Source organism: Halomonas sp. LES1 (genome assembly GCF_031846005.1).
Taxonomy (GTDB): domain Bacteria; phylum Pseudomonadota; class Gammaproteobacteria; order Pseudomonadales; family Halomonadaceae; genus Halomonas.
Genome location: NZ_JAVRGC010000001.1, coordinates 57,672 through 169,844, shown reverse-complemented (window position 1 = coordinate 169,844; position 112,173 = coordinate 57,672). Strand labels below are relative to the sequence as shown.

The 112,173-nt window shown below is 64.3% G+C and carries 113 protein-coding genes (2 of these 113 running past the window's edge); 76 read left to right on the top strand and 37 right to left on the bottom strand.

All coding sequences use genetic code 11. From position 1 onward, the window contains the following. Nucleotides 1-921: the 5' portion of a DASS family sodium-coupled anion symporter gene (locus RM463_RS00820; protein ID WP_311428575.1), read on the bottom strand. It extends 537 nt beyond the left edge of the window; 921 of the gene's 1,458 nt are visible here — the first part of the coding sequence; its start codon is at nt 919-921; its stop codon lies beyond the left edge, outside the window. A gap of 194 nt (nt 922-1,115) precedes the next feature. Between RM463_RS00820 and RM463_RS00815 the strand changes: the two genes are divergently transcribed. The 9 genes from RM463_RS00815 to ihfA all read left to right on the top strand — a co-directional run bounded on the left by RM463_RS00815 (nt 1,116) and on the right by ihfA (nt 9,892). Then, the gene (locus RM463_RS00815) at nt 1,116-1,583 is read left to right on the top strand and encodes a DUF2489 domain-containing protein (RefSeq protein WP_195687107.1); all 468 of its coding nucleotides are present in this window, start codon (nt 1,116-1,118) and stop codon (nt 1,581-1,583) included. Nucleotides 1,584-1,841: 258 nt separating this feature from the next. Further along, nucleotides 1,842-2,495, top strand: coding sequence for an OmpA family protein (locus RM463_RS00810; protein ID WP_195687106.1), 654 nt, complete (start codon nt 1,842-1,844; stop codon nt 2,493-2,495). Between the two features lie 259 nt (nt 2,496-2,754). Then, nucleotides 2,755-4,674, top strand: a complete 1,920-nt coding sequence (gene thrS / locus RM463_RS00805; protein ID WP_195687105.1) for a threonine--tRNA ligase — start codon at nt 2,755-2,757, stop codon at nt 4,672-4,674. An 11-nt stretch (nt 4,675-4,685) separates the two neighbouring features. Beyond that, on the top strand, nt 4,686-5,228 hold the full coding sequence (gene infC / locus RM463_RS00800) for a translation initiation factor IF-3 (protein WP_299233204.1): 543 nt from the start codon (nt 4,686-4,688) through the stop codon (nt 5,226-5,228). 113 nt (nt 5,229-5,341) lie between these two features. After that, nucleotides 5,342-5,536, top strand: a complete 195-nt coding sequence (gene rpmI / locus RM463_RS00795; RefSeq protein WP_132041111.1) for a 50S ribosomal protein L35 — start codon at nt 5,342-5,344, stop codon at nt 5,534-5,536. Nucleotides 5,537-5,573: 37 nt separating this feature from the next. Further along, nucleotides 5,574-5,927, top strand: a complete 354-nt coding sequence (rplT, locus tag RM463_RS00790) for a 50S ribosomal protein L20 (protein ID WP_013332273.1) — start codon at nt 5,574-5,576, stop codon at nt 5,925-5,927. A gap of 127 nt (nt 5,928-6,054) precedes the next feature. Then, a complete protein-coding gene (gene pheS / locus RM463_RS00785; protein ID WP_299232937.1) occupies nt 6,055-7,074 on the top strand; it encodes a phenylalanine--tRNA ligase subunit alpha in 1,020 nt (339 codons plus the stop codon). Nucleotides 7,075-7,114: 40 nt separating this feature from the next. Further along, nucleotides 7,115-9,511 carry a phenylalanine--tRNA ligase subunit beta gene (gene pheT / locus RM463_RS00780; RefSeq protein WP_311428574.1) on the top strand — a complete coding sequence of 799 codons (2,397 nt, stop codon included), beginning with the start codon at nt 7,115-7,117 and terminating at the stop codon, nt 9,509-9,511. Between the two features lie 78 nt (nt 9,512-9,589). Continuing rightward, entirely contained in the window at nt 9,590-9,892 is a 303-nt protein-coding gene (ihfA, locus tag RM463_RS00775) for an integration host factor subunit alpha (protein WP_132041108.1), read from the top strand. 122 nt (nt 9,893-10,014) lie between these two features. Here the strand turns inward: ihfA and RM463_RS00770 are convergent, their stop codons facing one another. Next, nucleotides 10,015-10,224, bottom strand: coding sequence for a DUF2788 domain-containing protein (locus RM463_RS00770; RefSeq protein ID WP_195687101.1), 210 nt, complete (start codon nt 10,222-10,224; stop codon nt 10,015-10,017). A 192-nt stretch (nt 10,225-10,416) separates the two neighbouring features. On the opposite strand from RM463_RS00770, the gene RM463_RS00765 reads away from it, so the two are divergent. Together RM463_RS00765 and RM463_RS00760 are read left to right on the top strand one after the other, a co-directional pair. Next, nucleotides 10,417-10,881, top strand: coding sequence for a flavodoxin (locus RM463_RS00765; RefSeq protein WP_311428573.1), 465 nt, complete (start codon nt 10,417-10,419; stop codon nt 10,879-10,881). A gap of 1 nt (nt 10,882) precedes the next feature. After that, nucleotides 10,883-11,254 (top strand): hypothetical protein, encoded by a 372-nt coding sequence (locus RM463_RS00760; protein WP_311428572.1) that lies wholly within the window; start codon nt 10,883-10,885, stop codon nt 11,252-11,254. Nucleotides 11,255-11,298: 44 nt separating this feature from the next. Here RM463_RS00760 and ppnN read toward each other — a convergent pair whose 3' ends face one another. Then, a complete protein-coding gene (gene ppnN / locus RM463_RS00755; RefSeq protein WP_311428571.1) occupies nt 11,299-12,660 on the bottom strand; it encodes a nucleotide 5'-monophosphate nucleosidase PpnN in 1,362 nt (453 codons plus the stop codon). Nucleotides 12,661-12,760: 100 nt separating this feature from the next. Between ppnN and RM463_RS00750 the strand changes: the two genes are divergently transcribed. Continuing rightward, nucleotides 12,761-13,684 (top strand): LysR family transcriptional regulator, encoded by a 924-nt coding sequence (locus tag RM463_RS00750; RefSeq protein ID WP_195687098.1) that lies wholly within the window; start codon nt 12,761-12,763, stop codon nt 13,682-13,684. Between the two features lie 95 nt (nt 13,685-13,779). On the opposite strand, the gene gcvP is transcribed toward RM463_RS00750, so the two are convergent. Further along, a complete protein-coding gene (gcvP, locus tag RM463_RS00745; protein ID WP_311428570.1) occupies nt 13,780-16,674 on the bottom strand; it encodes an aminomethyl-transferring glycine dehydrogenase in 2,895 nt (964 codons plus the stop codon). A 106-nt stretch (nt 16,675-16,780) separates the two neighbouring features. Continuing rightward, nucleotides 16,781-17,173: a glycine cleavage system protein GcvH gene (gcvH, locus tag RM463_RS00740; RefSeq protein WP_311428569.1), complete on the bottom strand. Its 393-nt coding sequence runs from the start codon at nt 17,171-17,173 to the stop codon at nt 16,781-16,783. A gap of 445 nt (nt 17,174-17,618) precedes the next feature. Here gcvH and RM463_RS00735 point away from each other — a divergent pair, with 445 nt between their 5' ends. Next, nucleotides 17,619-19,025 carry a sodium:alanine symporter family protein gene (locus RM463_RS00735; protein WP_195687095.1) on the top strand — a complete coding sequence of 469 codons (1,407 nt, stop codon included), beginning with the start codon at nt 17,619-17,621 and terminating at the stop codon, nt 19,023-19,025. Nucleotides 19,026-19,209: 184 nt separating this feature from the next. Beyond that, a complete protein-coding gene (locus RM463_RS00730; protein ID WP_311428568.1) occupies nt 19,210-19,650 on the top strand; it encodes a hemerythrin domain-containing protein in 441 nt (146 codons plus the stop codon). Nucleotides 19,651-19,775: 125 nt separating this feature from the next. On the opposite strand, the gene RM463_RS00725 is transcribed toward RM463_RS00730, so the two are convergent. From RM463_RS00725 to RM463_RS00710, 4 genes are all read right to left on the bottom strand, one after another. Then, the gene (locus tag RM463_RS00725) at nt 19,776-20,372 is read right to left on the bottom strand and encodes an alpha-ketoglutarate-dependent dioxygenase AlkB (RefSeq protein WP_311428567.1); all 597 of its coding nucleotides are present in this window, start codon (nt 20,370-20,372) and stop codon (nt 19,776-19,778) included. Beyond that, nucleotides 20,369-21,298 carry a LysM peptidoglycan-binding domain-containing protein gene (locus RM463_RS00720; protein WP_409228168.1) on the bottom strand — a complete coding sequence of 310 codons (930 nt, stop codon included), beginning with the start codon at nt 21,296-21,298 and terminating at the stop codon, nt 20,369-20,371. Before RM463_RS00720 ends, RM463_RS00725 begins: the two co-directional genes overlap by 4 nt. Then, nucleotides 21,247-22,116, bottom strand: coding sequence for an acyltransferase (locus RM463_RS00715; RefSeq protein WP_311428565.1), 870 nt, complete (start codon nt 22,114-22,116; stop codon nt 21,247-21,249). The genes RM463_RS00720 and RM463_RS00715 overlap by 52 nt, the downstream gene beginning before the upstream one ends. An 88-nt stretch (nt 22,117-22,204) precedes the next feature. Then, complete coding sequence (locus tag RM463_RS00710) at nt 22,205-23,107, bottom strand: LysR family transcriptional regulator (RefSeq protein ID WP_311428564.1); 903 nt, start codon at nt 23,105-23,107, stop codon at nt 22,205-22,207. A gap of 177 nt (nt 23,108-23,284) precedes the next feature. Here RM463_RS00710 and RM463_RS00705 point away from each other — a divergent pair, with 177 nt between their 5' ends. Together RM463_RS00705 and RM463_RS00700 are read left to right on the top strand one after the other, a co-directional pair. Further along, nucleotides 23,285-23,986 carry a CoA transferase subunit A gene (locus RM463_RS00705; protein WP_195687089.1) on the top strand — a complete coding sequence of 234 codons (702 nt, stop codon included), beginning with the start codon at nt 23,285-23,287 and terminating at the stop codon, nt 23,984-23,986. Between the two features lie 58 nt (nt 23,987-24,044). Further along, nucleotides 24,045-24,704: a CoA transferase subunit B gene (locus RM463_RS00700; RefSeq protein WP_311428563.1), complete on the top strand. Its 660-nt coding sequence runs from the start codon at nt 24,045-24,047 to the stop codon at nt 24,702-24,704. A 159-nt stretch (nt 24,705-24,863) separates the two neighbouring features. On the opposite strand, the gene RM463_RS00695 is transcribed toward RM463_RS00700, so the two are convergent. The 3 genes from RM463_RS00695 to RM463_RS00685 form a co-directional block, all read right to left on the bottom strand. Next, a complete protein-coding gene (locus RM463_RS00695) occupies nt 24,864-25,631 on the bottom strand; it encodes a DUF1338 family protein (protein ID WP_311428562.1) in 768 nt (255 codons plus the stop codon). Between the two features lie 99 nt (nt 25,632-25,730). Beyond that, a complete protein-coding gene (locus RM463_RS00690; protein ID WP_311428561.1) occupies nt 25,731-26,006 on the bottom strand; it encodes a GrxA family glutaredoxin in 276 nt (91 codons plus the stop codon). A gap of 169 nt (nt 26,007-26,175) precedes the next feature. Then, nucleotides 26,176-26,997, bottom strand: coding sequence for an inositol monophosphatase family protein (locus tag RM463_RS00685; protein WP_311428560.1), 822 nt, complete (start codon nt 26,995-26,997; stop codon nt 26,176-26,178). A 139-nt stretch (nt 26,998-27,136) separates the two neighbouring features. Between RM463_RS00685 and hybE the strand changes: the two genes are divergently transcribed. Both hybE and RM463_RS00675 read left to right on the top strand, forming a co-directional pair. Continuing rightward, nucleotides 27,137-27,595 carry a [NiFe]-hydrogenase assembly chaperone HybE gene (gene hybE, locus RM463_RS00680; protein WP_311428559.1) on the top strand — a complete coding sequence of 153 codons (459 nt, stop codon included), beginning with the start codon at nt 27,137-27,139 and terminating at the stop codon, nt 27,593-27,595. Nucleotides 27,596-27,714: 119 nt separating this feature from the next. Next, nucleotides 27,715-28,482 (top strand): 3-hydroxybutyrate dehydrogenase, encoded by a 768-nt coding sequence (locus RM463_RS00675; RefSeq protein WP_311428558.1) that lies wholly within the window; start codon nt 27,715-27,717, stop codon nt 28,480-28,482. A 25-nt stretch (nt 28,483-28,507) separates the two neighbouring features. On the opposite strand, the gene RM463_RS00670 is transcribed toward RM463_RS00675, so the two are convergent. Both RM463_RS00670 and RM463_RS00665 read right to left on the bottom strand, forming a co-directional pair. Then, the gene (locus RM463_RS00670) at nt 28,508-29,047 is read right to left on the bottom strand and encodes a response regulator transcription factor (RefSeq protein ID WP_311428557.1); all 540 of its coding nucleotides are present in this window, start codon (nt 29,045-29,047) and stop codon (nt 28,508-28,510) included. Nucleotides 29,048-29,075: 28 nt separating this feature from the next. After that, a complete protein-coding gene (locus tag RM463_RS00665; protein WP_195687081.1) occupies nt 29,076-30,356 on the bottom strand; it encodes an ATP-binding protein in 1,281 nt (426 codons plus the stop codon). A gap of 168 nt (nt 30,357-30,524) precedes the next feature. Between RM463_RS00665 and RM463_RS00660 the strand changes: the two genes are divergently transcribed. Further along, the gene (locus tag RM463_RS00660; protein ID WP_311428556.1) at nt 30,525-32,114 is read left to right on the top strand and encodes a peptide chain release factor 3; all 1,590 of its coding nucleotides are present in this window, start codon (nt 30,525-30,527) and stop codon (nt 32,112-32,114) included. Nucleotides 32,115-32,253: 139 nt separating this feature from the next. Here RM463_RS00660 and RM463_RS00655 read toward each other — a convergent pair whose 3' ends face one another. After that, nucleotides 32,254-32,574, bottom strand: coding sequence for a hypothetical protein (locus RM463_RS00655; protein WP_311428555.1), 321 nt, complete (start codon nt 32,572-32,574; stop codon nt 32,254-32,256). 369 nt (nt 32,575-32,943) lie between these two features. Between RM463_RS00655 and RM463_RS00650 the strand changes: the two genes are divergently transcribed. Next, entirely contained in the window at nt 32,944-33,702 is a 759-nt protein-coding gene (locus RM463_RS00650) for a TatD family hydrolase (RefSeq protein ID WP_311429108.1), read from the top strand. Here RM463_RS00650 and RM463_RS00645 read toward each other — a convergent pair. Then, complete coding sequence (locus RM463_RS00645; protein ID WP_311428554.1) at nt 33,697-34,731, bottom strand: folate-binding protein; 1,035 nt, start codon at nt 34,729-34,731, stop codon at nt 33,697-33,699. The two genes, RM463_RS00650 and RM463_RS00645, sit on opposite strands and share 6 nt — an antisense overlap. A 140-nt stretch (nt 34,732-34,871) precedes the next feature. Here RM463_RS00645 and RM463_RS00640 point away from each other — a divergent pair, with 140 nt between their 5' ends. From RM463_RS00640 to RM463_RS00615, 6 genes are all read left to right on the top strand, one after another. Further along, a complete protein-coding gene (locus tag RM463_RS00640) occupies nt 34,872-35,069 on the top strand; it encodes a hypothetical protein (protein ID WP_195687076.1) in 198 nt (65 codons plus the stop codon). Nucleotides 35,070-35,085: 16 nt separating this feature from the next. Next, complete coding sequence (locus RM463_RS00635; protein ID WP_311428553.1) at nt 35,086-35,502, top strand: OsmC family protein; 417 nt, start codon at nt 35,086-35,088, stop codon at nt 35,500-35,502. A gap of 57 nt (nt 35,503-35,559) precedes the next feature. Further along, the gene (gene uvrB, locus RM463_RS00630; RefSeq protein ID WP_195687074.1) at nt 35,560-37,581 is read left to right on the top strand and encodes an excinuclease ABC subunit UvrB; all 2,022 of its coding nucleotides are present in this window, start codon (nt 35,560-35,562) and stop codon (nt 37,579-37,581) included. A 194-nt stretch (nt 37,582-37,775) separates the two neighbouring features. Further along, a complete protein-coding gene (locus tag RM463_RS00625) occupies nt 37,776-39,281 on the top strand; it encodes a fumarate hydratase (protein ID WP_311428552.1) in 1,506 nt (501 codons plus the stop codon). A gap of 163 nt (nt 39,282-39,444) precedes the next feature. Then, nucleotides 39,445-40,863, top strand: coding sequence for a cardiolipin synthase (gene cls, locus RM463_RS00620; protein WP_195687072.1), 1,419 nt, complete (start codon nt 39,445-39,447; stop codon nt 40,861-40,863). Nucleotides 40,864-40,928: 65 nt separating this feature from the next. Next, nucleotides 40,929-41,846: a LysR substrate-binding domain-containing protein gene (locus RM463_RS00615; RefSeq protein WP_195687071.1), complete on the top strand. Its 918-nt coding sequence runs from the start codon at nt 40,929-40,931 to the stop codon at nt 41,844-41,846. A gap of 45 nt (nt 41,847-41,891) precedes the next feature. On the opposite strand, the gene RM463_RS00610 is transcribed toward RM463_RS00615, so the two are convergent. Then, on the bottom strand, nt 41,892-42,986 hold the full coding sequence (locus tag RM463_RS00610) for a bifunctional nicotinamide-nucleotide adenylyltransferase/Nudix hydroxylase (RefSeq protein ID WP_311428551.1): 1,095 nt from the start codon (nt 42,984-42,986) through the stop codon (nt 41,892-41,894). Between the two features lie 135 nt (nt 42,987-43,121). Between RM463_RS00610 and RM463_RS00605 the strand changes: the two genes are divergently transcribed. Further along, nucleotides 43,122-44,132 carry a YihY/virulence factor BrkB family protein gene (locus tag RM463_RS00605; protein WP_311428550.1) on the top strand — a complete coding sequence of 337 codons (1,011 nt, stop codon included), beginning with the start codon at nt 43,122-43,124 and terminating at the stop codon, nt 44,130-44,132. A 120-nt stretch (nt 44,133-44,252) separates the two neighbouring features. Beyond that, nucleotides 44,253-44,525: an acylphosphatase gene (locus RM463_RS00600; protein ID WP_195687068.1), complete on the top strand. Its 273-nt coding sequence runs from the start codon at nt 44,253-44,255 to the stop codon at nt 44,523-44,525. Nucleotides 44,526-44,541: 16 nt separating this feature from the next. Here RM463_RS00600 and RM463_RS00595 read toward each other — a convergent pair whose 3' ends face one another. The 3 genes from RM463_RS00595 to RM463_RS00585 are packed head-to-tail and all read right to left on the bottom strand — an operon-like array spanning nt 44,542 to nt 47,431. Continuing rightward, entirely contained in the window at nt 44,542-45,483 is a 942-nt protein-coding gene (locus RM463_RS00595; RefSeq protein WP_311428549.1) for a nucleoside hydrolase, read from the bottom strand. A 14-nt stretch (nt 45,484-45,497) separates the two neighbouring features. Next, on the bottom strand, nt 45,498-46,490 hold the full coding sequence (locus RM463_RS00590) for a ribokinase (RefSeq protein WP_311428548.1): 993 nt from the start codon (nt 46,488-46,490) through the stop codon (nt 45,498-45,500). A gap of 2 nt (nt 46,491-46,492) precedes the next feature. Continuing rightward, nucleotides 46,493-47,431 (bottom strand): D-2-hydroxyacid dehydrogenase, encoded by a 939-nt coding sequence (locus tag RM463_RS00585; RefSeq protein ID WP_311428547.1) that lies wholly within the window; start codon nt 47,429-47,431, stop codon nt 46,493-46,495. 173 nt (nt 47,432-47,604) lie between these two features. Between RM463_RS00585 and RM463_RS00580 the strand changes: the two genes are divergently transcribed. From RM463_RS00580 to RM463_RS00515, 14 genes are all read left to right on the top strand, one after another. Beyond that, the gene (locus tag RM463_RS00580) at nt 47,605-47,844 is read left to right on the top strand and encodes a zinc ribbon domain-containing protein (RefSeq protein WP_299232816.1); all 240 of its coding nucleotides are present in this window, start codon (nt 47,605-47,607) and stop codon (nt 47,842-47,844) included. A gap of 101 nt (nt 47,845-47,945) precedes the next feature. After that, nucleotides 47,946-49,727 (top strand): aspartate--tRNA ligase, encoded by a 1,782-nt coding sequence (aspS, locus tag RM463_RS00575; protein ID WP_311428546.1) that lies wholly within the window; start codon nt 47,946-47,948, stop codon nt 49,725-49,727. Between the two features lie 75 nt (nt 49,728-49,802). Further along, the gene (locus RM463_RS00570) at nt 49,803-50,552 is read left to right on the top strand and encodes a YebC/PmpR family DNA-binding transcriptional regulator (protein ID WP_311428545.1); all 750 of its coding nucleotides are present in this window, start codon (nt 49,803-49,805) and stop codon (nt 50,550-50,552) included. 9 nt (nt 50,553-50,561) lie between these two features. Beyond that, nucleotides 50,562-51,101, top strand: a complete 540-nt coding sequence (ruvC, locus tag RM463_RS00565; RefSeq protein WP_311428544.1) for a crossover junction endodeoxyribonuclease RuvC — start codon at nt 50,562-50,564, stop codon at nt 51,099-51,101. A 135-nt stretch (nt 51,102-51,236) separates the two neighbouring features. Beyond that, nucleotides 51,237-51,848 carry a Holliday junction branch migration protein RuvA gene (gene ruvA, locus RM463_RS00560; RefSeq protein WP_311428543.1) on the top strand — a complete coding sequence of 204 codons (612 nt, stop codon included), beginning with the start codon at nt 51,237-51,239 and terminating at the stop codon, nt 51,846-51,848. Between the two features lie 4 nt (nt 51,849-51,852). Then, on the top strand, nt 51,853-52,890 hold the full coding sequence (ruvB, locus tag RM463_RS00555; RefSeq protein WP_311428542.1) for a Holliday junction branch migration DNA helicase RuvB: 1,038 nt from the start codon (nt 51,853-51,855) through the stop codon (nt 52,888-52,890). Continuing rightward, a complete protein-coding gene (gene ybgC, locus RM463_RS00550) occupies nt 52,887-53,303 on the top strand; it encodes a tol-pal system-associated acyl-CoA thioesterase (RefSeq protein ID WP_311428541.1) in 417 nt (138 codons plus the stop codon). The genes ruvB and ybgC overlap by 4 nt, the downstream gene beginning before the upstream one ends. An 11-nt stretch (nt 53,304-53,314) precedes the next feature. After that, nucleotides 53,315-54,004, top strand: coding sequence for a protein TolQ (tolQ, locus tag RM463_RS00545; RefSeq protein WP_161422725.1), 690 nt, complete (start codon nt 53,315-53,317; stop codon nt 54,002-54,004). 12 nt (nt 54,005-54,016) lie between these two features. Further along, nucleotides 54,017-54,457, top strand: a complete 441-nt coding sequence (tolR, locus tag RM463_RS00540) for a protein TolR (RefSeq protein WP_195687572.1) — start codon at nt 54,017-54,019, stop codon at nt 54,455-54,457. A gap of 7 nt (nt 54,458-54,464) precedes the next feature. Beyond that, a complete protein-coding gene (tolA, locus tag RM463_RS00535; RefSeq protein WP_311428540.1) occupies nt 54,465-55,691 on the top strand; it encodes a cell envelope integrity protein TolA in 1,227 nt (408 codons plus the stop codon). After that, nucleotides 55,691-56,977: a Tol-Pal system beta propeller repeat protein TolB gene (tolB, locus tag RM463_RS00530; protein ID WP_195687570.1), complete on the top strand. Its 1,287-nt coding sequence runs from the start codon at nt 55,691-55,693 to the stop codon at nt 56,975-56,977. The genes tolA and tolB overlap by 1 nt, the downstream gene beginning before the upstream one ends. 20 nt (nt 56,978-56,997) lie before the next feature. Beyond that, complete coding sequence (pal, locus tag RM463_RS00525) at nt 56,998-57,531, top strand: peptidoglycan-associated lipoprotein Pal (protein ID WP_311428539.1); 534 nt, start codon at nt 56,998-57,000, stop codon at nt 57,529-57,531. Nucleotides 57,532-57,560: 29 nt separating this feature from the next. Further along, a complete protein-coding gene (gene ybgF / locus RM463_RS00520; RefSeq protein ID WP_195687568.1) occupies nt 57,561-58,367 on the top strand; it encodes a tol-pal system protein YbgF in 807 nt (268 codons plus the stop codon). 17 nt (nt 58,368-58,384) lie between these two features. Then, a complete protein-coding gene (locus RM463_RS00515) occupies nt 58,385-59,149 on the top strand; it encodes a YciK family oxidoreductase (RefSeq protein ID WP_311428538.1) in 765 nt (254 codons plus the stop codon). A gap of 9 nt (nt 59,150-59,158) precedes the next feature. Here the strand turns inward: RM463_RS00515 and RM463_RS00510 are convergent, their stop codons facing one another. Both RM463_RS00510 and ubiG read right to left on the bottom strand, forming a co-directional pair. Further along, on the bottom strand, nt 59,159-59,839 hold the full coding sequence (locus tag RM463_RS00510; protein WP_311428537.1) for an HAD-IA family hydrolase: 681 nt from the start codon (nt 59,837-59,839) through the stop codon (nt 59,159-59,161). Then, nucleotides 59,839-60,564 (bottom strand): bifunctional 2-polyprenyl-6-hydroxyphenol methylase/3-demethylubiquinol 3-O-methyltransferase UbiG, encoded by a 726-nt coding sequence (gene ubiG / locus RM463_RS00505; RefSeq protein WP_311428536.1) that lies wholly within the window; start codon nt 60,562-60,564, stop codon nt 59,839-59,841. The genes RM463_RS00510 and ubiG overlap by 1 nt, the downstream gene beginning before the upstream one ends. 163 nt (nt 60,565-60,727) lie before the next feature. On the opposite strand from ubiG, the gene galU reads away from it, so the two are divergent. Together galU and RM463_RS00495 are read left to right on the top strand one after the other, a co-directional pair. Next, nucleotides 60,728-61,618 carry a UTP--glucose-1-phosphate uridylyltransferase GalU gene (gene galU / locus RM463_RS00500; protein ID WP_195687585.1) on the top strand — a complete coding sequence of 297 codons (891 nt, stop codon included), beginning with the start codon at nt 60,728-60,730 and terminating at the stop codon, nt 61,616-61,618. Between the two features lie 3 nt (nt 61,619-61,621). Beyond that, nucleotides 61,622-62,911, top strand: coding sequence for a nucleotide sugar dehydrogenase (locus tag RM463_RS00495; protein WP_311428535.1), 1,290 nt, complete (start codon nt 61,622-61,624; stop codon nt 62,909-62,911). Between the two features lie 18 nt (nt 62,912-62,929). Here the strand turns inward: RM463_RS00495 and RM463_RS00490 are convergent, their stop codons facing one another. Further along, nucleotides 62,930-63,508: a Fe-Mn family superoxide dismutase gene (locus RM463_RS00490; RefSeq protein WP_311428534.1), complete on the bottom strand. Its 579-nt coding sequence runs from the start codon at nt 63,506-63,508 to the stop codon at nt 62,930-62,932. A gap of 177 nt (nt 63,509-63,685) precedes the next feature. Between RM463_RS00490 and RM463_RS00485 the strand changes: the two genes are divergently transcribed. From RM463_RS00485 to msrA, 4 genes are read left to right on the top strand one after another with little or no spacing between them, the layout of a single operon-like run. Continuing rightward, nucleotides 63,686-64,555: a hypothetical protein gene (locus RM463_RS00485; RefSeq protein ID WP_311428533.1), complete on the top strand. Its 870-nt coding sequence runs from the start codon at nt 63,686-63,688 to the stop codon at nt 64,553-64,555. 50 nt (nt 64,556-64,605) lie between these two features. After that, nucleotides 64,606-66,468, top strand: a complete 1,863-nt coding sequence (locus RM463_RS00480) for an autotransporter assembly complex family protein (RefSeq protein WP_311428532.1) — start codon at nt 64,606-64,608, stop codon at nt 66,466-66,468. After that, nucleotides 66,432-70,457, top strand: a complete 4,026-nt coding sequence (locus tag RM463_RS00475; RefSeq protein WP_311428531.1) for a translocation/assembly module TamB domain-containing protein — start codon at nt 66,432-66,434, stop codon at nt 70,455-70,457. Before RM463_RS00480 ends, RM463_RS00475 begins: the two co-directional genes overlap by 37 nt. A 12-nt stretch (nt 70,458-70,469) precedes the next feature. Then, nucleotides 70,470-71,084, top strand: a complete 615-nt coding sequence (gene msrA / locus RM463_RS00470) for a peptide-methionine (S)-S-oxide reductase MsrA (protein WP_311428530.1) — start codon at nt 70,470-70,472, stop codon at nt 71,082-71,084. 25 nt (nt 71,085-71,109) lie between these two features. On the opposite strand, the gene RM463_RS00465 is transcribed toward msrA, so the two are convergent. The 7 genes from RM463_RS00465 to can all read right to left on the bottom strand — a co-directional run bounded on the left by RM463_RS00465 (nt 71,110) and on the right by can (nt 78,751). Then, on the bottom strand, nt 71,110-72,021 hold the full coding sequence (locus tag RM463_RS00465) for a LysR family transcriptional regulator (RefSeq protein WP_195687558.1): 912 nt from the start codon (nt 72,019-72,021) through the stop codon (nt 71,110-71,112). A gap of 52 nt (nt 72,022-72,073) precedes the next feature. Next, complete coding sequence (locus tag RM463_RS00460) at nt 72,074-73,141, bottom strand: oligopeptide/dipeptide ABC transporter ATP-binding protein (RefSeq protein WP_311428529.1); 1,068 nt, start codon at nt 73,139-73,141, stop codon at nt 72,074-72,076. Beyond that, entirely contained in the window at nt 73,138-74,160 is a 1,023-nt protein-coding gene (locus RM463_RS00455) for an ABC transporter ATP-binding protein (protein ID WP_195687556.1), read from the bottom strand. Before RM463_RS00455 ends, RM463_RS00460 begins: the two co-directional genes overlap by 4 nt. A gap of 19 nt (nt 74,161-74,179) precedes the next feature. After that, entirely contained in the window at nt 74,180-75,136 is a 957-nt protein-coding gene (locus RM463_RS00450) for an ABC transporter permease (RefSeq protein ID WP_195687555.1), read from the bottom strand. Further along, complete coding sequence (locus RM463_RS00445) at nt 75,133-76,179, bottom strand: ABC transporter permease (RefSeq protein ID WP_311428528.1); 1,047 nt, start codon at nt 76,177-76,179, stop codon at nt 75,133-75,135. The genes RM463_RS00450 and RM463_RS00445 overlap by 4 nt, the downstream gene beginning before the upstream one ends. 114 nt (nt 76,180-76,293) lie before the next feature. Next, nucleotides 76,294-77,871 carry an ABC transporter substrate-binding protein gene (locus RM463_RS00440; RefSeq protein ID WP_311428527.1) on the bottom strand — a complete coding sequence of 526 codons (1,578 nt, stop codon included), beginning with the start codon at nt 77,869-77,871 and terminating at the stop codon, nt 76,294-76,296. 232 nt (nt 77,872-78,103) lie between these two features. Then, a complete protein-coding gene (gene can / locus RM463_RS00435; protein WP_195687552.1) occupies nt 78,104-78,751 on the bottom strand; it encodes a carbonate dehydratase in 648 nt (215 codons plus the stop codon). A gap of 180 nt (nt 78,752-78,931) precedes the next feature. Here can and gorA point away from each other — a divergent pair, with 180 nt between their 5' ends. From gorA to RM463_RS00410, 5 genes are all read left to right on the top strand, one after another. Continuing rightward, on the top strand, nt 78,932-80,311 hold the full coding sequence (gene gorA / locus RM463_RS00430) for a glutathione-disulfide reductase (RefSeq protein ID WP_311428526.1): 1,380 nt from the start codon (nt 78,932-78,934) through the stop codon (nt 80,309-80,311). Nucleotides 80,312-80,595: 284 nt separating this feature from the next. Beyond that, complete coding sequence (gene ectA, locus RM463_RS00425) at nt 80,596-81,174, top strand: diaminobutyrate acetyltransferase (protein ID WP_195687550.1); 579 nt, start codon at nt 80,596-80,598, stop codon at nt 81,172-81,174. A gap of 87 nt (nt 81,175-81,261) precedes the next feature. Beyond that, entirely contained in the window at nt 81,262-82,527 is a 1,266-nt protein-coding gene (gene ectB, locus RM463_RS00420; protein ID WP_195687549.1) for a diaminobutyrate--2-oxoglutarate transaminase, read from the top strand. A 121-nt stretch (nt 82,528-82,648) separates the two neighbouring features. Beyond that, nucleotides 82,649-83,053 carry an ectoine synthase gene (locus RM463_RS00415; RefSeq protein ID WP_195687548.1) on the top strand — a complete coding sequence of 135 codons (405 nt, stop codon included), beginning with the start codon at nt 82,649-82,651 and terminating at the stop codon, nt 83,051-83,053. A 367-nt stretch (nt 83,054-83,420) separates the two neighbouring features. Beyond that, on the top strand, nt 83,421-83,912 hold the full coding sequence (locus RM463_RS00410) for a DUF302 domain-containing protein (RefSeq protein ID WP_311428525.1): 492 nt from the start codon (nt 83,421-83,423) through the stop codon (nt 83,910-83,912). A 162-nt stretch (nt 83,913-84,074) separates the two neighbouring features. Here the strand turns inward: RM463_RS00410 and RM463_RS00405 are convergent, their stop codons facing one another. Together RM463_RS00405 and RM463_RS00400 are read right to left on the bottom strand one after the other, a co-directional pair. Beyond that, on the bottom strand, nt 84,075-84,377 hold the full coding sequence (locus RM463_RS00405; protein WP_311428524.1) for a hypothetical protein: 303 nt from the start codon (nt 84,375-84,377) through the stop codon (nt 84,075-84,077). 401 nt (nt 84,378-84,778) lie between these two features. Further along, entirely contained in the window at nt 84,779-85,672 is an 894-nt protein-coding gene (locus RM463_RS00400; RefSeq protein ID WP_311428523.1) for a LysR family transcriptional regulator, read from the bottom strand. 118 nt (nt 85,673-85,790) lie between these two features. Between RM463_RS00400 and RM463_RS00395 the strand changes: the two genes are divergently transcribed. From RM463_RS00395 to yidD, 9 genes are all read left to right on the top strand, one after another. Next, entirely contained in the window at nt 85,791-86,210 is a 420-nt protein-coding gene (locus RM463_RS00395; RefSeq protein ID WP_311428522.1) for a class III extradiol ring-cleavage dioxygenase, read from the top strand. 123 nt (nt 86,211-86,333) lie between these two features. Then, nucleotides 86,334-86,855: a cytochrome b gene (locus tag RM463_RS00390; protein ID WP_195687542.1), complete on the top strand. Its 522-nt coding sequence runs from the start codon at nt 86,334-86,336 to the stop codon at nt 86,853-86,855. A 134-nt stretch (nt 86,856-86,989) separates the two neighbouring features. Next, nucleotides 86,990-87,715: a siderophore-interacting protein gene (locus RM463_RS00385; protein ID WP_311428521.1), complete on the top strand. Its 726-nt coding sequence runs from the start codon at nt 86,990-86,992 to the stop codon at nt 87,713-87,715. A gap of 235 nt (nt 87,716-87,950) precedes the next feature. After that, a complete protein-coding gene (locus RM463_RS00380; RefSeq protein ID WP_311428520.1) occupies nt 87,951-88,802 on the top strand; it encodes an ATP-dependent zinc protease in 852 nt (283 codons plus the stop codon). Nucleotides 88,803-88,837: 35 nt separating this feature from the next. After that, the gene (locus tag RM463_RS00375; protein WP_195687530.1) at nt 88,838-90,343 is read left to right on the top strand and encodes a UUP1 family membrane protein; all 1,506 of its coding nucleotides are present in this window, start codon (nt 88,838-88,840) and stop codon (nt 90,341-90,343) included. 5 nt (nt 90,344-90,348) lie between these two features. Further along, nucleotides 90,349-91,323, top strand: a complete 975-nt coding sequence (locus RM463_RS00370) for an alpha-L-glutamate ligase-like protein (protein ID WP_311428519.1) — start codon at nt 90,349-90,351, stop codon at nt 91,321-91,323. Between the two features lie 65 nt (nt 91,324-91,388). Beyond that, nucleotides 91,389-91,835, top strand: a complete 447-nt coding sequence (locus RM463_RS00365; RefSeq protein ID WP_311428518.1) for a transcriptional repressor — start codon at nt 91,389-91,391, stop codon at nt 91,833-91,835. A 21-nt stretch (nt 91,836-91,856) separates the two neighbouring features. Continuing rightward, nucleotides 91,857-92,297 (top strand): phosphoribosyl-AMP cyclohydrolase, encoded by a 441-nt coding sequence (hisI, locus tag RM463_RS00360; protein WP_195687527.1) that lies wholly within the window; start codon nt 91,857-91,859, stop codon nt 92,295-92,297. Continuing rightward, entirely contained in the window at nt 92,297-92,662 is a 366-nt protein-coding gene (gene yidD, locus RM463_RS00355) for a membrane protein insertion efficiency factor YidD (protein ID WP_311428517.1), read from the top strand. Before hisI ends, yidD begins: the two co-directional genes overlap by 1 nt. A gap of 11 nt (nt 92,663-92,673) precedes the next feature. Here yidD and RM463_RS00350 read toward each other — a convergent pair whose 3' ends face one another. Beyond that, the gene (locus RM463_RS00350) at nt 92,674-93,099 is read right to left on the bottom strand and encodes a SufE family protein (protein WP_195687525.1); all 426 of its coding nucleotides are present in this window, start codon (nt 93,097-93,099) and stop codon (nt 92,674-92,676) included. 27 nt (nt 93,100-93,126) lie between these two features. Continuing rightward, the gene (locus tag RM463_RS00345; protein ID WP_311429107.1) at nt 93,127-94,266 is read right to left on the bottom strand and encodes a site-specific integrase; all 1,140 of its coding nucleotides are present in this window, start codon (nt 94,264-94,266) and stop codon (nt 93,127-93,129) included. Between the two features lie 451 nt (nt 94,267-94,717). On the opposite strand from RM463_RS00345, the gene RM463_RS00340 reads away from it, so the two are divergent. Continuing rightward, complete coding sequence (locus tag RM463_RS00340) at nt 94,718-95,761, top strand: DNA-binding protein (protein ID WP_195687524.1); 1,044 nt, start codon at nt 94,718-94,720, stop codon at nt 95,759-95,761. Between the two features lie 99 nt (nt 95,762-95,860). On the opposite strand, the gene nfuA is transcribed toward RM463_RS00340, so the two are convergent. Then, nucleotides 95,861-96,451, bottom strand: a complete 591-nt coding sequence (nfuA, locus tag RM463_RS00335) for a Fe-S biogenesis protein NfuA (RefSeq protein ID WP_195687523.1) — start codon at nt 96,449-96,451, stop codon at nt 95,861-95,863. Nucleotides 96,452-96,704: 253 nt separating this feature from the next. Between nfuA and metH the strand changes: the two genes are divergently transcribed. The 10 genes from metH (at nt 96,705) to RM463_RS00285 (ending at nt 107,250) form a co-directional block, all read left to right on the top strand. Next, a complete protein-coding gene (gene metH, locus RM463_RS00330) occupies nt 96,705-100,406 on the top strand; it encodes a methionine synthase (RefSeq protein WP_311428516.1) in 3,702 nt (1,233 codons plus the stop codon). A gap of 54 nt (nt 100,407-100,460) precedes the next feature. Beyond that, a complete protein-coding gene (locus tag RM463_RS00325; protein WP_311428515.1) occupies nt 100,461-101,789 on the top strand; it encodes an MATE family efflux transporter in 1,329 nt (442 codons plus the stop codon). 140 nt (nt 101,790-101,929) lie between these two features. Further along, nucleotides 101,930-103,582, top strand: coding sequence for a nitrite/sulfite reductase (locus RM463_RS00320; protein ID WP_311428514.1), 1,653 nt, complete (start codon nt 101,930-101,932; stop codon nt 103,580-103,582). Next, a complete protein-coding gene (locus RM463_RS00315) occupies nt 103,575-104,138 on the top strand; it encodes a DUF934 domain-containing protein (protein ID WP_195687519.1) in 564 nt (187 codons plus the stop codon). The genes RM463_RS00320 and RM463_RS00315 overlap by 8 nt, the downstream gene beginning before the upstream one ends. 44 nt (nt 104,139-104,182) lie before the next feature. Next, the gene (locus RM463_RS00310) at nt 104,183-104,608 is read left to right on the top strand and encodes a gamma-glutamylcyclotransferase family protein (RefSeq protein WP_311428513.1); all 426 of its coding nucleotides are present in this window, start codon (nt 104,183-104,185) and stop codon (nt 104,606-104,608) included. A 104-nt stretch (nt 104,609-104,712) separates the two neighbouring features. Continuing rightward, nucleotides 104,713-105,174, top strand: a complete 462-nt coding sequence (locus tag RM463_RS00305) for an MgtC/SapB family protein (protein WP_195687517.1) — start codon at nt 104,713-104,715, stop codon at nt 105,172-105,174. A 96-nt stretch (nt 105,175-105,270) separates the two neighbouring features. Further along, nucleotides 105,271-105,612 carry an arsenate reductase (glutaredoxin) gene (gene arsC / locus RM463_RS00300; RefSeq protein ID WP_195687516.1) on the top strand — a complete coding sequence of 114 codons (342 nt, stop codon included), beginning with the start codon at nt 105,271-105,273 and terminating at the stop codon, nt 105,610-105,612. A 34-nt stretch (nt 105,613-105,646) separates the two neighbouring features. Then, nucleotides 105,647-106,270, top strand: coding sequence for an NAD(P)H:quinone oxidoreductase (gene wrbA, locus RM463_RS00295; protein ID WP_195687515.1), 624 nt, complete (start codon nt 105,647-105,649; stop codon nt 106,268-106,270). Continuing rightward, complete coding sequence (locus RM463_RS00290; protein ID WP_195687514.1) at nt 106,267-106,671, top strand: DUF2069 domain-containing protein; 405 nt, start codon at nt 106,267-106,269, stop codon at nt 106,669-106,671. Before wrbA ends, RM463_RS00290 begins: the two co-directional genes overlap by 4 nt. A gap of 105 nt (nt 106,672-106,776) precedes the next feature. Continuing rightward, a complete protein-coding gene (locus tag RM463_RS00285) occupies nt 106,777-107,250 on the top strand; it encodes a cytochrome c (RefSeq protein ID WP_311428512.1) in 474 nt (157 codons plus the stop codon). Nucleotides 107,251-107,351: 101 nt separating this feature from the next. Here RM463_RS00285 and RM463_RS00280 read toward each other — a convergent pair whose 3' ends face one another. Beyond that, on the bottom strand, nt 107,352-108,050 hold the full coding sequence (locus RM463_RS00280) for a cytochrome b/b6 domain-containing protein (protein ID WP_195687512.1): 699 nt from the start codon (nt 108,048-108,050) through the stop codon (nt 107,352-107,354). A gap of 119 nt (nt 108,051-108,169) precedes the next feature. On the opposite strand from RM463_RS00280, the gene RM463_RS00275 reads away from it, so the two are divergent. From RM463_RS00275 to pdxH, 3 genes are all read left to right on the top strand, one after another. Continuing rightward, entirely contained in the window at nt 108,170-108,868 is a 699-nt protein-coding gene (locus RM463_RS00275; RefSeq protein ID WP_311428511.1) for an AzlC family ABC transporter permease, read from the top strand. Beyond that, the gene (locus RM463_RS00270) at nt 108,865-109,212 is read left to right on the top strand and encodes a branched-chain amino acid transporter permease (RefSeq protein WP_195687510.1); all 348 of its coding nucleotides are present in this window, start codon (nt 108,865-108,867) and stop codon (nt 109,210-109,212) included. Before RM463_RS00275 ends, RM463_RS00270 begins: the two co-directional genes overlap by 4 nt. Nucleotides 109,213-109,332: 120 nt before the next feature. Next, complete coding sequence (gene pdxH / locus RM463_RS00265; protein WP_311428510.1) at nt 109,333-109,974, top strand: pyridoxamine 5'-phosphate oxidase; 642 nt, start codon at nt 109,333-109,335, stop codon at nt 109,972-109,974. 99 nt (nt 109,975-110,073) lie between these two features. Here pdxH and RM463_RS00260 read toward each other — a convergent pair whose 3' ends face one another. Beyond that, on the bottom strand, nt 110,074-112,173 hold the 3' portion of the coding sequence (locus RM463_RS00260; RefSeq protein ID WP_311428509.1) for a bifunctional acetate--CoA ligase family protein/GNAT family N-acetyltransferase. It continues 648 nt past the right edge of the window; only the last 2,100 of its 2,748 coding nucleotides appear in the window; its start codon lies off the right edge, out of view — the gene reads right to left on this strand; the stop codon is at nt 110,074-110,076.

Genomic DNA, 112,173 nt, shown 5'->3' with positions numbered 1-112,173 from the left:
GGTGTCGGTCAACCAGGGCAGTCCGAAGTCGTTGAGCAGCGGGCGTGCCACCCAGGCGATGGCGGCCAGCGAGAACAGCACCGCCACGCGGCGCTCGGCGGAGGACATCGGGCCGAGGTTGGCCAGCTCGGTATCGATCAGCTCGGCACTCTGGTTTGCCGCATCGAGCTTGAAACCGCGCCGGGTCAGCCACCACCAGGCCGCCACCATCATGGTGATGCTGATCGGCAGGCCCACCAGCATCCACTGGGCGAAGCCCAGGTCGATGCCGCGGTCCTCGGCCAGGTAGCCGGCCAGCAGGGCATTGGGTGGCGTGCCGATCAGGGTGGCGACACCGCCGATGCTGGCCGAGTAGGCGATGGCCAGCAGCAGGGCGGTCGCGTAACGGCGCAGCTCCTCGGGGTCGCTGTCGCCGAGCAGGCTGATCACCGACATGCCGATGGGCAGCATCATGATCGAGGTGGCAGTATTCGACACCCACATGCTGAGAAAGCCGGTAGCGACCATGAAACCGGCGATCTGCCGGCGTGGCTGGTGCCCCACCAGCTTGAGCACGTGCAGGGCGAGGCGGCGATGCAGATCCCAGCGCTGCATGGCGATGCCGAGCAGGAAGCCGCCCAGGAACAGGTAGATGATCGGGTTGGCGTAGCTGGCGGTCGCCTCGCCCATGCTGCCCAGCCCCAGTGCGGGTACCAGCACCATGGGGAGCAGCGAGGTGGCAGGAATCGGGATCGCCTCGGTAGACCACCAGGTGGCCATCCACAGCGCCATGCCGACACAGGCCCATGCCGCCGGCGGCATCTGGGCGGGAGGCGGTAACAGCAGGGTGAGGAGCAGCAGGGCGGGGCCAAGCCACAGGCCGATCCTGGCGGCGAGTGCGGGCGGAGCCGGTGCCCTGGGCGAGCTGGAGTGATCAGGCATGGCGGGTTCCATTACCGGGATGAGTGCATCGAAAGGGTGAGTGCCTGACAATGAGGCGGCCGCATTGTACTCAAGAATCCTGCGTAGCGTCAGGGGCATGCGCCGCCGGGCATCGGGTCGAGGAACGTTGGGGTCGCGACCTGCAAGGGGGTAGAATCGTACGCCCACTTTCTGTCATGTCATGGTGATACTCGATGAGCTCCACCACCGCCCTGATTCTTGCCGGCCTAGCCCTGGTGGTCATCGCCGGCCTCGGTGCCTACGCCTTTACCCTGTGGCGTGAGGTTCGACGGCGGCGGGCCAGACAGCAGGACGAGCTGCGTCGGGCCCATGAAAACTGTCTTGAGAACCTGGAGCTGGTGGCCTCGGCACTGCTGCAGGAGCAGGTGAATATCACCGAGGGCGTCTGGCGTTGCAAGGTGTTGCTCGAGATCCTCGACTCGCGGTTGCTGGAGCGTGAAAGCTTTCGCCCCTTCGGTGAGGTCCATGCGCTGACTCGCCACCTTCATACCCATGAAGCTCGCAAGGCGCTTTCTCCCAAGGAGCGCTTCAAGGAAGACAAGGAGCGCCTTGCTGTCGAAGAGGAGCATCGCGATGCCGTGCTTGAGGCCGCACGGGCCGCGCTGGTGTTTCGGCGCGACTGGCCGGCGAGTCTGCATTGAGGTTCAGGCGCGCAGGGGGGCTTTATCGAACACTGTGCGATACCGTCAGGATTTGCTAGTCTATCCCTAGACGATTGAATAAGCTGCTTAGCTGCGGCAAGCTTGGCAGTGTGCCGAGAACGGTCTGACACGCGTGGCAGACGCTTTCGGCATGGGTGTTGCGGCAAAGATCGCAGTGCCTGATCGTCGGGATCATCTGGGAGGCGGCAAGCGGTTGCCTACCCTGGAGCGAAAAAAAGCAAAGAGAAGGAGTTTCACATGAAGAAGTCCACGACTGGCTTGCTGCTCGGATCTGCTCTGGTGGTCGGCCTCTCCGGCTGCGCCACTTCCAACAGTACTTCCTCTGTCGACAAGCCTTGGTACCAGCACCCGATGGTGTGCGGCCTGGCCGGTGGTGTCATCGGCGGCGGTATCGGCTATGCCTCGAGCAGCGAGTCCGATGAGGATGACGGTGCCGCCATTGGCGGGACCGCTGGTGCCGCCATTGGTGCCATGCTGTGTGCCGACACGCCGGAGCCGGTGGCCGAGCCCGCGCCGATGCCCGAGCCGGAGCCCGAGCCCGAGCCCGTGTTCGAGCCGGTGACCCTGCAGAGCGATGTGACCTTTGCCTTCGACTCCGCCGAGCTGCGCCCGGGCGCCGAGTCCGAGCTGAATCAGGTTGCTCGTACCCTCAACGACAACCCCGAGGTGCGCGTGACCATCGCCGGTCACACCGATGCCATCGGTACCAACGAGTACAACCTGGGTCTCTCCAAGGACCGCGCCGACTCCGTGCGCAGCTACCTGGTGAGCCAGGGCGTTGCCGGCAACCGCATGCGCACCGTGGGCTACGGTGAAGAGCGTCCGGTCGCCACCAACGAGACCGACGCCGGCCGTGCCCAGAACCGTCGTGTGGAGATCATGAGCCAGTAAGTCCGGGTTCATGTTCACGGCGAGTTTCGACTCGCCTTCAGGGGCGCCTCAGGGCGCCCCTGTTGCGTCGGCACAGTGGCACCATAAGTGGTGCTTTGTTATCGTGGCGCGTCATCCGGCCCGGCACCGTCTCGCCTGGAGCAGTTCTTCTCTAATCATGGCGATGGCCGGGTTCCGGCTGACAAGCACCTTTTCACTCTTTGTTCACTGCGACATGTGGTCTTTCGTATGGGCCACCACTGCGCGAAAGGACCCCTTCATGCCAATCGTGACCCTGCCTGACGGCAGCCAGAGACGCTTCGATGCCCCGCTGAGCGTGATGCAACTGGCCGAGGATATCGGCCCCGGACTCGCCAAGGCCTGTGTGGCCGGCAAGATCGACGGAGTGCCGGTGGATGCCGCCGATATCATCGATCGTGATGCCGAGGTGGCGATCCTCACCGCCAAGGACCCCGAGGGGCTGGAGGTGGTGCGTCACTCCTGTGCTCACCTGATCGGTCATGCCGTCAAGCAGCTCTATCCCGATGCGAAGATGGCCATTGGCCCGGTCATCGATGATGGCTTCTACTACGATATCGACTTTGGCCGCTCGGCGACCCCCGAGGACCTCGAAGCCATCGAACAGCGCATGAAGGCGCTGATCGACAAGGGCTATGATGTGGTTCGCGAGTATGTCGATCGCGACAAGGCAATGCTTGCCTTCCTGCACCGCGACGAACCCTACAAGCAGGAGATCGTGCGGGAGATTCCCGAAGGGGAGACGATTCGGCTCTATCATCATGAAGAGTATGTCGACATGTGTCGGGGGCCGCATGTGCCCAATACCCGGCACCTGAAGTCATTCAAGCTGACCAAGCTGGCCGGTGCCTACTGGCGTGGCGATGCCACCAAGCCCATGCTGACGCGCATCTATGGCACCGCCTGGCCCGACAAGAAGCAGCTCAAGGCCTACCTGAAGCGCCTCGAGGAGGCGGAGAAGCGCGATCACCGGAAGCTGGCCCGCAAGATGGATCTCTTCCACCTCCAGGAAGAGGCGCCGGGGATGGTGTTCTGGCACCCCAACGGCTGGACCATGTATCAGGCGCTCGAGCAGTATATGCGTCGGGTGCAGATCGAGAATGGTTACCAGGAGATCAAGACGCCTCAGGTGGTGGATCTGTCGCTGTGGAAGAAGTCCGGTCACTGGGGACACTACAGCGAGCTGATGTTCACCACCGAGTCGGAGAAGCGCGACTACGCCATCAAGCCCATGAACTGCCCCTGCCACGTGCAGGTGTTCAATCAGGGCCTCAAGAGCTATCGGGATCTGCCGCTGCGTCTGGCGGAGTTCGGCAGCTGCCACCGCAACGAACCCTCCGGTTCCTTGCATGGTCTGATGCGGGTGCGCGGCTTCACCCAGGATGACGCCCATATCTTCTGTACGGAAAAGCAGATTCAGTCCGAGGCCGAGGCGTTTATTGCCCTGACCCTCAAGGTCTACAAGGATCTCGGCTTCGACGAGGTAGAGCTCAAGCTGTCGACGCGCCCCGATGACTTCATGGGTGAGGCGGAGCTGTGGGATCGCGCCGAGGCGGGTCTCGAGGCCGCGCTCGACTCCACCGGCCTTGAGTGGGAGCTTCAGCCGGGCGAGGGCGCCTTCTACGGTCCCAAGATCGAGTTCTCCCTGCGCGACTGCCTCAATCGGGTCTGGCAGTGTGGTACCCTGCAGCTCGACTTCAATCTGCCGGGACGGCTGGGTGCCCAGTTCGTCGACGAGGATGGTGCCCGCAAGACACCGGTAATGCTGCACCGTGCGATCCTCGGCTCGTTCGAGCGCTTCCTGGGAATCCTGATCGAGCATCATGCCGGTGCCATGCCGCTATGGCTGGCTCCCCAGCAGGTGGCGATCCTCAATATCACCGATTCCCAGCGTGAGTTCGTGCTGGATCTCGAGCGTCGGCTGCAGAAATTCGGCTTGCGCGTCAAGGCGGACTTGAGGAATGAGAAGATCGGCTTTAAAATCCGGGAGCATACCTTGCAGAAAGTTCCCTATCTCCTGGTGGTAGGAGATAAGGAAGTCGAAGCCGATTCGGTCGCCCTGCGTACGCGCAGTGGTGAAGATCTGGGTACCATGACGGTCGATGACCTCATGGCGCGCCTCGGAGAAGAGCTCGGTGAGAGACATTCGTCAATTGCCTAAGGAGACGGAACATCAAGCGTAGCAACCAACGTGGACGTCCCCAGGACAAGCGTCCGCCCATGAACGAGCGTATTACCGATGATCAGGTTCGCCTGATTGACAGCGACGGCGAGCAGCTGGGCATCGTGCCCACCAGCGAGGCGCTGGAGCGCGCCGAGACCGCCGGTATGGATCTCGTGCAGATTTCCAATGCCGATCCGATCGTCTGCAAGATCATGGATTACGGCAAGTTTGTCTTCGAGCAGAAGAAGCAGAAGGCGGCTCAGAAGAAGAAGACAAAGCAGATTCAGGTCAAGGAAGTGAAGTTCCGGCCTGGCACCGACGAGGGTGACTATCAGGTCAAGATGAAGAACCTGACGCGTTTCCTCGAAGCGGGCGACAAGGGCAAGGTCACGCTGCGTTTCCGCGGTCGTGAAATGGCGCACCAGGACATCGGCCGCAAGCTGATGGAGCGGATCGCTGCCGACCTCGAAGATCTCGGGAGTGTCGAATCCTTCCCGAAGATGGAAGGTCGTCAGATGATCATGATCATTGCGCCCAAGAAGAAGCAGTAAGCGGTACCAGCAGTACCAAAAGAAGTGATCCGGTGGCCGGTTCAACGGGCGCAAGGTGTCATGCCTTGCGTCGGCCTCGGGTTTTCTGAAGAACCTCGAGCGGAGTTATTCTCATGCCGAAGATCAAGAGCAACAGCGGCGCTGCCAAGCGCTTCAAGAAGACGGCCAACGGCTTCAAGCACAAGCAGTCGTTCCGTAGCCACATCCTGACCAAGAAGTCCACCAAGCGTAAGCGTCAACTGCGTGGCATGAAGCAGATTCACGACGCGGACAAGCCGCTCATTCAGCGGATGCTGCCCAACCTGTAAGACCCTTGGTAGACCCATTTTTCGTCAGGAGTAAGCTATGACTCGTGTCAAGCGGGGCGTCGTCGCCCGTCGCCGTCACAAGAAGATTCTCAAGCAGGCCAAGGGTTACTACGGTGCCCGGAGCCGCGTCTTTCGCGTCGCCAAGCAGGCGGTCATCAAGGCAGGACAGTACGCCTACCGCGACCGTCGTCAGCGCAAGCGTCAGTTCCGTGCCCTGTGGATCCAGCGTATCAACGCCGGTGCCCGTCAGCATGGCCTGTCCTACAGCCGCTTCGTCGGTGGCCTGAAGAAGGCCGGAATCGAGATCGACCGCAAGGTCCTGGCTGACCTGGCCGTCAACGAGAAGGCAGCCTTCGCTGCCATCGTCGAGAAGGCCAAGGCTGCCCAGTAAGAGACAGCGTCATTTTCGGCCACCCGGCTTCTGCCGGGTGTCTGTAGGCGTCGCAGGGGAAGAGCAGCCGCTCTTCCCCTGTTTTTTTTAGCCCTGTGTTTTACGTATCGAATTCGGAGCGCAACGGATGGACCACCTTCCCAACCTGGTCACCGAGGCCCGCCAGGCGATCCAGGCCGCCGACAGCATCCCGGCACTGGACGAGCTGCGCGTGCGCTACCTCGGCAAGAAGGGCGAGATCACCGCGCTGCTCAAGGGGCTGGGCAAGCTGCCCGCCGCCGAGCGCCCGGCTGCCGGCGAGCGAATCAACGAGGCCAAGCAGGCCCTGGGGGCCGAGCTTGAGTCGCGCAAGGCCACTCTCGAGAAGGCCGCCCTTGAGGCGCGTCTCGCCGCCGAGCGACTCGATGTGACCCTCCCCGGGCGTGGTCAGCCCAGCGGTGGGCTGCACCCGGTGACTCGCACCCTGGAGCGCATCGAGGGCCTGTTCACCCGCGTTGGCTATGACGTCGCGGTAGGCCCCGAGATCGAGGATGACTACCACAACTTCGAGGCGCTCAATATTCCCGCCCATCACCCGGCGCGGGGCATGGCCGACACCTTCTACTTCGACGCTACCCGGCTGCTGCGCACCCACACCTCGCCGGTTCAGGTGCGCACCATGAAGGAGGGTAGTCTGCCGATTCGTATCGTCTGCCCCGGGCGGGTCTACCGCAGTGACTCGGATCTCACCCATACCCCGATGTTCCACCAGGTGGAGGGACTGCTGGTTGACGAGGGGGTGAACTTTGCCGATCTCAAGGGCACGATCGAGGACTTCCTGCATGCCTTCTTCGAGCGTGACGATCTCTCGGTGCGCTTCCGGCCCTCCTATTTCCCCTTCACCGAGCCCTCCGCCGAGGTCGATATCCAGTGCGTGATGTGCGCAGGCGAGGGGTGTCGGGTGTGTGGCCACAGCGGCTGGCTGGAAGTGATGGGCTGCGGCATGGTGCACCCCGAAGTGTTCCGGCACGCCGGCATCGACAGCGAGCGCTATACCGGCTTCGCCTTCGGCATGGGAGCCGAGCGCCTGGCGATGTTGCGCTATGGGGTCAACGACCTGCGGCTGTTCTTCGACAACGACCTGCGCTTCCTGCGCCAGTTCGCCTGATCGTCCACCGGAAACGCAGAACACAGCGATAGGATTTGTCATGAAATTTTCCGAACACTGGCTGCGCGAGTGGGTTTCCCCTCAGCTGGCAACCCAGGCACTGGCCGACCAGATCACCATGGCAGGGCTCGAGGTCGATGCCGTGGAGCCGGTAGCGGCGGCCTTCGAGGGCGTGGTGGTAGCCGAGGTGGTAGAGAAGCAGCAGCACCCGGATGCCGACAAGCTCAGCGTCTGCCGGGTCGACGATGGCAGCGGTGAACCGGTTCAGGTGGTCTGTGGTGCACCCAATGTGGCGGCGGGGCAGAAGGTGGCCTTCGCTCGAGTGGGCGCGGTGCTGCCCGATGACGCCAAGGCGTCGGGTTTCAAGATCAAGAAGGCCAAGCTGCGGGGGCAGGAGTCCCGTGGCATGATCTGCTCGGCGTCCGAGCTGGGGCTCGAGGAGGAGACCTCCCCGGGCATCCTGGTGCTGCCCGCCGATGCACCGAAGGGCGAGGACCTGCGCACCTGGCTGGGGCTGGACGACTGCACCATCGAGGTCGACCTGACCCCCAACCGCGGCGACTGCCTGAGCCTCAAGGGCCTGGCCCGTGAGGTCGGCGTGCTCAACCGTCTTCCTGTTCAGGGCCCCGCATGCGAGGCGGTACCGGCGAGCCATGATGAGACCTTTGCGGTTCGCGTCGAGGACGCCGAGCGTTGCCCCCGCTATATCGGACGACTGATCAAGGGGGTCGACGTCACCGCCGAGACCCCGCTGTGGATGGTGGAGCGCCTGCGCCGTGGTGGTGTGCGCAGCATCGACCCGGTCGTCGATATCACCAACTATGTGATGCTCGAGCTGGGGCAGCCGCTGCATGCCTTCGATCGCGACAACCTTCGCGGTGCGGTGATCGTGCGCCTGGCCCGGGAGGGGGAGCGACTGGTGCTGCTCGACGGCCAGGAGGTCAGCCTCGATGCCTCGACCCTGGTGATCGCCGACGAACGCGGCCCGCTTGCCATCGCCGGGGTGATGGGCGGGGAGCAGTCGGGCGTCAACGAGAAGACGCGCGACATCTTCCTCGAGTCGGCATTCTTCACGCCCCTGGCGGTGGCCGGTCAGGCGCGTGACTATGGCCTGCACACCGATGCCTCTCATCGCTTCGAGCGTGGTGTCGACCCCCAGCTGACCCGTGAGGCGGTTGAGCGGGCCACGGCCCTGCTGCTCGATATCGTCGGCGGTGAGGCCGGGCCCCTGGTCGAGGTAGCCAGCGACGACCACCTGCCTGCATCGTGTCGCGTCGCTCTGCGGCGTACACGGCTCGAGCAGGCCCTCGGCAAGACGTTTGCCGTCGAGGAGGTGAGCGAAATACTCGAGCGGCTCGGCATGGAGGTCGAGGCGACCGATGCCGAATGGCGTGCCGAGGTGCCGAGCTGGCGGTTCGATATCGCCATCGAGGAGGATCTCATCGAGGAGGTGGCGCGTATCCATGGCTACAACCGCCTACCGGTCCGCCGCCCCCAGGCCCGTCTGGGTCTGCGCAGCGATCATGAGGCGCGCACGCCGCTGGCCCGCCTGCGGCGTCAGATGGTGGCGCGTGGCTACCAGGAGGCGGTGACCTACAGCTTCGTCGCGCCCGAGCTGCAGAAGACGCTGCTTCCCGAGGCGGTGTCGCCGGTGCTGGCCAACCCCATCTCCGCGGACCTCTCGGTGATGCGGGCCAGCCTCTTTCCGGGGTTGATCCGGACCCTGCAGTACAACCTAAATCGCCAGCAGAGCCGGGTCCGGCTGTTCGAGACCGGTCTCATCTTTCGTGGCGAGCTCGATGACCTGGCACAGGTGCCGATGCTGGGCGCGCTGGTATGTGGCAGCCGCGAACCGGAGGGCTGGGCCGCCGAGCGTACGGCGGTCGACTTCTTCGACCTGAAGGGCGATCTCGAGAGCCTAATGGCCATGGGCGGTGATGCCGAGGCGTGGCGCTTCGAGCCCGCCGAGCACCCCTCACTGCATCCGGGGCAGTGTGCCCGTCTGCTGTATCGCGGTGAGGAGGCCGGCTGGATCGGCACCCTGCATCCGGCGGTGCGTGCCCAGCTGGGACTCAAGGTCGATGCGCTGCTCTTCGAGGTTCGCCTCGATGCCCTGACCCACGGCCGCGTGCCGGCCTTTATGCCGCTATCGCGCTACCCCGAGGTGCGCCGCGATCTGGCGTTCCTGGTGGATGAGAATCTGCCCGTGCAGGCGCTGCTGGACACCCTGCGTGCCGAGGCGGGTGAGTGGCTGAGCGAATGCCGCCTGTTCGACGTCTACCAGGGCAAGGGCGTGCCGGAAGGGCGCAAGAGCGTTGCCCTGGGCTTGACCTGGCAGCATCCTTCGCGCACGCTTAATGACGAGGAAATCAATCAGTTGGTCGATGCCATCGTCAACGAGTCCCGGCAACACTTGGGGGCCGAGCTACGTACGTAGTGGGGTATCTCCATGGGGCGAGGCTGGTGGGTGTCGATCGTCTAGCGGGCCCGCAAGGGCCTGGAGAGGAGAGCAGCGATGGGTGCACTGACCAAGGCGGAGCTCGCCGAACATCTGCATGCCGAACTCGGCCTCTCCAAGCGGGAGGCCAAGTCCATGGTGGAGGCCTTCTTCGAGGAGATCCGTGGGTGCCTGAGGGAGAACGAGCAGGTCAAGCTGTCCGGCTTCGGCAACTTCGATCTGCGCGACAAGCGCGAACGGCCCGGGCGCAATCCCAAGACGGGCGAGGAGATCCCCATTTCCGCGCGTCGAGTGGTGACCTTCCGGCCGGGGCAGAAGCTGAAGAGTCAGGTCGAAGGGTATCGTGGAGAGCACCACTGACGCGGCCGACGGCATCACCCTCCAGCGATAACAGCCGGTAACGACTCGTCAAGAACGAAGGGCCACCCCGATGGGGTGGCCCTTCCTGTTTTTCATGCTGCTCTTTTCATGCTGGGCAATGGCTATACGGCGCCACCGTTCTCCAGGACCCAGGTGATGATCACCTTGAGCACATAGCCGAGCATGCCTGCGCCCAGCACCACAAACAGCATGATGGTGCCGAATCGGCCGGCATTGGACTTCTTGGCAAGGTCCCAGATGATGAAGCACATGAAGAGGATCAGGCCGCCGATCATCAGCGGCGTGATCCATGCCTCGAACGTCTGCTGCATGATATCTCCGTCAGGGGTGAAACCCCCTATTATACGCGGGTCGAGGCGGAGATGAGATTGTTGCCATGCGACATAGTGCCCCGCGATGGATCCGGGTCGAGACCGGGTCGGCAGCGGCTTGCCTCACGCCGGATGCGAGGCAATCGCGAGATATGTTACCATTTGCGTAAATTTATTAGGAAAATCCGTGACATGCCAAAACTCAAGATCTTCGTGGGAACCATGTATGGCGGCGCTCTGGATGTTGCCGAGCAGGTCAAGCCACTGTTCGAGGAGGCGGGGCATGAGGTGGAGATCTTCGAGAATCCCACTCTGGAAGATCTGACCGCCGCCGACACCGACCTGGCGCTGTTCTGTGTCTCGACCACCGGTAGCGGTGACTACCCCGGCAGCTTCGCCTCCTTTGCCCAGGCCATCGCCGAGAAGAGTCCGGGGCTCGGCTCGCTGCGCTACGGGCTGATTGCCCTGGGGGACAGCTCCTACGGCGATACCTTCTGTGGTGCCGGCCGCCAGCTCGATGAACTGCTGGAGGGGCAGGGCGCCCAGCGGCTGGGGGAGCGACTCGAGGTCGATGCCATGGAGACCTTCATGGCCGACGATGCGGCCATTCCGTGGGTCGAGGAGTGGATCGAGTCACAGCAGCTGAAGGTCGCCTGAGATGGGTGGCCAGCCGACCGCCGAACGGCTCAGCCTGCTGCTGGGTCTCGCCCTGCTGATGCTCGCCAGCCTGCCGCGCTATCTGGTGGGCGGTCATGGCAACCGTTTCAACCTGATGCTGATGGCGCTGGCCGTGGTCTGCCTGGTGGGCGTGCTGCAGTGGCGACTGCTGGATGTGGCCGACAGGGCGCGTCTGCCTCGGTTGCTGGGTCGCCTGGGACTATGCCTGCTGGCCGGTCTCGCCGGAATGGGCGGCTGGCATGCCCTGTTCAGCGACTTTATCGGCTGGGAGCTATGGCTCTCCCATGGCACCACCCTGGGGCTGCTGCTGCATGCCCTTGGCCTCTGGGTGAAGCCGCTGTCTAGTGGATAGCCGGGACAGTCCCCCATACCCTCGGGGGCTGTCCCGGCGAGGGCTTACCCAAGCGTATAGCAGGGCTCGTAGTCCCCGGTGAGCTTCATCCGCCCCTGGGCGACGAAGGAGTCGAGCAGCGCATCCAGGCGTGACATCAGCTCGGGCTCGGCCTTGAGCCGGAAGGGGCCGTGGGCCTTGATGGCGCGGATACCCTGCTCCTTGACGTTGCCGGCGACGATGCCCGAAAAGGCCCGACGCAGGTTGGCGGCCAGTTCGTGTACCGGCTGCTGGCTGTCCAGCGCCAGGTTGGCCATGGCCTCGTGGGTAGGCTCGAAGGGAGCCTGGAAGTGGCGGTCGATGGTCAGCCGCCAGTTGTAGTAGAAGGCATCCTGGCGTGCACAGCGGTATTCGGTGACCTCGTCGACGCCCTTGCGCATGGCGCGTGCCACCTCGATGGAGTCGTCGATGATGATGCGATAGCGGCGGCGTGCCTCCTCGCCCAGCGTGTAGACGAGGAACTCGTCGATGCGCTGGAAGTAGTCGGCGCTGCTGGCCGGGCCGGTAAAGATCACCGGCATCGTCATGTCGGCGTTGTCGGGATGCAGCAGGATCCCCAGCAGGTAGAGGATCTCCTCGGCGGTGCCTACCCCACCGGGGAAGACAATGATGCCATGGCCGAGGCGAACGAAAGCCTCCAGGCGCTTCTCGATATCGGGCATCACCACCAGTTCATTGACGATGGGATTGGGTGCCTCCGCGGCGATGATGCCGGGCTCGGAGACCCCCAGGTAGCGCCCTTGATGGCGCCGCTGCTTGGCATGAGCGACGTTGGCCCCTTTCATCGGGCCCTTCATGGCGCCGGGACCGCAGCCGGTGCAGATATCCAGGTCGCGCAGCCCCAGCTGATAGCCGACATCCTTGCTGTAGTCGTACTCCTCCCGTGAGATCGAGTGGCCGCCCCAGCACACCACCAGGCTCGGGTCGATGCCGGGCTTGAGGGTGCCGGCCTTGCGCAGGATATGAAACACCGCGTTGGTGGTCCCTTCGCCGGTGGTCAGGTCGAAGCGCTGGTGGCCCTGGATCTCGTTGTAGACGTAGACGATATCGCGCAGTATCGAGGAGAGATGCTCGCGTATGCCACGAATCATCTTGCCGTCGACGAAGGCCTCGGCCGGGGCATTGGTCAGCTTGAGGCGGATGCCCCGGTCCTGGGGCACTACCTCGATATCGAAGTCGGCGTAGTCCTCCATCAGGGCCAGGCCGTCGTCGGTGGGCGAGCCGCAGTTGAGAACGGCCAGCGCACAGCGGCGCAGCAGGTCGTGCAGACCGGCGCGGGAGGTGTCATGCAGCCGCGCCACCTCATGCTGAGAGAGAATCTCGAGGCTGCCTTCCGGCGAAATGGTGGTAGAGATGGTATCGGGCATGTGGGCGTCCTTGTCGTGCGGAAACGTGCACTTCTGATGCTATCACGCCGCGCCTGATTGCAGTGATAGAATCATTTCTCCACTCGTCGTGTGATCCCACATGTTTAACGCGCTCTACTTCAGAACTTTCATCACCCTTGTCGAGACCGGCAGCTTCACCCAGACCGCGCATCGACTGGAGATGACCCAACCCGGGGTCAGTCAGCATGTGCGCAAGCTCGAGCGCTATCTGGACAAGTCACTACTTGAGCGTCACGGACGGCGCTTCACGCTGACCGAGGCGGGGCGGCGGGTCTATGATTATGCCCTCAAGCTGTTCGCCGAACACGAGCAGTTCCGCCACTCCCTGGACGCCGACTCGACCTATTCGGGGGACTGTCGGCTCGCTTCGCCAGGCAGCGTGGGCGCGATGCTCTACCCCTTTCTGCTCGGGCAGCAGCAGATGCATCCCGAACTGACGGTCAGCTATAGCTTCGCGTTCAATCAGGAGATCTCCCAGGATGTGCTGGCCGGCCGCTATGACCTGGGTATCGTCACCGAGCCCATGCGCCATCCCGATCTCGAGGTGACACTCTGGCATCACGAGCCACTCTGCCTGGTGGTTCCGGCGGATTTCGCCGGGACCGGCCTGGCCGAGCTGATGGGGATCGGTTTTATCAGCTACTTCGATGGGCTGAATCATGCCAGCGCCCTGCTGCGCGGCAACTTCCCCCGCGAGTTTCGTTCCATGAGCCACTTCCGCCGCCAGGGCTTCACCAATGAAGTGGGCATGGTGATGGATGCCGTGGCGCGGGGGTTGGGCTTTACGGTGGTATCACGGCCCGTGCTCGAGACATCGCCCTGGCAGCGTCAGGTCAAGGCGCTGGAGCTGCCCGTGGCGGTATATGAAACCCTCTATCGGGTGACCCGGGCGGGCAGCGAAATGCCGCGCCGTTATGTCCGGCTGCTGGAGGACTTTCGCGAGCAGCGTCGTCTCGCCCTGCATGGCTATGGTGACTCGCCTGAGGTCGAGCCATTGCCATAGTAAAAAAATGCCACGGTACAAAAATTGCCACAGCACGAAAAAGGGCCCCGCACCAGCGGGGCCCTTTGACATGACGTGCAGCTGCCTCGCAGGCGTCAGTCGCGATACTCGTCGATGCTCGGGCACGAGCAGATCAACTGGCGATCACCGAAGACATTGTCGACCCGGTTGACCGCCGGCCAGTACTTGGCTGCCTTGACGGCCTCGCTGGGGAAGGCACCGAGTTCGCGCGAGTAGGGGCGCTCCCAGCCGTCATCCATCAGGTCGGCCATGGTGTGGGGCGCCCGTACCAGCGGGTTGTCGTCGACGGGCCACTCGCCGGCCTCGACCCGGGCGATCTCTTCGCGAATGCCGATCATGGCGTCGCAGAAGCGGTCGATCTCGTAGAGTGATTCCGACTCGGTGGGTTCGATCATCAGCGTTCCCGGCACCGGGAAGGACATGGTCGGGGCGTGGAAGCCGTAGTCCATCAGACGCTTGGCGATGTCTTCCTCGCTGATGCCGGAGCTGGCCTTGAGCGGGCGAATATCGATGATGCACTCATGGGCCACGGTACCGTTCTCCCCCTTGTAGAGGACCGGGTAGTGGTCGCCCAGGCGCTTGGCGATATAGTTGGCGTTGAGGATCGCCAGCTCGGTGGCCTCACGCAGTCCCCGGGCGCCCATCATCTTGATGTAGGCCCAGGAGATCGGCAGGATCGAGGCGCTGCCGAAGGCCGCCGCGGATACCGCGCCGCACTCGGCGTTGACACCGTCGATGGGTGTTACCACATGGTTGGAGACGAAGGGGGCCAGGTGTGCCTTGACACCGATCGGGCCCATGCCCGGTCCGCCGCCACCGTGGGGGATACAGAAGGTCTTGTGCAGGTTGAGGTGACTGACATCACCGCCGAAGTCGCCGGGGCGCGAGAGGCCCACCTGAGCGTTCATGTTGGCGCCGTCGACGTAGACCTGGCCGCCATGTTCGTGAACGACCGCGCACACCTCGCGTACCCCGGCCTCGAAGACGCCGTGGGTGGAGGGGTAGGTGATCATGATCGCCGACAGGGCATCGCTGTGCTTTTCCGCCTTGGCCCGCAGGTCCGCGATGTCGATATTGCCCTCGGCGTCGCACTCGACCACCACGACCTTCATGCCGACCATGGCGGCAGAGGCGGGGTTGGTGCCGTGGGCCGAGCTGGGGATCAGGCAGATATCGCGATGCCCCTCGCCGATGGACGCCTGGTAACGGCGAATGGCCACCAGACCGGCATACTCGCCCTGGGCCCCGGAGTTGGGCTGCATGGAGATATGGTCGTAGCCGGTGATCTCCACCAGGAAGGCGGAAAGCTCGTCGATCATCTGCTTGTAGCCGGCGACCTGGTCGCGGGGCACGAAGGGGTGCACCGTGGCGAACTCCGGCCAGGTGATGGGGATCATCTCGCTGGTGGCGTTGAGCTTCATGGTGCACGACCCCAGCGGAATCATGGCGTGGGCCAGCGACAGGTCCTTGTTCTCCAGGCGCTTGAGGTAGCGCAGCATCTCGGTCTCGCTGCGGTAGCGCGTGAAGGTGGGGTGGGTCAGGAAGTCACTCTCACGGCGGCAGGCCGCAGGGATCCCGCTCGTCCCATCGGCCAGCGCCCGCTCGTCGAGCTCGCGAACCGAGAGGCCATGCTCCTCGCCGAGCAGCACGTCGAAGAGAACGTCGAGATCGTGGGCCGTGGTGGTCTCATCCAGGCTGATGCCGACGTCGCCATTGTCGAAGTAACGGACGTTGATCTCATGGGTGAGGCAGCGCCCGTGGATCTTGCCCGCATCGACGCCCGTCAGGCGCAGGGTGTCGAACCAGCTGTCGTGGACCAGTGCCACCCCTTTCTCCTGAAGGCCCAGGGCCAGGAGGGTGGTCAGGCGATGGATGCGCCCGGCGATGGTGCGCAGCCCCTCGGCACCGTGGTAGACGGCGTAGAAGCCGGCGATATTGGCCAGCAGTGCCTGAGCGGTGCAGATGTTGGAGGTGGCCTTCTCGCGGCGGATATGCTGCTCGCGAGTCTGCATCGCCATGCGCAGCGCCTGGCCGTCACGGCTGTCCTTGGAGACGCCGATGATGCGCCCCGGGATCGAGCGCTTGAGCTTGTCGGTGGTGGCGAAGAAGGCGGCATGGGGGCCCCCGAAGCCCATGGGGACGCCGAACCGCTGGGTGGTACCGACGACGATATCGGCACCCAGTGCGCCGGGCTCCTTGAGCAGCACCAGGCTCATGATATCGGCGGCCACGCAGGTCATGATGCCGCGCTTGCCGGCCGCCTCCAGCAGCGGTGCCAGATCGGTCACCCGACCGCTCTCGCCAGGGTACTGGAGCAGGGCGCCGAAGGCATCGACCTCGGCGAGCTGTTCCGCCGGGGCGACGACCAGCTCGAAGCCGAAGTAGGCGGCACGGGTGCGCACCACGTCCAGGGTCTGGGCCAGGACATCATCGGCGACGAAGAAGACATCGCTCTTGGCCTTCCGGTTGGCGCGCTTGCACAGGGCCATCGCTTCGGCGGCGGCGGTGGCCTCGTCGAGCAGCGAGGCGTTGGCCAGCTCCATGCCGGTCAGGTCCATGACCATCTGCTGGAAGTTGAGCAGCCCTTCAAGGCGGCCCTGGGAGATCTCGGGCTGGTAGGGCGTGTAGGCGGTATACCAGCCGGGGTTCTCGAGGACGTTGCGCTGGATCACCGTCGGCAGGTGGGTACCGTGGTAGCCCTGTCCCAGATAGCTCTTGTAGGTCCGGTTCTGGGCGGCCAGGCGCTTGAGGTAGTCGAGTGCCTCGGCCTCGCTACGCGGCGGTTCGAGGTCGAGCTCCCGGCCCAGGCGAATATCGCTGGGCACGGTGCGTTCGATCAGGGTGTCCAGGCTTTGCATGTCCAGCTCGGCGAGCATGGCCTTCACGTCCTGCTCGCGGGGTCCGTTATGGCGTTGGATAAAGGCATCATGAGCGGCCAGATCGGCCAGGCGGCGGTTGTCGAGAGCCATGTCACACCCTGTCGATAAAGTAAGGTCCGGTCGCCGTCACAGGCGGCACGGTAGAACGTGGAAGCCCCGACCCAGCGGGCCGGGGAGTGAGGCAATCAGCGCAGGATCAGTCGTCGGCGCTGGCCACGGCCTGGTAGCCGTCGGCGTCCAGCAGGTCGTCGATCTGGGTGGCGTCCTCGAGACGCACCTTCATGATCCAGCCATCCTCGTAAGGGGACTCGTTCAGCGTCTCGGGGGCGTCTTCCAGCGCCTCGTTGACCTCGATGACCTCGCCGGCCACCGGGGCGTAGAGGTCGGAGGCGGCCTTGACCGACTCAACCACACCGAACTCCTCCTTGAGCTCGAGGGTACGGCCCACCTCGGGCAGTTCGACGAAGACGACGTCACCCAGGGCTTCCTGGGCATGATCACTGATGCCGATGGTCACGGTGCCGTCGCCATTGTCGAGGACCCACTCGTGGCTGTCGGCGTAGCGCAGATTGGCAGGAATAGAGCTCATCGATATTTCCTATAAGAAAAGTTTTTCCAGGCAGGGGAATGCTACCGCCATCGGCGGCGTTTGGCGAGTCCATCATCATCGCCAGGGGCTCACTCTGATGGCTCGTCACTCAGGGTGGCGGGTCGCGAGGTATTCGTCCAGTTTTGGCGCCGCCACCCCCTTCATGTTTCTGATCGGAAACATGAGGGAGGCGGAGGGCCGACGGTTGAACGTGCGTCGTTCGTCTGGGTGGTGCGATGACCATAAAATCCGCTATGTTACGCGGGATTGTGTTGGGGTTCGCATGGCCGGTTAGCCATGCTGCGGCGAATCATGCGCCAGAGCCATGGTGATCGATTCTCGCGGTACAGGTTCACGGATCGGTTGCCCGTCGTTCGTCGCTCGAGGTGCGAACAGTGGGCGGTGAGCCGCAGCGCATAACAATAAACCGCTTAGGGAGATTCACGTGGAAACCTTGAACAGTATCTTCAGCGCCATCAACGGCGTGGTCTGGGGGCCATTGATGCTCATCCTGTTGCTCGGGGTGGGGATCTACCTGCAGGCTGGCCTCAAGCTGATGCCGATCCGCAAGCTGGGGGAAGGCTTCAAGCTGATGTGGCAGGGGCGTGATGGCAAGCACACCCCCGATGGCAAGTCGAAGGGCGAGGAGGATGGCGAGATCTCGCCCTTTAACGCCCTGATGACCGCGCTGTCGGCGACCATCGGCACCGGCAATATCGCCGGCGTGGCCACCGCTATCGCCCTGGGTGGCCCCGGTGCGGTGTTCTGGATGTGGATCACCGCCCTGGTGGGCATGGCCACCAAGTTCGCCGAGGCGGTGCTGGCGGTTCGCTTCCGGGAAACGGACAGCACCGGCTACCATATCGGTGGTCCGATGTACTACATCAAGAATGGCCTGGGTCGTAAGTGGCTGTGGCTGGGTGGTGCCTTCGCCTTCTTCGGCGCCGTCGCCGCCTTCGGCATCGGTAATACCGTGCAGTCCAACTCGGTGGCCGACGCCCTCGACAGCACCTTCGGGCTGCCCCACTGGGTCACCGGTGTGGTGATCATGGTGCTGGCCGGCGCGGTGATCCTCGGCGGCATCAAGCGGATCGCCAAGGTGGCGGGCAAGCTGGTTCCGATCATGGGTATTGCCTATGTGATCGCGGGTCTGTTCGTGCTGGCGATCAACGCCGACCAGATCGGCAGCGCCTTCGGCATGATTTTCACCTACGCCTTCAATCCCCACGCCGCCGTCGGTGGTTTCGCCGGTGCGGCCGTGATGGCGGCCATTCGCTTCGGCGTGGCGCGCGGGATCTTCTCCAACGAGGCGGGCCTGGGCAGTGCGCCCATCGCGCATGCCGCGGCGCAGACCAAGAACCCGGTTCGCCAGGGTCTGATCGCGATGCTGGGTACCTTTATCGATACCATCATCGTCTGCTCCATCACCGCCCTGGTGATCCTGACGGCCGGCGTGTGGAAGACGGGCGAGGCCGGCGCTTCGCTGACCGCGCTCTCCTTCGACGCGGCACTGCCGGGCCTGGGCAACGAGGTGGTATCACTGGCACTGGCGGTGTTTGCCTTTACCACCATCCTGGGGTGGTCCTTCTACGGTGAGAAGTGCTTCCAGTTCCTGTTCGGCACCCGCTCGATCATGCTCTACCGGGTATTGTTCGTGCTGGCGATTCCGGTGGGGGCGCTGGCGAGCCTGGGCTTCATCTGGCTGATGGCCGACACCTTCAATGCCATGATGGCGATTCCCAACCTGATCGCCCTGGCACTGCTGTCGCCGGTGGTGTTCAAGCTGGCACGCGCCTACTTCAATGGCGAAGACGTGCTGCCGGGCGAGGAGCTGGACCACGACAAGTCGTGATCCCGCAGGCTTGTGCAGCATCACAGGAGGCGCCCCGCGGGGCGCCTCCTGTCGTTAGGGGCTCCGTTGTGGCTAGCGTCGCGAGATTGTCGTTGTCGCCCTTGCCTACCAGACTGGTACCGAGGCCCTGCCGGCCAGGCAGTGCGCCCATCCATTACATCGGTGACTACCGGAGGAGAGTGCCATGACAATTTTCGAGGCCCTGCGTGAGAGCCACGACAAGCAGCGTCGACTGCTATCGCTGCTGGTCGAAACCAGCGGTGATAGCGAGGGGCGCGACGAGCTCTATCGGCGCCTGCGCGCCGAACTGATCAATCATGCCGGGGCCGAGGAGCGTTCTCTCTACGTACCGATGATGGAGTACGACCTGACCCAGGAGAAGGCGAGGCACAGTGTCGCCGAGCATCACGAGATTGATGAGGCGCTCGAGGCGCTCGATACCACGGACTACAGCTCGCCGGGCTGGCTGGCCGCGGCCAGGAAGCTGCAGGAGCTGGTGCTTCACCACCTGGAGGAGGAGGAGCAGGAGGTCTTTCAGCTGGCCGGGCGGGTATTCGATGACACCACCAAGTCGAAGCTGGCCAGGACCTATCGGGAGGAGATGCAGGAGCGTGAGACGCCCTAGGTGTCCAGTCCCAGGGGGTGGGCCAACTCCAGGGCTCGTGGGAGGTGGCGCAGGTGCCGCGTAGGGGAATATTTTATACCGTTATCGAGCTATGCGCCGACCCATGAAACATCGCTTGTTCAGCATCAACCTGGCCCGAGGACTCGGCGAAAGGTCAGGCTGATGCGCAGGCCCGGGATGCATCGAGACAGCAGGGCATGCTGCAGCTGCGCCTGGACCCCCGGCCCCATCACCAGCAGGCTGCCGTGGGGTAGCCAGAGATTGAAGGCGGGGGCCTGGCGATTCTTCCAGCGAAAGCGCAGCGGGCGTTCGGCACCCAGGCTGAGCGCGGCAATCAGCGGGCTATCGCCGAGCTCGGGCTCATCATCGCTGTGCCACCCCATGCGATCATCACCGTCGTTGTAACGGTTGAGCAGCACGCTATTGAAGTGGGCATCGATTCCCTCCGAAGCGAGTGTTTCGTCCACCCGATCGCGCAGGTCGGCCACGATCGGATGCCAGGGCTCGGGGGTGAAGTCACGCCCGGAATAGCGGTAGCTGGCACTGGTATCCCCCATCCAGACCTGGTGACGTGGGATAGGGTGTTCGCGACCATACAGGCGCAGTGTGGGACGCTGCCAGCAGAGCGCCTGATCCAGCTGGCTCAGCAGGCGGTCGGACTCTGCGGGTGTCAGCGCACCATGGCTAAGCCATAGGGGTGGTGCCTCCAGTACCCGCTTCAACGCAGCACGCGGCGCGGATTGACCGGCTTGCCGCCGTGGCGAAGGTCGAACAGCAGATCATGGCGTTCGGTGGCGTTGCTGTGACCCACGCTACAGAGTGCCTCCCCACGAGTGACGTCCTGCCCACTCTCCACCAGCAGGCGATCGCAGAGGGCGTAGACGCTCTGCAGATTGTCGGGGTGATGGACGATGACTACCTTGCCGAGCTGACGCATGCTGCCGGCATAACGCACCTCGCCAGAGGCGACGGCCTTGGCCCTGGCGCCACGCTTGGTGGCCAGCAGCATGGGCTGCAGGGTGCCGTGGCTGTCGGTGCCGTAGGCTCTGGCGATGCGATAGTCATCCAGCGGCCAGGGCCAGCGACGCGCCGAGCCTGGGAGCGCCCCATGGTCCGGCAGGCTGGCGCGACGCGGGGCGCTCGGCTTGCTCGAGTTCGAGCTCGAGCCGCCACTGGAACGGGAAGCCGTGCTGCGCGCGGAAAGCGGAACCTGGATCAGCTGGCCGACCTTGAGCTGGGTGGGCCGTACACCGGGGTTGGCTGACTGGATACGCGAGGCCTGGGTCGCGAAGCGCCGGGCGATACGGGTGTAGGTATCACCTGGGCGCACCTGATAACGGTAGGGGCCACGGTAGGGGGCGCGTTCGCGCTGGGTGGGCATCAGCAGTCGCTGGCCAACGGCCAGGCGTCTGGCGTTCACATTCGGATTGAAGCGCTGCAGTCGCTCGAGGGGGATACCTGCGCGCTGTGCCAGGGTGCCTAGGGTGTCACCCCGCTGCACGATAACCCAGCCACCGTTACGAGAGGCTTCTGCCGCGTCGCGTGTGACCCTGTCGGTCGATTGTGAGGCGCACCCGGTAAGCAGCAGCAGAGCGATCAGAAGCGCGAGAGCCGTTCGTCCTTTTGCTGCCAAAGCGTATTGATCCATGAGTGGAAGCGTTCCTTGTCGCTGGCGTTGTCCTGGTAGTTGCCGCCATGCATCCAGTCTTCGACCGGCAGGACACGGGTCTGCATCACGATACGACCCTCGCGACCACACAGGTAGCCCCAGAAGCTCGGGTTCGGGTTGTCGTAGTGAAGGGTAACATCGATGATGCCGGCGAGCTGATCGCCCAGCAGATTGAGTACCTGAGCGACGCCGCCGGCGCGAGGCCTCAGCAGGTGCCGATAGGGTGACGCCTGGGCGGCCTGCTTGGCCGCTGTAAAGCGAGTGCCCTCCACGAAGTTGAAGATGGCGATGGGCATTTCATGGGCGCGCCGACACATGCGCTCCGTGGCTTCCTGGTCACGACGGGCGAGGTGAGGGTGGCGGGCCCTCTGCTCGGCGGTCATGCGGCGCATGAAGGGGTACTCGAGGGCCCACCAGGCCAGCCCCACGATGGGCACCCAGATCAATGCCCGCTTGAGAAAGAAGCGCGGCATGGGAATACGACGATGCAGGGCGAAGAACAGCACGAAGATATCGGTCCAGCTGCGATGGTTGGAGAGCACCAGCCAGCCCTGCCGGCGGGAGAGGCCTTCCGGAATCTCGATCTCAAGGTTCGGTTTCAGCCAGTGCCGCATCCACCACAGGTTGAGGCCGATCCAGTTGAGGGCTATCGCGTTAAGCAGCTTGAGCACCGCCAGGCGCAAGCGATGGCCCGGTGTCACCAGCTTGACCAGTGTCATCAGAAGCAGGGGAAGACCCCATAGCAGGGTGGTCAGGATAAGCAACAGCAGGCTGACAATGCCCCTGAGGGTCGACATGCCGGTCTCCATGAGTGATCACGATAATGGGGCAATGCTAAAGGATCCTCCGGTGCCTGCCCAGCACCGCCAGCAATCCCCCAGCCATCTAGGGAGTGGCAGGGGGCTGTTCAGCGGCATGCTGGGTTTCGACGACGACCTCCTTCAGGGCCAGGGCGGCGGTGGAGAGTTCGCCATGGGTCAGGATGCCAACGGCGCGCTCGATGGCGGGGGCCTCCAGGGGCAGGCAACAGGCACCAAGCTCCTCCATCTGGGCACGGCACAAGGAGGGAACGGCGCTGACGCCCAGTCCGCTGGCCACCATCCTGCCGACGGTGGCGAGCTGGTGGCTCTCGAAGGCGGTGGCCAGTGCCAGCCCCTCGGCCTCCAGCTGCTGCTCCAGCAGTCGGCGCACCATGGAGGGGCGCTGCAGGGCGATGAAGTCGTGGGTAAGCAGCATCTCCCAGTGAAGTCGGGCGTGCCGGGCGAGCAGCGAGCGGGGCGGCACCACGGCCACGAAGCGGTCATTGAACAGGGGGGTGAAGGCGAGGCTGCCCGTGGCCTCGGGCTCGAAGGCGATCCCCAGCTCCACCTGGCCGTTGCGTACCATGTCGATGACCTGCTCATTGATCACGTCATGCACGGTGATGTTGATGCGCGGATAACGTTGGCGAAATGCCATCAGGGCGGGGGGCAACAGATTGCTGGCGAAGGAGGGCATGGCGGCGACCCCGAGGCGTCCCATCTGCAGGGTGAAGCGCTGGCGCATCAGCTCTTCGGTGTTGTCCCACTCGGCCAGTAACCGCTTGGCCAGCGGGACCAGCGACTCGCCCTCTGGCGTCAGGCGCACACTGCGCGTGGTGCGCGTCAGCAGGCGTCCGCCGAGGCTCTCCTCGAGGCCCTTGATCGCCAGGCTCAGCGCTGGCTGGGAGAGGTGAAGATGCTCGCAGGCCTGTGTAAAACTGAGGGTCTGGGCGACGGCCAGGAAGGCGCGCAGCTGTTTGGCGGTCATGGGTCGGGTATCTGCGAAGTCTATGCGACGAAAGTTAAATTAATAAGTCTTTGCGATCAAATGATAAAAAAAACAAACTTAACAAATATATCCCCTGAGCCAACACTGGGGTTACGACTCTCCACAGACCCGCTATTCTTCCCGGGTACTTTTCAGCCACAACAAATGAGGCGTCCTATGGCCGGATTCGACAAGCGCGTTAACTCCTATGAAGAGGCGATGGCAGGCATCGAGAGTGGCATGACCGTCGCCGCCGGTGGCTTTGGCCTCTGCGGTATTCCCGAGAACCTGATTGCCGAGATCAAGCGTCAAGGTGTAAAGGATTTGACCGTGATCTCCAACAACTGTGGCGTCGATGGCTTCGGCCTGGGGCTGCTGCTCGAGGACAAGCAGATCTCGCGGATCTATGCCTCCTATGTCGGTGAGAATGCGCTGTTCGAACAGCAGATGCTCAACGATGAGATCGAGGTCATCCTGACGCCTCAGGGCACCCTGGCCGAGAAGATGCGCGCCGGCGGCGCGGGCATCCCGGCCTTCTATACCGCCACGGGCTATGGCACGCCGATCGGTGAGGGCAAGGAGGTGCGCGAGTTCAATGGTCGTCCGCATATCCTCGAGGAAGCGTTTCACGCCGACTTCGCCATCATCAAGGGCTGGAAGGCCGACCGTTACGGCAACGTGGTCTACCGGGACACCGCTCAGAACTTCAACCCGCTGGCGGCCACCTGCGGCCGCATCACGGTGGTCGAGGTCGAGGAGATCGTCGAGCCGGGCGAGCTGAAGCCGGACCAGATCCACACCCCGGGGATCTATGTCGACCGTATCATCCAGGGCTCCTTCGAGAAACGCATCGAGAAGCGCACCGTGCGCGAAGCGTGACCCCCGCGCAACGAGCGTATATCACCGACCGTTTCTTATCGAACAAAGAGGCAACAAGATGGCACTGACTCGCGAACAGATGGCAATGCGCGTGGCGCGTGAGCTGGAAGATGGCTTCTACGTCAACCTCGGCATCGGCATTCCCACCCTGGTGGCCAACTATATCCCCGACGGGATCGACGTGATGCTGCAGTCGGAAAATGGCCTGCTCGGCATGGGGCGCTTCCCCGTCGAGGAGGAGGTCGATGCAGACATGATCAACGCCGGCAAGCAGACGGTGACGGCGCGCCCCGGGGCGGCGATCTTCGACTCGGCGGAGTCCTTCGGCATGATCCGTGGCGGTCATGTCGACCTGACCGTGCTGGGCGCCTTCGAGGTCGATCAGAACGGCAACATCGCCTCCTGGATGATCCCCGGCAAGCTGATCAAGGGCATGGGCGGCGCCATGGACCTGGTCGCGGGCGCCGAGAACATCATCTGCACCATGACCCACGCCTCCAAGCATGGCGAGTCCAAGCTGCTCGAGAGCTGCAACCTGCCGCTGACCGGTGCTGGCTGTATCAATCGCGTGCTGACCGATCTCGCCTACCTGGAGATCAAGGATGGCGCCTTCCATCTCAAGGAGCGTGCACCGGGTGTCAGCGTGGAGGAGATCAAGGAGCTGACGGCGGGCAAGCTGGTGGTGCCTGACCATGTTCCGGAAATGACTTTCGACTGAAGCCGATCACTGCCCGACCCCGCCACGGCCCGGACGTTCAGCGTCCGGGCCGTGGCCGTTGATGGGTGGCGATTTTATGACCGTTGCGCCGCAGGTCCGATGGTCCCGGGGCCTGAGGAGAGTGCTTCACAACGTTATCCACAGAAAATGTGGATGAGCTCAGGAGAGTTCACAGCGGGTGTGATGGGGAAGCAGCAGCTCGACCAGGCGCTCCTGATGAGTGGTTACCGACTTCTCGACCAGCGCGATGCCGCCGGTCTCGACCCGATGTTCGTCCCCCTCGGCGAAGGGCAGGTTGCGCGAACCGGAGGGGTAGAAGCGATAGTCGACCATCGGCGAGATGGGGAAGAGGCCATGATGACGGTCACCGGTGCCGGCAAGGCCGGCCTCTTCCATCCCTCGGTGCAGGTCGTCAATCGAGGTGCCGAGACGTTGGCAGTCATAGCCGACGTGATGCACGCGAGGGCCGTTGATGGCCAGTACCGCCGCCAGCGGGTGAGCCTGATGAAGCGCCTGGTAACGTTGCCACTCCGGCATCGGCCAGGGGCGCCCACGGCACAGGCGGTTGGGGCCGCGGTGGGCGGTCTCGGGGGCTCGCTCGACGAGCTCCTCGAGTAGCGCCCTCGGCCGTCTCGACAGGGTGCCGATCTGCAGCTCGGCGACCGCCAGCCATGGCCCCTCCTGAGGCGGCGCCAGTAGATTGACCAGCAACCCTCGATCCGCCATGGCGTGACGATGGCGGATGCGAAAGCCGAAGTGTTCGAGGGATGGCAGCAGGGCTTCCATGCCGTGATGGCGGTGATTGAGGGTCAGCAGGGCGAGATATTCTGCCGAGGCACCGGGGGGCCATAGACGCAGCCCACCGATCTCCGGATGTTGATGAATGAAATCCAGCCATAGCTGCTGAATGAACTCTGCCCTCTGCATCGAACCCGCTTCCCTTGTCGGCATGACTGGCGGGAAGTATAGGCGCCGGCAGAGAAGCGCCTTTCAACGCCTGGACCACGCAGCCGCCGTTGCCCTGGTTCAGTGGGTGGCGGTGGCAGTCAGCAGTTGGTGCTCACGCACGTATTGGTCGAATTCGGAGAAGCCGCCGATGGGTGTGTCATCGAGGAACACCTGAGGCACGGTATGTACGGTCTGGCCCACCTTGGCGCTGAGATCCGCCTTGGTCAGTCCTTCGGAGGGCATATCGACATAGCGATAGCCGTCTATGGCATCGCGTGCCTCGAGACGCTGGGCCAGATCCTTGGCAAAGACGCAGAAGGGGCAGCCTGGGCGGCCATAGATGGTCACGAACATCGAAACTCCTCGGCGCTATCAGCGCGAACATGAATGGAACGGGTCACCATTGTCGACGATCGGTGCGCCCCTGGCCAATAGGCACCGGCAAGCCGTGCCATTGAGAGCGGCTATGGGGGTATTGAAATTGGCCATGGCAAAAGAGCCGTACATTGTTTATGACCCCTATTTATGGCCCGTTAAGTTCACCGGCATCGGCACGCCGTAGCAGATCGCCCAGCTCGGCGTGGATGCCGGGGCTCGAGGCGAGCAGGTTCTCGCCATACAGGGCTTCCGGGATGCCCTCGGGGCAGGGGTAGAGATGACCGACCCGGGCGCCCGCCTCCCTGGCGATCAACCAGCCCGCCGCGAAGTCCCAGGGCGAGACGCTCTCGTAGTAGGCGTCCAGCCGACCGCAGGCCACATCGCATAGATCGAGTGCCGCCGAGCCATTGCGACGCACATCTTGGCACTGCTCCAGCACGGCGCCCAGCCGGCGCATCAGCGGTGGCCGGCTATCACGCCGATAGGGAAAGCCGGTGGCAACCAGGCTGCGGCTCAACTCCCTGCGGCGGCTGGCGTGGATCGGTCGAGCGTTGCACCAGGCCCCCTCGCCGTGAATGGCGGTGAAGGTCTCGCCCAGGAAGGGGGCATGCACAACACCGACACGAAGCGCACCATCCTCCAGCCAGGCGATGGAAACGGCCACATGGGCAAGCCCATGGGCGAAATTGACGGTGCCATCGATGGGGTCGACGACCCATAGCGCCCCCTCGGCCGTCAGTTCGCTGCGCTCGGGAGAGAGCTCTTCGCTGAGGCGGGCCTCCCCGGGGAAGGTGGATTCCAGGCGATCCCGGATATGGCGATCCACCGCCACATCGATATCGGTCACCAGCTCCTCGCCAGCCTTGTATGACTGGCTGAAATCCCGGTCATGACGTGCCTTCTGGATCATCTCGCCCGCCTCCCTGGCGATCTCCAGGGCGTGCTGCAGGCGCTCGTTGTCGGTCATGGTGGATTACCTCGGCTTGAGTGGGTGGCTATCGGGGTGACGTTAGCCTAGCAATTCCATCGACCCTGCGCCGACGCCTGGTTGGGCCCGATGGCCCCCTGGGCCTATACTGGCGCCGATTATCGACATGGAGAGCCCCATGCATGCCCTGACGCCCGAACAGTATCAGCGCCTGCGGCGACTCGCCGAGGCCTGGACCGCCACTCATCTGCGCGAGTCGAAGTCACTGCCCCAGTTCAACCCCCTGCTGGCCGCGGATGCCCTCTGCTTCCAGTGCTATCGTCTCCCCGAGCATGGCGAGCAGCTGGTCGGGGCCCTGGTCACGCCGGTCTCGCTATGGCTGGTGATGCTGCCTGACCGAGCGGATGCCCCCCGGCCCGAGGCGGGTGAGCGCTGCACGCTGACATTGCCCTCGGGTCGCTATCCCATGGAGGCGGTCGCGCTGGGCAATGAGGTCGTCTGCTGGCGCCTGGTGCTGCTCGATGACCTGACCGATGTGGCCTCGCGTCAGGACGCCAGCCGCCTCGCCCAGCGGTTGATGGAGCGTGTCATGACCCGCGAGGCAGCGGCGTCTTCACCGCCCGAGCCGCAGGAGTGACGGCACAGGACGACTGGAGCTGGCGCGGCCTGCCTAGATCCCCTTATGCTGATGATTCTTGTGCTGGTGGCTCCTGAAGAGCCGCTAACCCCCTACATCGTTCGAGCAAGGAGTTGCCCATGTCTGCGTCCGTCACCCCCCGCGTCGCTCTCGTCACCGGTACCAGTAGCGGTATTGGTGAGGCGGTGGTTCGTCATTTCTGCCGCCTGGGCCACCAGGTACTGGCGGTGGACTTCAACCCCGCGGGTCGAGAGGTGGCCGAAGAGGTGGGTGCCAGCTTCTTCCAGGCCGACCTGACCGATGGGGATGCCTGTCGGGCCGCCGTCGCCGAGGCGATAAAGCGCTTCGGCCGCGTCGATATCCTGGTCAACAATGCCGGCGTTCAGCACGTTTCGCCGATCGAGGAGTTCCCCGAGGCGAAGTGGCGTCAGATCATCGACCTGATGCTGACGGCCCCCTTCCTGTTGAGCCAGGCCGTCTGGCCCTCCATGCGCGAGAATGGCTGGGGGCGCATCGTCAATATCGCCTCGGTACACGCCCAGGTGGCATCGCCGGGCAAGTCAGCCTATATCAGCGCCAAGCACGGCATGATCGGCCTGACCAAGACCGCGGCTCTTGAGGGTGGGAGCCAGGGGATTACCGCCAACGCCATCTGTCCCGCCTATGTGAAGACCCCGCTGGTCGACAATCAGATCGCCGACCAGGCGAAGCTGCACGGGATGCAGGAGCAGGAGGTGATCGAACAGATCATGCTCAAGAATGCCGCCGTCAAGCGACTGATCGAGCCCGCCGAGGTGGCCGAGCTGGTGGCCTACCTGGCGTCCGACTCGGCCGGTGCCGTGACCGGTGCCAGCTGGAATATCGATCTGGGGTGGACGGCACAATAAACGGGCTTCGCCCGGAGCTGGAAGCTTATCGGCGCACCGGCCGCTTCTGCAGCTTTCGCTGCAGGGTGCGTCGATGCATGCCCAGGGCCCGGGCGGTGGCGGAGATATTGCCGTCGTGCTCCTGGAGTACCTTCTGGATATGCTCCCAGGCGATGCGGTTGATGGAGGGGGGCTGGTCGGCCACCTCGATCTGCGGGTCGCCATCATCCTTCTCGAAGGCGGCCAGCACCTCGTCGGCATCGGCCGGCTTGCACAGGTAGTTGACCGCCCCCAGCTTGATCGCCTCCACGGCCGTGGCAATGCTGGAGTAGCCCGTGAGGATCACGATGCGGCACTCCGGCACCACTTCCAGCAGTTCCGGAAGCAGCTTGAGTCCGGACTCGTGCTCCAGCTTGAGGTCCAGCGTGGCCAGGGCGGGGCGGTGCTGTCGCGCCAGGGAGAGGGCCTCCTGGGCGTCTCGGGCAACCACCACCTCGTAACCGCGTCGGGTCATGGCGCGGTCAAGCACATGGCAGAACATCTCGTCATCGTCGATGATCAGCAGGCGTTGGGGCGTCTCTTGCATGGGGTTCTCGCTCGGATGGTAGGTGAATTCATTCGGTGCCTGCCGCGCGTGGCAGCACGACCTCGGTCAGGGTGCCACCCTCCGGGTGATTATAGAGGCTGACACCGCCGCCGAAACGGTTGATGGTGGCGTGGGTCAGGAACAGGCCGATGCCCATTCCCTTGCTCTTGGTGGAGACAAAGGTCTCACCCAGCTGGTCGGCGATGGAGAGGGCGACCCCGGGGCCGTGATCGCGAATGTCGACGATCACCTCATCGTCATCCCAGTCGAGGCTGACCGCAATATCGTCGGGGTTGGCATCGGCGGCGTTGTTGAGCAGGTTGATCAGCGCCTGCTCGAGGGTCGTGTCGACGGCCAGCATGGGGCGGCTGCGGTGCTCCGCCACGCTCATCTGGTGGCTGACGTCGGGGCGCAGCACCAGCCAGCGCTGGACCACGCCACCCAGCCACACTTCGGCGTCGGTAATCTGCGGCTTGCCCATGCGACGTCGGTCGGCACTCTCCACCAGCTGCTGGAGTCGTGACTTGCAGGTATCCACCTGCTGGCGCAGCAGCTCGATATCCTGCTGCAGTCTGGGGTGGTCGTCGGCTTCCGCCTCCTCTCGCATTTCGGAAAGCAGTACCGCCATGGTAGAGAGAGGCGTGCCCAGCTCATGGGCGGTGCCGGCGGCCTGAGTGGCCACGGCGATCACCTGTTCATTGCGCAGCGCGGCCTCACGAGTGCGAGACAGCGCCTGCTCCCTGCGGCGCAACGCATGGGCCATCCGGTAGATGAAGAAGGTCACCAGTCCCGCCGACAGGGCGAAGTTGAGCCACATGCCCAGCACATGCAGATTCAACTCCCCACTGGAGCCGTGTCCCCCTCCAAGCTGCGGGACGGGATGATAGAAGGCCAGCAGGGCGCTGTAGCCCAGCATCGAGGTGGCGGCGATGATCCAGGCACAGCGCCAGGGCAGGGTGGCGGCTGCGATGGTGACCGGCACCAGGTAGTAGGTGATGAAGGGATTGCTGGCGCCGCCGGTGAAGTAGAATAGCAGCGTCAGTCCGCCAACATCGGCCAGCAAGTGGAGCAGGTATTCACCGTCGGTAACATCGCGATGACGCCCCAGGCGCCACCAGGTCGCCAGGTTGATCAATGCCATCACCAGTATCACGCTGATCACCGCGGTGACCTCGAGCTCGAAGCCGAGCACCTCGACGCCGAAGATGATGGCCGCTAGAAACCCCGTCCAGGTGATGCCGCGCACGATGGTCAGGCGTACCAGGTTGCGGTTGGGCGTGGAGAGTGGAAGTGGCTGGGTAGCTGGCATGTTGACTCCTTGAGAACCCGGCCATGATAGCGCGGCCGAGTCGATGAGGGGCGCGCTCGGCCTACATTTCACCCTGGCGAGGGCGTAGAATAGGCGCCAAACTCCCCTCTCGACCCGGCATGACCACTCGTCAGGCCTGGGGCGAGTACAAATTGGCGACCTCAACGCATGTCAGACCAGAAACAGGCCCATGAGACCGGGCTTCGACGCACCTTTGCCATCATCTCGCACCCGGATGCGGGCAAGACCACCATCACCGAGAAGATGCTGCTGTTTGGAAATGCCATCCAGATGGCTGGCTCGGTGAAGAGCAAGCGCAACGACCGTCACGCGACCTCCGACTGGATGAAGATGGAGCAGGAGCGTGGCATCTCGGTGACCACCTCGGTGATGCAGTTCCCCTATGGGGGGCGCATCGTCAACCTGCTCGACACGCCAGGCCACGAGGACTTTTCCGAGGACACCTACCGCACCCTGACCGCGGTGGATTCGGCGCTGATGGTGATCGATGGCGCCAAGGGTGTCGAGGCTCGCACCATCAAGCTGATGGAGGTGTGTCGCCTGCGTACCACGCCGATTCTCACCTTCATCAACAAGATGGACCGCGATATTCGCGACCCCATCGAGGTGATGGACGAGGTCGAGACGGTGCTCAACATCCAGTGTGCGCCGATGACCTGGCCCATCGGCATGGGCCGCCACTTCAAGGGGGTCTACCACCTCTACAACGATACGATCCATCTCTACACCCAGGGCCAGGGCAACCGCATTCCCGACGACAAGCGCATCGAGGGGCTCGACAACCCCGAGGTGGATGAGCTGCTCGGCGAGGAGCAGGCCGAGGAGTTGCGCATGGAGGTGGAGCTGGTGCGCGGCGCCTCCCATGAGTTCGATCTGGAGGCCTATCGCCGCGGCGAACTGTCGCCGGTGTACTTCGGTACCGCCATGGGGAACTTCGGCGTACGCGAGATGCTCGATGGCTTCGTCGAATATGCGCCGCCTCCCCAGCCCCGTGAAACCGACGCGCGCATCGTGGAGGCCGAGGACGACCGCTTTACCGGTTTCGTGTTCAAGATTCAGGCCAACATGGATCCCAAGCACCGCGACCGTATCGCCTTCCTGCGCGTCTGTTCGGGGAAGTACGAGAAGAACATGAAGATGCGCCATGTTCGCATCGGCAAGGACGTCAAGATTGCCGATGCGCTGACCTTCATGGCCTCGGATCGCGCCCAGGTGGAGGAGGCCTGGCCGGGTGACATCATCGGCCTGCACAACCACGGCACCATCCAGATCGGTGATACCTTCACCCAGGGTGAGGATATGCGTTTCACCGGCATTCCTCATTTCGCCCCGGAGCTGTTCAAGCGTGTCCAGCTGAAGGACCCGCTGAAGATGAAGGCGCTGCAGAAGGGCCTGCAGCAGCTCTCCGAAGAGGGGGCGACCCAGGTGTTCATGCCGATGGCCAACAACGACCTGATCCTCGGCGCCGTGGGTACCCTGCAGTTCGATGTGGTCGCCCATCGCCTCAAGGAGGAGTACAAGGTCGACTGCGTCTACGAAGGGGTGAATGTCAATACCGCGCGCTGGGTCTACTGTGACGATGCGAAGAAGCTCGAGGAGTTCAAGCGCAAGGCCGGTGCCAATCTGGCCATCGACGGCGGCGGTTACCTGACCTATATCGCCCCCACGCGGGTCAATCTGCAGATGACCCAGGAGCGCTGGCCCGAGATCCGCTTCCAGGCGACCCGGGAGCACTGACAGGGGAGCACTAACAGGTAAGGTGAGTCCGCCAGGAAAGCTGAGTCCGCGGCCATGAACGACAACGCCGACCCAAGACGGGTCGGCGTTGTTGGCTGGAAGACCAGTCGTATGAAAGGTCAATCAGGGTCAGTGCAGGTCAGTCTTCCGGATCGTTGGCGGAGTCCACACCGCTGTTAGGAGCGGTTGTACCTTCCGGCAACACCTTCGAGTCGTTGCCGGTGCCGTCTTCGGGGTCGTTGGCGGAATCAACGCCACTATCCGGGGTAACTTCATCCTCCGATAGCTTCATGGAGTCTGTGCCGCTGGCGGTGCCATCGCCAGGGTCGTTAGCCGAATCCACCCCGCTGTGAGGAGCCATCTCGTCCATGTCCCCCTTTTGATGATCGGCAGCAAGTGCGGTACCTGAACATAGAGCAAGGAACATCATGAGTGCAGTGGTATGTACGATATGCTTCATGCCGTTTCTCCATCTAGGTATGTTGCGTTCCATGCATCTCATATCGAGATGGTGTACACCCCTTAATACGAGAAGATGCATGTTGTGCGGCCTTGTCGACAGCAGTCATCTCGAGCTTTCTATGAGACTGAAGCTTGACCTCAAGCAGTTCCGCAGACCTCCTTCTATTTATCGCCTCATGTCCAACGTAGTACGTTTAAAGGGCTTTTCCCACCCATCTATGTGAGTAAAAGGTGATGAAATGTATCCATTCAGTTTTCATTGCCCCGGGTTGGACCTGTGTCGAGGCGAGGCAGCGGCGCCTGGCCATTCGACACAGGATGAATCGCCCAAACGGAGTCACCAGAGATGCTGGAACAGGCACCTGCTATGCTGATCGACGCTCACTGCCATCTCGATTTCCCCGCCTTCGACGCCGACCGCGACGCCGTGTTCGAGCGGGCGAGGTCCGCGGGGGTGGGGCATTTCGTGGTCCCCGGCACCACCCGGGCACGCTGGGACGCGGTGTTGGCGCTGGGCGGGCGTGACGATGTCAGCGTCTGCCTGGGGTTGCATCCCTACTTTATGGAATCTCACCGTGACGCGGACCTCGATGCCCTGGCCCAGGCGTTGGATGACAACCCTCAGGTGGTGGCGATAGGGGAGTGCGGCATCGACGCCCGTTTCACCGAGACTCTCGAGGCCCAGTGGAAGCTGTTCGATGCTCAGCTCAGGCTGGCCAAGGCGAGGAAGCTGCCGGTGGTGATCCACTGCGTGCAGGCAAACGACAAGGTAGCCAAGCGGCTTCGCCAGCTGGCGCCTCCAGTCGGTGGGCTGATCCATGCCTTCGCCGGCTCCCCCGAACAGGCGAGCCGATTCCTCGAGCTGGGGTTCGTTGTCGGGCTGGGGGGAGCGGTCACCTTCGAACGGGCCAGGCGTCTGCACCGGGCGGTCGGGTCGCTTCCCGATGACGGCTATGTGCTGGAGACCGACAGTCCCGATATGCCCCTGGCCGGCCATCAGGGACAGCGTAACGAGCCGGCCGCCGTCGTTCAGGTCTGTCGTGCGGTGGCGGCGCTGCGCAGCCAGTCGCCGGAGTGCGTGGCGGCTAACAGCACCGCCAATGCCCGCCGCCTGTTTGGGTTATAGGGTGGCCAGGGTTTCCGGATCCAGGCGTTCGACGGGGTAGGGGAGCTTCAGCAGCTTCAGCTTCTGTCCCGCCACACTCAGCGGTCCCATGTCTTCCTTGGTGCTCATCACCACCAGCACCTCGGCCTGGTCGTAGGCGTCACGCTCCGCCGCGAGCACCTCGCCCACCGACTTCTCGCGGCTATCCACTACCGGGCTGCCTATCTCGGGCAAAACCGCTCCCTCGAGCTGGCCGCGCATCGTCCGGCGCTTGACCTGCCCGCGGAAGTGGGCACGCGCCACCACTTCCTGCCCGGTGTAGCAGCCCTTCTTGAAGCTGATGCCGCCCAGCGCCTCCCAGTTGATCATCTGGGGCAGCAGGGCGTCGCGATGCTGGGCGGTCAACCAGGCCAGGCCCGCCTGGATGTCGTGCAGGCACCAGACCGCATTGCCCACCGGCGTGGCCTGGTCGACCAGCCGGCGCCAGATATCGGCGGCGCGATCCGCGGGCAGGAGAGCCAGTAGCCTTTGGCGGGGGCCTGGATGCGCCAGCAGCTGAGTCTCGGCATCGCCGGCCTGGTGCCAGTGGGACGGTGGGGCAACCCCCAGGCGTACCTCGGCCAGCGCGCCGGCCTCCTGGCCGATAAGTCCGATCAGGGCGAGGTCCTGCCGCGTGGCCAGCTCGACCTTGTAGAAGACGGCGAACTTGCGCAGATGCTCCGCCAGGGAGTCGACCAGGTCACGATGCATTATCAGCCGGTAGTGCTCTTCTGCCACGCGCAGCAACTGGGCGTTGGCCAGCATGCGCCCCTTGGGGGTACAGAACATGGTCAGTGGCGCGAAGTGGCCGTCGACCAGGGTGAGCTGAGTGCTCGCCTGGCCCTGCAGGAACTTCTCGGCGTCGGCGCCCTTCACGTCGAGCACACCGAACTGCGCGAGCGGTGTCACCACCGTGCCATCCAGGGCCTGGCGTGCGGGGTCCTGTGTGTCGAAGCTGATTCGGTCGTCGGTGAGCGACTCTGCGCCCAACTCGGAAATCCAGTCGTGCATGCGGGCCTCATCGTGTCAGGGGAATATCGGTATACACCAATACATGTGGGCGGGGGGGCGACATTGCAACCGCTGCTGGCCGGGGTGGCGCATGCTAGAATCCTGGCATTATCCACGCCAGGCAATCCGGGAGTCATGTCATGGCCCATCAATCGCTGAGCTTCGAGGGCGTCACCGACGCCGACCAGGTCAACCGCATCACTACCGCGCTGATGATGCTCGACGGCGTCGAAAGCGCCGAGGTGGGGCGACACGGCGCCGAGGTGGAGGGGCGTGCCCGGCGCGAGGCGCTGATCAAGGCGGTAGAAGCACTCGGGCTTCCCATCCAGGTCAAGTAAGCAGGGAGCAGCGTGCATGAAAAAGACCATTGAGATTCAGAGCGTACGCAACCATATCTTTCGACAGCGGGTAGAGCTCGATGGCTTCGAGGAGCTGTTCGTCGATGTGCCGCGAGCCTTCGGTGGCGAGGGGACCGCCCCCGATCCCCATGACTACTTCGACCTGTCACTGGGAGCCTGCAAGGCGATCACCTCGCTGATGTACGCCCGCCGCAAGGGGTGGTCCCTGGAGGGGATCAGCGTCAAGGTGCATCGTGATGACAGCGAGGAGCGCCACGGCACTTACCGGCTCGATGTCGAGATGCAGTTTCATGGCATCAGCGATCCCGAGCAGGTCGCTCGACTCGAGGAGATCAGCCACAAGTGCCCCATCCATCGGCTGATGACCAGCTCCACGGTGGAAGTGAGCACCCGCGCCGTGACCCTGGCCTGATTCCGGGTCACCCCAGAGCGCCGGCTGCGTAATGCGCCGAACCAACCCGGAGAGACCATGAGCAAGCCCTTTCGCCTCGCCTCGAAGTTTCAGCCCGCCGGCGACCAGCCGTCGGCCATCGATGCTCTGGTGGGTGGCCTGGAGGCAGGGCTGGCCCATCAGACCCTGCTTGGGGTCACGGGCTCCGGCAAGACCTTCACCATGGCCAATGTCGTCGAGCGCCTGCAGCGCCCGACCATCGTCATGGCGCCCAACAAGACCCTGGCGGCCCAGCTCTATGGCGAATTCAAGGCGTTCTTTCCGGACAACGCCGTGGAGTACTTCGTCTCCTATTACGACTACTATCAGCCCGAGGCCTATGTGCCCTCCTCGGATACCTTTATCGAGAAGGATGCCTCGATCAACGACCATATCGAGCAGATGCGGCTCTCCGCCACCAAGGCCCTGCTCGAGCGTCGCGATGCGCTGATCGTGGTCTCGGTGTCGGCCATCTACGGTCTGGGCGACCCCGATCAGTATCTCAAGATGCGCCTGCACTTCACTCGAGGCGAGCTGATCGATCAGCGCAAGTTCCTGCGTCGTCTGGCCGAACTGCAGTACACCCGCAACGACCTCGACTTCAAGCGCGGCACCTATCGGGTGCGCGGCGATGTCATCGATATTTTCCCGGCGGACGCCGAGGATGAGGCGGTGCGCGTCGAGCTGTTCGACGACGAGATCGATTCGATCCGGCTCTTCGATCCCTTGACCGGCGAGGTGCGCGCCCAACTGCCGCGCATGACCATCTATCCCAAGTCCCACTATGTGACGCCCAGAGAAACCATTCTGGGGGCCATCGACCGGATCAAGGCCGAGCTCGCCGAGCGTCTCGAGTGGCTGAGACAGCATGAGCGGCTGGTGGAGGCCCAGCGCCTGGAGCAGCGTACCCTGTACGATATCGAGATGATGCTGGAGCTCGGCTACTGCAATGGCATCGAGAACTACTCCCGCTACCTCTCGGGCCGCAACCCCGGGGAGCCGCCGCCCACCTTCTTCGACTATCTGCCCGATGACTCCTTGCTGCTTATCGACGAGAGTCACGTCAGCGTTCCCCAGGTCGGGGGCATGTACAAGGGCGACCGCTCGCGCAAGGAGACCCTGGTGGAGTACGGCTTTCGCCTGCCCTCCGCCCTCGATAACCGCCCCATGAAGTTCGAGGAGTGGGAGGCGATCTGCCCCCAGACCATCTTCGTGTCGGCGACGCCGGGCCCCTACGAGGCCGAGCATGCCGGCAGCGTCGTGGAGCAGGTGGTGCGCCCCACCGGCCTGCTTGACCCCGAGCTGGAGGTGCGGCCGGCTACCACCCAGGTGGATGACCTGCTGTCCGAGATCCAGCTGCGTGCCGCCGCCGGCGAGAGAGTGCTGGTCACGACCCTGACCAAGCGCATGGCCGAGGATCTCACCGAGTATCTGGATGAGCATGGAGTGCGAGTGCGCTACCTGCACTCGGACATCGATACCGTGGAGCGGGTGGAGATCATACGCGACCTGCGCCTGGGCAAGTTTGACGTGCTGGTCGGTATCAACCTGTTGCGGGAGGGCCTGGATATTCCGGAGGTTTCCCTGGTGGCCATCCTGGATGCCGACAAGGAGGGCTTCCTGCGTAACGAGCGGTCGCTGATCCAGACCATCGGGCGGGCGGCCCGCAACGCCAATGGTCGCGCCATTCTCTACGCCGACCGGGTCACCGACTCCATGCGTCGTGCCATGGAGGAGACGGAGCGGCGGCGTGCCAAGCAGATCGCCTTCAACGAGGAGCACGGCATCACGCCCCAGACGGTGACCCGCTCGGTGGCGGATATTCTCGAGGCGGCCCAGACCCCCGGCAAGAAGGGCAAGGGGCGTCGCGGTGAGCGCAAGGTTGCCGAGCCGGCCGCCGTCTATGATCCCGCCGAGCTCTCGCCCCAGGAGTTGCTGCGGGAACTGACCCGAGTGGAGGACGCGATGTTCGAGGCCGCCCAGAACCTCGAGTTCGAGGAGGCCGCGCGCCTGCGCGACCGGCTGAATGATCTCAAGGAGCGTCAGCTGGCGCTGGGCTAGGTGACCGTCAGTGATGATACCGGGAATAGCTTATACCGTTATCTTGCATGGCATCACAACCTATTCGGCTCTTTGGTGGCAACAATGTCGACAGGCCGCAGGGTAGGGTATAATGCCCGCGTTTCAGCCCGCTTGCCGGCAGTGGAATATCGCCAGGATGCGGGCATGCCGACAAGCCGAGGAGCTCCTTGCCCATGACCGTGATTCGTCAGGATGACCTGATCCAGAGCGTTGCCGATGCGCTGCAGTATATCTCCTACTACCACCCCAAGGATTTCATCGATGCCATGGCACAGGCCTATGAGCGCGAGGAGAACCCTGCTGCCAAGGATGCCATCGCCCAGATCCTGATCAACTCGCGCATGTGCGCCATGGGGCACCGTCCTATCTGTCAGGACACCGGCATCGTCACCGTCTTCCTGCATGTGGGCATGAACGTTCGCTGGGAAGCCGAGATGAGCCTCGATGACATGGTCAATGAGGGCGTCCGTCGCGCCTACCGGCTCCCCGATAACGTGCTGCGTGCCTCGGTGCTGGCCGATCCCGACGGTGCCCGCCGCAATACCGGCGACAACACGCCGGCGATCATCCACCACAAGATTGTCCCCGGCGACAGCGTCGAGGTACATGTGGCCGCCAAGGGCGGGGGTAGCGAAGCGAAGTCCAAGTTCGCCATGCTCAACCCGTCCGACAGCGTGGTCGACTGGGTCATGGAGCAGCTGCCCAAGATGGGGGCAGGGTGGTGCCCCCCGGGAATGCTCGGCATCGGCATCGGCGGCACCGCGGAGAAGGCGATGGAGATTGCCAAGGAGGCGCTTCTCGACCCCATCGATATCCAGGAGTTGCAGGCTCGCGGTGCCACCAACCGTGCCGAGGAGCTGCGCCTTGAACTGTTCGATCGCGTCAACCGGAGTGGCATCGGCGCCCAGGGGCTCGGCGGCCTGACCACGGTGCTGGACATCAAGGTCAAGGATTACCCCACCCACGCGGCCAACAAGCCGGTGGCCATCATTCCCAACTGTGCCGCCACTCGCCACGCCCACTTCACCCTGGATGGCAGCGGTCCGGCCTCACTGCCGGCGCCGAAGCTCGAGGACTGGCCCGAGGTCACGCGGGAGGCAGGGGATAACGTCAGGCGCGTCGACCTCGACAACATCACGCCGGAAGAGGTGCAGACCTGGCAGCCGGGTGACACCCTGCTGCTCAACGGCAAGCTGCTCACCGGTCGCGACGCCGCACACAAGCGCATGGTCGACATGATCGCCAAGGGTGAGCCACTGCCTGTCGACATGAAGGGGCGCTTCATCTACTACGTGGGACCGGTGGACCCGGTTGGCGACGAGGTGGTGGGGCCGGCCGGCCCAACCACCGCCACCCGCATGGACAAGTTCACCCGCACCATGCTCGAGGAGACCGGCCTGATGGGCATGGTCGGCAAGGCCGAACGCGGTGAAGCCGCCATCGAGGCCATCCGCGACAACAAGGCGGTCTACCTGATGGCAGTGGGGGGCTCCGCCTACCTGGTGGCCCAGGCGATCAAGAAGGCTCGCGTGGTGGGCTTCGAGGACCTTGGCATGGAGGCCATCTATGAGTTCGAGGTGGAGGATATGCCGGTGACCGTCGCGGTCGACAGCCAGGGCACCTCGGTCCACCAGACGGGTCCCGCCAAGTGGAAGGAGATCATCGCCGAGCGCGCCTGAGGCCTGCCGGTGATCCTGGCGGCCCTGCCTCTTGGCGGGGCCGCCGTCGTTTGGGTATGCTGACCCCCCAACAAGGTGTTGCGGGAATCTCCCTCGCGAAGGCGTGGGCTCGCGCCATCACGGCCGGCGCAGCCGGTGACGAGAGTTTCTGCAGGGAGAGTTCATGACGTCCTGGCTGTTAGGGCTGGTAATCTTCACCTTCTACATGGCAGGTATCGTCTCGGCGATACTCGCGCTGCTCTCCAGTCGCACCTCCCAGGGCGCCATCGCCTGGATCCTCTCGCTTATCACGCTTCCCTACCTGGCGGTACCCGCCTACTGGATCTTCGGACAGCCGCGCTTCTACGGTTATGTCACCGCCCGGGGACAGCGCGACAGCGTGTTGCGCCGTGTGCTGGCACGCTACCGTTCGCATGTCGCCCCCTACCTGACCGATAACTCAGACCCCGATGTGCGTGCCGTGGAACAGCTGGCCCAGATGCCCATGACCAGTGGCAATCGGGCCGAGCTTCTGGTCGATGGTCAGGCGACGTTCGACAGCCTGTTCGCCGGTATCGACAGGGCCGAGGAGTATGTGCTGGTGCAGTTCTTCATCGTGCGCAACGATGCCCTGGGCCTGCAACTCAAGGAGTGCCTGCAGCGCGCCGTGGAGCGTGGCGTACGGGCCTACTTCCTGTACGACAAGATAGGCAGCCACAAGCTGAACGAGGGCTATCTGCGTGATCTCGCCGAGGCGGGGATCGAGGTCTACGCCTTTCGATCATCGCGTGGCCTGCGTCATCGCTTCCAGATCAATTTCCGCAACCATCGCAAGGTCGTGGTGGTGGATGGGAAGGAGGGCTGGGTCGGCGGCTTCAATGTCGGCATCGAATACCTGGGGCAGCATCCACGCCACGGCCCATGGCGTGATACCCATCTCAAGCTTACCGGCCCCAGCGTGCTGGGACTGCAGGAGGCGTTCTGGGAGGATTGGCACTGGGCGACCGGTGAACTGATCAACCTCTCCTGGATACCGACCACCATCTGCGAGGAGTGCCATGATGTGGTGATCGTGCCCTCGGGGCCGGCGGATACGCAAGATACCGCCAGCCTGCTGGTCCAGCATGCCATCCACAGCGCCCGAGAACGCTTCTGGGTCACCAGTCCCTACTTCGTGCCCGACCAGAGCGTGCAGGATGCACTGCGCCTGGCGGCCATGCGCGGTGTGGACGTGCGAATCATGATCCCCGAGCGCCCCGACCATCTGCTGGTGTTCCTTTCCGCCTTCTCCTTTCTGCCCGATATGTTGCGCGCCGGCGTCAGGGTCTATCGCTACCAGCCCGGCTTCCTGCATCAGAAGGTGATGCTGATCGACCAGGCGGCGGCCAGCGTCGGCACGGTTAACCTCGACAACCGCTCCTTCCGTCTCAACTTCGAGATCACGGCCTTCCTTCCGGATCGCCAGTTTGCCGCGCAGGTTGAGCAGATGCTCGAGGTGGATTTCAGTCACTGCCGCGAGATCAGCGTCGAGGAGGTCACATCGCGGCCGTTATGGCGCAAGCTGATGTCCAGGGCCGCCTACCTGATGGCGCCAATTCAGTGATATATTAATTACTTGCGGTGATCGGCGAGTCCGGTCGTTACCCTCATCATGAATCGGGAGTCACGGTGAACCTCGAGACCAAATGGCTAGAGGACTTCGTTGCCCTGGCTAACACACGCAGCTTTTCCGCCTCGGCCCGCCAGCGTCATGTGACTCAGCCCGCCTTCAGTCGCCGTATTCGCTCCCTGGAGCAGGCTGTCGGGGCCACGCTGGTCGACCGTTCCACCACGCCGGTCGGGCTGACCCCTGAAGGGCAGCTATTCCTGATCACGGCGCGCAACCTGGTCGAGCAGCTCAACGAGAGCCTGGGGCATCTGCGGGGCCTGGCCATGGCCAACGAAGCACTGGACATCGTTGCCGCCCACTCCCTCGCATTGAGCTTCTTTCCGCCCTGGATCTCGCGTCTGCAGCAGGGCATCGGCGAGCTTCCCACGCGACTGGTGGCCATGAACGTGGGGGAGGCCATCCATGTGCTGCGCGAAGGCAACTGTGATCTAATGCTGGCCTATCACGACTCCCACGCCACCATGCAGCTGGACTCCGAGGTGTTTCCCTCGTTCTCCATCGGGCAGGTCAAGATGGCACCGGTGTGTCTACCGGACGAGGAGGGTGAGCCGCGTTTCCCCCTGCAGGCCGAGGAGCCGATTCCCTACCTCTCCTATACCCGAGCCGCCTTCCTGGGGCGCAGCGTACGCATGCTGCTCAAGAACGACCCCCTGCGACTGCGGCTGCGCACCGTCTACGAGACCGCCATGGCGGAAGGGCTCAAGGGCATGGTGATGCAGGGGATGGGGCTGGCCTGGATTCCCGACTTCTGTATCCGCGAAGAGCTAAGAGATGGCCGGCTGGTCCGGGCCGGCGACGAGAAGTGGGACATCCCGCTGGAGATACGTCTCTATCGCTGCTCCCTGGTACACAAGCCCGGGGTCGAGAAGCTCTGGAAGCAGATGCAGAAACTGCCGCGCGACTTTCTTCAGGGCTGACTAAAACAGGGATCGATCTACAACAGGGTTCGACTCTTTCACGACTCACGGCATGCCGAAATCGGCAGGCAGTCCCAGGAAGTCCTGAATGATAAAGAAGTGATCCTCGAACAGGCTCTCCGGATCGAGATCGGCCAGCGCCACCCAGCGTGCATGATCGCCACCCTGTACCGGCTTGAGACGAGGCAGCTGCTGTTCGGGGCGAAGGGCGAAGTAGAAGGCCTCGGCCAGTGTTCGCCCCCGCCAGCTGCGATGCGGCTCGTCGAACAGGCGCTGGCCCCGCAACGACCCCTTGAGCACCGGTTCCGGCACCTTGAGGCGCACCCGCTCGCGTAGCTCCCGCAGGCACGCATCCAGCAGCCGCTCGTGAGGGTTGATGAAGCCCCCCGGCAGGGCGTAGAGCCCCTTGCCGGGCGCCGATGTGCGCCTGACCAGCAGCACATGCCCCGACTGCACGACCACCGCGTTGACGGTAACGAAGATGGGCGGGTAGGGCGCCTGGGCCCAGGCGCTGCGATATTGATCGAGCAGTACCTGCTCCTCGATCAGCTGACGGTAGTCATTGCCGGCGCAGAAGGCGTGGAGGGTGTCGATGACGCCGGGTGGCAGGTCGTGGAAGGCCCCGGTACTGAGGTAGTCGCCGGCCGACGGGCTGGAGTGGAATAGCCGTTCGCGGATCTGGCTGGCGGAGATCCCCTCCACCAGCGGCACGCTCACCGACTCCCATTGAGGAAACAGCGCCAGGTAATAACTGGACTGGCCGCGGCTGGCCCCGATCAGCCCGATACGCGGCAGGCGCGCTCCCTGGGGGCTGGCAATATCACGCACCTTGCGTTGTACATCACGCACCCAGACATCATTGTTGTAGAGGGCGTCGAGCAGTGGCACCACGGCCAGCCGCTCATTCTCCTCGGCATCGAAGGCACTGCGCAGCATGGCGCTGCGCTCGTCGAAGCGCCACGGATTGCGAAGCGAGCGCGCCTGCCAGGCCGACCCCACCATCACGATCACCTGCCTGGCACGCTTCAGGGCCTCATGGATGACCGCGAGATGCCCCAGATGGGGCGGCTGGAAGCGGCCGATAAAGACCAGGCAGTCGAAATCGGGGCTATCGGAAATGGCGTCCGTGCAAGGGGTCATGGCAGGCCTGTGATGGAGTGATCCAACCATTATGTTAGCCACCCCGATGGCTTGCAATGTACCGGGAACGGACGAGACGCCCGGGGCGGGGTTCGGCTATCCTGTGACTACATCACAGCGAAGCAAGGAAGTTCGATGTTTGAAGCGAAAGAGCTGTCGCTCGCCCGGATCAAGACCGAGGTGATCTTCTGGTGGCGAGTGACGCGGGGGGCGGTCCAGCTATGGCTTGAACGCAACGCGTTCAGCTACGCGGGTTCGCTGGCCTTCTACACGCTATTTTCCCTGGCGCCCACCATCATCATCGCGGTCACCGTGATCGGCCTGGTGCTTGGCGAGGAGGCGGCCCATGGCCAGGTGGTGGCTCAGCTACAGGGCACCATGGGGCATGATACCGCCGCGGCCATCGAGGCTGCCGTCGCCCAGTCGCGCATCGAGGAGTCGGGGCTGCTGCCCAGCCTGCTGGGGGTAGGGGCCCTGCTGGTGGGTGCCACCACCGTGTTCGCCCAGATGCAGTTCTCGCTGAATACCATCTGGGGAGTGACCGCACGCCCCAGCGCCAACAGCGCCCTGGTATTTATCAAGAATCGTCTGCTGTCGCTGACCGTGGTGCTCTCCATCGGCTTCATCCTGCTGGTGTCGCTGGTACTTGGCGTCATGCTGCGCGCTACCCTGCAGGCCGCCGACACGCTGCTGCCCTATGTGGGAGCGCTGACCACCGGGGCCGAATTCCTGGTCTCGCTGGTGATCATTTCGCTGCTGTTCGCGACCATCTTCAAGGTGCTTCCCGATGTAGTGCTGAGCTGGCGAGACGTCATAGTAGGAGCCGTGGTCACGGCACTGCTGTTTGCGGTAGGCCGGTCGATGATCGCCCTCTATCTCTCTCACACGGCCACCGCCTCCACCTATGGAGCGGCAGGGTCGGTGGTGATGATCCTGCTCTGGGTGTATTACTCTTCTCTAATACTTTTGTTCGGGGCGGCCTTTACTCGCTGTCACCTAATTGCGAGAGGCAGGCCCCTGGTGCCCCGGGTAACCGCCGTGGAGGTCAAGCGCGAACTGCTGGAGAGTGTTCGAGGCGACGCCGAAGGTCCAGCAAGCAAGAGCCTGGAAAGCGAAAACCCGGCGGGAAAGAGCCCGTCGGCCTAGTCAGCCAGCCCCCAGATCGCGACCTGAGCCATTCATCTGGGTCATGACCTCAGCGGCTGGCCGCGATGAGGCCCGGCTGGTAGAAAAGGGCATCATAGATGTATCGACAAGGAGCGCGTCATGGAGACGACCTGCGTAAAGGCCCTGGTGACCGGCAAGGTTCAGGGCGTCTGGTATCGCCGTGCCACCCAGGAGCAGGCGCTGCAGCAGGGCCTGACCGGCCATGCGGTCAATCTGCCCGACGGCCGGGTGGAGGTGCTGCTTTGCGGCCGACCCGAAGCGGTCCGGGAGGTCGGTGAGTGGCTCTGGAGGGGCCCGGAGCATGCCCGGGTTACCCATGTGGAGTTCAATGTTGTCGAGACGCATGCCCCGGATGACTTTCGTACCGGCTAGGCGGGAGATTGACGGCTCAGGCAAGTACCTCCGCGATCCAGTCGCTGACGGCCTGGCCTTCGACCCCGACGCACACATCCACCAGCGGAGTGCGTGACCAGCGCTCCTCGATAAAACCACGTCCCTCGGGTGCGAAGAGTGTCTGGCCTTCGGCGTTCCCCTCGGTCACCACCGAGAGGTGGCCGCGTGAGGTGGTGAACAGCTCCGGGCGCAGCAGCCAGGCCAGGGCGCAGCTATCGTGGGGGCAGCAGCCGTCGATGCCCAGAGCCGACTGATAGAAGTCGCGATAGAAGGCGTAACTGCCTGCCAGCACCCGGCCAAGTTCGCCCTGGCCGGCTTCGATCCGCGCCATATGGGCCGGAGTCAGCACGCAGCGATGGGTGACATCCAGGCCCACCAGGGTCAACGGCCAGCCAGCGGTAAGCACCCGAGCCGCGGCATCCGGGTCATTGAACATGTTGGCTTCGGCCACGGGGGTCACATTTCCCCCTTCACGGATGGAGCCCCCCATAACGACCACGCCCTTCACCTTGTCGACAAGAGTCGGGTCGAGCTGTAACGCCGCGGCCAGATTGCCCAGGGGGCCAACGGCGACCAGGGTCACCTCTCCAGGGCGCTCATTCACCGTATCGACGATGAACTGCGCGGCACATCGACTTTCCGCTCGACCGCTTACCATCGGCAGCGTGATATTGCCCAGGCCGTTGGCGCCATGAATATGGGCGGGAGGGGCATGGCGCGGCTTGATCAGTGGTGCCGCGGCGCCCTGGGCCACGGGAATCTCGCGCCCGGCCAGCTCGGCGAGCAGCAGGGCATTGTGGGTGGCGGTCTCGACATCCACGTTGCCGTAGGTGGTCGTCATGCCAAGCAGGTCGATCTCCGGGTGGCGCAGCGCAATGGCGATGGCCTGGGCATCGTCCACGCCCGGGTCGGTATCGAAGATGATGGAGTGGGTCACATTACTCTCCGGGTTTACGGGGTTTGAGGGTCGACGGGGGCATCGGGGGAGACAGGGGCCTGTTGCAGGGCGCGCTGGACTTCATCGAGGGTGGGGATGCTCTCCGCAGCGCCGGACCGCTGCACCCCGAGGGCCGCGGCGGTAGCGGCATGACGCAGGCAGTCGTCGATCGACCTGCCAGCCTGAAGCGCCGCCAGGTAGTAGCCGATGAAGGTGTCGCCGGCCGCGGTGGTGTCGACGGCCACGACCGGTAGCGCCGGCTGATGTCGGCACGTGCCGTGTCGCTGGTGCCAGGCGCCTTCTCCCCCCAGGGTCAGTACTATCTCGGCCTCGGGCAGTCGCTGTGCCAGGGCGTCGAGCAGCGCCTGGGCACGGCTCTCCACGGGGAGCCCGACGAGCAGGGCGGCCTCCGTGCGGTTGACGAAGAGCAGTGAGCACAGATGAAGCGGGAGCCGAGCCACATTGTCATCCATGGGCGCCGGGTTGAAGGCTACCTTCAGCCCATGCTCAACGGCCAGGGGGATCAGCGTCTCGAGGCCGCTGCATTCGTTCTGCAGCAGCAACCAGTCGCCCGGCTGGGTGGTGGCGACGAGTGTGGCCAGCTCCTGCTGGGTGGTGCCATGGTTGGCCCCCGAGAACAGGATGATGGCGTTCTCGCCTCGGTCATCGACCTGGATGATGGCGTGGCCGCTGGGCCCATCGAGCAGCGTCACATGCTCGACGTCGACGCCGGCCCGGGACAGGGCGTCACGAGCCCAGACATCCTGCCGCCCCAGGCGACCCCAGTGGCTGACTGTACCGGCGGCCCGGGCCATGGCCAGTGACTGGTTGGCGCCCTTGCCACCCAGCCCTACGCTGTAGTCATGGCTCGCCAGTGTCTCCCCCGGTGTCACCAGGTGGGGCACGCGATAGACATGATCGAGGTTGATGGAGCCGAAGTTATAGCAGTGGAACCGAGGGGCGCTGTCGCCCCGGGCCTCGCCTGGTGAGTCGTCGAGCCGCTGCATGATCACTGCCCCCGCTTCCAGTCACTCAGGTTGTTGGCCGTCAGTGTCACCACATTCTGGCGTGCCTCGGGGGTGATCCAGGCATTGTGGGGCGTGACGATCAGGTTGAGCGGTTCATTCAAGGCATCGAGCAGCGGGTGGCCATCACGAGGTGGCTCCTCGGGGAGCACATCGACCGCCAGCCCGCCGAGGCGCCCCTCGCGAAGGGCCGTCAGGGCCGCTACCTCGTCGATGATGCCGCCTCGGGCACAGTTGATCAGCAGGGCGCCGGGCTTGACCCTGGCCAGCAGATCGCCACCCACTAGGTGGTGGGTCGCTTCATTGAGTGGGCAGTGCAGGCTGATGGCGTCGACCTCCGGGGCCAGTTCGGCGAGGCCGGGACGCTGATCCTGAGCCTCGTTGCCAGGCCTGGCGGTGAAGGTCACCCGCATGCCCAGGGCCTCGGCGAGCTGGGCCACGCGCCCCCCCAGCTCCCCCTGCCCGACAATGGCCAGATGCTTCCCTTCGAGCTGCAGGGTGCGATGATCCATCAGGCAGAAGAAGGGGCTCTCGTTCCAGCGACCTGCCGTCACATCGCGCCCGTAGAGCGGCAGGCGATTGGCCAGGGTCAGCAGCATCATCAGGGTGTGCTGGGCGACGCTGGCGGTGCCGTAACCCGTCACGTTCCTGACCTCTATCCCCAGGCGCCGAGCCGTGGCCATGTCGATATTGTTGGTGCCCGTGGCCAGCACGCAGATCAGTTTCAGGGAGGGCAGCGCCTCAATTGTCGTGGCATCCAGGACCACCTTGTTGACGATGGCGACCTCGGCGTCTGCCAGCCTGGTCTGGGCCTCGTGAGTGGTGCTGCGCTGGTGCACCACCAGCTCGTCTACCTGTTCGTGAAGGGGAGCGAGGTCGATATCAGGACCGAGGCTTGCGGCATCGAGAAGGACGGCTTTCATTACAGGTTTCCTCGTTGGATGAGGGGCGCCTTGCCCGCACAGGTATGAGGCGCGCTATAATAGCGCGCTTTGGCAGGCTTGGAAGTCGCCACACTCGGCCCCATATCCATTGGGGTCGGGCCGGGCCCGACCGCGTCCTGAACTGGGTAGTGACGATTTGGAGTGATCAAACCATGCCCATCTACGAATACGAGTGCAAGGCTTGCGGCCATCGCCTCGAAAAGCTTCAGAAGTTGAGCGCCGAGCCGTTGACCGACTGTCCCGCCTGCACGACCTCGGCGCTGACCCGCCTGGTCTCCGCTGCCGGCTTCCGCCTGGCCGGTGACGGTTGGTACGAGACCGACTTCAAGTCCGGCAACAAGAAGAACCTTGCCGATGATGGCGGCGCCTCCTCGGGCGCCACGCCAGACTAGCAGGATGGGGTGGCGGCCCTCGGGCCCGCCACCCCCTAGCGGTTCGACCCCCTAACTCGAACACTATTTGACTTACACCACGCAACAGAACAGGACACGACATGCGCAGCCATTATTGCGGCCAGCTCAACGAGACCCTGGTGGACCAGACGGTCACCCTGTGCGGCTGGGTTCACCGCCGCCGTGACCACGGGGGCGTGATCTTCCTCGACATGCGCGATCGTGATGGTATCGCCCAGGTCGTGGTCGACCCCGACACCGCCGAGGCCTTCGCCAATGCCGACCGCGCCCGCAGCGAGTTCGTGCTGCGCATCCATGGCCGCGTGAGGCTGCGCCCCGAGGGCACGCAGAACCCCAACATGCCCACCGGCATGATCGAGGTGCTGGCCAAGCAGGTGGAGGTCCTCAATACCGCCGCCACGCCGCCGTTCCAGCTCGACGAGCACGGCAAGGTGGGCGAGGAGGTGCGTCTCAAGCACCGTTATATCGACCTGCGTCGCCCCGAGATGATCGACAAGCTGCGTCTGCGCTCACGCATCTCTCACAGCGTGCGGGCCTACCTCGAGGGGCAGGGCTTCCTCGACATCGAGACCCCGATCCTGACCCGCGCCACCCCCGAGGGTGCCCGTGACTATCTGGTGCCGAGCCGTACCCATGCGGGCAGCTTCTTCGCGCTGCCCCAGTCGCCACAGCTCTTCAAGCAGCTGCTGATGGTGGCGGGTTTCGATCGCTACTACCAGATCGCCAAGTGCTTCCGCGACGAGGACCTGCGCGCCGACCGTCAGCCGGAGTTCACCCAGATCGACCTCGAGGCCTCCTTCGTGGAGGAAGAGGACATCATGGGCATCACCGAGGCGATGATTCGCCAACTCTTCCAGGACGTGCTCGGCGTGGAGCTTCCCGACTTCCCGCGGATGACCTGGCAGGAGGCGATGAACCGCTACGGCTCCGACAAGCCCGATCTGCGTATTCCGCTCGAGCTTACCGACGTCGACGACCTGATGAAGCAGGTCGACTTCAAGGTCTTCTCCGGCCCGGCCAGTGCCGACGACGGTCGCGTGGCCGCCCTGCGGGTGCCGGGCGGAGCCAAGCTTTCCCGCAAGGAGATCGACGAGTACACCAAGTTCGTCGGCATCTACGGCGCCAAGGGGCTGGCCTGGATCAAGGTCAACGAGCGTGCCAAGGGCCTCGAGGGACTGCAGTCGCCCATCGTCAAGTTCATGGAAAACGTGGTCGAGGAGCTGCTCGAGCGGGTGGGTGCCGAGGATGGCGACATCATCTTCTTCGGTGCCGACAAGGCACGCATCGTCAACGAGGCGATCGGTGCGCTGCGGGTCAAGCTGGGTGAGGATCTCGACCTCTATACCCAGCAGTGGTCGCCGCTGTGGGTGGTGGATTTTCCCATGTTCGAGGCCGACGACAATGGCCGCCTGAGCCCGTTGCACCACCCCTTCACCTCACCGGCCTGCAGCCCCGAGGAGCTCAAGGAGAACCCCGCCGAGGCGCTCTCGCGTGCCTATGACATGGTGCTCAACGGCACCGAGCTGGGCGGCGGCTCCATTCGTATCCATGATCAGGCGATGCAGCGCCAGGTCTTCGAGATCCTCGGCATCGGCGAAGAGGAGGCTCGCGAGAAGTTCGGCTTCCTGCTCGACGCCCTCCAGTACGGTGCTCCGCCCCACGGCGGCCTGGCCTTCGGTCTCGACCGGCTGGTGATGCTGATGACCGGCGGGCGTACCATCCGCGAGGTGATCGCCTTCCCCAAGACCCAGAGCGCGGCCTGCCTGATGACCGACGCCCCGGGCGAGGTCAGTGGCGACCAGCTCAAGGAGCTCAATATCCGCCTGCGGCAGAAGGCGAGGGCGGAGACCGCCGGCGAGTAACGGCGGCTGCGACCCGAAGTGATCACACCGGCGCCCGAGGGGCGCCGGTGTCATGTTGAAGCTAAGGAGAAGAGCATGGCTGGGCACAGCAAGTGGTCCAACATCAAGCACCGCAAGGCGGCTCAGGACGCCAAGCGCGGCAAGATCTTCAATAAGCTGATTCGTGAACTGACCGTGGCCGCGCGCCAGGGTGGCCCGGACCCGGCGGATAACCCGCGTCTGCGCGCCGCCGTCGACAAGGCGCTCTCCAGCAATATGGCCAAGGACACCGTGCAGCGCGCCATCGATCGTGGCGCCGGCAATATCGACGGCGACGCCATGGAGGAGTGCATCTACGAAGGCTATGGACCGGAGGGGGTGGCGGTGATGGTCGAGTGCCTCACCGATAACCGCAACCGTACCGTCTCCGAGGTGCGACACGCCTTCAACAAGAGTGGTGGCAACCTCGGCACCAGTGGCTCGGTGGCTTTCATGTTTCACAAGCAGGGGCGCCTGGCGCTCCCCGCGGGCCTCTCGGAAGAGGCGGTGATCGAGGCCACCCTGGAGGCCGAACCCGAGGATATCGTGACCCTGGAGGACGACAGCCTGGAGGTGGTCACCAGCCCCGATGCGTACCATGAGGTCAAGGAGGCCCTGATCGAGGCAGGGATGACGCCGGAACGCAGTGAGCTGGGGCTGTTCCCGGAGACTACCACGCCCATTGCCGACGAGGAGTTGGCCCGCAAGGTGATCCGGCTGATCGATATGCTCGAGGACCTGGATGACGTCCAGAATGTCACCACCAACGCGGAGTTTGACGATGCCGTGCTCGATGCCATCGACTGAGGCCGACTCATGCTGATACTCGGCATCGATCCCGGCTCGCGCATCACCGGCTATGGTGTGCTGGATGTGGCGAGCGCCACGCCGCGCTATGTGGCCAGTGGCTGCATTCGCATTCGTGCCGACGACCTGGCCCAGAAGCTCGCCCAGGTCTATGCCGGCGTTGCCGAGTTGATCGCCGTACACCGTCCTGTCGAGTTCGCCATCGAACAGGTGGTGATGTCGAAGAATGCCGACTCCGCCCTGAAGCTGGGCCAGGCGCGAGGCACCGCCATCGTGTGTGCCGCCAACCACGGGTTGGCGGTGAGCGAATATGGGCCTCGCCAGATCAAGCAGGCGGTCACCGGGTCGGGACGCGCCGACAAGTTCCAGGTCCAGCATATGGTCACCGCCATACTGGGGCTCTCCGCGACGCCCCAGGCCGATGCCGCGGATGCCCTGGCCATTGCTCTGACCCACGCCCATGCGCGTCGGGGCCTGTTGACCAGCGGTAGCTTCGGAGGTCATCGCAGCCGGCGAAAGGGCACTTCCTGGCGAGACTTTCGCCCCTGACACTGTCGTCATGTGGCGACGTGATTGATGTTCTCGAACGCCGTTCTGCTGGACTGGTCAGCCCTGTGACCGACCAGTATAGTGGCGGCATCGACGGCCTCTGCCGTCTTCCCTGATGCAAGGATACGACTTTCGATGATCGGACGCCTGCGAGGTACGCTTCTCGATAAACAGCCCCCCTGGCTGGTGGTGGATGTGGCCGGCGTCGGCTATGAGCTGGAAGCGTCCATGACCACACTGGTGGCGCTGCCGGCCGCCGGCGAAACGATTTCTCTCTACACGCACCTCACCGTCCGTGACGATGCCCACCTGCTGTATGGCTTTCTGCGCGAGCAGGAGCGCACCCTGTTCCGCGCCCTGATCAAGGTCAATGGGGTGGGGCCCAAGCTGGCCTTGGCGATTCTCTCGGGCATGGATGAGGGCGCCTTTCGGCGCTGTGTTCTGGATGATGACATCAAGTCCCTGACACGACTCCCCGGAGTCGGCAAGAAGACCGCCGAGCGGTTGATCATCGAGATGCGCGACCGTTTCCCCCATTGGGAGGCTCCCGAGGCCGCCCTGTGGGACGGGGGGGGGGACGTGCCTCCCGGGGGCTCACCAAGGGACACGCTGGCCGACGCCGAAGCGGCGCTGGTCAGCCTCGGCTACAAGCCGGCCGAGGCATCCAGGATGCTCGCCGGCCTGGAGGGCGAGCCCTCCACCGAGGCCATGATAAAGGCGGCCCTCAGCCGTCGGATGGCGGGGTAGCGCCATGCTGGAGAGCGACCGCCTGATCGCCGCCGACGTCCGCGAAGGAGAAGAGCCCGTCGACCGCGCCATCCGTCCCAAGCGGTTGACCGACTACATCGGTCAGCCTCGGGTGCGCGAACAGCTCGATATCTTTATCGGAGCGGCTCGCGGGCGCAGCGAGAGTCTCGACCACACCCTGATCTTCGGCCCCCCGGGGCTCGGCAAGACGACGCTGGCCAATATCATTGCCGAGGAGATGGGGGTCGGGCTCAAGTCGACCTCCGGGCCGGTGCTGGAGCGCGCCGGCGACCTTGCCGCCATGCTCACCAACCTCGAGCCCGGTGATGTGCTGTTTATCGACGAGATCCACCGCCTCTCGGCGGTGGTGGAAGAGATTCTGTATCCCGCCATGGAGGACTTCCAGCTCGATATCGTGATCGGAGAGGGGCCGGCGGCGCGCTCCATCAAGCTCGACCTGCCTCCCTTCACCCTGGTCGGCGCCACCACCCGGGCGGGGCTTCTCACCTCACCGCTGCGCGACCGCTTCGGCATCGTTCAGCGGCTTGAGTTCTATGCCATCGAGGAGCTCACCGAGATCGTGGCCCGCTCGGCTCGCCTGATGGGGGTCGATGCCGACCCGGAGGGTGCCCTCGAGGTGGCACGTCGCTCCCGCGGCACGCCGCGTATCGCCAATCGGCTGTTGCGCCGGGTGCGCGACTATGCCGAGGTTCGCGGCAATGGCCATATCGATGCCGCCATCGCCGATCGTGCCCTGGACATGCTTCACGTGGACCAGCATGGCCTCGACCATATGGATCGCCGCCTGCTGGTCGCGATGATCGAGAAGTTCGATGGGGGGCCGGTGGGGGTGGACTCCCTGGCCGCCGCCATCGGCGAGGAGCGGGACACCATCGAAGACGTGATCGAGCCCTACCTGATCCAGCAGGGGCTGATGATGCGCACCGCCCGTGGCCGAGTCGTTACTCGTCAGGCCTGGCAGCATTTCGGCCTGGCCCCTTCGGCGGATGCCGAGGATGCGACGGGGGAGACGCGGCCATGAGCGGGTTTCGCTTCCCGGTACGGGTCTATATCGAGGACACCGATGCCGGCGGTATCGTCTACTACGTCAATTACCTCAAGTACATGGAGCGGGCACGCAGCGAGTGGCTGCGCGCCCGGGGCATCACCCAGCATGAGCTGTTCGAGAGCGGCGTGCAGCTGGTGGTCCATCGTCTCGAGTGCCGCTACCTCTCGTCTGCCAGGCTGGATGACGCCCTCGAGGTGAGTGCCGATGTGCTGACCGCAGGACGTGTTCGGCTGCAGTTCGAGCAGCGGGTGACCCGCCACGGGGAACCTCTGTGCGAAGCCCGGGTCGACATCGCCTGTATCGATGCCAGACGCCACAGGCCGATCCCCTGGCCGGCCCCGCTCGCCGAGCTGCTGCATCCCACTACTGCTCAATCTCAAGCCTGACGAGGATTCCCGTGAACGACGCCATGTCCATCCCCCATCTGATCATGAACGCCAGCACCGTGGTGCAGCTGGTCATGCTGCTGCTTACGGTGGGCTCGATCCTGTCGTGGGTCGTGATCTTCCAGCGCACCTTCATGATGCGCCGCGCCCGCAAGGCTCATCGCGGCTTCGAGGATCGTTTCTGGTCCGGAGTCGACCTCAACGAGCTCTATCGCGAGGTGCCCCCGGAGCAGGAGACCCAGGGGGCCGAGCATATCTTTCGCGCCGGCTTTCGCGAGTTCAACCGTCTGATGCCCAAGACCCGCAGCCCCCAGGCGATCCTCGATGGCGTCCAGCGCAGCATGCGCGTGGCCTGGTCCCGAGAGGAGGAGCGGCTCAACCTGCACCTGGTGTTCCTCGCCACCGTGGCCTCGGCCAGTCCCTATATCGGCCTGTTCGGCACGGTATGGGGCATCATGGGCTCCTTCCAGTCACTCTCCATGGCCCAGCAGGCGACCCTCTCCACCGTCGCCCCCTGGATTGCCGAGGCGCTGATAGCCACCGCCATGGGTCTGTTTGCCGCCATCCCGGCGGTGGTCTTCTACAACCGGCTCTCCGCCGAATCGGGTCGACTGCTGGGCAAGTACGAGGATTTCGCCGAGGAGTTCCACTCCATCCTACACCGCAACTTGCAGGGTCGGTCCGACGCCGGCGGTGCCTGAGGGAGTTACGTCATGCATGGACCCTTTCATCGCGGGGGAGCCCGCAAGCCCCTGGCCGAGATCAATGTGGTTCCCTTTATCGACGTCATGCTGGTGTTGCTGGTGATCTTCATGATCACCGCGCCGATGCTGACTCAGGGGGTAGACGTCGACCTGCCTCAGGTGACCTCGGAGCCCATCGATCCTCCGGAAGATAGTGACCCCATCATCGTGTCGGTGGATCGCGAGGGTCAGCACTATCTCTCCATCGGTGGCGACGAGACCGCCATGCCTCTCGAGGAGCTGGCCGATCGCGTGATCATCCTGCTCGAACGCAAGCCCGGCACCCCGGTGATGGTGCGCGGTGATCGCAACGTCTCCTATGGGCAGGTGGTGACCCTGATGGGCACGTTGCAGACTGCCGGCGTCGGTAGCGTCGGCCTGATCTCCGAGCCGCCGAGTGGGGAGGAGTAACCTCACCATGGCCAGACGACAGGCTCGAGTAGGCTATGGCATACCGACGCTGCTGGCGGTGGGGCTGCATGTGCTGGTGTTGCTGGTCAGTGTGATCAGCCTGCCGACCAGGGAACATGAACCCAGCCCCTCGTCGATTGTTCAGGCGACCCTGGTCAGTACCGAGACGGTCACCGACCAGGCCCAGCGTGCCGAAGAGGCGCGTCAGCGTGCCCTGGCCAGGCAGGCGGCCGAAGAAGCGGCCGCCCAGGAGGAGCAACGCCAGGCGGCGGAAGAGGCGGCCACCCAGGAGGCACAGCGCCAGTCCGACCGGGCCGCCGATGAGCAGGCGCGCCAGGCCGCCGAACTCGAAGCGGCACGGCGTGCCGAGGAGGCGGAAGCCGAGACGCGTCGCCTCGAAGAGCAGCGTGACGCCGAGGAAGAGGCTCAACGCGAACGCGAAGCCGAAGAGCAGGCCCGGCGTGAACAGGAAGCAGAGGCGCAGCGCCAGCGCGAGGAGGAGGCCGCCCGACAGCGCGAGGCCGAGGAGCAGGCCCGGCGTGAGCAGGAAGCCGAGGCGCAACGACAGCGTGAGGAGGAGGCCGCCCGACAGCGCGAGGCCGAGGAGCAGGCCCGGCGTGAGCAGGAAGCCGAGGCGCAGCGCCAGCGCGAGGCCGAGGAGCAGGCCCGGCGTGAACAGGAAGCCGAGGCGCAGCGCCAGCGCGAGGCCGAGGAGCAGGCCCGGCGTGAACAGGAAGCCGAGGAGCAACGCCAGCGCGAGGAGGAGGCCACCCGACAGCGTGAGGCCGAGGAACAGGCCCGGCGTGAACGCGAAGCCGAGGAGCGACGCCAGCGTGAGGCGGAGGAGCAGGCCCGCCTGGCTCGTGAGCAGGCCGAGGCCGAGATGCAGCGCTTGATCGAGGGGGCGGACGAGCGTGTCGCCAATGCGCAACAGGGGCAGCAGGCCGCCAACGACTTTATTGCCCTGGTGCGCCGGGCCGTGGAGCAGGCCTGGCGCATTCCGCCCAATGTCGCCTCCGGAACAACGGCCGAGATCTCGGTGCGGCTCGGCCCCTCCGGGGAGCTGTTCGCCGCCGAGATTTCTCGCTCCAGTGGCGACAGTGCCTTCGATCGATCCGCCGTGCAGGCCGTCGAGGCCGCCGAGCCATTCGCCGAACTGCGACAGTTGCCAGCCGGCGTGCAACGCGATTACCGTGAATTCAATCTGCGCTTCAGACCGGGAGACGTACGCTGATGAAATCCTTGATGACTGCCTGGCTGACCGCCGCCTTGCTGCTGGTGGGTCAGCTTGCCCAGGCCGACCTGACCATCGAGATCACACGGGGTAACGAGAGTGCCACGCCCATCGCCGTGGTGCCCTTCGCGGGCACCGAGGGGCTGCCCGAGGACGTGGCCCAGGTGGTTCACGACGATCTCGAGCGCAGCGGTTATTTCGAGCCGCTACCGCGCCGTCAGATGATGGACCAGCCGACCAGTGCCGATGAGGTACGCTACGGAAACTGGAAGGCCCTGGACGCTCGCTACCTGGTGGTGGGCAGCGCCACGCAGGAGGGCGAGGGCTATCGGCTGCGCTTCGAACTGATGGATGTCAGTGGCGAGAGGCGCATGCTCGGCGAGGAGGTCTCCGTCAGCGCGGCTGAGCTGCGGGGTGCTGGCCATTACATCAGCGATCAGATATTCGAGGCCATCACCGGAATCCGTGGCGCCTTCTCCACCCGCATTGCCTATGTCACCTCTCAGGGTGTCGGTGACGACATGCAGTTCGCCCTCTATGTGGCCGATGCCGATGGCCACAACAGCCAGCAGGTGCTGAGTTCCCCACAGCCGATCCTGTCACCGGCCTGGTCACCGGATGGTCGCAAGCTGGCCTATGTCTCCTTCGAGACCGAGCGGTCGGCGATCTATGTGCAGGATATCGAAACGGGAAAGCGGGCGCGTATCAGCTCCTTCACCGGCATCAACGGGGCACCGGCCTGGTCTCCCGACGGCCAGCGCCTGGCGATGTCGCTCTCCAAGGATGGCCAGCCGGAGATCTATGTGATGGATATCGGTTCGCGCAACCTGCAGCGCATCACCAATGACTCGGCCATCGATACCGAGCCCTCCTGGGCACCGGACGGACGCAGCCTGGTATTTACCTCCGACCGCAGTGGCGGCCCCCAGCTCTATCGTCATGACCTGGCCAGCGGGGAGCAGAAGCGCCTCACCTTCACCGGCAACTACAATGCCCGTGGGCGCTTCTCGCCAGATGGCGAGGTGCTGTTCTTGATCCACCGCTCCAGCAACGGTTATCAGGTCGCTCGTCAGGACCTGGGGAGCGGTCGCCTGGTGACGCTGAGCGACTCGCGCTGGGACGAGTCGCCCAGTGTTGCACCCAACGGGACCATGGTAATCTTCGCCACCCAGCAGGGTAACAGCGGGGTGCTGGGGGCGGTTACCGCGGATGGGCGCGCCTCCTTCCGGCTACCCTCCGCTCAGGGTGATGTGCGCGAACCCGCATGGTCACCTTTCATGAACTGATCCTTCAGGAGTATGAAACGATGCAATTCAAGCCCTATGCCCGCTCCCTGGCGGTCGCCCTGTCGCTGGCCCTGGTGGCTGGCTGCTCCAGCACCGGCGGAACCCAGGATGGCACCATGGACGGTACCCGCGATGGCAGCGGCGTCAGCAGCAGTGGCGTGAGTGATGGCCGCACCAGTGGCTCCGGTTACGGTGGCACTGCCGGACAGCAGTCCGATGGACGCATGCCGCAGCAGCGCACGGTCTACTTCGAGTTCGACAGCGACCGCATCCGCAGCGAGTTCGAGCCGGTCCTGGCCGCTAATGCCCGCTATCTTCGCGAGAATGGCAATGCGCGCGTGGTACTCCAGGGGCATACCGACGAGCGCGGAACCCGCGAGTACAACATGGCGCTGGGCGAGCGACGCGCTCGCTCCGTGGAGAAGTTTCTCTCCGTGCAGGGGGTTTCTCCCTCCCAGGTCGAGGTCGTCAGCTACGGCGAGGAGCGCCCTGCGGCGCGTGGCCAGAATGAACAGGCCTTCGCCCAGAACCGTCGGGTCGTGTTCGCCTACTGAGGCGACACCCCGAGACGAGGGAGACACAGATGGAACACGGTCTGAAGAGGCTGTGCGGTGCGGGAGCCCTGGTGCTCCCGCTCTCCGTAGGGGTCCCCGCCCTGGCGCAGCAGCCAGTGGTCGAGGACCTGACCGCGCAATCCAGCACGTTTTACCAGCAGACGGATACCCGTGAGGCCGCGGGCGGCAGTCTGGTGATCTTCAACCAGGTGCAGGAACACCAGGAGGAGCTGCGCCGACTGCGTGGCCAGGTCGAGGAGTTGCGCCATCAGCTCGAGCAGCTTCGCGGCCAGACCCGACAACAGTATATGGATCTCGAGGATCGACTGGCCTCGGTTTCGGCCGGCATGAGTCGGCCAGCGCTGGAGGAGGAGGCGCGCGACGAGCGCCCCGACGACGAGGCTGGCGGGAATCGGAAGGACGAAGAGGCCGGCACGGCGTCACCGAATGCCGAGGACCCCGATGCCCAGGCGGCCTACCAGAAGGCCTTCTCCAGCGTTCAGGCGCGTGAGTTCGACAGGGCCATCGCCGCCTTCGAGCGTTTTGTCGGCAGTTACCCCGAGAGCCGCCTGACGCCCAATGCCCACTACTGGCTGGGTGAGCTGCACGCCGCCGAGGGCCGCCTGGAGCCCGCCGAGGCCGCCTTCCGTACCGTTCTTGACGACTACCCGGAGAGCAACAAGGTGCCCGACGCCCTCTACAAGCTGGGGCTGCTCAAGGCCCGCATGGGCCAGCCGGACGCCAGCCGAGAGCTGCTCGAACGGGTTCGCGAGGCGCACCCCGAGAGCACCGCGGCGGGGCTGGCCGGCGACTTCCTGCGGCAGTCCGGTAACTGACTCATCGAGGAGACTCCATGACCATCTGCAAGATCGACTATCAGGCGCCGAGTGGACTGCTGAATGACCGCGTGATTCTGGTGACCGGTGCCGGTGACGGGATCGGCCGTGCCGCGGCCCTGACCTATGCCCGACACGGCGCGACGGTCATCCTGCTGGGACGCACCATCGCCAAGCTGGAGACGGTCTACGACGAGATCGAGGCCGCCGGTGGCCCGCAACCGGCGATCTTTCCGCTGAACTTCGAGGGTGCCACCCTCAAGGACTATCAGGATATGGCCGACACTCTGGACAAGGAGTTCGGTCGCCTGGACGGGATCCTCCACAACGCCGGGCTGCTCGGTCGCATCACGCCCTTCGAGCAGTACAATCCCGAGCTCTGGGAGCAGGTCATGCAGGTCAACATCAATGGGCCGATCGCAATGACCCAGGCGCTGCTGCCCCTGCTCAAGAGCTCCGCGGATGCCTCGGTGATCTTTACCTCCTCCAGCGTGGGCAGGAAGGGGCGCGCCTACTGGGGAGCCTATGCGGTTTCCAAGTTCGCCACCGAAGGCTTCGTCGAAGTGCTTGCCGATGAGCTCGAGCACCTGGGCTCGGTGCGGGTCAACAGCCTCAATCCCGGCGCGACGCGTACCCAGATGCGCCGTAATGCCTACCCGGGTGAGGATCCTGACACCCTGCGCACCCCGGAGGAGATCATGCCTAGCTACCTGTGGCTGATGGGGCCCGACAGTCGTGGGCATAACGGCGAAAAGTTCGACGCCCAGCCACCGAAGGCCTGAATTCACGTATCACACGCGCGGCGTGCGCAACTCCCGACTCAGCGCCGCTGCCAGCTCCTCGCCGGTCTCGAACCAGAGGTCGGCCGGCCAGCGACGATAGTCGTCACCCTCCTCGATATACCCCCAGCCCACTGCCACGGCGGTCATGTCGGCGGCCCTGGCCGCCTGCATGTCCCGCAGATGGTCGCCGATGTACCAGCAGCGTGACGGAGGCGTATCCAGGCGGCGAGCCGCCGCCAGCAGCGGCGCCGGGTCCGGTTTCTTGACCGGCAGGTCATCGGCACACAACAGTGCACCCGGCTTCAGCGCCAGGCTCTCCACCAGGGGGGCGGCATAGGCTCGCGGCTTGTTGGTGACGATGCCCCAGGGGGCCCCCTCCGCCTCCCAGGCGGTGAGCAGCGGGGCAAGCGGCGCAAAGACCCGGCTCTCGGCGGCCACGGCCTCGCCGTAGGCGGCGAGCAGGAAGCTGCGTGCCTCATCGTGTCCCGGCACCTCCCGAGCCAGCCCCAGGGCTAACTCGACCAGGGCGCTGCCACCGTTGGAGACCTGGGCACGGATGATCGGGTAGGGGAGGGCGTCGAGGCCATGATGTGCCCGCAGGGCATTGGTGGCCCGCGCCAGGTCCGGTGCGGTATCCACCAGGGTGCCGTCGAGATCGAAGAGCAGGGCGCTCGGACGAGAGATCGGCATCATGTTTCCTCGCGTCGGCAGTGCATCAGGTAGTTGACCGAGACATCGGTCGGGTGCAGACGATAGCGGCGGCTCAGGGGGTTGTAGACCAGCCCGCTCTGCTCCCGGACCTCGAGTCCCGCCTGTCGACACCAGCCGGCCAGTTCGGCGGGGCGAATGAACTTGGCATAGTCATGTGTGCCTCGGGGCAGCATGCGCAGCAGATACTCCGCTCCGACCACGGCCAGGGCTAGCGCCTTGGGGTTGCGATTGAGCGTCGAGAAGAACACCTGCCCGCCGGGCTTGACCAGGGTCGCACAGGCACGCACCACGGAGCCGGGGTCCGGCACGTGCTCGAGCATCTCCAGACAGGTCACCACATCGAAGCTTGCCGGCGCCTCCTCGGCCAGGGCCTCGACGCTGACCCGCCGATAGTCGATCTCAAGCCCCTGCTCCTCGGCGTGCAGCCGCGCCACGCCCAGCGGCGCCTCACCCAGGTCGATGCCGATGACATCGGCGCCGCGGTGGGCCATGCCCTCGCTGAGGATGCCGCCGCCACAGCCCACATCCAGTACCCGCCGCCCGGCCAGGCCGGCGCGTGCATCGATGAAGTCGAGGCGCAGCGGATTGATGTCGTGCAACGGCTTGAACTCTCCGGTGCTGTCCCACCAGCGCTCCGCCAGGGCCTCGAACTTGGCGATCTCGCCGGGATCCATGTTCTCCGCTTTCGACTGCGTTGCACCCATTCGCTCTCTCCAGGTTGATAAGGGTGTGGTCGGTATCGCAGCGGTGGCAGGCTGCGATGAGTCCGGTATCATGAATATCATTCTACCCGTTCCCGGCGGCGACTTCCCCATGGCGCGGCGCCGCAGTGAACGCCACATCGCGACCCTCGACAAGGACTTCCCCATGATTCGCAAGGCTGTGCTTCCCGTAGCCGGTTTCGGCACCCGTTGCCTGCCCGCCTCCAAGGCGATTCCCAAGGAAATGATCACCATCGTCGACCGCCCGGTGATCCAGTATGTGGTCCAGGAGGCCGTCGACGCCGGTGTCCGCGATATCGTGCTGGTGACCCACGCCAGCAAGGGGGCGATCGAGAACCACTTCGACAAGCACTTCGAGCTGGAGACGAGTCTCGAGGCCAAGGGCAAGCAAGAACTGCTCGATGAGCTGAACGCGATCGTCCCCGACGACGTGAATATCATCGCTGTGCGCCAGCCGGAACCGCTGGGCCTGGGCCATGCGGTACTGTGCGCCCGACCGGTGATCGGTGATGACGCTCCCTTCGCCGTGCTCCTGCCCGATGTGCTGGTGGACGACGAGGGACTGGAACGCAACGACCTCGCCGGCATGCTGGAGGCCTTCGAGCGCAGCGGCCATGCCCAGCTGATGGTCGAGGAGGTTCCTCACGAGATGACCCACAAGTATGGCATCGTCGATACCGGGGGGGAGGCGCCCGCGCCGGGCGCGTCGACTCCCCTGGTCGGCGTGGTGGAGAAGCCGCCGGTGGAGGAGGCCCCCTCGGACCTGGCCGTGATCGGTCGCTATGTGCTGCCGGGCAGCATCTTCGCGCGGCTTGCCGACACCCCGCCCGGCGCCGGAGGGGAGATCCAGCTCACCGACGCCATCGAGTCACTGCGCGCCGATGAAGGGGTCGATGCCTACCGAATGCGTGGCAAGACCTTCGACTGCGGCCACCAGCTCGGTTATCTCGAGGCCACGCTCGCCTATGGCCGCCGCCATGCCCGCTTCGGGGAGGGCTTTCGCGAGCTGCTCGCCCGCTACGCCGGGGAGGCCTGAGCCATGCGCGTGCTGGTTCACGGCAGTGAGCTGTCCGCCGCCACCGCCGCCGCCGCCCTCAGCTGGGTAGGCCACCGAGTCACCTGGCTACCGCATGTCGACCAGCCCTGGTCAACGCTGCGCGGCGCCGACTGGCTGGTCGGCGAGCCGCGGCTGCTCGACCAGCTCGAGAGCGGGCTGGCCGACGGCAGCCTGCGCCTGGCGGAGAGTGCCGAGGAGGCGCTGCAACGCCCCCAGGAGGTCATCTGGCTATCCCTCTCGCCGGAACAGCGTGGCGAGCTCGACACCCTCTTCATGGCGCTCGATAGCGTCGGCCACCAGCAGCGGTTGCTGGTCAACCACTCGACCTTCCCGGTCGGCGAGACCGAACACCTGGAGAGGCGTCTAGGGCCTAGCAGTCACGCCGTGGCGCTGTCGGACATGATCGAGGAGGGGCGGGCCTGGGAGACCTTTACCCGCCCCAGCCGCTGGCTGCTGGGATGCGACGATGATGGTGCCGAGGCCCGCGTACGCGAGCTGCTGCGTGCCTTCAACCGTCGTCAGGAGGTGGTTCAGCGCATGCCCAGGCGTGCCGCCGAGCTGACCAAGCTGGCGATCAACGGCATGCTGGCCACCCGCATCAGCTACATGAACGAGGTGGCGGGCCTGGCCGACAGCCTGGGTGTCGATGTCGAGTTCGTGCGCCAGGGCATGGGGTCCGACTCACGCATCGGCTACGAATACCTCTACCCGGGGTGCGGCTTCGGTGGGCCCAACTTCTCCCGTGACCTGATGCGTCTGGCCGATGTTCAGTCCGCCAGCGGGCGACGTTCGGCGCTGCTCGAGCAGGTGCTCGATATCAACGAGCACAAGAAGGAGACGCTGTTCCGCAAGCTGTGGGCTCACTTCCACGGCCGACTGGAGGGGCGTTGCGTGGCCATCTGGGGGGCGGCCTTCAAGCCCGGTACCGCGCGCATCGATCACGCCCCGGTGCTGAACCTGCTGCGGGCGCTTTGGGCACAGGGGGTGCGCGTGCGTCTTCATGATCCGGCGGCCCTGCCGGCGCTGCGACAGGAGGTCGGCGACCACCCGCTGCTGGAGAGCATGGAGGGGGACCCGCTGGAGGCGTGTCAGGGAGCCGACGCCCTGATGCTGGTCACCGAGTGGAAGGCCTACTGGAACCCGGACTGGCGTCGACTGGCCGACCTGCTGGAGGAGCGCCTGGTCCTCGATGGCCGCAATATCTATGACCCGGCATGGGTCGCCGCCCAGGGTCTTCACTATCGGGGAATCGGTCGTCGCGCCGATCCCTGAGGCCGCCTCCTGAGTCAGTCAGCGGGCGGCGGCGCTCGGGCCTGCGAAGTTGGCGGCGGCGAAGCGCCAGTTGGCCAGTGCCCAGAAGGCGTCGAGGCCTGCCGTGGTGTCCGTATCCTGACCGCTTGCCAGGTGGTGGACCAGCAGGGGCGTCAGGCCACGGCTCAAGGGTACATCGTGGACGTCGCCGGCCATCACCGCGAGCCCCTGGGCATCGCATACCAGCCACACCCAGCCACCGGGAGGCGCATCGCTGGCGACGGTGGCAATGGCCTGGCGCAAGCCGGCGGGCTCTCCCCAACGTGCCGCGATGGCCTGGCCGAGGGCATCATCGGGGGCGCCACCCTGCGGCGACAGGGAGTGCCAGTGGAAGGTAAAGGCCCATGCCTGGGCCGCCTGCCTGGCGAGTTCCCGCTCGGCGCCAAGCAGAATGGCCTCCAGCGAGGCGCTCGCCCAGGGCGTGTCCTCCACCAGCTGGTTGAGTCGGGCCACGCAGGCGCGCTGTGTCTGACTATGACGCTGGATGACCGTCTCGCGGGAGAGGTGAGGTGCCAGGGCCTTGGTGTCATAGGGTAGGGCAGGCAGTTCGAAAGGCATCGGTCTTCCTTGGGCGACGAGGGCGGTGACAGGTGCTGCGTTGGCGTCGCCCCGTGTGCCGACGAGCATAAACCCTTTACACTGTTGCCGACCCATGGGCGATGCCTCCGGACCTCGCGGCATGATACCAGCTGCCTTGCACACAGGCATCCGCCCCAGCCACACAAGGAGTAGAGCATGGCAGAGCGTCCGGAACCGCGCCGCTACGCCGGACCGATCGTCCCGGATCCCGAGGCCAGCCTGGCGCCATATCGCCCGCGCTGGCCCGAGCCGCCGCGGATATGGCCGCTGTGGTTGCTGGTCCTGATCCTCGCCGGCGCCCTGGCAGCCATGGGCTGGTTCGGCTGGCAGGAGCGCCAGCGCCTGATATCCCAGAACAGCCGACTGAGTGGTGAGCTCTCCAATATCCATGCCCGCTTCGATACCACCATCGGTGAGGGTGATGGCATCGATCGGCTGAAGGAGCGTATCGAGGCACTGACACGCCAGGATGAGATCCATGAGCGGCGTTTCAATGGGGTCGAGGAGGATCTTGTGGCGGAACTCGAGCGGCTGGAGGGTCTCGTCGAGGGCCAGAAGGCACGATTGACCCGCATGGGGGAGGTCGCCACGAATCGAGAGGCGATGCTCTCGGCCTTCCAGGAGTCGCTCGATGCCCTGGAGCGCGCCGGAGAACAGGGGCGCCGTGCGCTGGCCGAGCGCCTGGATCTGGTCAGTGAGGGCCACGATGCCAGCGTAAAGCGGCTCGCCGAGCTCCAGGATCGGGTTGCCGATGCGGCCGACCTCGACAGGATGCGTGACGAGCGGGAGGCGGCCGAAAACCGTCTCGCCGCCGCCCAGGAGACGCAGGCTGCTCGTCTCGAGACGCTGCAGGAGCGCGTGGCAGCACTGGCCGATGCGCTTGAAGGTGCCGGCGAGGCGCGGGAAGATAGGCAGCAACAAGGGGACGCCCTGCGTTCACGCCTGGCCGCGCTGGAGGCCGATATTGGTGAAATGCGGCGCAGTCAGCTGGCCCTCAGCGCCCGACTCGAGGCACTGCGGCCGTGAGGCTGATACCGTCGCATCCCCGGGAGTCGCAAACGATAAGGCGTAAGGATATGGAGAATCGGTTGGCGCTACGCCTGATCGCGGCGACGCTGATGCTGAGCCTGCTGCCCGCCTCGACGGTGCTGGCCATCGAGGCGAGGGTCGAGGGGCTCAAGGGTGACCCGGCGGCTAACATTCGCCATTACCTGGATGGGCTGGACGAGAACCAGTACAGCCGTTCACGGCTGGAGGGGGAGTCGCGGCGACGCGCCGCCGAGGCGATGCGCGCCTACGGCTATTACGAGCCGAAGATCGAGGCTCGCCTGGCCGAAGGAGAGCCGCCCGAGTATGTCGAGCTGATCATCGACCCGGGCCCAAGGGTCCGTATCGAGACCCTCGACTTCCGACTCGAGGGGGATGCCCGGGAGGACCCTCCCTTTCAGGAAGCCATCGATGACTTTCCCCTGACCGTCGGTGATCCCCTGGTACATGCCCCTTATGACAGCCTGCGGGGCCGTCTGGCCAACCTCTCTCTGGAACGCGGTTACTTCGAGTGGCGCTATGCCGATCGTCGCATGGAGGTACGTCCCTTCGACGAAAGCGCTCGTCTCTACCTGACCCTGGATAGTGGTCCACGCTACCGTTTCGGCGATGTCAGCATCAGCGGTAGCCATATCGAGCCAGACCGGCTGCGCCGACTGCTTCCCTTCACCCCGGGAGCTCCTTACCTGGCCGGTGAACTGGCCACCTTCAACCAGCGACTCGGACAGACCGAGTGGTTCCGCTCCGTCACCGTGAGGCCGCGGCTGCAGAGCAGCTCTCTGGCGCTCGAGGAGAGGTCGCCGGGTTGGGCCGAGGCGGTGGCCAGCGAGGGGGGGAGCCGCTATGGCACGACAGCGCGTGTATCGGCGGCAGGCCTGGGAGGAGTGACGGCGCTGGCCGCGCGCCAGGAAGAGCACCCCTCTGTCCCCATCGATGTCAAGGTGGCCCCGGCCGAGCGTCACCGTTTCGAGGTCGGGGTCGGCTATGCCACCGATGTCGGGCCACGCCTGCGATTCTCGTGGGACCAGCCGTGGATCAATCGCTATGGTCACGGCCTGGATCATGACCTCTACCTTTCGGCGCCCCAGCAGCGCTTCGGGGGTGTCTATACACTGCCTCTCGATAATCCCCTGCGCGACAGCTATCGCTTTCAGTATGGGCTCAGCCACAAGGACAGCGATGATACACGCTCCCTGGAGGCAACCCTGGAGGGCGCTCGCCGCTGGGAGTTCGAGAACGGCTGGATCCAGCATCTCTATGTGCGTACCACCTATGAGGACTTCACCCAGGGTAACGATAGCGAGCAGGTACTGCTGCTCTACCCGGGGATGCGCTGGTCGCGCACCCGAACCCGCAACCCCACTTTCCCCAGCTGGGGCGACCACCAGCGGCTGAGCCTGGAGATCTCCGACGGCCTGTGGGGCTCCGACGCCGACTTCGTCCGCATGACCGGAGAGTCGCGCTGGATCCGCAAGATCGGGACCGACAACCGTGTGGTGACCGGGCTCGGCCTGGGGGCGATCGAGACCAGCGACTTCTCGCTGATTCCTCCTTCGCTGCGCTTCTTCGCGGGCGGCGACAACAGCGTGCGTGGCTACGGCTACGAGAGCCTCTCGCCCCGCGATGACGAGGGCAATCTCACCGGCGGTCAGCAGCTGCTGACCTATAGCCTGGAGTGGCAACACCGCGTGACCGGCGACTGGTGGGGCGCGGCCTTCGTCGATACCGGTGACGCCTTCGAGGAGTGGGGCCCCGACGACCTCAAGACCGGCGCCGGCCTCGGCGTGCGCTGGATATCACCGGTCGGACCGATTCGCCTGGATATCGCTCACCCCTTCGACGACGAGGACAATTCGTGGCGCCTACACTTCGCCATCGGTCCAGAGTTCTGAGTCTGCTCTGGTCGCTGTTTCGCCTGCTGATTCTATTGCCCCTGTGGCTTCTTGGCCTGGTGTTTCTGCTCCTGGGGCTGGGGCTTTCGCCATGGGGGTTCGGGCTGCTGCTCGACCAGGGCGAACGCATGGGGCTGCTCGAGGTAGATGCCTACGAGGGGGCGCCTCTCGACCGGCTGCAGCTCGAAGGCTTCGCCATGCAGGTCGGGCCTGCGAGCCTCTCCCTTGATCGCCTCGAGCTCGCCTGGTCGGAGGAGTTTGTGCTGTCTGGCCGACTCTGCCTGGAGGTGCTCGGTGTCGAGGGCGCGCGGCTGCGTCTGGCCGACAGCGAGCCCGCCGACGAGCCGCCACCGTCTTCCGCCGGTGACCCCCTCGCCGCCATCGAGCTGCCATTCCCCATCGAGCTCCGGCGCCTCTACCTCGAGGACGTCGAGGTGCTGCTGGCCGATGGCACGCGCCTGAGCTGGGATCACTTCAGCACCGGGGCCGTGGCCGAAGGCGATACGCTCAGCCTGTTGCCGACGCGTCTCACCGGCACTCGCCTGCGCCTGCCGCTGACGCCGGGGGCACAGTTGGCACTGGCCGAGGGGGAGCGGGACGGACCACACCTCACGGCTACCTCCATCGATGCCGCCATCGCCGTGCGCTCACCGCTGCCCGATGAGGTGGCCGCGTCGGCGGAAGGCATAACGGCCGCTGCCCTGGAGGAGCAACCACGCCGCGAGCTGCCCGAGATTACCCTGCCTCTGAAGGTGGAAGTGCCGGAGCTGCTGGTGGAGGACAGCGCGGTGGAGGGGGCCGTGGAGTATGGAGTCGAGCGCCTGGCCCTCTCGCTGTTCGCGGAGGGGCACTCGGTGGAGGTGCGCCCCCTGGAGGTCTCGACACCCGATGGCGACGCCAGTCTCGAGGCCGCCATCGCGCTGACCGAGGACTATCCGCTCGAGCTCCGTCTCGAGAGCGCCCTGTGGCTGCCGGAGTTGATGCCGGGGCTGGCCGGGCAGCGTATCGAGCTGGGCCTGGACGGCACGCTCGCCGACCTACTGATGCGCCTCGAGCTGAGTGGCCCCGTTGACCTCAAGCTGGATGCCCGGGCCGACCTCCTCGACCCTACCCTGCCGCTGACCGCCAGCCTGGCCAGCGACCTGGTGCAGTGGCCACTGCCCGGTCAACAGACCACCACCAACGCCGACGGCGTGGAGATCGCCGTCGAGCCCTGGCTGGTCGAGGACCTGGTACTACGCCTGGAGGGCAGCCTGGTGGACTACCGCCTCGCCGCCTCCCTCGATGCCGAAGGGCCCCAGCTACCCTTTACCCGCCTCGCCCTGACCGGCAGCGGTGACCTGACACACTTCGCCTGGAAGCCGCTGTCGCTTGCCATGAACAGTGCCTCCGTGATCAGCCGCGGGCGGATCGACTGGGACGACGGCATCGGTGTCGATGCCCGGGCTCGCCTGGACAATGTCGATCCGAAGCCCTTTGTGGAGGGGCTGTCCGGTCGGCTCGATGGCGACGTGGCAGTGCGTTTCCGCCAGGAGGATGCAGGCTGGACGCTGGCGGTTCCCGAGCTGACCATCGACGGTGAGCTACAGGAGCGAAACCTGGCCCTGCGTGCCGAGCTCGCGGGTGACAGCGAGATGCGCTGGAACATCGAGACCCTGGATTTTCGTCAGGGCGAGAACCGTCTGCAGCTGGCGGGGCGGGTCAGCGAGTCCGATATTGACCTCTCCGGCGAGGTCGACATGCCGGAACTGGCGAGTCTGCATGACGACCTGTCGGGCCGCATCAGCGGTGGCCTCGACGCCGCCGGCAGCCTGGCGTCCCCCAGCCTCGACCTGAACCTCGTCGGCGAGTCACTGGCCTTTGCCGAGAACCGACTGCGTGAGCTCAGGCTGGCCGGCCGGGTCAGCGGCCTCGAGGATCCCGCCATGGAGGCAACGCTCAAGCTTGCCGGTCTCCAGGCCGGTGGTCAGCGTCTCGACGAGGCCCTGCTGGCCCTGGATGGCCGGCTCTCCGAGCACCGCCTGACCCTGGAGGCCTCGGCGCCCCCCGGCATGCCGCTGTCACGGGCATCACTGGCCCTGGCGGCCGGGCTCGACCGGGCCCGAGGCCGCTATGCAGGTCAGCTGTCCCGACTCGAGGTCGATGCCGAGCAGGGTGACCTGCGCCTTGTCGACCCCGCGGTGTTCACCGCCAACCTCGATCAGGGGAGTGCCCGCGTACAACCTTTCTGCCTGGTTCGGCAACAGGGCGGCAGCCTGTGCCTGGTGGAGCCCCTGGAAACCTCTCCAGAGGGTGGCGAACTGCGCCTCAGGCTCGCTGAGGTACCCATGGCACTCCTCGACTCCTTCCTGCCACAGGGCTGGGCGGCCCGGGGCAATACCGAGCTGGATCTCGATGCGGGCTGGGGCGCCGATGGCAGCTGGAGGGCGGAGGGCAGCCTGCAGAGCCGACTGGCGCTGGATGGCCAGGACGCCTACGGCCAGCCCTGGTCTCTGCCGGAGGCACGCCTCGAAGGCGAAATCAGTGCCGACGACCAGGCCGCCGAGCTGACCCTCGATCTCAATCTCGCCCAGGCCGGTGGCCTGGCACTGACGGCGCGGGTCGACGACCCCGTCGACGAAGGGCGCCTCACGGGCCGGCTCTCTCTCGATGAGCTGCGTCTGTCGCCCTATCGTGATCTGGTTACCGGCATGGAGACCCTGGAGGGCAGGCTCACCGGTAATGTCGACATGGCAGGCCGCCTCGAGGCGCCCGAGATGCGTGGACGCATCGCCCTGGCCGGGCTCAAGGCCAGCGGGGCCGATGTGCCGGTGGAGGTGCGTGATGGTGAGCTTAGCATCGACCTCAACGGCACGGCGGCCACCATCGACGGCTACATTGCCGCCAAGGAGGGGCGCCTGAATATCGACGGCAATGCCGCCTGGCCATCGCCGGAGCAGTGGCGCGCCGACCTGTCGCTGCGTGGCGTCGACCAGCCGGTGCTGGCGGTACTGCCGGAGTTCGGGCAGCTGCGTATCGCCCCGGACCTTGAGATTCGCGCGCGACCGACCCTGCTGCAGGTGCGTGGCGACGTCCAGGTGCCCTGGGCTCGCCTGGAGGTCGGCAAGCTGCCCCCCTCGGCGGTTGCCCCCAGTCCCGATGAGGTGATCATCACGCGCGAGGATGAAGAGCGGGCCCGGCGTGAGGCCGAGAGTGTCACCGCAGAAGCCGCCACTGGAGAGGATACCGCCGAGGCCATGGCCGCTGCCGGCATGGCCCTAGATGTGCAGATCGACCTGCGCCTGGGGCCGGATATGAAACTCTCCGCCTACGGGCTCGAATCCGGTCTTTCCGGCACCCTGGAAGTGCGTCAGCAGGATGGGCCGGTACAGCTCTTCGGCGATGTCAATCTGGTGGATGGCCGCTTCCGTGCCTATGGGCAGGACCTGCTGATCCGCGAGGGTCAGCTGCTGTTCAGCGGCCCGCCCGGGCAGCCGCTGCTCAACTTCGAGGCGGTGCGCAACCCCGATGCCACTCAGGACGGCGTGGTGGCTGGCCTGCGCGTGACCGGCAGCGCCGCATCGCCTCAGCTTGCGGTATTCTCGGAGCCCTCCATGGACGAGGCGAGTGCACTCTCCTATCTGTTACGTGGACGAGCGCCCAACGATAGCGACACCGATGGCGCGCTGACCTCGGCACTGGTGGGGCTCGCCGTGGGGCAGGCCGGTGGCGCGGTGGGCGGCATCGGCAAGGCCTTCGGTGTCTCGGACCTGACCCTGGATACGGCGGGCAGCGGCGAGGATAGCCAGGTGACCCTCAGCGGCCAGCTGACCGACGACCTAGAGGTGCGCTACGGTGTCGGGGTCTTCTCGCCGATCGCCGAACTTACCCTGCGCTACAACATCTGGCGCAGCCTCTACCTGGAGGCGGTCTCCGGTGCGAGCCAGGCGGTGGATCTGATCTACACCTTCAGCCGTTCCGGCAACCCGAGGATTCTCGATGACAACTAGGAGAGACGTACCATGACGCTGGATCCCTCCAGGGCCCTGCCCGGGCGCGACACACCCCTCGCCATCGGCGGTGTGCATGCGGCCAATGGCCGCTCCATGCTGCCGCCATTTCCCGACCGGCTGCAGCAGATCGTGCTGGGTCTGGGCTGCTTCTGGGGAGCCGAACGGCTGTTCTGGCAACTGCCAGGCGTCCATGTCACCGCCGTGGGCTATGCCGGCGGCGTGACGCCCAACCCTACCTACGCGGAGTGCTGCAGCGGACTCACCGGCCATGCGGAGGTGGTTCGGGTGATCTTCGACCCGGCCGAGATCGGCCTCGAGCAGCTGCTGCAACAGTTCTGGGAGGCCCATGACCCCACCCAGGGAAATCGCCAGGGCAACGATATCGGACCTCAGTACCGCTCTATCATCCTGACGACCAACGAGTCACAGCAGGCGCTTGCACTGCAGACCCGCGATGCCTATCAGCAGGCGCTCTCCGGAGCCGGCGGGGGGAGCATCACCACCGAGATCACGCCTCTCACGGCCTTCTACTACGCCGAGGAGGAGCACCAGCAGTATCTGCACAAGCATCCCGACGGCTACTGCGGACTCCGCGGCACCGGGGTCAGCTGCCCCATCGGTTGAGCCCCGTCGGTTGAAGAGGCCCCACTCAATCGATGGGGCGATCAGAAACGAGCTCATCCCATAGCGCCGTTACCGCTGGCTGCTGATTGTCGGCACGCCGGAACAGCACAATGTCCATGGGTACCTGCCAGCGCTCACCGCCCGCCGGCACCAGGGCTCCCTGGGCCAGTTCATCCCGCACGCTGGATTCGGGTAGCCAGCCCAGGCCATAACCCAGTGAGACCAGCTCACGGATATTGCTGCTCTGGATGCTCTCGTTGAGGATGCGGAAGTCGGGGGTGTCGTCGAATCGGGCGAGATGGGCGCGAATCGCGGCATCGGTCAGCCCGCGGGGGTGGTAGGCGATCAGCGGCAGGCTCGAGGCCCCCTCCAGGGAGAAGCGTGGCTCTCCGCCCGGCTCCGGCAGGGAGAGCGGGACCATTCGCTCGCCGGCGAGCCGCCAGGAGAGATAGTCCTGGGTATCGGGCTCGATGCCACAGGGCGAGCACGGCCAGAAACACAGCACCAGGTCGCACTCATCCCGGGCCAGGGCGCGAAAGAAGTCATCGACCAGCCAGCCGGTGGCGCGCAGGTCGGGTGTGATGGGCGGGGGCGCCGGCCACTGGCCAAGCCAGGCAGGCAGGAAGTGGCTCAACAGGCTCTGGGGGGCCGCCAGGCGAATGCGCCCGGCGTGCTGGTCGGCGAGATGTGCCAGGCGCCGCCGGCTCTCGGCCACCCGCTGCGTGACATCATGGCATAGCGCCAGGAACTCCTCCCCGGCCGGGGTCAGGGAGAGGGGCAGCGTCTGGCGGTTGACCAGTACGGTGCCCATCTCCTCCTCGAGCAGCTTGATACGGCGGGAGAACGTCGGTTGGGTAACGTTCTGCTGCTCGGCGGCCCGCGAGAAGTGTCGCGTTCGCGCCAGCGCCATGAAGTCCTCGAGCCAGCGCAGCTCCATGTCATCTCCCGTCGACGAGCCAAAAGGGCATTATGCCAGATGCCCCGGGGGCTCAGTCGATTCGCCCCTCCTCGACCCCATGACAGGCGACCTGGCTGCCGTCATCGCGGGCGATCAGCCTGGGGATCTCCTCACGGCAGCGCGCATTGGCGTGCGGACAGCGGGCGTGGAAGACGCACCCCGAGGGCAGATGTACCGGAGTGGGCACCTCGCCCTCCAGACGGATATGCTGCGGCCGCTCATCCTCCAGGCGGGGAATCGCCGACATCAGCGCCTGGGTATAGGGGTGGCGCGGGGTGGCAAACAGCGTCGCCGTCGGAGCCACTTCACACACCCGGCCCAGATACATTACCGCCACCCGGGTACCGAAATGCTCGACCACGGCGAGATCATGGGTGATGAACAGGTAGGTGAGGTTGCGATCGCGCCGCGCATCCATCAGCAGGTTGAGCACCTGGGCCTGGATGGAGACGTCGAGGGCGGAGATCGGCTCATCGGCGACGATAAACTCGGGGTCCACGGCCAGGGCCCGGGCGATGGCGATGCGTTGACGCTGGCCACCGGAGAACTCATGGCCGTAGCGCTTGCCCCAGTCCGCGGCGATGCCTACCGATGCCATGACCTCGTCGACCTGGTCGCGGACCCGCTGGCGACTCCAGTCGGGGTGGTGCAGCCGAATCGGCTCCTCCAGGGTCTGCTGGATGGTCATGCGCGGATTGAGCGACGCATAGGGGTTCTGGAAGATCATCTGCATGCGCCGCCGATAGGGCATCAGCGCCTGGGTCGAGAGGTCGTCGATGCGCTCGCCGGCGTAGCGGATCTCACCCGCCGAGGGGTGCAGCAGCCCCATCACGGTACGTGCCACCGTGGACTTGCCACAGCCCGACTCGCCGACCACGCAGAGGGCCTCGCCGCGCTGGATCTCCAGGTCGACGCCGTTGATGGCGTGGACATGCTCCTGCTCGCGCACGAGCCTGCCACCCTTGAACTTGAGCTGCTCGAGGAAGTCGCCGGAGAGCGAGAAGCGCTTCTCCAGGCCACGAATCTCGAGCAGCGGCTGCGCGTTGTCGGCGCGGGAATGACTCGCCTCCGGACGGGGGGCGGATAGGGTATCGGTCATCGAGACGTCTCCTGTGCCGGAATGCGCTCCTGGTCCTGCATCTCGGCCACCATATGACAGGCCGCCTGGCAGTTGCCGGAGGCGACGAATCCGGGCACCTCGCTGCGGCAGGCCGTGCGTTCGCTGCCATCCGGGCGTTGCGTGAAGCCGCAGCGGGGATGAAAGGCGCAGCCGCTGGGCAGATTGTCCAGTGACGGCATGCTGCCGGGAATCTGGTTGAGGCGGCTGCCCGGTGTGGCCATCTGGGGCAGGGCATTCATCAGCCCCTGGGTATAGGGATGCTGCGGATCATTGATGATCTCGCGGGTCGGCCCCTGCTCGATCACGCGACCGGCGTACATCACCAGCATGCGTTGAGTCACCTGGCTGACCACGCCGAGGTCGTGCGTGATCAGGATCAGACCGACATTGTGCTTTTCACACAGCTCCAGCAGCAGATCCATGATCTCGGCCTGGATGGTGACGTCCAGCGCCGTGGTGGGCTCGTCGGCGATGATGATATCGGGGTCGAGCAGCAGGGCGATGGCGATGATCACCCGCTGTCGCATGCCGCCCGAGAGCTCATGGGGGTACTGATCCAGACGCGCCTCCGGCGAGGGGATATGCACCTGTTCGAGCTTGCGCAGGGCGATGGCCCGCGCCTCGCGACGCCCGATGCGACGATGCGCCTTGAGACACTCGACCATCTGCTCGCCGATCGAGAGCACCGGATTGAGCGTCATCATAGGGTCCTGGAAGATCATCGAGATGCGGTTGCCGCGGATCTGGCGCAGATGGCGGTCGCGCATCCCGATCAGCTCCTGACCGTCGAAGCGGATGCTGCCGCCGGCGATATAACCGGGCTTGGCGATCAGGTTGAGCAGGCTGAACGCCGCCACCGACTTGCCGGCGCCGGATTCACCGACGATGCCCAGCCGCTCGCCCCGGTCGAGTGTGAAGCTGACGTCGCGCAGGGCCTTGACATCGCCCCGGCGCAGGGCGAAGCGCACGTCGAGTTGGTTGACTTCGAGAAGTGACATGGAAACTCCGTAGGCGTCATCAGCCCTTGTAGAGGCGAGGGTTGAGCACATCGCGCAGCCAATCGCCGAGCAGGTTGATCACCAGTACCAGGACGACCAGCACGGCACCCGGAATCAGGGTGATCCACCAGGAACCCGACTGGATGTAGTCGAAGCCCGACTTGATCAGCGAACCCAGCGACGGGTGGGTCTCCGGCATGCCCAGTCCCAGGAAGGAGAGGGCGGCCTCGGAGATGATGGCATTGGCCACCTGTACCGTGGAGATGACGAAGATCGGCGACAGGGTGTTGGGCAGGATATGGCGGAACATGATGCGCCGGCTGGGCAGCCCCATGGTGCGGGCAGCGTCCACGTACTCCTTGCCCTTCTCCGCGAGCACCGAGGCACGGACCGTGCGGGCATACTGTGGCCATTCGGCCAGGCCGATGATCAGCACCAGCAGGGGAACGGCGTAGGTGCTGAAGGTGGCGCTGCCGAAGATCGCCTTGACCAGGGCACCCACCACGATGGCCACCATCAGGGTGGAGAAGGAGAGCTGGATATCGGCCAGCCGCATCAGGAAGGCATCGATACGCCCGCCCAGGTAGCCGGCCAGCAGGCCGAATACCACGCCCAGCAGGGCCTGTAGCGCCACGGCACCGAAGCCGATGATCAGCGACACCCGGGCGCCATACAGGATGGTGGAGAGCAGGTCGCGCCCCTGGGCATCGGTGCCCATCACATAGGCGGGATCGCTGCCATCGATCCAGAAGGGTGGCAGCTCCGAGGCCAGGATATCGATCTGCGCCAGGTCATAGGGGTTCATCGGTGCCAGCCACGGCGCCAGCACGGCGCAGGCCACGAAGACGACGAAGACCAGCAGGCTGAGCTGGGCGATCGGGTCGCGCTTGAAGCTATAGAGCAGGTAGGAGTCGCGCAGGCGCTCCCAGCGGCTTGGCAGGGGCGGGGCTTGCTGGGGAGAAGTCTGGGTGGTCATGCGGGCTTCCCTGTGAGCTTGACGGTGGGGTTGACCAGGCCATAGATCAGGTCGACCAGCGTATTGGTGATCACGAAGATCAGGCCCACGATCATCAGGTAGGTGATGATCAGCGGAATATCCGAACGGTTGATGGCATTGAGGAACATCAGCCCCATGCCGGGCCACTGGAACACGGTCTCGGTCAGGATGGTGTAGGCCACCAGGGTGCCGATCTGCACGCCCCCCACGGTGATCACCGGCAGCATGGTGTTCTTGAGCGCATGCAGGAAGTAGATACGCCGCAGGCTGATTCCCTTGGCCCGGGCGAACTTCACGTACTCCGACTGCAGAACCTCGAGCATCTCGGCGCGAATCAGGCGAATAAACAGCGGCAGCATGATCGATGCCAGCGAGATGGCCGGCAGCACCAGGTAGACGAGGCTCTCGGTGGAGGCGAAGTTGGTGTACCAGGTGCCGACGACATGCACCGGGTCACCGCGGCCGTAGGCGGGCATCCCGCCCTCGGTGGAGGCCAGGCCGTTGAGCCAGCTGCCCCAGCCCGTCTCCCCGGGGAAGGGGGACCAGCTGACGCCGATGGAGAACAGCTGGATCAGCACGATGGCGGTGAGAAAGACCGGTATGGAGATACCGACGATTGAGGCCCCCATGAAGAATCGCGACAGCCAGGCGCGCGGCTTGATGGCGCTGTAGACCCCGATGGGAACCGACAGCAGCACGATCAGCAGGGTGGTCGCCGCCACCAGCTCAAGCGTAGCGGGCAGGTGACGCAGTACCACGTCGGTGGTCGGCTCGTTGAAGATGTAGGAGTAGCCGAAGTCCAGCTGAACGGCATTCCTGGCGAAGCGCAGATACTGGACCAGGAAGGGGTCGTTGAGCCCCAGCTCCTCGCGCAGGATCTCGCGCTCGCTCTCGGGCACCGACTGGCCGACCATCTGCTGAATGGGGTCGCCGAGGTTGTCCTGAATGGAGAAGGCGATAAGGCTGATGACGAACATCACCAGCAGCGCATGGAAGAGGCGCTTGATCAGAAAGGCGATCATGAAGGTGTCCTGTGGGCATACAGGTAGCAACGGTCTCGCGGACGGAGGCCGTTGCTCGTTGGTTGGGGGGAATGACCAGGGCGATGCCGGCCCGCCGGGCCGGCATCGGGATCACTAGTCCTCGTCGATGACCAGGTCCCCGAGGTAGGGGAAGTTCATCACGTTGAGCACCGGCTCGATATCCACGTTGGCTGCCGAGGCCCAGGCCAGATCCTGCCAGTGCAGGGGCACGACGGCGGCCTCGTCGTAGAGGGTCTGCTCGACCTGCTTCAGCATCTCGGCGCGTTTCTCGAGGTCGACCTCGAGATTGGCCTCGGCCACCAGCTTGTCGAGCTCCGGGTTGCAGTAGTTGCCGGCGTTGTACTGGCCGGCACCGGTGTCGGCATCCGGGCAGGCGGTCAGGTACTCGTGGAAGTTGGCGCTATCCTCGGTATCGGAGTGCCAGCCGATCAGCATCATGTCGGCGGCGCGGTCATCAAACTCGCCCCAGTACTGCGCCTTGGGCAGGGTCTTGAGGTCCACGTCGACATTGATGCGCGCCAGCATGGTGGCCACGGCCTGGGCGATCTTGGCATCGTTCACGTAGCGGTTGTTGGGTGCCATCATGGTGATCTCGAAGCCATCGGCGTAGCCGGCTTCCTCCATCAGGGCCTTGGCCTTCTCCAGATCGTAGCGACGCTCCAACGAGTCGATATGGCCGGCATACCCCTCGGGGGAGAACTGGGCTGCGGGAGTGGCAAAGCCCTTCATCAGGCGGTCGGCGATGGCGTCCTGGTTGACGGCATAGGCAAAGGCCTGACGAACCTTCGGATCCTGGAAGGCCTCGACACGCTCCTGATTCATATGGAAGAAGATGATGCGGGTGCCGGAGAGGGTGACCAGCTGGACATCGTCGCTCTCGCGCACGCGCTCGAGATCATTGGGCGGTACCGGGGCGATGAAGTCGACGTCGCCGGAGAGCAGGGCGGCCACTCGGGTGGCGTTTTCGCTGATCGGGGTCAACACGATGGTGTCGACATTGCCCGGGGAGTCGCTATCCCAGTAATCGGGATTGCGGGCGAACTCCATGCGGGTGCCCTTGCGATGCTCGACGACCGTGTAGGGGCCGGTGCCGGAGAGGTTCGAGGAGGCGAAGGAGTTGCCGTTCTTGACGATCTCGTCCTTGGGGTCGCCATCGTCATCGTTGCCGGAGTAGAACTCGCTATCCATCGGAAAGATGTAGGTGGCGAGATTGAGCAGCAGCGGGTAGGGCTCGGCGGTCTTGAACTCGACGGTGGTCTCGTCGATGGCCGTGACACTCTCGATGGGAGTGAAGATCGCCTTGAAGTCGGGGCTTCGCTTGAGACGCTCCACGGTCCACACCACATCCTCGGCGGAGAAGGCATTGCCGCTGTGGAACTCGACCCCGTCACGCAGGCTCATGCGCATGGTGGTGTCGTCCACCTGCTCCCACTCCGTGGCCAGGCGTGGCTCGAACTCGAGATCCTTGGTCCAGCGAACCAGCGGGTCGTGTGTCATGTGCGAGAGTTGCAGGATGCCACCGGAGAGCTGCTCGTGAATATCCAGCGAGACCGGGTCCGCATCATAGGCCATGCGCAGAGTGGTCTCGGCGCTGGCAACGGCGGGCAACATGGCGGCGCCGGTCATGGTGGCGCCAACGACGGCAGCCAGAAGGGTGCGCTTGAACATCATGTCGGGTTCCCTTTACAAGGATTGTTGTTGGTGCGCGATCACCGCACACGGCTGTTGCACACCTCAACATAGAGACCCGACGGGGTGGGGTACAATCGAAATTCCGAGTGGCGTCATGCGCTGGATGAATTGACCACTCTTGTTTTATACGAAAGTAGAATATGCGGGCCGCCGCCTCCTGGCGACGGCACTGGCCTTGTTCGGAGTCCCTGTTCAGACATCCGTTCAGGAATCAGCCCACCGGGGTGGCACTCTTGATCCGATAGAGGTCGGCCGCCTCTTCCAGGCCGGCGATGGTGCAGTCGAGATCCTTGACCCGACCGTCGGACAGCCCATAGACCCAGCCGTGAATCCAGACCTGCTGACCACGCTGCCAGGCATGCTGGATGATCTTGGTACGACTCAGGCGCTGTACCTGTGAGCAGGCGTTGAGCTCGCACATGCGGTTCACCCGCTCGTCCGGCGAGAGCGGCTCCAGCTCGTCACGGTGCTGATAATAGAGCTCACGCACCGAGTGCAGCCAGTTGTCGACCATGCCGTTGTCGCCACCCTCGATGGCTGCACGGATACCACCGCAGCCATAATGACCCACGACCATGATATGGCGCACCTGGAGGACATCGACGGCGTACTGGAGCACCGACAGCGCATTGAGGTCGTTATGGTGGATCAGGTTGGCGACGTTGCGATGGACGAAGACCTCGCCGGGGGGAAGGTCGATGATCTGGTTGGCGGGGACTCGGCTGTCCGAACAGCCGATCCAGAGATAGTCGGGATTCTGCTGGTTCGATAATCGGGTAAAAAAGTCGGGGTCATTCCGGTTGACCTTGTCGGCCCAGGCACGGTTGTTCTCCAGCAGGGACTCAATTTCCTTTCTCATGAGATGACCTCAAGGCAGGTGGGCGTCGTAGGGTGGCGTTTTTTTACTCCTCTCCGGCATGGCGGTCAACAAAGAAACGTGTCGTCACCCGGGCGTCCGCGCCATGCCGTCACGCCCCCATGGCTGCTATCATCGACGTATTGAATCCAGGGCCCAGTGCCCACGACAGGGAGCAGCATCGTGTCCGAACTCGACTCCACCACCCATGACTGGGACCTCTTCGTGATCGGCGCCGGCTCCGGCGGTGTGCGGGCGGCGCGTACCGCGGCCGCCGCCGGCGCCCGGGTCGCCGTCGCGGAGGACCGCTATCTCGGCGGCACCTGCGTCAATGTGGGCTGTGTACCCAAGAAGCTTTACTCCTATGCCGCCCACTTCCATGACGCCTTCGAGGATGCCGGGGGCTTCGGTTGGCATCTTCCCGAACCGCCACGCTTCGATTGGCCGACGCTGCGGGATAACAAGATCGGCGAGATCAAGCGTCTGAACGGCATCTACGCCCGGCTGCTCGATGGGGCGGGAGTGAGCCTGATCAACGGCCGTGCTCGGGTGCTCGACGCCCATCATGTCGCGGTGGGCGATGAGATCCACAGCGCCGAGAAGATTCTGGTCGCCGTTGGGGGCTGGCCCTGGGTACCTGAGTTCCCCGGTAGCGATCTGGCGCTCAACTCGAACGATATCTTCGACCTGGCAGAGTTTCCGAAGCGCTTTCTGGTGCTGGGAGGCGGCTATATCGCGGTAGAGTTCGCCAGTATCTTCAATGGCCTGGGCAGCGAGACCCACCTGATCTATCGAGGGGAGCTGTTCCTGCGTGGCTTCGACCAAGAGGTGCGCGAATTCACCCGTGACCAGATGGCCGAGCGGGGCGTACAGCTTCACTTCGAGACCAACATCGAGCGAATCGACAAGAGCGAGGAGGGCCTGCGGGTAACCCTGACCGATGGCCAGACCCTGGAGGTGGATGCGGTGCTCGCCGCCACCGGTCGGCGACCACACCTGGAGGGGCTGGGGCTGGATGTCCTGGGGGTGGCGCTGGATGACAGCGGCCATATCCGAGTCAACGAGCGATTCGAGACGTCGGTGCCTTCGATACTCGCCCTGGGTGATGTCATCGGTGGGCCGGAGCTGACGCCGGTGGCACTCGCCGAGGCGATGCATCTGGTGCGTTGCCACTTCGAGGAGACGCCGCCTGCCGCACCACTGGACTACCGCCACATCCCCACGGCGGTGTTCTGTCACCCCAATATCGGCACCGTCGGCCTCTCCGAGGAGCAGGCTCGCGAGCAGTGTGGCGAGATTCGTGTCTACACCGCCAACTTCCGCCCCATGAAGCATACCCTCTCGGGCAGCAGCGAGCGCTGCCTGATGAAGCTGATCATCGATGATGCCAGCGACGTGGTGGTCGGTGCGCACATGGTGGGCGAGGAGGCGGGCGAAGTGATCCAGGGCATCGCCATCGCCGTCAAGGCGGGCCTGACCAAGGCCGAGTTCGACGCTACCGTGGGCATTCACCCCACCGGCGCCGAGGAGTTCGTCACCATGCGCACGCCGACACGGCGCTAAGACGGTTAATCAGGGCCGCCTTCGGGCGGCCCTTTTCGTTGAGGCCGGCGCCGTCAGGCTGGTCTAGACTGGAGGTATGGGCAGAAGCGGTCGGTCGCTATCAGGGCTCCTGATGATGGTAGTGACCCTTAATCGGCATACCGCGTGGTGGTCATGTGTAGGGGTTGCTTATCGTGCCACATAATTTTTTATTATGGATACTGCCCGATAAAATAATCGCAAATTTGAGATTTGCCGAACGGTTGGTATACTTCCTGCCGACATCGCCGAAGCGAACACCGCCAATGATGACATTGACCGAACCCTTCACACCTTCAGCCGACCTTGCACGCCCCACCGTTGCCGACGAGGTGGTCGATGCTGAAGCCAGTGACCTGTTTATCCGCAAGCCCAACCCCGATGATGGCTGGGGAATCTACGAACTGGTCAAATCCTGCCCGCCCCTCGACGTGAACTCTGCCTACGCCTATCTGCTGCTGGCCACCCAGTTTCGTGACACCTGTGCGGTAGCCACGGACGAGGAGGGCGAGATCGTCGGTTTCGTGTCGGGATATGTGAAGAGCAACGCCCCGGATACCTATTTCCTCTGGCAGGTCGCCGTCGGTGAGAAGGCACGTGGCACCGGTCTGGCCCGCCGCCTGGTCGAGGCGATAATGAGCCGACCCGAGCTTGCCGAGGTCCATCATCTCGAGACCACCATTACTCCCGACAATCAGGCCTCCTGGGGACTGTTTCGCCGCCTGGCCGACCGTTGGCAGGTGCCGCTGAACAGCCGTGAATACTTCTCTACCGACCAGCTTGGTGGCGAACATGACCCCGAGAACCTGGTCCGGATCGGCCCCTTTCAGACAGACCGTCTCTGACGCTCGTCTCTTTCCGCTTGCATGCGAGGACGCACTTGCGCCTCGCACTCGTCACACTCCATCATTCCGCTACACAGGAGGTCTACGATGCAGACCCAGATCCTAGAACGCATGGAATCCGACGTTCGTACCTACTCGCGCTCGTTCCCGGTGGTTTTCACCAAGGCGAAGAACGCCCGCCTGACCGACGAAGAGGGTCGCGAGTACATCGACTTTCTGGCCGGTGCCGGCACCCTGAACTACGGGCACAACAACTCCAAGATCAAGCAGGCCCTGCTCGACTACCTGGCCGAAGACAATATCATCCACGGCCTGGACTTCTTCACCGCCGCCAAGCGCCGCTACCTCCAGGCCCTCGATGAGATCATCCTCAAGCCGCGGGGCCTCGACTACAAGGTGCAGTTCCCCGGGCCCACCGGCACCAACGCCGTCGAGGCGGCCATTCGCCTGGCACGCAACGCCAAGCAGCGTCACAACATCGTGACCTTCACCAATGGCTTCCACGGCGTGACCATGGGGGCACTCGCCACCACCGGTAACCGCAAGTTCCGCGAGGCCACCGGCGGCGTCCCCACCGTGGGGGCCTCCTTCATGCCCTATGACGGCTACCTGGGCGATGGTGCCGACACCCTGGACTACTTCGAGAAGCTGCTGAGCGACAAGTCCGGAGGCCTTGATGTGCCGGCCGGGGTCATTGTCGAGACCGTGCAGGGGGAGGGCGGCATCAATGCCTGCGGCCTCGACTGGCTCAAGCGTCTCGAACAGATCTGCCGCGCCCATGACATCCTGCTGATCATCGACGACATCCAGGCGGGCTGCGGACGTACCGGCAAGTTCTTCAGCTTCGAGCACGCCGGTGTCGTGCCGGATATCGTGACCAACTCCAAATCGCTTTCGGGGCTTGGCCTGCCGTTCTCCCAGGTCCTGATGCGCCCCGAGCTGGATGTCTGGAAGCCGGGTCAGTACAACGGTACCTTCCGAGGCTTCGCGCTGGCCTTCACCACGGCCGCCGCCGCGATCGAGAACTACTGGTCCGACGATAGCTTCGCCAAGGAGGTGCAGCGCAAGGGGGAGGTCGTCTCCGAGCGTTTCGCCAAGATTGCCGCCTGGATCAGCGAGCAAGGGATCGAGGCCTCCGAGCGTGGGCGTGGCCTGATGCGTGGCATCGATGTGGGCAGCGGCGAGATCGCCGACAAGATCACCCACCAGGCATTCGAGAACGGGCTCGTCATCGAGACCAGCGGCCAGGACGGCGAGGTGGTCAAATGCCTCTGCCCGCTGACGATTTCCGACGAGGACCTGCAGAAGGGTCTGGATATTCTCGAGCAGAGTGCCAAACAGGCGCTAAGCTGATAGCCCGAGTCGTGTGATGCGAGCGAGCCGCCGTGTCGGCTCGCTCGATACAGTTTCTGCCGCTTCCTTCCGGGTGCGGAGAACAACCCCTGACAAGCAGCGAAATTCAAGGAGAGAACCCATGATCGTTCGTAATCTCGAGGAGTGCCGCAAGACGGATCGTCTGGTCAAGGCGGAGAATGGCAACTGGGACAGCACCCGGCTGTCACTGGCCGACGATGGTGGTAACTGCTCGTTCCACATTACCCGTATTTACGAGGGTACCGAGACCCATATTCACTACAAGCACCACTTCGAGGCGGTCTACTGCATCGAGGGTGAAGGCGAGGTCGAGACCCTGGCCGATGGCAAGATCTGGCCGATCAAGCCGGGCGACATCTATATCCTCGACCAGCACGACGAACATCTGCTGCGCGCCACCAAGACCATGCACCTGGCTTGTGTCTTCACGCCAGGGCTGACCGGCAACGAAGTTCACCGGGAAGATGGCTCCTACGCACCGGCCGATGACAAGAAACCCATCTGAGCGATCTCGGAGCCATGGTGATTTCTGGTGTACGGGTGAAGGCAGGAAGGGTGGTGCATCCTGTTGATTGATCACAACCATGATCTCAATCAGCAAGAGCCGATACGTCATGATCGGTTCTACCCTTCTAGGTCCTATCGCGGTGTGCCTCGGCTCTGACACGAGGACTGGCTCTACTTGTCGGTGGTCATCGACTTGTTCTCGTGTCAGGTCGTGGGCTGGTCGATGAAGCCACGCATGACCACTACAGCGCACCCCTTTCTGACTCGTAGAGAGAAAACGATTTATAGGCTAACTTATAAGAAGAGAATCGGCTTGGTCGAGTTTTTTGATGTTGCTGAAATGTGATCCGACAAGGAGTCTCGTCATGCGCAAACTTGCTGCTTCTATCCTGCTTGGCGGTATGTTGATTGCCCCTCTCCATATCGCTATGGCGCAGGATATTCCTACGGTAAGCCCTCGTGAAGGGTGGGCAGTGCATGATAGCGACAAGAGCTATCAGGCGCTTGTGGAGGCGGTAAAAACCGCCGCCAAGGACAGCGGACTTGGCGTCGTTACCGAGGCCGGCCCGACCCAGGCGGCGGCGGATCGGGGGATCGAGATACCGGGCAATCGCGTCATCGGTCTGTTCAATAACGAGTATGCGGTACGCATTCTCAGGCTTTCGACGGCGGCGATGATCGAAGCGCCCATTCGCATGTATGTGACCGAGGCACCGGACGGTACCGCTACCTTGTCCTATAAGCTGCCTTCCCATGTCTATGAGCCTTACATGGAAGAGGGTGGCGAGAAACTGGCACAGGCCGCCGAAGAGCTCGAGCAGGATTTCGCGAGCATCGCCGATGCCGCTCTTGATTAAGAACCCCCCAGGCGAGGAAAAAGGCCAGCCCCTGAAACTTGGGGCGACTCACCCTCGATGATGGATAGCCCGGGGTGCTAGCTCCATGGTGATAAATGAGTGGTTCTGCGGCGAGGGTTTTGCTTGTTGCAACCAACCGTTATGCGCTCTCGAGTTCGTGAATTAGGCGTGGATATAAGCCCAGCCGATGGTCTGGAGCTCCATAAGGGTCACGACGGCAGCCTCGATTTCCTCGATACCTTTATCGTTGGTTAGCCCTTGAGCAATCAGCGAATTGCGCCACAAGCGTAGATATTGGTCGGTGTGATCGCCCAACGTTTCAAGTGCAGCGCTCACGGCGCCAGCATTGGCGACGATCAGGACCTCTGTGTTTGGTCTGGAAGCCAGTAAGTTTTGCACATTGCGACGCGCTCGAGAGAGGCTCTCGGCGGTGGAGGCATGCAGTACGACTCTCTTCGTGGTCATGTTCACTACCTATCGTGCGAGTGGTTGAGTTTTGTCTGCCATCGTTCCCTCAAGCGAGCTTGGAAAGGAAAGTGCACTCGAGGAAGAATAACAGCTAACAGCGTCCAGCGAGTCCGATTACTGGCCTCCGTGTATGCACTGGGCACTGGCTGCGTAGCCTGTCAACCGAGCGGAAGCCTCGAAACGTTCTCGAACCTCAGTTCAGCGAGGTAGGTTGATAATCCAAAGCTGCTGTGATGTTGGAGCCCTTTCCGATTGTCGCGACGCTTTCACTCCCAGGTGGTGCCTTCCAAGGCATTCAGCGGGAGCTTCAGGTAGCGTTTTCCGGTTGGACTCCGGATGCTGCAAGCGTCCTCACAAGTGCGCACTCTGCCCCTGAGACAGGCAGTGTCCCTGCTTCATCAGGGAAGTAGGGCCTCAACCAGATAGTCGATCATCGCCCTGACCTTGGCCGGAGGGCGTCGGTCGGGGGGGAGCAGCACATGTATCCCCCCGGGGTCGAGGGTGGGCTGGTCGAGCTCGAGGGCAACCAGCTCACCACGTGCAAGGGCGTCGTCGACGATGAAACTCGGCTGATAGATCACACCCTGTCCCCGCAGTGCCGCCGCCAACAGCGCGTCGCCGTTGTTGGCCCTCAGATTGCTGTGCACGGGTACCTGAATATCCCCCTTACGCCCGAAGCGCCAGGTGCCATCTTTCTGGGAGGGCGACAGGGTATAACTCAGGCAGTTGTGCCCGGCAAGCTCGTTGACGCCACGTGGCGTGCCATGGCGTTCCAGATAGTCCGGCGCGGCACAGACCCGCAGCGTACAGTCCCCCAGCCGTCGCGCCTTGAGCGAGCTGTCGGCGAGATGGCCGATGCGTAGCGCCAGATCCCACCCCTCTTGCATCAGGTCGTGTTGGGCATCGCTCAGGCCCAGCTCGACCTCCACCTGCGGATAACGGCGACTGAAGGCCGGCAGCAGTGGGGCGATGAAGCGCGTCCCGAAGGAGAGCGGCACATTCATCCGCAGCCGCCCGACCACCTCGATTCGCTGGGCCGCCACTTCCGACTCCGTCTCATCGAGTTCCTGCAGGATACGCTGACACGCCTCGAGATAATCGCGACCGGCGTCGGTCAGCGTGAGCCGCCGGGTGGTGCGATGCAGCAACTTGACCCCTAGCCGGGCCTCCAGGGCATCGACATGCTTGGTGGCCATGGCCGGGGACATGCCTAGCGCGCGGCCTGCCGCCGACAGGCTGCCATGAGTGGCGGCCTGGGTGAAGACCCGCATTCCCGTAAAACGATCCAGCATCGATTTAACACTATCAGTTAAAGGTGTTGGGTAAGAATGGCATGTTCTCCTATTTTTGCAACGAAGTTATAGTGAGATCCGTTCGCATACACCGGCCCGCAGGCCGGAGGGCGCCATCATGATCTACACCTGTATCTCGTCTCCCGAGTCGTCTCCTCAGCCAACGCTGTTCATTCCCCACGGCGCTGGCCCGTGCTTCTTCATGCAGCTATCGCTGCGGGAGGATCTCGATCCCGCCGCGCACTTGGCCGCGGGGGAGGTGCTCGCTTCGCTACGCGACGAGGGCGTGCTGATCGTCGGCAACGGCATGAGCTTTCACAACATGCGCGGCTACGGGGATTCGCGCAATACCGCGCCTTCCGAGGCCTTCGATGACGGGTTGGCCCGGGCCGTGGCGGCCGAAACGGATCGTCGCCACGCCGCCCTGAGCGACTGGACGCAGGCTCCCCATGCCTATCAATGCCACCCACCGGGCGATGAAGAGCATCTGATCCCGCTGTTGGGCGCCGCCGGCGCTGCAAGGGAGGACAGGGGCTAAAAGATCAATTCGGAACAGGTGCTCAAGGCGCAGCTATCGGCCTTCCGCTTCGACTGACGCGGCCATGCCCCTCGGCCACCTTTTCTACATCGAAACTTGTCTAGACCAATGAAGGAGCTATCGATGATCAAGGATTCAAAAGTGCGTTACGGAAGCGTCAGCAAGACCTTCCACTGGCTGATGACCGTACTGATCGGGTGGCAGCTGCTCAAGTTCGGGGACCGTATCGCCGAGGGCGAGCACTGGGTGGGGCAGACCCTGGTGCCCTGGCATGTCTCCATCGGCAGCCTGCTGCTGGTATTGATCGTGCTGCGCCTGGCGTGGGTGGTGTCACAACGTCGTCATCGTCCGGCCCAGAACCCGGCCACCGCCAGGCTGGTCAAGGCGGGGCATGGCCTGCTCTTCGCCGGCATGCTGCTGATGCCGATCACCGGCATGCTGGTAATGCTGGGCGGCGGCTACGGCGTGACTGCCTTCGGGATGGAGATCTTCGCGGAAGGTGAGGAGGTCCCCTGGGCGGCGAGCCTCGGCAGCCTGCATTCGCCGCTGGCCTGGGCCCTGACCGTCCTCATCATCGGGCATATCGCCATGGCGCTGTTCCACCATTTCGTCCAGCGCGACGATACGCTCAAAAGAGTGCTGTAGTAGCCCTGTCTGAAGCAGGCCTGAAAAAGGCGCGACAACTCGCCGAACACCATGTTGTGGCGAGAAAATGTGGGACGTGATTGAAGCGAAACAGGAGTCAGATCTTGGTTAGACCCCAGGCACGAGAACTCAGCGTGCTTCGCCGTTCGTGGCTTACCAGGAACATGCTGCGGATAACCCTCGGAGGCGAGAGCCTGCGGGAGTTCCCACGAAACCAGCAGAGCGCCTATATCAAGCTGATGTTTCCCCGAGGGAAGGACGAACGGCCGCTGATGCGGACCTATACCATACGGCATCAACGTCCCGAGGAGATTGACGTTGATTTTGCCATGCATGCACAGCAGGGGCCGGCGTCTGCATGGGCCAGCAGCGCCCAGCCCGGTGATCGCATCCTGGTCGCCGGACCGGGTGGCAGAAAGTTGATCAGTCAGGAGGGCGACGGGTATCTGCTGGCCGGTGACATGACGGCCTTGCCTGCGCTGAGTGTCAACCTGGAGGAACTGCCGGAGGATGCATACGGTTACGCGGTGATCGAGGTTCGCCACGAATCCGATATTCAACCCTTGAGGCATCCGGAAAACATTGAATTGCACTGGGTGATCAGCCCCGAGCCGGACCCTAGGGGGCTCACGCTGCTCGAGAAACTTCAATCCCTGCCTCGGTTACCCGGAACGCCGTCGGTATGGGCCGCTTGCGAGTTCAGCAGCATGCGGGCCATACGACACTTTATCCGGCAAAGGTATGATATTCCGAAGTCCCAATTCTATGTTTCCAGCTACTGGAAAATTGGCCAGACAGAAGACGGACACAAGCAGACGAAACAGCATGACATCAAGAAAAATCAAGGAGTTTGGAGGTAAATCTCGAGCAAGTGGATGGTCGGCTGCTGCATAAGAGTTGGCGGCAGAAACAGGACCTAGCAAGCTGGCGCCAGAAACTTCGCATAATGTATATTATGTTAAATTGAGTGATACGAAGCTCTCGCAAGCCTCTTGATACCCATGCGTTTCAGCCTGGCAAGATGCCTCCAGGTTGGACAAGATCCTCGGCGACTCCTTATCATCGCCAGACTATCCAAAGGAAGTGTCCTTCCCCATGCCCCATCCTCTGCTGAGTGCGACGCTCGCAGCGTCCGCCATCGTGCTTTCCGGTTGTGTCGCGCTGACGGAAAAGCCGACGCCACCGCCCACCCTGTCCTCGACCGACTTTCATCAGCGCATGAATGCGCTGGAAGAGACGCTGCTTGCCAGTTGCGACAACACCCGGCTGGATACCGAGCTATCGTCTGTTGCCAGTCGCCAGGACCTCCTGATCGGCGATGTGCGCGAGGTCGGTTCGCTGTTGCGCGGCATGAACGGTCGCCTGGATCGGCTCGATGACAATGACTCCGGCCCAGTGGTCGTCAGACGCGAGTGCGCGGCCGATGAACTGGGGATCGGCAACAAGGCTGTCCTTGGCAGCAGCGAATGGATCGGATTGCCCGATGTCGGCACCTACCTCAAGGCGCGTATCGACTCCGGCGCCAATACCTCGTCGCTCTCCGCCCGGGAGATCACCCGATTCGAGCGTGACGGCGAAAACTGGGTCCGCTTCAAGCTGGGCCTGGCAGACGACGACGTTGTCGTCGAGGCGGTACGGGATGAGTGGATCGAAGCTCCCATCGAGCGCCGTGTACGCATCATCCAGGCAACCGGTGAGGAGTCACGGCCGGTGGTGACCCTGATGATGACCCTGGGGTCGATCCGTGAGCCGGTAGAGTTCACGCTGAGTGATCGCACTCATCTCGACTTTCCGGCCCTGCTGGGCAGGCGCTTCCTGCTGGATATCGCCGTCATCGATGTGGCCGAGCGGTACCTTCACCCGCGCCCCGAATTTCCCGGCGGGCGCCCGGCATCGGAAGCCGAGCGCCACGAGAATGACGCCGACCTCGACAACGAAACGCACTGAGGCGCGCATCCGTCGCCCTCTGCCAAGGAAGCCCCATGTCACGACTGCCTTTCTATCTGCTGGTTGGCGTTCTGTTGCTGGCCGGCATCGCCATGACCCTGCATCGCCACTATCAGCTCGAGGTACCCTGGACGCCGGGTGAGCAGCGCCAGGTGTGGGAAGTGGAAGCTCAGGTCAATTTCACGGCACTGGGCGATCCGGTTCTGGTGGACATGGCGCTCCCCTCGACTCAGGAGGGCTTTCGACTGCTTACCGAGCATACGGCCTCGCCCGGCTACGGCCTCTCCTTCGTGGAAGAGGATGGCGGCAGGCGCGCCCAGTGGTCGATCCGAGAGGCCACCGGCTCCCAGCAGCTCTACTACACCGCCCAGGTCCTGGTGGCGCCGGACAGCCGCCCTCCTCGACTGGATAACCCGCCGCCACGCCGCGATATTGTCTGGGAGCGGCCCTATGATACGGCCGCCACCCAGATGATCGAGCGCGCCTGGGGCCGCAGTGCGGATCCCTTCACCTTCGCCCGCGAGCTGCTGCATGACTTCAACGAGGAGCGCCAGGGCGAGAATGCCCGCCTGCTGCTGACCCAGTTCGAGCGTACGCCCCTCCTCGTCCGGCTGCTCAACCAGGCCGGCGTGCCGGCCCGGGAGGTCAGCGGCCTGCTGCTCGAGGATGGACGGCGACGCCAGTCACTCACCAGCTGGGTCCAGGTGTTTGATGGCAAGCGCTGGGCGCTCTTCGACCCGGCAACCGGTGCCCAGGGACGTCCCGACAACCTGTTGATCTGGGAGGGCAACGGCCAGGCGGTGCTCGAGGTTCAGGGAGGGAGCAACTCGAGGGTCAGCTTCTCGATGCTGGTTCGCAATCAGCCGGCCGCCGCGGCGGTTCGCAACCAGCTCGCCGAGGACACCCTGCTCAACTTCTCCATTCACAGCCTGCCGCTCGAGGAGCAGGCACTGTTCCAGACGATCCTGCTGATTCCGATCGGCGCGCTGGTGGTGGTGCTGCTCCGACTGCTGGTGGGGATCAAGACCTCGGGCACCTTCATGCCGGTGCTGATCGCCCTGGCCTTTATCCAGACGAGCCTGGCCACCGGCCTGATCGGCTTCTTGCTGGTGGTCGCCGTCGGCCTGGTGATCCGCAGCTACCTGTCGTACCTCAACCTGTTGCTGGTGGCGCGGGTAACGGCGGTGATTATCACGGTAATCGGCATCATTTCCGTGTTCTCGGTGCTCGCCTACCGCTTCGGGCTCAATGCCGGCCTGACCATCACCTTCTTCCCGATGATCATTCTCTCCTGGACCATCGAGCGTATGTCGATCCTGTGGGAGGAGGAGGGTCCGAAGGAGGTGTTGATCCAGGGCGGTGGCAGCCTGTTCACCGCGGTTCTGGCGTTTCTGGCCATGAACAACCCCTGGGTACGCCATATCACCTTCAACTTCCTGGGGGTCCAGCTGATCCTGATGGCGCTGATCCTGATGATCGGCAACTACACCGGGTATCGCCTGCTGGAGCTACGCCGCTTCAAGCCGGTCACCGAGGATTGAGAGTCATGCGTGAATGGACGACACCCGGCAAGCTGCGCGCCAAGGGCATCATCGGCATGAATCGCCGCAACATCCGCTATATCGGACGCTATAACAATCGCCGTCTCTATCCGCTGGTGGATGACAAGCTGCAGACCAAGCTGCTCGCCGAACGCTTCGGTATCACCACGCCGGCACTGATCGGCACCGTCACCACCCAGTTCGGCGTCAAGCATATCGGTGAGCTGCTTGCCGGCCAGCAGGGATTCGTGATCAAGCCCGCCAAGGGCAGCGGTGGCAAGGGTATCCTGGTGGTGGAGCGGGTCGAGGGGGGAGACTATATCAAGCCCAGCGGCGTACGCATGAGCCTGTCGGATGTCGAGCGACACGTCTCCAATATCCTCTCCGGACTCTACTCCCTGGGCGGCGCGCCGGATGTGGCGCTGATCGAAGCACTGATCAACTTTGATGAAAGCCTCTCCGAGTACACCTACGAGGGGGTGCCGGATATCCGGGTCATCGTGTTCAAGGGCTACCCGGTCATGGCGATGATGCGCCTCTCCACCGCTGCCTCGGACGGCAAGGCCAACCTTCACCAGGGTGCGGTAGGCGTGGGGCTCGATATCGCCTCCGGCACCGCCATCCGAGGGGTTCAGTTCGATCGCACGCGTCACGACCATCCCGACACCGGTCATGAACTGGCCAGCCTGACCATTCCCGACTGGCCTACCCTGCTGCTGCTGGCCGCCGGTTGCTATGAGATGACCGGGCTCGGCTATCTGGGTACCGACATGGTGCTCGATCGCGATCAGGGCCCCATGCTGCTGGAGCTCAACGCCCGGCCCGGGCTGGCGATACAGATGGCCAACGGCGAAGGGTTGAGGCGTCGCCTCGACCTGGTCGAGAAGCAACCGGAGGGAGTGGCTGCCCAGGCGCGGGTGGACTTCGCGCGCCACCATTTCGCCCGTCAAAGCGAGCTTGAGGCCAGCGCCGAGGCCTGAGGCTCGGTGGCCCGCCCTCGCCCACCCGCGTAGAATGTCGCCAACTTCGACAGCCGACGGGTGCCATGACTGATTCCCGAAACCTGCTGCTCCAGGCGGAGCGGCAGTGCCAACAGCGCGGGGCGCGCTTCACGCCGATACGCCGCCGCGTGCTCGAGATGATTGCCGAGGCGTCCGGCGCCCTCAAGGCCTATGACCTCCTCGACCGCCTGGCCGCCGAGCACGCCTCGGCCCGGCCACCCACGGTATACCGTGCCCTGGAGTTTCTGATCGACCAGGGCCTGGTGCATCGTATCGAGTCGCTCAATGCCTATGTTGCCTGTCCCTGCCCGGAACATTCGCACGGCTTCCAGCTGCTGATCTGCCGCCTCTGCGGTCGAGTCGAGGAGCTGCACCTGGAGGACGTCAATGCCCAGCTCGCCGACTGCGCCCAGCAGCTGGGCTTCCGGGTGGAGCGACAGACGATCGAATTGCTGGGACGCTGCGATGCCTGCGGCGATACCGGCGATTGAACCTTTCTGCGGAGAATTGCGATGTCCGATATCTTCAAGGCGCTCGAGCGGGCACCCGCCGACAGCCAGCACGACCTCACACCCGTGCTCGAATCCATCGGGTTCAACGACGATGGCCTGATTCCTGCCATCGCCCAGCAGCACGATAGCGGCGAGGTGCTGATGATGGCCTGGATGAACCGTGAGGCCCTCATGGAGACCCTGCGTACCGGCCGGGTCTGCTACTGGTCGCGCTCGCGTGGCAAGCTGTGGCGCAAGGGCGAGAGCTCCGGCCAGCAGCAGCACCTGAGGGGGGCCGCGCTCGACTGTGACGGAGACACCCTGCTGCTGCAGGTGGACCAGACGGGTCCCGCCTGCCACAGCGGGCGCCGTAGCTGCTTCTATGTGGCGCTCGAAACGGAAACGGCGCGCATCACCACCGCCCCGCTGATCGACCCCGCCACGCTCTACGGCAAGTCCTGATGCACAGCCAGGCCGGCTGGCTGGCCAACCTGGCACGACGGCTGCGCCAGGCCACGGCCTGGCTGTTGATCGGGCTGGTCAGGCTCTACCAGGTCACGTTGAGCCCCCTGCTCGGGCCGCGGTGCCGCTACTGGCCCAGCTGCTCCCGCTATGCCGTGGAGGCGATTCGCGTGCATGGCTCCTTCAGGGGCGGGCTGATGGCCGCCCGCCGCATCGCTCGCTGCCACCCTGGCTGTGAAGGCGGTATCGACCCGGTACCGGGTGGCCCCAGCGAGGCGCTGTGCCGCGAGGACCCCGAGCTCGACGAGAACTTCCGTCCCCGCGCGTCGGACCGCCCAGCGGAGCGTGACGGCCCGGCCTCCTGAGCCGCCCGGCCTCAGGCGGCCTCCTGCTCCGCCACCTCGTAGATGCGCTTGAGCATGGCGTTGAGGCCATTGCTGCGCGTGGGCGACAGGTGCTTGTCGAGCCCCAGATCACCGAGAAAGTGCGGTGAGGTATCGCGGATCTCCGCGGCGGGCCGATCGTTGTAGATGCGCATCAGCACGGCAATCAGCCCGGAGACGATGGCGGCATCGGAGATGGCGTCGAAGTGCACGACCCCGTCGCGACACTCGTGGCGCATCCAGACATTGGACTGGCAGCCCTGAATCTTGAGCTCGTCGCGCTTCCACTCCTCGGGAAACTCGGGCAGCGCCTTGCCCATATCAATGATGTACTGGTAGCGATCCATCCAGTTGTCGAACAGCTCGAACTCCTCGATCAGTTCCTTCTGGGTCTGCTCGGCGGTGGCGTCAATCGTCATGGGGCCTCCTGTTGGTGAATGGGATGATTATACCGGCTCCTCCCCCGCGGCGTCCGCCCCGGCTTGCCCCTCGCCTCTTTCGGCCAGCCCGTGGCGAGACTGCTGTCGGTGCCAGGCCTCATCCTCTGCGTGCAGATAGTGGGCGGTGGTGTCCAGCCGCGAGTGGCGTGCCGTGGCCGCCAGGTAGCGCAGCTCGACCCCGGCCTGAGCCTGATGGGTCAGCGCCGTATGGCGCAACCAGTGGGGGGTGGCCTGACGCAGGCGTAGCACCCAGCCACGAGCGCCCTCCTCCTCTACTGCCTCCAGGTCGTCCGCGGCCTGAGCAAAGGCCTGCCTGATCAGCCGATAGAGGCGGTTGTCGCCGATGCCCCGCTTGCCATCCAGGGCTCGCAGCAGTGGCGTCGCCTCATCCGGCTGGGGCTCCGGACTCAGCCCCAGAACCTCTCGCCACTCCTTCAACAGCGAGAGCATGTCGGGTGGTACGGGAATGCTGGCGAGCTTGCCCCCCTTGCCTATCACGCTCCACCACCAGCGCCCCTCGCGCTGCTGGAAATCCCCCATGCGGGCGGCACGCATCTCGGCGATACGCGGTGCCAGCAGGTAGGCGAAGCCGAAGATAAAGCGTCGACGAGCCCCTTCGTAGCGCTCGCGGGATGACGTTCCCTCCTCCTTCGCCGGCCCGTTCGCGCCGTTCAACCAGCCCCAGAACCACTCCCACAGCGGCGCCTCCAGATAGCGCTCGATACCGGCCCGGCGGTTATCGAGCCGCCGCCGCTTGTCACGCATCAGTCGGAAGGGGTTGTGGCCCACCCACCCCGCTTCCACCAGCCAGGCATACATGCCCTGCAGGATCACCAGGCTCTGGCGACGGCTGGCCGGCGCGAGCGGCCCACGAAATGGTCGCCAGTCATCGGCGTGACGCGGACGCGGCGGCCCGACCCAGCGCGATCTCGGCTGAGGATCGGCAAGGAAGGCCTCGAAGGCCTCCAGATGGTCCCGTCGCACCTGGTCGAGGGTCATGTTCCGTTCGGCGAGCCATAACAGCAGCCGCTCGGCCTCGCGACGATAAGCGCGCTGAGTCCTGGGGCTGGCCCGGTACTCCGCCAACCATTCGCCCACCGCCTCGGCATCACTGCGCGCGGCGATATAGCCGCCCTGCTCCGCCATGGCCGGCACAGGCCCTGTGGCCGGCCGCAGCGGCGACCCCTCCACCACGATGGCGTCTTTCGATTGATGCCCCAACACCCCCTCCTTGCTCCTTGCTGGCCAGTATCCAGGGCTATCGCAGTTACCGAACCTCGGGGCGCTGGGGACAAGCCGAAGAGGAGGTCCGAGGACCAGGGAAGGCCGAGGAAGCGTACAGGGAGGTATTTACAGCGCCTCCTCGCAGGTTTGTCGCCAGATCAGCCCCGAGCTACCGAGCTATCTACGATAGCCCCAGGCCAGTATCCCCTGAACTAATAAGAAAAATCAAGATAAGCCGCGTAATCTTGCTTTTATTTCCTTTTTCATAACGTATTTTACGTATTACGTATAATGTAATTATCTTTCAATTCCCCCTGAATACCGCTATGCTGCGCCGCATATCGATCCAAAGGGGTGGCACAAGGAGAGCCTCATGGCGCGCATCGGCGTGACCTACGAAGACGTACAACGAGCCATCGACGAGCTGCTGACCCGTGGCGATGCGCCCAGCGTGCAGAAGATTCGCGAGATACTGGGGACCGGCAGCTTCACCACGATCAGCGATCATCTGCGCAACTGGCGGCAGCAGCGCGAGGAGAACCGCGACGTTCCTCCACCCCGCGGCATGCCGGCCGCCCTTCAGGAGCTGGCCGAGGGGCTCTGGCGCCAGGCCCAGGAGAGTGCCAACGAGGCGCTACGCCACTACCGCGAGGAGGCGGATCGCAGGGTGGAAGAGGCGCAGGAGTCGGTGGCAGACACTCGTCGACAGGCGGACGATGCCAGGCAGCGTGAAGCGGCCCTGGCCAGCCACCTGTCCGGCACCGAGCAGCGCCTGGAGGCGCTCAGCGCTGAGCTGGCAACGAGCCAGGCGCGATGTGAGGCGCTGAAGGCGGCCGAGAACCGCGCCTCCACGCGCCTGGCCGAAGCGGAGTCGCTGCTGCAACGCCATCGAGACGAGGCTAGCCGCATGGCACAGGAGCACCAGCAGGCCATGCAGGCGTGCGAGGAGGCCCACCGCGAGAAGCTGGCCCAGGAGGAGCAGCGCCACGAAAGCGCCGAGACACGCCTGATGACTCTGCTCGACCAGGCCCGCCAGGAGCGACTGGCCAGTGAGAAGGCGGCGGCGGGAAGAGAAGAACAACTGGAGAAGCGCCTCGAGCGTCAGGAGTCGCTGCTTCAGGAGGTGCGCGCAAGGCTTGCCAATGAGGAGAAGCACCATCGCGATGTGGACTTGGCCCGCCGCCAGGCGGAGGCGCTGGCCGAGACCCGCCAGCATGAGCAGTCACTGCTGCAGGCACGCATCGACGAGCAGAAGCGTCATCTGGAGGAGCAGGCAGAGCGCGTGAGAAACCTGGAGCAGCAGCTCTATCGCTGCCTGTGGCAGACGCCGAAGGCCGCCCCGGAAGAGGATGACGCCTCGGCTCAGTCGGCCGATGAAAGCAGGGAAGAAGGCGCCCCGCCTGACGACAGCCCCTGAGGCCGCCTTATCTGCCCATAACCCATAACAAAAGAAGGGCCCCACCTTTCGGCGGAGCCCTTCTTGTGACGCCAGGTAAGCCGTGCGGCGCGAGGCCGCTTAACGGTAGTAGGCGTTGGTGGTGTCGCTATGGTCGGTCACGTCGCGGATGCCACCCAGCTCCGGGATGCGCTCCAGCAGGGTGCGCTCGACACCATCCTTGAGCGTCAGGTCGACCGCGGCACAGCCCTGGCAGCCACCACCGAAGGCCAGTATCGCCACGTTCTCGTCGGTCAGCTCGATCAGCTTGATCTCACCGCCGTGGGCCGCCAGGCCGGGGTTGATCTCGCTGTAGAGCACGTAGTTGACGCGATCGGCGAGGGGACTGTCGGCATTGACCTTGGGCATCTTGGCGTTGGGCGCCTTGATGGTCAGCTGCCCCCCCATGCGATCGGCGTTGAAATCGACGACCGCCTCCTCGAGGAACGGCAGGCTGTTCTTGTCCAGGAAGACACCCAGCTTGGGCAGCTCCAGCTTCTCGTCGGTAGGCTCCTCTTCACCGGGGCGGCAGTAGGCCAGACAGGTTTCGGCATAGGGGGTGCCTGGCTGAGTGATGAAGATGCGTACTGCGATCCCTTCGACGTTCTGCTTCTCGAGCAGCTCGGCGAGGTAGTCCTGGGCACTTTCGGTAATCTGGATCGGTTCGCTCATGCTATTTCCCGCTGTCGGTGCGCGGCAGCGGCGAGGTCGCCGCGTACCGGGTAATGTGATGACGCTAATGGTAAGACACGGGGCGCGGCGAAACAATCCCGAGTGATTTGGTGGGTTTTAAACACCCACCTGCCCCCGCGGCGAGCAGTTTGCTACCATGTCCGGCTTGACAACGGCCGCGACACAGAAGATGCCCCGAGGCACAACGGCGGTCATGAATATCGGACACCCTCGCTGGAGACAGACTCACACCATGGCCGCCGCTCCTACTGCCCAGACCGCCACCCTGATCGAATGTCTCACCGAGCGCATCCTGATGCTCGATGGAGGCATGGGCACCATGCTCCAGAACGCCGGCCTCTCCGAGGAGGACTTCCGTGGGGAGCGCTTTGCCGACTGGCCCTCGGACCTCAAGGGCAACAATGATCTGCTGGTACTGACCTGCCCGGACCTGGTGTCACGCATCCACCGCGAGTACCTCGAGGCCGGCGCCGATATCGTCGAGACCAACACCTTCAACAGCACTCGCCTGTCTCAAGCGGACTATGGCATGGAGGCACAGGTACCCGAGATCAACCGTGAGGCGGCCAGGCTGGCTCGCGAGGTCTGCGATGCGGTGGCTGCCGAGACCGGCACCCCACGCTATGTCGCGGGCGTGCTTGGCCCCACCTCCCGAACCGCCTCGCTCTCCCCGGATGTCAACGATCCGGCCAAGCGAAACGTCACCTTCGATGAGCTTCGCGAAAACTACCGGGAAGCCGCCGAGGCGCTGATCGAAGGCGGAGCCGATCTGATCATGATCGAGACCATCTTCGATACCCTCAATGCCAAGGCGGCGATCTACGCCCTGGAGGAGCTCTTCGAGTCACGCGGCGAGCGCCTGCCGGTGATGATCTCCGGCACCATCACCGATGCCTCGGGGCGCACGCTGTCGGGGCAGACCACCGAGGCCTTCTGGAACTCGGTACGCCACGCCAGGCCGCTGTCGGTGGGCTTGAACTGCGCGCTGGGCGCCGAGGAGCTGCGCCCCTACGTCGAGGAGCTGTCGAGCAAGGCCGACACCTATGTCTCGGCGCACCCCAATGCCGGCCTGCCCAACGAGTTCGGCGAATATGACCAGTCACCCGAGGAGATGGCGGCCATCGTGGCGGAGTTTGCCGCCAGCGGCCTGGTCAATATCCTCGGTGGCTGCTGCGGCTCCACGCCCGAGCATATCGCCGCCATCCATCGCGCCATCCAGGGCATGCCGCCGCGCCGCCTGCCGGACATCCCCAAGAAGTGTCGTCTCTCCGGCCTCGAACCCTTCAACATCGGGCCCGACTCGCTGTTCGTCAACGTCGGCGAGCGCACCAACGTGACCGGTTCGGCGCGCTTCAAGCGCCTGATCAAGGAGGAGGACTACACCACCGCCCTCGAGGTCGCCCTGGAGCAGGTGGAGAATGGCGCCCAGGTCATCGACATCAACATGGACGAGGGGATGCTGGACTCCCAGGAAGCCATGGTGCGCTTCCTGAACCTGATCGCCGGCGAGCCGGACATCTCCCGGGTGCCGATCATGATCGACTCCTCGAAGTGGGAGATCATCGAGGCCGGCCTCAAGTGCATCCAGGGCAAGGCGATCGTCAACTCCATATCGCTCAAGGAGGGGGAGGAGGAGTTTCGTCGGCACGCCACCGTCTGTCGCCGCCATGGCGCCGCCGTGGTTGTCATGGCCTTTGACGAGGTCGGCCAGGCCGATACCCTTGCGCGCAAGACCGAGATCAGCGAGCGCGCCTATCGCCTGCTGGTCGACGAGATCGGCTTTCCTCCCGAAGACATCATCTTCGACCCCAACATCTTCGCCATTGCCACCGGGATCGAGGAGCACAACAACTACGCCGTCGACTTCATTCAGGCGACCGAATGGATCCGCAAGCACCTGCCCCACGCTCAGGTTTCCGGCGGCGTCTCCAATGTCTCGTTCTCCTTTCGCGGCAACAACGTGGTGCGCGAGGCGATCCACTCGGTATTCCTCTATCACGCCATTCGCGCCGGGCTCTCCATGGGCATCGTCAATGCCGGTCAGCTGGGGGTATACGATGACCTGGATGCCGAACTGCGCGATGCGGTGGAGGATGTCGTGCTCAATCGGCGCGATGATGCGACCGAGCGACTGCTCGACCTGGCCGAGAAGTACAAGGGCGACGGCAGTGGTGCGGACAGGAAGGAAGACCTGGAGTGGCGTGGCTGGGAGGTCGCGAAGCGCATCGAGCATGCGCTGGTCAAGGGGGTGACCGCCTACATCATCGAGGACACCGAAGAGGCGCGCCAACAGTTCGACCGCCCTATCGAGGTCATCGAGGGGCCGTTGATGGATGGCATGAACGTGGTCGGTGACCTGTTCGGCGCCGGCAAGATGTTCCTGCCCCAGGTGGTCAAGTCCGCACGAGTGATGAAGCAGGCGGTGGCGCACCTGCTGCCCTATATCGAAGCGGAGAAGGACGAAACGACCCAGGCCAAGGGCAAGATCGTCATGGCGACCGTGAAGGGCGATGTTCATGACATCGGCAAGAATATCGTCGGCGTCGTCCTGCAGTGCAACAACTACGACGTCGTCGACCTGGGGGTGATGGTGCCGGCGGAGAAGATCCTGCAGACGGCTCGGGATGAAAACGCCGACATCATCGGCCTCTCGGGACTGATCACGCCGTCGCTGGATGAGATGGTCGGCGTGGCCAAGGAGATGCAGCGCCAGGGCTTTGAACTGCCGTTGCTGATCGGTGGCGCCACGACATCCAAGGCGCATACCGCGGTCAAGGTGGATCCCGGCTACGAACACCCGGTGATCTATGTGCCGGACGCCTCCCGTGCGGTGGGCGTCGCCTCCAGGCTGCTGTCGCCGGAAATGAAACCCGAATACATTGCCGAGATCCGCAGCGAATACGAGAGCGTGCGCGAACGTAACGCCAAGCGGCGCCCCAAGGGGGCAGACCTGACCTATGAGCAGGCTCGTCAGCGCAAGTTCAAGATCGACTGGAACGGCTATACCCCGCCGCAGCCGGCCATGACCGGCACACTGACCTTCGATGGCTATGATCTCGATGAACTGGTCGAGCGCATCGACTGGACCCCCTTCTTCATGAGCTGGCAGCTTGCCGGGAAGTACCCGAAGATTCTCGACGACGCCAAGGTCGGCGAGGCGGCGCGCAGCCTGTTCCGCGACGCCCAGGCCATGTTGCGCAAGCTGATCGACGAGAAGCTGGTAGCAGCGCGTGGCGTGATCGGCATCTGGCCCGCCAACAGCGTCGACGACGATACCATCGAGGTGTACGCCGACGACTCCCGCAACGAGGTGATCGAACGGCTTCACCATATCCGTCAGCAGACCACCAAGAACCGCGACGGTGTCTGCTACAGCCTGGCCGATTTCGTGGCCCCACGGGAGAGTGGCAAAGCGGACTGGATCGGCGGCTTCGCCGTGACCACGGGCCACGGTGTCGAGGAGCTCGCCGAGCAGTACAAGGCGGCCGGTGATGACTACAATGCCATCCTGGTGCAGTCGCTTACCGACCGCCTGGCCGAGGCCTTTGCCGAACGCCTTCATGAACGGGTGCGCAAGGAGTTCTGGGGCTATGTACCCGATGAGGCGTTGGACAACGATGCCCTTATCGCCGAAAGGTATCAGGGCATCCGCCCGGCACCGGGCTATCCGGCGTGCCCCGACCATACCGAGAAGCCGACCCTGTTCAGGCTGCTGGACGCCACCGAGCAGTCCGGCCTCACCCTGACCGAGAACTTCGCCATGTGGCCCGCCGCCGCCGTGGCGGGGTGGTACTTCTCGCATCCGCAGTCGAAATACTTCTCCACCGGCAAGATTACCCGTGAACAGGTGGAAAGCCTGGCCAGCCGCAAGGGCATGGGTCTCGAGGAGATGGAGCGCTGGCTCATGCCGGTGCTCTCCTACGACCCCGCCTGATTCACGGTGGGCCGCCAGTCAGGCGGCCCACCCCCTCTCCTATCGCGGATCACCATGCTGCTTCACGCCACACGTCGTCGTACCATCCTGCGCCTCTCCCTGCCGATCATCGCCGGCATGCTCTCCCAGAGCCTGATCAATCTGATCGATGCCGCCATGGTCGGCTCGCTGGGCGAGGTGCCGCTGGCGGGGGTGGGGATCGGCGGCTACGTGATGTTCATGGTCACCGCCCTGGTGTTCGGACTCTCCTCGGGGGTGCAGGCCCAGACCGCACGACGCCATGGCGAGCAGGCCTGGACACGACTCGCCATGCCCCTCAATGCCGGCCTGATGATCGCCACCGTGTTATCACTGCCGATCACCCTGCTCTGCCTGTGGCAGGCGCCGACGCTGATGGCGCTGATCAATCAGGCCCCCGCGGTCAATGCCGAGGCGGTAGCCTATTTCCGCTGGCGGGTCCTGTCGCTTGCCGCCGTGGCCATGATCTTCTGCTTCCGCGGCTACTGGAACGGCATCCAGCGGACCGGCCTCTACCTGCGCATCATTCTGGTGATGCACGCCATCAATGTGGTCGCGAGCCTGGGGCTGATCTTCGGATACCTGGGGCTACCGGCCATGGGCGCCGCCGGCGCCGGGGCCGGCACTACCCTGTCGCTGTTCGTCGGAGCGGCCATCTGGGCCTTTGCCAGCCTGCGTCATGCCAGGCCCGGTGGCCTGCTGGCGGCACTACCGCACCGCCTCACCCTGCTTACCACCCTGCGCCTGGCCGGGCCTCACTCCTTCCAGCAGCTGTGGTTTGCGGCCGGCTACGCGGTACTGTTCTGGATACTGGGCCAGGTCAACACCGCCAGCGTGGCGGTGGGGCATGTGCTGGTCAATCTGTCGCTGCTGATGATCCTGCCCGGTGTCGGGTTGGGCATGGCGGCCATGAGCCTGGTAGGCCAGGCGCTGGGACGCGATGAACTGGCCGACGCCCACCGCTGGGGATGGGAGGTGGTGTACCTCGCCTGGCTCTGCCTGGCCCTTATCGCGTTGCCCATGGTGCTGTTTCCCGACGCCGTCCTGGGCCTGTTCCTGCACGACCCGACTCTGGTGGATCTGGCGCGCCTGCCGCTGCGGCTGACGGCGCTGATGATCGTGCTCGATGCCGCGGCACTGGTTCTTGCCCAGGCGCTGCTCGGGGCCGGGGCCAATCGCACGGTGATGACCACGACCCTGTCGCTGCAGTGGCTGCTCTTCCTGCCGCTGGCCTGGCTGGTAGGCGTCTGGTTCGAGCAGGGGCTGGTCGGCATCTGGTGGGTACAGCTCGCCTATCGTTCTCTCAACTCCCTGTGGTTTGCGGGGATCTGGCAACGCCGACGCTGGCAGCGGCTCGTGGTATGAAGGGGGACGGAGGAAGTTTCGAGGTCGAGCCTAATTACTTTAAGTATAAAAACTATGCCTATTTATTCTTTTAAACAATAAGAAGTCGCGCGTATCGTACAGTCCATGCACTGCCACTTTCATCGCTGCAGGATGGCTGAATGTACCGCTACGATTCCTACGACCAGACTCTCGTTAACGAACGCGTGGCCCAGTTTCGCGACCAGATGGAGCGTTACCTGGCCGGGCGCCTGAGCGAAGAGGAGTTCCTGCCGCTGCGTGTGCAGAACGGCCTGTATATTCAGCGCTATGCCCCGATGCTGCGCATCGCCATCCCCTACGGGATGCTCGCTTCCTACCAGCTGCGCAAGCTGGGCGACCTGGCGCGTGACTACGACCGCGGCTATGGCCACTTTACCACCCGTACCAATCTGCAGCTCAACTGGCCAAGACTGGAGAGCGTGCCGGACATGCTGGCGGAGCTTGCCAGCGTGCAGATGCATGCCATTCAGACCAGCGGCAATGATATCCGCAACACCACCACCGATCAGTTCGCGGGGGTGGCCGAGGATGAGGAGGTCGATCCGCGCCCCTGGTGCGAGCTGATTCGCCAATGGTCGACCTTCCACCCGGAATTCGCCTATCTGCCACGCAAGTTCAAGATCGCCGTGACCGGTGCCAGTGAGGACCGCGCCGCGATTCAGGTTCACGATGTCGGCCTGCGGCTGTGGCGAGATGCCCAGGGCGAGGTGCGGGTCAGGGTGTTGGCCGGCGGTGGCCTGGGCCGCACGCCGATGATCGGCGAGGTGGTCCGTGACGACCTCCCCTGGCAACATCTGCTGACCTATCTCGAGGCACTGGTCCGGGTCTATAACCTGTTTGGCCGCCGTGACAACAAGTTCAAGGCGCGTATCAAGATCCTGGTCAAGGCGCTGGGCGTCGAGGAGTTTCGGCGGCGTGTCGACGAGGAGTGGGCACACCTGAAGGATGGCCCCCAGACCCTGACCCGGGAGAGCCTCGAGCGGATGGCCTCCCATTTCGCGGACCCCGAGCGCCGCCCCGTCTCGGCGAAGGTCATTGCCGAGATCGAGGCGTTACGCAGCAGGGAGCGCGCCTTCGGCCGCTTCATGACCAATAACGTCCACGCCCACAAGGTACCCGGTTACAAGGCGGTAACCCTCTCCCTGAAACGGCGCGAGCACTCCCCTGGCGACGTCACCTGGAAGCAGATGCACCAGGTGGCTGACCTCGCCGACGAATACAGCTTCGGCGAGATACGCGTCACCCATGAACAGAACCTGGTGCTTACCGACGTGCCCATGGATCGTCTGGAAGCGCTGTGGCGCGAGCTGGAAACCCTCGGCATGGCCAACCCCACGGTGGGCACCCTGGCGGACTTGATCTGCTGCCCCGGAGGAGACTACTGCGCCCTGGCCAACGCCAAGTCGATCCCGGTGGCCCAGGCCATCCAGGAGCGCTTCGAGGATTTGGACTTCCTCTATGACCTGGGGCCGCTCGACCTCAATATCTCCGGGTGCATGAACGCCTGCGGCCATCACCATGTCGGTCATATCGGCATCCTCGGCGTCGACAAGAAGGGCGAGGAGTGGTACCAGATCTCGCTGGGCGGCACCCAGGGCAATGCGGCATCGCTGGGCAAGATTCTCGGCCCCTCCTTCGGCCGCGACGCGGTACCCGACGTCATCGATACCCTGCTCAAGGTCTATGTCGGTGAGCGCAACGATGACGAGACCTTTCTCGATACCTACCGTCGTATCGGAATCAAACCCTTCAAGGAGCGTGTCTATGCCTGATCATGCCCCCCACACCGCCCCTCTGTCTGCCGCCCGGCGCCCCTATCTCTTCCGAGACCAGCCGGCCACCGATGGTTGGCAGCTGATCCGCGAGGACCAGGCCACGACCGACACGCCCTGCATTGTGCCCCTGGCCCAATGGCTCGAGGAGGGGCGTTGCGATCTGCATGCCCCCTGGCTGGCAGCCGATACCGAGCTCGACCAGGCCCTGGCCGCTCGCCTCGCCGAGGCCCCCCTGGTGGCCATCGACTTCCCCAGGTTCACCGATGGGCGCGGCTACAGCCTGGCTCGCCTGCTTCGCGAACGCCATGACTATCGTGGCGAGATACGCGCCATCGGGGATGTGCTGGTCGACCAGCTCTTCTATATGCGCCGTTGCGGATTCGATGGCTTCTCGCTGCGTGAAGACCAGTGGCTGGACGATGCCCTGCGCAACCTGCATGTCTTCAGCCGCGCCTATCAGCCCGGGGTGGATCAGCCCGAACCGCTGTTTCGGCTGCGCAGTCAGGCTCCTGAGTCAGACCGCGACGAACTCTCCCTGGCCGCCTTTGCCTGACCCCCGTTGTCTTTCTGCTGTCACCATGGGTATCGTATCTGCCCATGCGCCCTCGCCTCCTGCTGACCACGACCCTCCTCGGCCTCCCATTCATGGTGGGAGGCTGGTTATGGCTGACCCTGCTCAGCCCCTTTTTCTATGAACGCCCCGTGCACCTCGAGCCCATCGCCGAGGGACCTCACGCGGTGTATGTCTATGGCACCCTGCGCGTGCCCGTGGTGCGCTGGATCGTGATCGGTGATGAGGTCGAGACCCGCCCAGCCTACCTCGAAGGCTGGCGACGGACCGGACTCGACCTGGAGCCGGCCCCCGACGAGCGCGTGCCTGGAGAGGTATTGACCGTCGATGCCGAGGCGCTTGCCCGGCTCGACCGCTACGAGCGCCTGGGCATTCGCTACGAGCGGGTGCGCCACACACTCGCCGACGGCAGCGAGGCCTGGGTCTATCGACGCCTGCCGGAGACACCATAACCGAAGGCCCCAACGGCTGCGGGCATTATTCGAGGCTATATTGGTCTATCAGTGCTCTTTTGAATTGATCCCCCCCTTCGTCGGTCGCCCACTGGAGTGACAACATGAACGAGGAAATCGCCCTGCTCGATATGTTGACCCGTCTTGGGGTGGCCGCGGGGTTGGCCATGGTGCTGGGGCTTGAGCGGGAAATACGCGGCAAGCCGGCAGGATTGCGCTCTCATATGCTGGTCGCCTTGGGGGCAGCGGCATTCCTGATAGTGGGACTCCAGATCCTGTTTGCCACCGCCGAGGGGGACCCATCGGCACGTATCGACCCCACCCGCATCGTCGAGGGAGTCATCGGCGGCATCGGGTTCCTTGGCGCCGGCAGCATCATCCGCAGCGGTACCGACGTGCAGGGCATTACCACTGGCGCATCGATCTGGCTTGCCGGAGCCATCGGCATCGCCGCCGGCGTGCATAACTTCACCCTGGCGGCCCTGGTCGCCGGTCTGGCGTTGGTGATCATGACGGCACTCGGTGCCATCGAGCGCCATATGCCCTCTCGAGCTCCCGAGGAGTGAGGATCGATGAGGCTAGCCGATCCAGCTCGATTGAGATCGCCTCACGGGGCAGCCTACAATGGCGGCGCTTGCACACCAAGACCAGGAAATCCTTGCATGCTGACGCTATTGCATAACCCCCGCTGCTCGAAATCACGCCAGGCCCTCGCCCTGCTCGAAGAAAAGGGTACTCCGGTGACGATTCGTCGCTATCTTGACGAGCCGCTGAGTGAAGCCGAGCTTCGCGCGCTGATCGATCGCCTGGAGGGCGGTATCGAGCGCCTGGTGCGCACCAGGGAGAGCGAGTGGCAGGGCCTGGCCGCCGACGCCCGTGACCCGGAGCAGGTGGTTCAGGCGATCATCGCTCACCCGCGGCTTATGGAGCGACCGATTGCCGACGATGGCGAGCGTGCCATCATCGGGCGCCCACCCGAGGACATTCTCGCCCTGCTCGATTGATGCCTCCCCCTTTCCCCGAGTCTCAGGAGCCCTGATGAGCGCTTCCCTGCCCTATGTGCTGATCCTCTACTACTCCCGCCATGGTGCCACCCGCGCCATGGCCGAGCGCCTGGCCGCCGGCGTGGAGTCCCTGCGCGGCATCGAGGCGCGGCTGCGCACCGTGCCACCGATATCCCCTACCTGTGAGGCGGTGGATCCCGAAATTCCCGCCGAAGGGGCAGTCTATGTCTCTCTGGACGACCTGCGCCACTGTGCCGGCCTGGCCATCGGCAGCCCCACACGCTTCGGCAATATGGCGGCCCCCCTCAAGTACTTCCTGGATGGCACCAGCGAGCTGTGGCTAGGCGGCGCTCTGATCGACAAGCCGGCGACCGCCTTCACTTCCACCTCGAGCCTGCACGGGGGCCAGGAAGCGACCCTGTTGACGATGCTGGTGCCCCTGCTTCACCACGGCATGGTCTATGCCGGGCTGCCCTATAGCGAGACCGAACTGATGGAAACGACCCGCGGCGGTACCCCGTATGGGGCCAGCCACCTTGCCGGAAAACGCAGCGACCAGCCCCTCGATGAACATGAGCGCAACCTGGCCCAGGCCCAGGGGCGCCGGCTGGCGCGTCTCGCCCTGGCATTGGCCCCGTTGCGGGAGAAGCGCTCATGAGGAGCGCACTGGAACGCCTGGAAAATGCCAAGGGCCTCGATCTGTTGACTGCAAGGATGCGCCGACTGGTGCTGGGCAGCTACGCCCTGCTGGTGGCACTGATGGTCTACCGCGGCCTGCAGGTCGATGGCGACAGCGGCCCGCTGGTGCCTATCGTTGCCTTCGTGCTCCCCCTGGTGCTCTTCCTGCCATCCCTGATCGGCAGGCGCCCCCGCGGTCATGCCTGGCTGGCCTTCGTCAGCCTGCTCTACTTTGCCCAGGGGGTCATGGTCGCCACGCTGCCAGGCCAGGGGCTACGCGGCTCACTGGAGGCGCTCGTCTCCCTGGCGCTGTTCGCCGGATGCACCGGCTATGCGCGCTTTCGCAGTCGCCAGTCACGCGCCACAGACCACGGCAACTGAGCCTCTTCCATGCTAGCCTTGCCGGGGTGGTGTATATCGAGCCAATCGGCCGATAATCCCACCCGCATCAGAAACACGAATCGAAAAAAACGAAAGGAGCTCGTGATGACCGTAATGTTTCGCCCGCTGCTCGCCCTTGGCCTCTCGGCTGCCCTGGCGCTGCCAATCGTCGCTCAGGCCGCCGAGCCCGAAGACGCCATCCACTATCGCCAATCCGCCCTCAGCGTGATGGGCTGGCAGATGGGCCCCATGGGTGCCATGGCCAAGGGCGATATGGAGTATGACGAGGAGGCATTTGCCACGCGTGCGAACAACCTGGCCGCCGTTGCCCACCTGCCCTGGGAAGGCTTTATGGAAGGCACCCTGAGGGGTGACGGCCACGGTATCGAGACCGGCGCTCTGGCCAAGATCGGCGACGACTGGGCAGGCTTCGAGGAGCGTCAGCAGACCTTCGAGCGGGAAGCTGCCACCCTGGCCCAGATGGTGGAGGATGGTGAGGCGTTCAGCGCTCTACGCGCCCAGGTCGGTGCCGTCGGCAAGAGCTGCAAGGGATGCCACGACGATTACCGTGCCGAGTGAGACCACCTGCCGCGGAGATAGCGAAGTGTAGCTCGTAAAAAGTATCGGACCCACGGGGCGGCCCTCAGGCCGCCCCGTGGCTTTTTACAGGATACCGCCGATCAGGCGCTCCAGAGCCAGATAACGGGCAAGGAAGAGAGCGCGAGCACCACCAGCGCCAGGGGGAGAATCGCGATCCTGTCGTTCCTGAATCTCGGCTTCAATCCCTCCGCCGGCTCATCCTCCGGACGGCCATCGAATGCCTTGCGACCGGTGATCATGGCACTCACCAGCCGCTCCCCCTTGAAACGATGGAGCAGCAGCGCCATCAGATGCGCGGCGATCAACACCACCAGCAGGTCGGCATTCAGGGAGTGAAGCGAGGCGAGGGACTTGACGATCCCGCTGCTTGCCCAGCCGTGGAGTGGTGCATCGAAGAAGATATCGTCGGTCAGAAACAGACCACTTGCCGCCTGAAACGTCAGCGATATCAGCATGAGCAGCACCATGGCGCCCCCCAGCGGGTTGTGGCCGGCATAGTGAGGAGGTTTGCCACGCAGCAGACGCCGGCCGTAATCGAGCATGCGGCCCGGTGGGTATAAAAAGCTCGTAAAGCGCGCATGGGGGCTGCCCCACAGGCCCCAGAGCCAACGAAACAGCAGAAGCCCCACCAGCAGATAGCCCGCCCGGGCATGAATCTCGATGGGAAAGACGAAGGGGGCCCCTTCCGTCTTCATGGTGTAGAAGGATAGCCCCACCAGGACCACCAGAGACCAATGGAAGAGCCGTACAGGAATATCCCAGACCTTTAGTCGTGTCATCTCGCCTCCTTGCCAACATTAGTCGAATTTCTTGCAAAAAGCTGTCAAGCCGGTGGATCTACCTTAATATGACTGTCGTCATTCACCGCCATCCATCAGCAGCAAGGGAGTTTATCACCGTGTCGCCACCTCACGCCTGGAAGGAAGCCGGGAAGCTCACACTGCCGGTCATGTTCGGCTATCTGCCGCTGGGTGCCGCCTATGGCATCCTGGCCGTGGAAGTCGGCGTGCCCTGGTGGGCGGCGGTACTGATGTCACTGATCATCTATGCCGGCGCTGGCCAGTTTCTCGCCGTGGCACTGCTTGCCGCCGGCGCCGGACTGATGGAGCTGGCGGTGGCCACGCTGATGCTCAACTCCCGCCACCTCTTCTATGGGCTATCACTGCTCAAGCGTTATCAGGGTGCCGGCTGGCGCAAGCCCTACATGATCTTTGCCCTGACCGACGAGACCTATTCGCTGATCACCACCCTGCCCGCCGCCGCACATGGCCATGATCATGCCCTGGCCTTCCGCATCTGCCTGCTCAACCAGGCCTGGTGGGTGCTCGGCTCCATCGCCGGGGTGTTGGCGGGTACCACGCTGACCTTCAATAGCCAGGGGATCGAGTTTGCCCTGACGGCACTGTTTATCGTGCTCACCCTCGAGCAGGCGCGCCGGCTGCGTCGCTGGCTACCCTTTGCCATCGCCCTGCTGACCGGGCTTGCCGGGATATGGCTGGTACCTGACCGCCATCTGCTGTTGAGCGCCATCGGCGCGGCCAGCCTCATCCTGCTGTTCCACTACTCACTCGGCCGCCATCAGGAGACCCGCCCATGACCACCCCGGCCCTGCTGATATTTATCGCCGTCTGTGCGCTGGCGACCTTCGCCACCCGGGTCACCCCCTTCGTGGCCCTCGCGCGACATGCTGACCACCCCCTTATCCTGCACCTCGGGCGCTACCTGCCACCCACGGTGATGATGATTCTGGTGATCTATGCCTTGCGTGACTTCCGTCCGCTCCTCGACGGTCACCTCAATGCCGGTGCCAACGGCTGGCCAATGATCATAGCCTCGCTGATCGTCGCCCTGCTGCATCTATGGCGGCGCAACGCGTTACTATCGATCATCGGTGGTACCGGGGCCTATATGGCGATGGTACAGCTTGGCTGGATGGTATAAGGGCGCCACTCTATTCCCCCTGCCAAGTGCCAGGAATCCTGACTACGATCAAAAACAACGGTTGAGCTGCGCCAGCGAAGCGGCGACCATGCACATCAGCTTCCAGGAGAAACAATCACCATGACACGCAACATTTCCGATATCCGCCGTGACTACGAGGGTGGACAGCTCGACGAGTCGCAGGCGACCGATGACCCCATGCCGCTGTTCGAGGAGTGGTTGACCCTGGCGCTGGAGAGTGAGGGCCTCGATGGAAATGCCATGACGCTGGCCACGGTGGACAGCCAGGGGCGTCCCCATGCACGCGTGGTGCTGCTCAAGGGAGTCGACGCTAACGGCTTCGTCTTCTACACCAACTACCACAGTCACAAGGGCAGCGAGCTGACCAACGTGCCCCGGGCCGCCCTGACATTCTGGTGGCCGTCGCTGTCTCGCCAGGTGCGCATCGAGGGAAACGTCGAGCAGGTCAGCGAGCAGGAGTCCAACGAGTACTTTGCCAGCCGCCCGCGGGCCAGCCAGCTGGGGGCCTGGATCGCGACCCAGAGCGTGGTGATTCCCGACCGTGGCTGGATCGAGGAGCGCAAGAGCCGATTCGAGCAGGCCTATGAGGGCCAGGAGATTAACCGTCCGGTCCACTGGGGTGGCTATCGCGTCATCCCCGAAATGATCGAGTTCTGGCAGGGTCAGCCCAGTCGCCTGCATGACCGCATCCGCTACGAGCAGCGTGACGGTGCCTGGCATCACTTCCGTCTGGCACCCTAGACCCGCCCCATTCACGTTTCATGTAAAGGTGCTGCTCGAGCCTGGCAGCCCCGTCCCACTGGACGGGGCATCACTATCCGTCCCCAGTCCGACCGCCCCTCAGTCCGACAGGCTCTCCAGGCGGTGGCGTTGCCACTCACTCTCGGGCTCGTTGAGGCGCAGGACGGCATCCACCACCTGCTCCTCCATGTTGTAGCGCTGCTTGAAGCCCAGGTGCTTCATCAGCGCCCGCATGGGGTGGTTGTCGACCATGATCTTGCCGATCATCTCCAGCGTACCGACACTCCTGCAGTAGTTGATCATCTTGTTCATCAGCAGGCTGCCGATCCCCAGACCCTGCAGATCATCGCGAATGATGACGGAAAACTCGGTACGAATGTTGTCGGGGTCGTTCCAGACCCGGACCACGCCCAGCATCTCCTTGCGACCATCTTCCAGCAGGTGCTCGGCGATAAAGGCCATCTGTCGGTCGTAGTTGATATGCGAGAGCATCGACAGGTCACGCTGGGTCAGGTCGGCCTTGTTATGGAAGTAACGGAATCGAATGCTCTCTTCCGAGAGCTTGTCATGGAAGCTGGTAATCAGCGGGGCATCCTCTGCCCGGATCGGACGGACCTCGACCTCCCAGCCATTGTTCAGCGTGGTCCACTCTCGAAGCTCCTCGGGATAGGGCATGATCGCGAAGCGAGCCGGGCGCCCCAGGTCCATGGCGAAGTCTACCGCGACCACGCCATCTCGATTGAGCAGCAGCGGATTGATCTCCAGCCCCCGCAGCTCGAGAAGGTCGGTGGCCATCTGCGACAACTTGACCAGTAGCTGGCATAGCTGATCGATATCACGTTCGGGGTCGCTCGAGTGCTCGTGGATCAGACGTGCGACATGGGTGTGCTCCACCAGGTCCTCGGCCAGCCGCATATTGAGCGGCGGCAGGGCGACCTGACGATCGGCCAGGATATTGACCTTGTATCCGCCGATCCCGAATACCACCACGGGGCCGAATATCGGGTCGCGGGTAATTCCCGCACACACCTGCATGGAGTGCTTGCCCCGCTGCATCGGCTGCAGGCAGTACTCGCGAACCTCGAAGGCGGGATAGTTCTCGGCGACCTTCTCTCGCAGCAGCTCGATGCCCTCCGCCACCTGCTGCGGCGTCTTCAGGTCCTGAAGCAGCCCCGCCGAGAGGCGGTGTGGGTGCTTGCGGTACCGAAATGGCCGACAGTTACCCTCATGGACCACCTTCAACGCCATGCTGCCACCCAGGGCTTGTGCTGCCAGGGCGCCCTCTTCTGCCGTCCTCACATAGCGGCTGGCCGCCACAGGAATGCCGTAGGCCTCGAGCACCTGAGCGGCCTCGGAGTGCGTCAGGGTCTCTCGCCCTTCGGCCTTGACCGACTCGATCAGCTTGCGGCACCGCATCCGAATCTCGCGATTCGTGGAAAATGGCAGGCTGGGAGGCGTCTCCTGCAGCAGTGACTGCACACGCTGATAGTCCACCATGTGCATGAAGGCCTTGATCGCCTGTTCGGGAGAGACGTAGGTAGGAATGCCCGCCAGGTTACACTCGTGCCGTGCGGAAAAGGCCTCCTCCAGCCCCATGAAGCTGGTCAGCAGGTTACGCCGAAAGCGTTTGCGATTGGCCACCAGCGCCTGGGCGGTGACCCTGGAAGGCGCTAGCCGAGTGGGTGCATGTACCACCAGCACCGCATCGACGTTGGGATCTCCCGCCACCACTTCCAGGGCATCCACCATCATCTCCGGGGTGGCGTTGCCCCCCAGGTCGACGGGATTCTCGCCGGGCTTGCTGATATCCAGGCCACCACTGCGCAGGGTTCGACGCGTCTCCTCGGTGAAGTCCGCCAGCTTGCCACCGGCGGTGATCAACTTGTCGATGGCCAGCATCGCCGGACCCAGACCGTTAGAGACGATCGCCAGGCGATCCCCGCGCAGGGGCTTCATCCGCGACAGGGTCATCAGGGCGTCGAACAGCTCGTCGGAGTCATGGACCCTAACCACGCCGGCACGCGAGAAGGCGGCATCGAAGATCTGGTCGCGATTGGCGATTCCCGGGGTCGGCGGCAGCTCCGTCAGGTCGGACTGGCGGGTCCGCCCGCTCTTGATGGCCAGCACCAGGCGATTGCGCGACGCATCGCGCAACGCCGTCATGAAGTGTTGGGCATCCATCACCTTCTCGAGATGCAG

Excerpts from the sequence above, each read along its gene's own strand:
- ubiG (WP_311428536.1), bottom strand. The coding sequence starts at position 60,564 with ATGGGTGCAACGCAGTCGAAAGCGGAGAACATGGATCCCGGCGAGATC.
- tolR (WP_195687572.1), top strand. The coding sequence starts at position 54,017 with ATGCATGGACCCTTTCATCGCGGGGGAGCCCGCAAGCCCCTGGCCGAG.
- ppnN (WP_311428571.1), bottom strand. The coding sequence starts at position 12,660 with ATGCCCGATACCATCTCTACCACCATTTCGCCGGAAGGCAGCCTCGAG.
- RM463_RS00375 (WP_195687530.1), top strand. The coding sequence starts at position 88,838 with ATGTCACGACTGCCTTTCTATCTGCTGGTTGGCGTTCTGTTGCTGGCC.
- RM463_RS00495 (WP_311428535.1), top strand. The coding sequence starts at position 61,622 with ATGCGCGTGCTGGTTCACGGCAGTGAGCTGTCCGCCGCCACCGCCGCC.
- RM463_RS00315 (WP_195687519.1), top strand. The coding sequence starts at position 103,575 with ATGCCTGATCATGCCCCCCACACCGCCCCTCTGTCTGCCGCCCGGCGC.
- ruvA (WP_311428543.1), top strand. The coding sequence starts at position 51,237 with ATGATCGGACGCCTGCGAGGTACGCTTCTCGATAAACAGCCCCCCTGG.
- RM463_RS00590 (WP_311428548.1), bottom strand. The coding sequence starts at position 46,490 with ATGCAGCGGCTCGACGACTCACCAGGCGAGGCCCGGGGCGACAGCGCC.
- RM463_RS00715 (WP_311428565.1), bottom strand. The coding sequence starts at position 22,116 with ATGTCGACCCTCAGGGGCATTGTCAGCCTGCTGTTGCTTATCCTGACC.
- RM463_RS00320 (WP_311428514.1), top strand. The coding sequence starts at position 101,930 with ATGTACCGCTACGATTCCTACGACCAGACTCTCGTTAACGAACGCGTG.
- RM463_RS00770 (WP_195687101.1), bottom strand. The coding sequence starts at position 10,224 with ATGCAGCAGACGTTCGAGGCATGGATCACGCCGCTGATGATCGGCGGC.
- tolB (WP_195687570.1), top strand. The coding sequence starts at position 55,691 with ATGAAATCCTTGATGACTGCCTGGCTGACCGCCGCCTTGCTGCTGGTG.
- RM463_RS00670 (WP_311428557.1), bottom strand. The coding sequence starts at position 29,047 with ATGCAAGAGACGCCCCAACGCCTGCTGATCATCGACGATGACGAGATG.
- cls (WP_195687072.1), top strand. The coding sequence starts at position 39,445 with ATGACGTCCTGGCTGTTAGGGCTGGTAATCTTCACCTTCTACATGGCA.
- RM463_RS00635 (WP_311428553.1), top strand. The coding sequence starts at position 35,086 with ATGAAAAAGACCATTGAGATTCAGAGCGTACGCAACCATATCTTTCGA.
- RM463_RS00510 (WP_311428537.1), bottom strand. The coding sequence starts at position 59,839 with ATGCCGATCTCTCGTCCGAGCGCCCTGCTCTTCGATCTCGACGGCACC.
- RM463_RS00515 (WP_311428538.1), top strand. The coding sequence starts at position 58,385 with ATGACCATCTGCAAGATCGACTATCAGGCGCCGAGTGGACTGCTGAAT.
- RM463_RS00455 (WP_195687556.1), bottom strand. The coding sequence starts at position 74,160 with ATGTCACTTCTCGAAGTCAACCAACTCGACGTGCGCTTCGCCCTGCGC.
- RM463_RS00665 (WP_195687081.1), bottom strand. The coding sequence starts at position 30,356 with ATGCCAGCTACCCAGCCACTTCCACTCTCCACGCCCAACCGCAACCTG.
- RM463_RS00445 (WP_311428528.1), bottom strand. The coding sequence starts at position 76,179 with ATGATCGCCTTTCTGATCAAGCGCCTCTTCCATGCGCTGCTGGTGATG.
- RM463_RS00650 (WP_311429108.1), top strand. The coding sequence starts at position 32,944 with ATGCTGATCGACGCTCACTGCCATCTCGATTTCCCCGCCTTCGACGCC.
- RM463_RS00450 (WP_195687555.1), bottom strand. The coding sequence starts at position 75,136 with ATGACCACCCAGACTTCTCCCCAGCAAGCCCCGCCCCTGCCAAGCCGC.
- RM463_RS00750 (WP_195687098.1), top strand. The coding sequence starts at position 12,761 with ATGTTTAACGCGCTCTACTTCAGAACTTTCATCACCCTTGTCGAGACC.
- RM463_RS00480 (WP_311428532.1), top strand. The coding sequence starts at position 64,606 with ATGGAGAATCGGTTGGCGCTACGCCTGATCGCGGCGACGCTGATGCTG.
- RM463_RS00810 (WP_195687106.1), top strand. The coding sequence starts at position 1,842 with ATGAAGAAGTCCACGACTGGCTTGCTGCTCGGATCTGCTCTGGTGGTC.
- RM463_RS00815 (WP_195687107.1), top strand. The coding sequence starts at position 1,116 with ATGAGCTCCACCACCGCCCTGATTCTTGCCGGCCTAGCCCTGGTGGTC.
- RM463_RS00290 (WP_195687514.1), top strand. The coding sequence starts at position 106,267 with ATGAGGAGCGCACTGGAACGCCTGGAAAATGCCAAGGGCCTCGATCTG.
- RM463_RS00400 (WP_311428523.1), bottom strand. The coding sequence starts at position 85,672 with ATGCTGGATCGTTTTACGGGAATGCGGGTCTTCACCCAGGCCGCCACT.
- gcvP (WP_311428570.1), bottom strand. The coding sequence starts at position 16,674 with ATGGCTCTCGACAACCGCCGCCTGGCCGATCTGGCCGCTCATGATGCC.
- RM463_RS00340 (WP_195687524.1), top strand. The coding sequence starts at position 94,718 with ATGGCGCGCATCGGCGTGACCTACGAAGACGTACAACGAGCCATCGAC.
- RM463_RS00700 (WP_311428563.1), top strand. The coding sequence starts at position 24,045 with ATGGCACTGACTCGCGAACAGATGGCAATGCGCGTGGCGCGTGAGCTG.
- RM463_RS00460 (WP_311428529.1), bottom strand. The coding sequence starts at position 73,141 with ATGACCGATACCCTATCCGCCCCCCGTCCGGAGGCGAGTCATTCCCGC.
- RM463_RS00395 (WP_311428522.1), top strand. The coding sequence starts at position 85,791 with ATGATCTACACCTGTATCTCGTCTCCCGAGTCGTCTCCTCAGCCAACG.
- RM463_RS00365 (WP_311428518.1), top strand. The coding sequence starts at position 91,389 with ATGACTGATTCCCGAAACCTGCTGCTCCAGGCGGAGCGGCAGTGCCAA.
- nfuA (WP_195687523.1), bottom strand. The coding sequence starts at position 96,451 with ATGAGCGAACCGATCCAGATTACCGAAAGTGCCCAGGACTACCTCGCC.
- RM463_RS00305 (WP_195687517.1), top strand. The coding sequence starts at position 104,713 with ATGAACGAGGAAATCGCCCTGCTCGATATGTTGACCCGTCTTGGGGTG.
- RM463_RS00380 (WP_311428520.1), top strand. The coding sequence starts at position 87,951 with ATGCCCCATCCTCTGCTGAGTGCGACGCTCGCAGCGTCCGCCATCGTG.
- pheT (WP_311428574.1), top strand. The coding sequence starts at position 7,115 with ATGAAATTTTCCGAACACTGGCTGCGCGAGTGGGTTTCCCCTCAGCTG.
- ybgF (WP_195687568.1), top strand. The coding sequence starts at position 57,561 with ATGGAACACGGTCTGAAGAGGCTGTGCGGTGCGGGAGCCCTGGTGCTC.
- thrS (WP_195687105.1), top strand. The coding sequence starts at position 2,755 with ATGCCAATCGTGACCCTGCCTGACGGCAGCCAGAGACGCTTCGATGCC.
- pheS (WP_299232937.1), top strand. The coding sequence starts at position 6,055 with ATGGACCACCTTCCCAACCTGGTCACCGAGGCCCGCCAGGCGATCCAG.
- ybgC (WP_311428541.1), top strand. The coding sequence starts at position 52,887 with ATGAGCGGGTTTCGCTTCCCGGTACGGGTCTATATCGAGGACACCGAT.
- RM463_RS00580 (WP_299232816.1), top strand. The coding sequence starts at position 47,605 with ATGCCCATCTACGAATACGAGTGCAAGGCTTGCGGCCATCGCCTCGAA.
- RM463_RS00350 (WP_195687525.1), bottom strand. The coding sequence starts at position 93,099 with ATGACGATTGACGCCACCGCCGAGCAGACCCAGAAGGAACTGATCGAG.
- RM463_RS00345 (WP_311429107.1), bottom strand. The coding sequence starts at position 94,266 with ATGGCGGAGCAGGGCGGCTATATCGCCGCGCGCAGTGATGCCGAGGCG.
- arsC (WP_195687516.1), top strand. The coding sequence starts at position 105,271 with ATGCTGACGCTATTGCATAACCCCCGCTGCTCGAAATCACGCCAGGCC.
- RM463_RS00645 (WP_311428554.1), bottom strand. The coding sequence starts at position 34,731 with ATGCACGACTGGATTTCCGAGTTGGGCGCAGAGTCGCTCACCGACGAC.
- RM463_RS00660 (WP_311428556.1), top strand. The coding sequence starts at position 30,525 with ATGTCAGACCAGAAACAGGCCCATGAGACCGGGCTTCGACGCACCTTT.
- ruvB (WP_311428542.1), top strand. The coding sequence starts at position 51,853 with ATGCTGGAGAGCGACCGCCTGATCGCCGCCGACGTCCGCGAAGGAGAA.
- RM463_RS00410 (WP_311428525.1), top strand. The coding sequence starts at position 83,421 with ATGCGCAAACTTGCTGCTTCTATCCTGCTTGGCGGTATGTTGATTGCC.
- metH (WP_311428516.1), top strand. The coding sequence starts at position 96,705 with ATGGCCGCCGCTCCTACTGCCCAGACCGCCACCCTGATCGAATGTCTC.
- RM463_RS00765 (WP_311428573.1), top strand. The coding sequence starts at position 10,417 with ATGCCAAAACTCAAGATCTTCGTGGGAACCATGTATGGCGGCGCTCTG.
- RM463_RS00720 (WP_409228168.1), bottom strand. The coding sequence starts at position 21,298 with ATGGATCAATACGCTTTGGCAGCAAAAGGACGAACGGCTCTCGCGCTT.
- RM463_RS00325 (WP_311428515.1), top strand. The coding sequence starts at position 100,461 with ATGCTGCTTCACGCCACACGTCGTCGTACCATCCTGCGCCTCTCCCTG.
- msrA (WP_311428530.1), top strand. The coding sequence starts at position 70,470 with ATGACGCTGGATCCCTCCAGGGCCCTGCCCGGGCGCGACACACCCCTC.
- RM463_RS00465 (WP_195687558.1), bottom strand. The coding sequence starts at position 72,021 with ATGGAGCTGCGCTGGCTCGAGGACTTCATGGCGCTGGCGCGAACGCGA.
- uvrB (WP_195687074.1), top strand. The coding sequence starts at position 35,560 with ATGAGCAAGCCCTTTCGCCTCGCCTCGAAGTTTCAGCCCGCCGGCGAC.
- tolA (WP_311428540.1), top strand. The coding sequence starts at position 54,465 with ATGGCCAGACGACAGGCTCGAGTAGGCTATGGCATACCGACGCTGCTG.
- RM463_RS00600 (WP_195687068.1), top strand. The coding sequence starts at position 44,253 with ATGGAGACGACCTGCGTAAAGGCCCTGGTGACCGGCAAGGTTCAGGGC.
- ectB (WP_195687549.1), top strand. The coding sequence starts at position 81,262 with ATGCAGACCCAGATCCTAGAACGCATGGAATCCGACGTTCGTACCTAC.
- pdxH (WP_311428510.1), top strand. The coding sequence starts at position 109,333 with ATGACACGCAACATTTCCGATATCCGCCGTGACTACGAGGGTGGACAG.
- RM463_RS00605 (WP_311428550.1), top strand. The coding sequence starts at position 43,122 with ATGTTTGAAGCGAAAGAGCTGTCGCTCGCCCGGATCAAGACCGAGGTG.
- galU (WP_195687585.1), top strand. The coding sequence starts at position 60,728 with ATGATTCGCAAGGCTGTGCTTCCCGTAGCCGGTTTCGGCACCCGTTGC.
- RM463_RS00370 (WP_311428519.1), top strand. The coding sequence starts at position 90,349 with ATGCGTGAATGGACGACACCCGGCAAGCTGCGCGCCAAGGGCATCATC.
- RM463_RS00690 (WP_311428561.1), bottom strand. The coding sequence starts at position 26,006 with ATGTTCGTGACCATCTATGGCCGCCCAGGCTGCCCCTTCTGCGTCTTT.
- wrbA (WP_195687515.1), top strand. The coding sequence starts at position 105,647 with ATGAGCGCTTCCCTGCCCTATGTGCTGATCCTCTACTACTCCCGCCAT.
- RM463_RS00695 (WP_311428562.1), bottom strand. The coding sequence starts at position 25,631 with ATGCAGAGGGCAGAGTTCATTCAGCAGCTATGGCTGGATTTCATTCAT.
- RM463_RS00415 (WP_195687548.1), top strand. The coding sequence starts at position 82,649 with ATGATCGTTCGTAATCTCGAGGAGTGCCGCAAGACGGATCGTCTGGTC.
- RM463_RS00310 (WP_311428513.1), top strand. The coding sequence starts at position 104,183 with ATGCGCCCTCGCCTCCTGCTGACCACGACCCTCCTCGGCCTCCCATTC.
- ectA (WP_195687550.1), top strand. The coding sequence starts at position 80,596 with ATGATGACATTGACCGAACCCTTCACACCTTCAGCCGACCTTGCACGC.
- RM463_RS00570 (WP_311428545.1), top strand. The coding sequence starts at position 49,803 with ATGGCTGGGCACAGCAAGTGGTCCAACATCAAGCACCGCAAGGCGGCT.
- RM463_RS00610 (WP_311428551.1), bottom strand. The coding sequence starts at position 42,986 with ATGACCCCTTGCACGGACGCCATTTCCGATAGCCCCGATTTCGACTGC.
- RM463_RS00685 (WP_311428560.1), bottom strand. The coding sequence starts at position 26,997 with ATGACCGACAACGAGCGCCTGCAGCACGCCCTGGAGATCGCCAGGGAG.
- RM463_RS00405 (WP_311428524.1), bottom strand. The coding sequence starts at position 84,377 with ATGACCACGAAGAGAGTCGTACTGCATGCCTCCACCGCCGAGAGCCTC.
- RM463_RS00285 (WP_311428512.1), top strand. The coding sequence starts at position 106,777 with ATGACCGTAATGTTTCGCCCGCTGCTCGCCCTTGGCCTCTCGGCTGCC.
- hisI (WP_195687527.1), top strand. The coding sequence starts at position 91,857 with ATGTCCGATATCTTCAAGGCGCTCGAGCGGGCACCCGCCGACAGCCAG.
- RM463_RS00440 (WP_311428527.1), bottom strand. The coding sequence starts at position 77,871 with ATGATGTTCAAGCGCACCCTTCTGGCTGCCGTCGTTGGCGCCACCATG.
- RM463_RS00625 (WP_311428552.1), top strand. The coding sequence starts at position 37,776 with ATGACCGTGATTCGTCAGGATGACCTGATCCAGAGCGTTGCCGATGCG.
- RM463_RS00280 (WP_195687512.1), bottom strand. The coding sequence starts at position 108,050 with ATGACACGACTAAAGGTCTGGGATATTCCTGTACGGCTCTTCCATTGG.
- RM463_RS00485 (WP_311428533.1), top strand. The coding sequence starts at position 63,686 with ATGGCAGAGCGTCCGGAACCGCGCCGCTACGCCGGACCGATCGTCCCG.
- pal (WP_311428539.1), top strand. The coding sequence starts at position 56,998 with ATGCAATTCAAGCCCTATGCCCGCTCCCTGGCGGTCGCCCTGTCGCTG.
- RM463_RS00490 (WP_311428534.1), bottom strand. The coding sequence starts at position 63,508 with ATGCCTTTCGAACTGCCTGCCCTACCCTATGACACCAAGGCCCTGGCA.
- aspS (WP_311428546.1), top strand. The coding sequence starts at position 47,946 with ATGCGCAGCCATTATTGCGGCCAGCTCAACGAGACCCTGGTGGACCAG.
- RM463_RS00640 (WP_195687076.1), top strand. The coding sequence starts at position 34,872 with ATGGCCCATCAATCGCTGAGCTTCGAGGGCGTCACCGACGCCGACCAG.
- gcvH (WP_311428569.1), bottom strand. The coding sequence starts at position 17,173 with ATGAGCTCTATTCCTGCCAATCTGCGCTACGCCGACAGCCACGAGTGG.
- can (WP_195687552.1), bottom strand. The coding sequence starts at position 78,751 with ATGAGAAAGGAAATTGAGTCCCTGCTGGAGAACAACCGTGCCTGGGCC.
- hybE (WP_311428559.1), top strand. The coding sequence starts at position 27,137 with ATGCATGCCCTGACGCCCGAACAGTATCAGCGCCTGCGGCGACTCGCC.
- ruvC (WP_311428544.1), top strand. The coding sequence starts at position 50,562 with ATGCTGATACTCGGCATCGATCCCGGCTCGCGCATCACCGGCTATGGT.
- RM463_RS00705 (WP_195687089.1), top strand. The coding sequence starts at position 23,285 with ATGGCCGGATTCGACAAGCGCGTTAACTCCTATGAAGAGGCGATGGCA.
- yidD (WP_311428517.1), top strand. The coding sequence starts at position 92,297 with ATGCACAGCCAGGCCGGCTGGCTGGCCAACCTGGCACGACGGCTGCGC.
- RM463_RS00730 (WP_311428568.1), top strand. The coding sequence starts at position 19,210 with ATGACAATTTTCGAGGCCCTGCGTGAGAGCCACGACAAGCAGCGTCGA.
- RM463_RS00390 (WP_195687542.1), top strand. The coding sequence starts at position 86,334 with ATGATCAAGGATTCAAAAGTGCGTTACGGAAGCGTCAGCAAGACCTTC.
- RM463_RS00710 (WP_311428564.1), bottom strand. The coding sequence starts at position 23,107 with ATGACCGCCAAACAGCTGCGCGCCTTCCTGGCCGTCGCCCAGACCCTC.
- RM463_RS00760 (WP_311428572.1), top strand. The coding sequence starts at position 10,883 with ATGGGTGGCCAGCCGACCGCCGAACGGCTCAGCCTGCTGCTGGGTCTC.
- RM463_RS00655 (WP_311428555.1), bottom strand. The coding sequence starts at position 32,574 with ATGAAGCATATCGTACATACCACTGCACTCATGATGTTCCTTGCTCTA.
- RM463_RS00270 (WP_195687510.1), top strand. The coding sequence starts at position 108,865 with ATGACCACCCCGGCCCTGCTGATATTTATCGCCGTCTGTGCGCTGGCG.
- RM463_RS00585 (WP_311428547.1), bottom strand. The coding sequence starts at position 47,431 with ATGAAAGCCGTCCTTCTCGATGCCGCAAGCCTCGGTCCTGATATCGAC.
- RM463_RS00675 (WP_311428558.1), top strand. The coding sequence starts at position 27,715 with ATGTCTGCGTCCGTCACCCCCCGCGTCGCTCTCGTCACCGGTACCAGT.
- rplT (WP_013332273.1), top strand. The coding sequence starts at position 5,574 with ATGACTCGTGTCAAGCGGGGCGTCGTCGCCCGTCGCCGTCACAAGAAG.
- ihfA (WP_132041108.1), top strand. The coding sequence starts at position 9,590 with ATGGGTGCACTGACCAAGGCGGAGCTCGCCGAACATCTGCATGCCGAA.
- rpmI (WP_132041111.1), top strand. The coding sequence starts at position 5,342 with ATGCCGAAGATCAAGAGCAACAGCGGCGCTGCCAAGCGCTTCAAGAAG.